This is a genomic window from Brevibacillus sp. BD137, from assembly GCF_041644655.1.
GTDB classification, from domain to species: Bacteria; Bacillota; Bacilli; order Brevibacillales; family Brevibacillaceae; genus Brevibacillus; species Brevibacillus brevis_D.
Window position 1 is genome coordinate 113,130 of the sequence record NZ_JAOTNO010000007.1, and the last position, 115,343, is coordinate 228,472.

A 115,343-nucleotide genomic window follows, 5' to 3' on the forward strand; every position below is an offset into this window, starting at 1 on the left:
TGGTTTTGAAGAAACAAAAGAAGTGGTTGCTACCTTCACACCGGAGTATGTCAGCGAAATAACAGGAGTTTCGGTGGAGAAGATTGTGCGGGCTGCCGACATTTTCGGGAGGGCACCCGATGCGATTGTGATGTTTTGCCGTGGAGTGGAACAGCAAGCGAAAGGGACAGACAACGTATCGGCCTACACGAACATGTCGCTCGTCACAGGCAAGATTGGCCGCCCAAAATCAGGGGTTGCAACCCTTACTGGTCAAGGAAACGGTCAAGGTGGGCGGGAACACGGACAAAAAGCCGATCAATTGCCTGGCTACCGCAAGCTGGACAATCCTGAACATGTGCGTGAAATAGCGTGTGCCTGGGGCATTCCCGCGGAAGAGATGCCGCAGAAAGGTGTCTCTGCCTATGAGATGTTCCAGCTCATGAAGGATAAAACGATTCGCAGCTTATACTTACTCTGCTCCAATCCGGTTGTAAGTGCGCCAAATCTAAATCATGTTCGGGAGTCCCTGAAAAGTCTGAATTTTATGGTTTGCTGCGACTTTTACTTGTCGGAATCAGCTGAATACGCCGATGTCGTTCTTCCCGTTACGACTTGGGCAGAGGACGATGGAACGACAACCAATCTCGAAGGACGCATCATTCGTCACCGTCAGGCACAGGAATGGTTTGCCGAATCCAAGCCTGACTGGTGGATTCAGATAGAAATCGCCAAAAGAATGGGGCGCGGACAATTCTTTACTCACTTGAAGTCTCCTCAGGATATTTTCAATGAAATACGTCAGGTCTCCAAAGGCGGGGTAGCTGATTACTACGGCGTCACCTACGAGAAAATTGATCAAAACAACGGTGTTTTCTGGCCGTGCCGCGAGGAAGGCGACGAGGGACAGCCCCATTTATTCCTGGATAAAAAATTTTATCACCCGGATGGCAAAGCCAAAATATGTGCGCTGCCTTACCGTCCGCCAGCGGAGGAGCCGGATGAAGAATATCCTTTGCGGTTAACGACGGGACGAGTTGTGTTCCACTATTTGTCCGGGAACCAGACAAGACGAATCCCGTTTTTGAAGGACATGTATCCTGATCCGCTGCTAGAGGTTCACCCAAAAACAGCAACACGTTACGGTATTGAACACGATGAGCTGGTCACTCTGAAAACGAGAAGAGGCGAGGCGCAGTACCGCGTGAAAGTGATCGAGGCGATTCGAGAGGATACGGTGTTTGTTCCGTACCATTGGGGAAAAGCGCAGTCTATCAATCTGCTGACCAACCCGGCATTGGACCCATATAGCAAAATGCCAGAGTTTAAAGCGTGCGCCGCGAAAATCATCAAGCACAAACATGGAGGAGTTCGCCATGGGTAAACAAGTCTTATACATCGAAATGGATAATTGCATTGGTTGTCGAAGCTGCTTGGCGGCGTGTACACAGTGTGGAGGTCACGACAGCCGAAACCGAAACTACGTACTGGAAGTCGACCCGTTTATCAGCAGACAAACGATTCCACTCATGTGCTTCCATTGCGTTAATCCTGCTTGCGCCCGCAGCTGTCCTGCTCAGGCGATTCAAATCGCGGATAATGGGGCCGTATTGTCAGCCTTGGTAGAGAAATGCATCGGTTGCCAAAATTGTACGATTGCCTGCCCCTATGGGATTCCTAAATTTGATCAAGAGCAGAATCTCATGTACAAGTGCGATCTATGCTACGACCGTACGAAAGAGGGAATCCCGCCGATGTGCGCTTCGGTTTGCCCGACAAACACCTTGCAGTGGATTGAGGAAGCAGAGCTGGAAGAAAAACGGGCACAGATTCCTTTGGCCAATGGCAAATGGACTGCCAGCCACGACCCGGATGTGCTGGAAGGCGAAACCAATGTGAAAATTAGCCTGCCTGGCATTCTGCAGGGCAAACAGAAGCTATTCTAGAGGGGAGATATACCTTATGGAGAACGAGAAAACCCGCCCCATTCCGTTGAAGGATGACAATTACACGCATAACATCAATCGTTCCAATGAGCGTAGTCTGGATCGACGGAGTTTTATGAAAACAATGGTAGGAGCGGCCGGTCTTTTCGCGGCATCTACTCTGCCATGGGGAGCATTGGCTGCCAAGGAGCTGATGAGTTCATCCAGCAAGTCGTATCCCACACAAAAAATCGCGAATCTCAGCGATATAAAACCCGGAGATGCGATTGAGTTTGCTTATCCAGGAGAGCATGACAGCGCGTTGTTCGTTTATGTGAAGGAAAAGGAATACAAGGCGTATCAAAATGCATGTACCCACCTGCGTTGTCCGGTATTTTGGGACCGGGATGAGAAAGAGCTGCTATGTCCTTGCCATCATGGGAAATTTGATATTGCCACAGGTAATCCGCTCGCTGGTCCCCCAAGAAGACCACTTCCGGAAATTTTGCTGCAAGAGAAAGATGGAGCCGTATACGCTGTAGGGGTGAAGAAATATGAAGAGCAGCTATAGAGGTGTCATCCTATTAGCATTGATCTTGTTCGCCAGCATTGTTTGCACGCAGTACACAGTCAACATGTATTTTGCACAGCGATATATGGAGGTACTCTTGCTCAGCGGTGCAACGGTAGTGTTGTTCCCACTAGCATGGATGGTATTGAGAAAAGACCAGCGAGATCGAAGAGAACAAGAGAAATAATCTGGGAAAGGGAGTGTGATCAGTTGCCATGAATCCTAGTAAGCAAACGATTGCCGAGCTTCACCAAGAGCTGCCTGCCTTGGTAGATAAAAAAATGGGGATACTCATTCAAGATTTGGCGGATAATGCTGAACCACACAGTCCGGCTCTCTTAGAAAGGCAGCTGGCAAAATGGGAGATCACGGAGGATGAAGAGCATCTGCGACTCTATTTTAATCCTTGCCAGTTTCTTGCGATTCCCATCCAGAATGGACCGGTTTCTTTTTCGCAAGAGGATGACTGTATTCGAATGGTTGCTAGGGACAATCGGGGACAGCTAGCGTATCGCATTTCTTTTGGTAACTAACTCCCACTAGTAGATGGAGGGATTGTAATGGGACCACCGCCTATAGGATGTATGGGGATGATGCAGGAGTTTGAAGGGAGAAGGAAGTTGTGTCCAGCCCTGGAAAAACTGAAAGACGAGCACCTAGCATTAGCTGAGCAGATGAATGAGCTCGTTCATCTGGCAAATAACCTGAAAGCTACTGCCGAACCTACGAAACGAAAAAAAGGCTTAACAGAACTCCATGAGCTGGCGTCCTCATTTCGAGCGGAACTGGAGAAACACTCCAGACGTGAGGAGGAAGACCTGTATCCCCTGATGGCTAACTATATCGAACGGGAGATGGGACCGATTGCTGTCATGGAGGAAGAGCATGATCTTATTCATGAAAGCCTGATGTCGTTCATGCGAATCGTAGAAAAGGAAAAGTCTGAACCAGTTGAAATAGAAGCGGTCCACACTCATTTGCTGAAGTCAATAGAAATCCTCATGGAACATTTCTTTAAAGAAGAGAGTGTGCTCTTCCCGATGGCAGAATACGTATTGAGTGACGCAGAAAAAGAGCAGTTGCGAGTACTGTTTCAAGCTTAGAAATCATGTAGCCCTCCTACTGGTAAAAGTGGGAGGGTGATTTCGTTTTCTAATTATATTCTTTTGAGGGGAAATGTGCATGTTTCTACTGTCATTTGTCGGTTTCAATCTAATGAAACCAATCATTTACTAGTAGGGATTAATTAGAGGAGGTGTTCGAAGTGCCGATTGTTAAACCGTATCTAACCTCATTGAGATTTACGTCCACCATGGGTGCTGGAACTGGTACTGGTGCAACGTTTGCCATTGCGGCAACTGCATTTACCACTGACGCGGGCGCTGCTGCCACAGCATTTCCTGGTACGTTTGCTTTTTACAATCTCTACATCAATGGGGTCATTCAGGCAGGCAATACTTCTACAATCACAACAACAGCGATCACGATTCCAGATGGAGATGCCGAAAACGGTGGTACACCTATAGTTGTAGAGTTTGTAGTTACCTAAGAGGAATAGGATGGTGGCCCCAGATGGATGGAATGTGCCTGGGGTTCGAAGCATTTCGAGAAAGGACGAGTGATTGCATGAGGCACTATGTCACACAGTCATACACAGTGAGGAGACAGAGTCTGCAAATCGTGCCGCCCTGTCCCCCATGTCCATGTACGCCTGGTATCATACGAACAGAAACCTATCAGTATACAGCAATTTCAGATGGAGTCAAAAATGTGTATACCAACAGTGATGCTGTCATGCCATTCAGTACTTCTGGGATTCTGGATCCGAATGAAGTTTCGGTTGTGAATCTATTCATCAATGGAATGCTACAACCTCCCAATTTGTATGTTGTCCAGCCGGGAGTTTTGATTCTGAGTGACATTCCTGTACAAGGTGTTCCTCTTATTCTTCAGTTCATCAAGATGATTGTCTCATAAATGGTAGCTTCCATCTCGGGAAAAGGTCATGTCATACATACATGCCACTTTCCTTCCATGTTGTGCCCTTGATGGCGTACACGGCGCACATCAAGGAGGGTAGGCGAATATCATGGCGATATCGACTGAAACCGTACAGGAGGTATTTTCCATGTATCCGAGATACCCATACTACAGTTACAAAACTACTTGCGAAGAGACTCCCCTCACGTTTCCGCCTCAGCATCAGGAGCGACAACCGGGGATGGAATACTTGATGGTCCGCGACCGATTTTCGATAATCCTGACTATATCGGAAGCGGCAAGCTTCGGGGAAAGGTAGCGATTATAACGGGTGGAGATAGCGGGATCGGCCGGGCCGTAGCGGTTGCTTTTGCGAAGGAGGGGGCAGCTGTAGCGATTCCTTATTTGGATGAGCACATCGACGCCGAGGAGACCAAGCAAGTCGTTGAGTATTACGGAGGGCAATGTTTGCTGCTGCCTGGAGACTTGCGCGACGAGGCTTGGTGTCGGGAGGTAGTACGCCAAACGGTTGCTTGTTTTGGTAAAGTGGATGTGCTTGTTTTGAATCAAGGCGTACAGTTTCCACAAGAAAGCATCCTCCAGATAAGTCGCGAGCAACTGGAAGACACGTTTCGCACCAACCTTTTCCCCTTATTTTACATCACACAAGAGTCGTTGCCGCATTTGCAGCCAGGCAGTTCCATCATTAGTACGGCTTCGGTTACTGCCTATGCCGGTCATCCGGAATTGGTTGATTATTCAGCAACCAAAGGGGCCATCGTCTCCTTTACCCGCTCCTTGTCCCTTCAATTGATCAAGCAAGGCATCAGGGTGAATGCAGTTGCTCCTGGACCAATCTGGACACCGCTGCAAGTATCCAGCTATTCGGCAGAATACATCACAACTTTGGGTGTCGACACGCCGATGCGTCGCGCAGGACAGCCGTTTGAGCTGGCTCCGACCTATGTCTACCTGGCCTCGGATGATTCGGGATATGTCACGGGCCAGGTATTGCATGTCAATGGTGGAACGATAACAGGGACGTAGCGGTGAATTAAAAGTCTCTCGTCTTCGATTTGGTAGGCAAGATCGCTTGCTCTCCCTTTTCATAGAAAGCCAGTAGAGTATGGACAAAACTCAATCTCGGCACGATTATATAGACCGCTAAGGCAGACCCAATGCTGATCAAGGCACCCACAATGACATCTGCCGGATAATGAACGCCTACCAAAATGCGAGAAAGCCCGACACAAACAGCAAGCAGCATCCAGAGTGGCCCCGTCGTCTTTCTAAAAAGCCAGTAGGTCATGCAAAAGGAAAAAAACAAGATCGTATGGTCGCTCGGAAATGAATTGTCGACCGCTTTTTGTACCAATTGATTGACATTCGCAAGCTCTGCGAATGGCTGATTATTCGCATGAAGGCTTCCAGCTACTTTCCCGAATAGCTCAGCGATGACAAACGTAAACGTCGCACAAACGATCATGATGCGATTCTCATTTTTTCTCGTAAACCAATACACCAAAGCGCTCAACGCGAGAATAAACACCGTATACTCCGCTACGTAAAAAGACACGGGATTGAGAGCCGGATACTCTTTCCCCAAGTCATTAATCAAGCGAAAATAGTGAATGTTGATTTCCATGCCATTCATTTTGGAGATCCCCCTTTACACATGTAACAGGAGAATTTTAATCCATAAGAGAGAAACGGGAAATTGATTTACCTTACGAAATATTACAGGGTTGTAAGGTTGGTTCGGTAGCATCAAAAAAGAGACGGCAGAACCGTCTCTTTTTCATTGGGCAAAAGTTTTTTGTTTTTTGTTTTTGCCCGCTGCTTTGGGATAAATGTCTTTTTTGACAGCCTTTAATTTTCCGGCACGATCCAGGGTCACGTTGATGGTATGATCCGGGGAAGTGTAAATGACAAGAACCTGTGTCTTGTTTTCCTGGACAGTAGAGGAGTTGATCTGTGAGAACTTGTATTTTTCTGCTTGCTTTCCAAACAAAAGCTTGAGGTGCTCCCTGCCTTTTTTGATCGCTTCCTCATCACCTAAAACTTCTTTCGAAGAGGGGAGTCCGTTTTGAATGTCGACGCTGATCAGCTCTCCTGTACTTGCGTTTACATGAACAACTCCGAAGTCTGGGGTAGTACCGTCTGGTTTGCTCGACAAGATCACTTCCAGACGTTCGATCGGACCAGAAGTGGCGGCAACTTTCTCTTTTACGATGGAGGCGATGTGATAGTTCTTCAGGTCAGGGATGGCTTCTTTGACGTGATTCAGAGTCGCTTTTGCTTTTTGATTCAGATCGTTTATGGAAAGCTCTTCTAACTTGGTCGCAGTTACAGTTGCTTTCTCTTTGTGGGAAGAGGCTGCTGCGGCTTCGTTGGTCAGAATAGGTGTGTTTGGCAAAAGGAGTGCCGCTATCAGGGTGAATGCGAGTACCTTACGCTTGGTCATTTTGATCATCCCCGTTATTTGTCAGTTGGGTGTACATGATTTAATACGGAAAGAGATTCGAATAAGTAACGGGAAAAATTGTGAAAAATTTATAACAGACGAACGAAGGGAGAAAGTGTCGAAAAATAGTTTTGAAATTTTATTTCAAATCTGACAATTCATCTTGATATTTTATTTCAAGCGTCTATAATACAAAATATGTAATCCATTACCACGTCTCATCATAATGTAAGCGCTTAATAATTCTGCGGACTAAAGGGGTGATATCGTGTTGAATGGCGGGTTGCTGCGCATCCGCGAATCGTTGCACAATATCAAGCGTTCTGAACAAAACGAAGGAGCTGTTCTGCGCCATTCTGATTCCCACTTCCTCCTTAGATTACACAAACTCCTGCCTTTATCCTTTTATCCTATCAGTTAGTAAAGAGTCCATTACCTTCAAAGTATCCACATGTAGCTAGAAGTACGTGAGGCGTTTGGAAATATCGTTAGCTATGCAAGTTTTCATTTATTGCAATTGGGGAGGTTTTCCATGAAAAAGAGAAGGTTTCTTTCAGTACTCGGTTTGATTGGCTTAACCGCGGCATTACTTATTTCCGGATGTAGCAGCCAGTCCTCCACACAGCAGGGGGACAAAGTCGAATTGTATATGGGCTACAACTCTGATCCGCCCACGAAGAAAAAGATGGAAGAAATTATCGCAAAATTCGAACAGTCACATCCGAACATCAAAATCAAAACAATGACAGCACCTTATGATGACTTCTATCAAAAGCTGACGACTCAGATCGCGGCTGGGAATGCACCTGATCTTTGGCAGAGCGACGGGACAAAAGTATTTGGCTACGCTCAACGTGGCGCGATTCTCGACATCACCGACTACGTCACGAAAGAAATCAGCAAAGAGGAGCTCAACGGTCTGGAATTCAACAAAGACTCTGACGGGAAGTATTGGGGCGTGCCGCAGGGCATCCAAGTCGGAGCGCTTTTCTACAACAAGGATTTGTTCGACAAAGCGGGCGTACCATACCCTACGGCTGACTGGACCTGGGATGATTTAAAGGCGGCTTCCGTCAAGCTGACCCTCGATGCCAACGGGAAAAATGCAGACGATCCTGCTTTTGACAAAAAATCAGTGAAGCAGTACGGCTTCGCGTTCTTCGGTAGCTCACGCGGGGCGTTTAACATCCTGAAAGCGTATGGTGGCGGGGTATTGGACCCGACGTTGAAAAAATCGATTATCAACAGCCCGGAGAACAAAAAAGCGGTCGAGTGGATGGTCGACGGCATGCAACGCAAGCTCTTCCCGAATCCGGCTGATTTGAAGGCGTTCCAAAGCAACTTCAAAGCGTTTTTGAGCGGGGCTGTAGCGATGCAAATCGATATTTACGCAGCAACAACCTCGATGAATGGTGCAGGGTTGAATTACGATGTCGCTCCTATGCCAAAAGGGCCGGACGGCAAACGCTTCGCGCCCGTCATCGCCAACTCATGGGTCATCAACAAAAAAGCAGAGGAAGAGAAGGTCAAGGCCGCTAAAGAATGGATCACCTACTGGACGACATCTGATGAAGCGCAAAAAGAGTGGACAGAGGTAGGCGAAGCTATTCCCGTGAAAAAATCAGTGGCGAATTCCGAAATGTTCCTAAACCCAGCCACGAAGCCGGAAAACAAAAAAGTGTTCCTCGATACCTTGGAGTTCGCAGGCACGATTGATACCAACGCTGTCTTTACCGAGTGGGTGAAGGTGTTCACGGATAATCTGGCGGAGCTGTTCATGGATAAATACGGAACGGACGACTTCATTACGAAAACAGACCAAGGCATTCAAAAAGTTCTGGATGATTTCTTCAAGAAGCAGTAGTCATCTATCAGTGAGGATGTGTGCCAACCATGCTAGAGCTGCAAACCAAGCAACAGGCGAAGCCTGCTGTGAAAAAGAGAAAATGGTTGGATAGCGAGGGGAGATGGGGACTGCTCCTGGTCTCCCCTTATCTCATCCACTTTCTCGTATTCGTCGTGGGAACATCGGTCGCGTCATTGTACTTTAGCTTTTCGGATTACGATATTTTAAATCCGCCCAAGTGGACGGGCTTGGACAACTACGCAAAGCTATTTGAAGACCCGCTGTTTTATCGCTCGTTATGGAATACGGTCTATTTTACAATCCTGTACGTTCCGGCCAAAACGTTTTTGGCTTTGCTATTAGCGGTAGCCCTGAATCAAAAGCTAAAGGGCCTGAAATTTTTCAGGATGGTTCACTTTTTGCCGGTGATCTCCTCATGGACAGTGATCGCGTATGTAGCGGATGCGGTATTTAACCAGCGGATCGGTTTTGCCAATGCTTTTCTAACCAAACTGGGCATCGCCCCGCAAAACTGGCTGATTGATGAATTCTGGGTCATCCCGGTCTTGGTTCTCATCGCCATCTGGAAATCGGTCGGTTACATGATGATTATTTTTCTCGCTGGGCTGCAAGGAATTTCTTCTGACATGTACGAGGCAGCCTCGATTGATGGAGCGAACGCTTGGCAAAAGTTTTGGCGGGTGACAGTCCCGATGATTTCCGGCACGACCTTTCTGGTCATCATCTTGAACACGATTTACTCCTTCCAAAACTTCGAACAGATTTTTGTCATGACGGGTGGCTCTACAGAGGCAGGCTCGACAGGTGGTGCGAATAACGCCAGCCTCGTCCTGATGCTATTCATGTTCCGTCAAGCATTCAGCTTTTTCAAAATGGGCTACGCCTCTGCTATCGCGTGGGTGTTGTTCCTTATCCTGCTTGCCATTACGCTCATCCAATTCAAGCTGCAAAAGAAATGGGTTCATTATGATTAAGAGGCAAGGAGGTAACCATGCAAAAGCGTTTTCCACTCAATAAAATCGTTGGATACCTGTTTGTCATAGCGAGTGCGTTGATTATGCTGGCACCGTTTTTGACGACCGTGTTTAACTCGCTGAAAACCTACAAGCAGTACATGCAATTTCCGCCAGAATGGCTGCCCAATCCAACACAGTGGAGCAACTATACAACCGTGTGGGAACAGGCGAATTTTAGCAGCTATACGATCAATAGTCTGATTGTCGCGATTCTTTCTGTTATCGGGGCTTTATTGTCCAGCTCGATGATTGCCTTTGCCTTTGCCAGGCTGCGTTTTCCTTTCCGCGATACGCTGTTCATGATCGTGCTGGGAACGATGATGATCCCGGGGATCGTCACGATAGTCCCGCAGTTTATTATCTTTAAAAATTTGGGACTGCTCGACACGTTGGCTCCGCTTTGGATTTTGGAGTGGCTCGGACAGCCGTTTGCCATTTTTTTAATGAGGCAAGCATTTTTAAATATCCCGAAGGATTACGAGGAAGCGGCAAAGCTGGATGGCTGCAATCCGTTCCAGATTTACTGGCGAGTGTTTTTGCCGATGTGCAAGCCTTCCTTGGCAACACTGGCAGTCTTTACGTTTATGGGGAAGTGGAATGAGATTTTGGCGCCAGTCATTTATCTCATTTCGGACGAGAACTTTACGCTGCCGATCGGGATTTTGTCTTTGAGCGGTCAATACAAGACAGAGGATCAACTGCTGGTAGCAGGGGCCTTGATCAGCTTGATCCCGATTTTGATCGTGTTTCTGTTTGCCGAGAAATATTTTGTGGAAGGCTCCAAAACTTCTGGATTGAAATAGGGCGTAAGGGAGGCAAGCATCCGATGCAATACGTACCTTGGGACGATCAATATGCGGACGCTCTGTGCGAGCTGTGGAATCAGGAGTTGGGTGATCGCTTTCCCATGCGGACGGAGCTCATGCGGCAAAATAGCTTCGAGGATCAGAATGTAGTCAAAGCCGGGTCGTGGATTGCGGTAGATGCTGTGACGCAGCGTCCCGTAGGTTTTGTCGTAGCCAAATGCTGGCAGGAAAGGCTCGACATTCAGTTGGGAAAAGGCATTGGCTGGATACAGGTCTTGCTCGTGTCTACAGCACATCGCGGGCAAGGGGTCGGACGTGAATTGCTGGCAAGAGCAGAAAATGCATTGCGAGAGCAAGGGGTGGAAAAGGTCTTGCTGGGGCGCGATCCGTATCATTACTTCCCGGGCATACCCGATGAATCTGCGGAGGTAAAAGCATGGTTTGAGCGACAAGGGTATCACTCGGAGGATCGGTTGGAGAACGATCTGCTAGGGCAGTATCCCGAACCAGCAGAGCTGGAGTTGCCAGAGGTACCAGATGGCCGCTTTCGACTGTTGACGAGGGAGGACGAAGATGCCTTTTTGACCTTCTTGCATCGATGCTTTCCGGGGCGCTGGGAGTATGAAGCCATACACTATTTTCAGCGGGGAGGAACCGGACGCGAATTTGTCGTGGTGGAGCTGCACGGTGAGATCGTCGGTTTTTGCCGGATCAATGATGCCAATTCCCCATTTATTGCCCAAAACGTCTACTGGGCACCTTTGTTTGCAGATGGGCTGGGCGGCGTCGGTCCGTTGGGCGTGGATGCGGAGTACAGAGGACGGGGCCTGGGACTGGCGATTGTGGAGGCAGGCATTGTGGCTTTACGAAATCGCGGTATATCAAACATTGTCATCGATTGGACGACGCTGGTCGATTTCTATGCGAGGCTCGGGTATCGCAGCTGGAAGCAGTATGCGAAGTACGGCAAAACATTCTCTTAACAAGAGTGGGTCAGTAGGGAGGAGGATTCCATGCAAGCCGAACATATGACGGTGGAACAGAAGGTCGGGCAACTGCTGATGATCGGTTACCCTACGCTGGATATTCCCGAAGAAATGGAAGTGTGGATCAAACAAAAACAGATTGGCAGCGTGATTCTTTTTAGCCGCAATATCGGGACACCGGAGGAGACTTATCGACGCGTACAGAAGCTCCAGAGCTGGGCGTATGAGTCTTGGCATCCCTATCCGCTGTTGGTCGGAACTGATCAGGAAAATGGCGTGGTTTCCCGTCTGCAAAAAGGGGCGACGCGCTTCCCAGGAGCGATGGCTTTGGGGGCCACAGGCAATCTCGATCAAGCCAAGCGCATCTACGAGGCAACAGGTGAGGAGCTACGTGCAGCAGGGATTTCAGTCAATTTCGCCCCGACAGTCGATGTGAACAACAATCCGGACAATCCTGTCATTGGGGTGCGATCTTTTGGAGAAGCGCCAGAGCAGGTAGCGCGGTTTGGTGAGGCCGCCATTCAAGGCTTGCTTGCGAGTGGTGTCATTCCCGCTATCAAGCACTTCCCTGGTCATGGTGATACGAGCATCGATTCACATGAAGCCGTTCCTGTGCTTGGGCATGATCGGACGCGATTGGATCAAGTCGAGTTGATTCCATTCCAGCGCTGCATTGCGGCAGGAGTCCCCATGGTAATGGTTGGACATATCAGTTTGCCCAGTATGGATGAGTCGGGCTCTCCTGCTACGTATTCCAAGGAGATCGTAACGGGAATATTGCGTGAGTCACTCGGCTTTGATGGGGTCGCGATTACGGATTGCATGGAGATGGCAGCCATTGCGGGTACCATCGGGGTTGCAGAAGCGGCGGTTCGTTGTGTGCAGGCTGGGATTGATCTTGTGCTGGTTTCCCACACGCATGAAGTTCAGCAAAAAACGTACGATCGACTCGTTGCAGCCATTCATTCGGGGGAGCTGTCGGAGGAGCGGGTCAACAAAGCTGTAAATCGCGTGCTTCAATTAAAGAAACGATTTCTTTCCTGGGAACATTGCTTGCATGCAAAAGGCCCTTCCTTTGACCGTGTCCAGCATGCAGACATGGCGAAAAGTGCACTCGCCCAAGCCATAACCTTAGTGAAAAATCAACATCAGCTACTTCCTTTACAGAGAAGCACGCATCTGCTCGGTGTCATTTTTCCTGGGATTGCCAACCTTACTTTGGCAGAGGATGGGCAAGCAGCTTCTGGCGATCTGGTCGAACCATTGAGAAAATACCGTGAAGTTGAATACTATATGATGTCGACGCTCAACCCGACTGAGGATGAAGTGGAGATGGCGGCGCATGCGATGTTAGCCACGGAGCAAATCGTCGTTTTTACGTACAATGCCCATATTTTTAAAGGCCAATCGCTGCTGGTGAATCGGCTCATTCAACAGGGGAAAAAGGTCGTGGCTGTCGCCCTGCGAAACCCGTATGATTTCTTGGTAATGCCAGAGGTGGATGCGTATCTTGCCGTTTACGACCATACGTACCAAGCCATAGAGCTTGTGGCAGACATTTTGTTCGGCGAACGAAAGGCCGCTGGACATCTTCCGGTCAGCCTGTTTCCATCGGAGAAAAAGCAGCATGGTATGGGGTAGAAAGAGAAGATGAGTGTAGATGGGTGGGAGGTAACTGGATGAAGTTTCACCTGCGTGATTTAACGACAGAAACAAGGAATCGGAATACGGAAGAGCTGGATAAATTCTCTACGATGGAAATTGTCCAGATTATGAATGAAGAGGATAAAACAGTTGCGTTTGCCGTTGAAAAGGAGCTGGCTTCGATTGCAGCGGCCGTTGATTTGATCGCAGAATGTCTGGAAAACGGCGGAAGACTCTTTTATTTTGGAGCGGGAACGAGTGGGAGATTGGGCTTGCTCGATGCTGCTGAATGCCCCCCGACCTTTGGGACGGACCCCTCTTTGGTGCAGGGGGTCATAGCTGGCGGAGAAAAAGCGATTGTCAGGGCAGTCGAAGGAGCCGAAGACGTGGAGCAGAACGGCAGGGAAGATGTGATTGCCTATGGCGTGAAGGCAGGGGATGCCGTGGTGGGAATTGCAGCGAGTGGTCGGACACCTTATGTCATCGGAGCATTGGCGGAAGCAAGAAGGCAGCAGGCAAAAATCATTTCGGTGTCCTGCAACCAGGTGGCGCAGATCAGCCAAGGTGTGGATGTGGCGATTAATGTGGTAGTAGGGCCAGAGGTCGTGACCGGATCGACTCGCTTAAAAGCAGCGACGGCCCAGAAGATGGTTCTCAATATGATTACGACCGGATGCATGGTACGGTTGGGGAAAGTGTACAAAAATTTGATGGTCAATGTGCAGGTAACCAATGAGAAACTGAAGGAACGGGCAAAACAAATCGTGGCAGAAGCAACCAACGTCTCCACTGATGAGGCTGACGTACTGTTGCAGAAGGCAGATGGTGACGCCAAACTGGCAATCGTCATGCAAAAAACAGGGCTGCAGGCAGAGGACGCAAGCCGCTTGCTCACCCAGTACAAGGGCAATATCCGACGAGTTTTGGAAGGGAATCATAATCAGGAGTGATCAGCCTAATCCTTTTGGATGAGGCTTTTTTTGTTTTGGTACCACATGACTGGTAATGAAAATCACTTGTATGATCCATAAAATGTTCATTTGAATAGTAGCGAAAAAGAGGATATGATTACATTTATTCTTATATTATAATTTTTATAAATTGAATGGACAGAGGTGATAGGTATGAAAAAGGGTGATTTTCACCATCTTGATCATGTGAAAGAACAGCAAACATCGAAGAAAACATTGTGGATTACGCTCCTATTGACGTTGTTTTTTACGATCGTGGAGATTGTGGGGGGCTTGATGTCCAATTCACTCGCGCTCCTGTCTGACTCCGCCCATATGATTTCTGACGTCGTTGCATTAGGGTTGAGTATGACCGCTATTTATATGGCGACACGTAAGCCGACGAAGAAGTACACGTTCGGATTTCTCCGTTTTGAAATTATTGCTTCGTTCTTGAATGGCTTGGCTCTTGCTGTGATTTCGATCGGGATCGTGATTGAAGGGATCAAGCGGATGATTAATCCGCAAGACGTTGATTTGCAGTTGATGCTGACCATTGCATCCATCGGTTTGGTTGTAAACATTGTGCTGACCATCGTACTTTCCCGCAGTATGAAGGAAGAAGACAACCTCAATGTAAAAAGCGCGTTATGGCACTTTATTGGAGATTTGCTCAGCTCCGTCGGTGTAATTACGTCGGCGATTCTCATCTACATGACCGGCTACTACTTGTTCGACCCGTTGATTAGCTTGGTGATTGGGGGCATTATTTTTACAGGTGGTGCCAAAATCATTCGCGAGTCGCTGCTCGTGTTGATGGAATCTGTTCCAGAGCAATTTGATCTCGATCAAATCCGTCAGGACCTTAGTGAAGTAGAGGGTGTGGAGGATGTTCATGAGCTGCACCTGTGGGCGGTATCCACGGAACATTACTCCCTGACAGCGCATGTGTTCGTTCGTGAAGGCATCCAGCCGTATTGTGTCATTCTGGCGATTAATCACATTTTGCAAACGAAGTATGGAATTGACCATTCGACGATTCAAATCGAGCACCCGACGATTCTGGATCACGGGGAATATGGCAAACAGTTTTTGTTGAACCAAGTATAAATGACCATGAGAAAAAGGCTGTCTCCAAGCAAGCTCTGGAGATAGCCTTTTTTATTTATCTCCCCATTAAAGAAACTGATTACAAAGGGTGAACGTCTTACTAGAAAGGGGAGGTTTTTTTATGAGAATCACAACCAAATTGCCACAGTATCATGAAAATGTACATGTTGAGTTGATGAAAAATGAATGGGTTCCACTGAATGAACCACAGAGTTTGGGCAGGGCAACTCTTTTATCGATTCCTTTCATGCTGATCAATGCACTCATCGTTTTTGGGATCATCCATATTTTTTCGCCAATAACCTTGCAGGAATTGGGGCTGACATCTGACTCGCTATCCATATCCATTGACTTCGGTGTGATATTCTCTCTACTCGCCTTGGTCTTTATTCATGAATGCTTGCATTTGATTTTTATCCCGAATTTCTTGAGATCAGAAAAAACATGGATGGGGCTAACGTTGTTTGGCGGGTTTGTAGCAACAGAAGAAAAGATTCCAAAAGCAAGATACATCCTGATTACCGTCGCTCCATTCATGCTCATTTCGGTTATGTTGCCTTTTCTTCTAGGTTTTTTGGGGCTGTTCACTACTGTATTAAAATTTATGATTTTGATAAACGCAATCGCTTCATCGGTCGATATGCTGAATCTTTTCCTGGTGATGAAGCAAGTTCCGAAACAAGCAAGCTTGATCAGTAACGGACAAAAGACGTACTGGAAAGCGCTCGGAAACGATTAAAGCCAAAGGAGAAGCAATGAACAAATAAGCAAAATTCCTGCATTTATCGCCATGACGGGTTTATGCTTTGCCCGAAAAAGATGGGCATGGATAGCACCGAGCATGAGGATGGCGAACAGGATACAAGCGAATGGTAAGACTCCGGGAATCCAAAAGGAGCTAATTACGCCGATAACTCCGACCAGCTCAAGTGAGGCAATCACGTCCATAAACCAAAGGGGGTACCTGTATTCCTTCCAGTGCTGAAGCATAGAGTTTGCGCGTAAAAATTTCATTAACACAGAGATGGAAAACATCAAAGCCAAGATCAGTGAAAGAATCATGATGAATGTGTTCAACGATTTACACTCCTTTGTTCATTCGAAATCCATTGCTTAACGAGGAGTATAATGGGAGTGATCCATAGAATATGTAGTCCAGCCTACAGTGAGCAGGAGGAAGTACAGGGTGATCGAAAAGGAGAAATTTTTATCCCGCATCAATTTGTTTCAGTCGTTAAGTGAAGCAGAGCTAGCCCAATTGGAACCGGCGACTCCTATGGAAGTGGTCAAAAAAGGAACGATAATTTCCTCCCCTTACCTGGAGCTAAGAAGGCTGTTTTTGATCAAGGCTGGGAAGGTTCGTCTATACAAGCTTTCGGCTGACGGCAAAGAGCTGACGATTGATTTGCTCGGCACAGGTCATGTGTTTGGCGAGATCGGGTCGTTTACGATTAGTTCAACCAATATGTACGCCGAAGCGTGGGAAGATTCGGTGATTTGTTCGATTGAAAAAGGACAATTTGAAGAGCTGATGCTGGAGAAACCGAGGCTTGCCTTGCATTTTATCGAGATTGTTTCCAATCGCTTGCAAGAGGTAGAAGAAATGATGGAGCTCATGGCGTATGGAAGTGTGCGACAGCGTCTCGTATATTTGCTCGGTAGGCTGTGCGAGAAATACGGAGGAGAGCGCCAGGCTGACGCACCAGAATGGATCGAGCTGGCAGTGAACCTGACGCATCAGGAGCTGGCGACGATGATGGGGTGTATTCGTGAAACCGTAACAGAGACGCTCCATGAGCTAACTGTAGAAGGCATCGTGAAGAAGGAGGGACTACGAAAGCCGTTATGGGTGCATCGGGACCGATTGAGGGAAGCATTGGGGCGGGTGTAAACCAACAAAATCCCGTTGCCCTGTCAAAAAGGGAACGGGATTTCGTTGGTAGAAGCAGCTTATTCGACGATGATTTTGACAGTGTCAGTGACAGCGTCGTATTTGTTTTTTGCTTCGATGGTAAGCATGTATTCACCAGCTTGATCCGCACTGAATAAGATTACTTTTTTGTTTCCCTTGCTGGTTCGGGTTGTTGAAAGCTCTGTAACTTTTGTGTTGTAAGTAAATTTCGGTGTGTACTTCGAAGAGTAATTGATCAGAATGGGAACCTCAGTCCCTTTTTTTACATGTACGGAACCGGGAGTGACAGTCATTGTAATTTTATTTGGATTTAGTATTTCGATAGTGGCGGTTTCTTTAATTGTTATTTCGCCATCTTTCAATTTTAGTTTTGCTTGGAACTGAACAAAGTACACGCCTTCCGAGGATAGTGTCAAGTTACCTGTTGTTGTATACGTTGCATTAGACTTTCGGTATGTAGTTTGAACACTGGTGATCGCATTGCTTATACTATCGCCTCCGACAGAGGCCACTTTAAATACTACATTCGTGAGCTCACCACCCGTTTGCGTGTTCACCGTTAATTTCACACGCTCCCCAATGCTATAGCTTTCTTTCAAACTGGTAAACTTGGTTACATATCCTTTTGGGTCCATCGATTGAGAAGCGAAGGCGTTGCCAGACAAGGTAAATAGCAGAACAATTGCCATTGCAAAACGTAAAAAAGTCTTCATCTTTCCACCCCTAAACAAAATAGTAATTTTCCAAACTTAGTACATTATCTAATTAATTACTTATTTTTACAATGGCATTTTCTATCGTTCAAGAAGAGGGGATTCCCATCTCTCATTCATTCACAAATGTATTCTTTACTCGTATGGACAAGCGGAAATAGGGAATCCAGATCATTGCGGTAATGCCAGTCTGGAGCAATCTTAGTCCCGATTGCTTGACAAACTGACTTGTATCTCCGAAAAGACTGTCAAAGCTCGCCAAAGCCAACAAATCGATCATGTTCAAGATGAGATAAAAAAGAATCAGGCCAACAAATAAATGGGGAGCACGTTTCTTTTTCTGGAAATAAAAAACGAGAAGGATCAGTGAAAATGCGAGCAAACCTATCTCTAACAAAATGCTGCCGTAGTAATACAAAGTGAACAACAGACTCTGCTCCATAAACGGTTGGAGTCCTTCCATTGCTTCAGCATGATCTTGAAAAATGCCGATAACGGATGCAAGCACGGAAAATGGGCTGAGAATGACCATAATCGTCGGCCAGATTAACCAGCCGCCTAATCCTTTTGGCTTCTTTACAGTTTCTTCAACTTGGACATTCATTCGTGTTTTCTTACCTCTCTGTTCGTAATTGTGGATACCAGATAATGGTATAGAATGAAAGGGGTAAGGTCAATTGTGAAAACTACGATTTTTGCAAAGGAAGTTGGCAGGGCTAATTCCAAGATACGAGAGAAGAAGGGAAGAAAAGCATGAACAAAATCCGTTACCATCGCAGAACATACACGCAGGGCCATACACCAATCGAAAGGCTGGAGCGATTGTCCAAAGAGTTAGGCGGACCGAGTATTTCTATCAAGCGAGACGACATGCTTGGCTTGACAGCAGGTGGAAACAAGACGCGAAAGCTGGAGTATTTGGTGGCGGAGGCAATCGAGCAAGGGGCAGATACGTTGATTACATGCGGAGCTGTCCAATCCAATCACTGCCGGTTGACACTTGCGGCGGCAGTTCGCGAAGGTCTGCACTGCCAGCTCGTGCTGTCCGCGCCTGAGACGGGGGACTACCAACCGCAAGCGAGTGGCAATCATCTGTTGTTCCACTTGCTCGGAGCAGAAAAAATCGAGGTCATTCCCGCAGAGGCAGATTTGCTTGCAGCGATGGAAGAGCTCGCTGTAAGTCTGCGAAAACAAGGCAGAAAACCATATCTGATCCCTGTAGGAGGCTCCAACGAAGTCGGGTCCTTGGGGTACATGGCGTGTGCGGAAGAAATCGAGCAGCAGGCTTGGGAAACGATGACTCCGTACGATTATGTCGTGACGGCAACGGGAAGCGGCGGTACCCAAGCAGGCTTACTTGCGGGATTTATGGCGCGTCAGTCTAACACGCAGGTGATCGGGATTAACGTAAGCCGCGATCGGGCTGCACAAGAAGCAAAGGTGATGGGTTTGCTACGTAGTACAGCAGCACTGATTGATTTGCAAGGGGACATACATGCAGAAGCTGTGCTCTGCGATGACAGGTTTGTCGGGCCAGGCTATGCGATTCCGACGGATGGCATGATCGAGGCCGTTCAGCTGGTTGCTCGGACTGAGGGGATTTTGCTTGATCCTGTCTATACCGGAAAGGCGATGGCAGGGTTGATTGGCTTGATTCGCGAAGGGCATTTTAACAAGAGTGATCAAGTATTGTTCCTGCATACGGGTGGTTCCCCTGCACTCTATACGGTTCCACAGTTGTTTTTGCCGTAAAAAGACAGGCAGGGGTAGCGATGACGTACATTTCCGTTCAGAGCTACCCTTGCCTGTTCAATTATTTGGTTAGAATACCTAAATATTCGCTCCATGGCCCTACATCAGCCGTGTACCTTTTTGCCATGACCCGTACGATTTGCGCCGTATGCGTTAAATCGTGAACGACCCACGTAGAGAGCAATTCCCGTACTTTTACGACGCCAAAAGCAGGATGGAGTCCGGTTAATTCCAGATGCTTTTCCGGTTCCACGAGCGTTCGCAGCTTGGCTATGTTTTGGGCTCGAAGCGTTTTGAAGTCCAGCAGCTTTTGCTCGAACGGTCTAACCGAGTTGTCCTGTAAGTGAGCATACCGATCAAAGGGAGGAAACTGTTTACTCTCTCCCTCTTGCAGAATGATTTCCAGACGTGGGAGCCAATTCGTTTTCTCAGCTTCAATAAGGTGTTCGATCACGTCGGTGGCATTCCAGGTGTCGTCGCCTTCGTTGTGCAGCAACCACCCATCCGATAAGCCCGATAACAAGGATTCCAATGCTTGTGGCGTACGCGCTAGAACCTCAATCGCTTCATCCAGATTAAAATTCATGGTACGACTCCTTTCGGTAGGGAATCCGGAGTTATTTGCTTTTCACCAACGCCATCCCTTCCCATTTGTTTGGAGAAGGGTGGATTTGTTTGTGAGAATCTGTACGAGGAAGGAATGAATTTAGTTCCGTATCCGTATACAGAGACAAAAGACCAGTACGTGGGATTTGACGATCTATTAAAAGGAAAAGGCTAGAGATCACAGATCATGTCTGGATCTTTAGCCATTCTTTTTGTCCATTGTACCTTGAATTTATTTATAAACAACTAAGTAATCAAGGAAATTGTCATTGTTCCTTTTATTCCATTATAAACACTATGGGTTGTGGAAAGGATAATTTTATTAAAACCGTTTGGAATCGATGTATTAGGATATTTGTAATGGTGACCTGAACCAGGTATATCAATCTGTTTTTGCAAAGTTGAATCTTGATAAAATTGGAGTACTCCTGAGTCACTATCAGGATCTGCGGTTCCTTCTATTGAAATCTGACTGTTAATTGTATTACCGCTCCAAAGTGTTTGTGAAGCAGGCAAACCAAACGGAGCATAAACACTGTATGAGTTTGAAAATAAAGTAACAGGTGCAGGAACCGGAACAAACTCAATCCGATCAATAAAAAGATTACCCTGGGTTTGACTGGTGTATTGTCCGAGACGTACATCGATTTCTCCTAAAGGCAAGGAGATAGGATCAGGAAGAGAGATTGTAAGCAACATATAGTTACCATTTTGTCCTGGCACGTACCCTTGATCTTGAACGTTTTTGGTACTTGGAAATGTAAAATTACCGCCTTGAATAGTCTGCTTTCCTGCATTAACTGATTGCCAAATATCAATGCTTGAATCTGAAGGGTTTGCATAACGTACACGAATGTGATACTGACCAGCAAGTTTATTGGTAATAGGTACAACGAGGGAAGGTCCTAGTGGAAGCTGAACCGCGTTGGTCCCGTTCAATCTTTCCTGGACAACTTTAAGTGAGCTCCCATCCTCAATATAACCTTTTTCAGCTGGAATTCCTTTAATCGTAAATACTCCAGTTGTTGGATCTGATAGGCCTATTACATTTTCGGAATATAGATTTTTGAAAACAAATGCATTCATCACTGCATCTTGGCAACCCAGCTCATCTGTCCATGGAAAGACAAAATGAACTTTATGGTTATCAGGTGCTACAACCCTCTTGTCATATCCATAACTTCCGCCATTAGTTATACTAGTCCCATCTGCAAAATCCATCATGATCCCAACATACGGGCTCATAACCCGTGGTGTTACTCCAATTATAGGATTGTCTCTTGAAATGTTGATAGGGTCATTTGCAGCTCCACCAGAATCACCGTAAGTATATGTTTGTGATTGATTGTATCCTCTATCTAATACTTGTTGAATCTGATCCACTCGATCCCATGTTCTCGTTGAAATTTGCGTCAGTTCACCAGGGAAATTTCCATACAGGTACGTGCTTGGATCACCAGCGGATGGATAGCCTCGCCAGTCAACCCTTCCTACTAAATCAGAAAATAAGAATCTCGTTTGTTCTATATCTGTTTGTGTTGGATAAACTTCCGGACTGTCATTAGTAGGCCATTTATCAAAAGTAGGCCATAATGCAGCAATATCAAACCCATATAATGTTGACGTGTAGATAAAGTCGGCAGAGCTAATTTGGCTAGATTCATCGTCTTGTATGTTTTGTAATCCTGTTACAAAAAGAGTATAAACATTCTCACTATGCTTCACGATCCACTGTTTTAGATAAGTCAGAAAGTTAGTTTTATCTGAATCACTAATTCCCCAATCGGTTTGTTTAGAAATGGCCTCCTTTAAAAGGCCTAGATGCATGGTTGCTGCTTGAACATATAAAGGAAGTGCATAAGCTGCATAGTCTTTTAGTGTAAATTGGGGTATATCATGAACAAATTGAAGGTGAATCGTATTAACTGTGCTCCCTATAGTTGAGGTCTTCGGATCGGTTAAATTTTTGACTTCTGTAGCTAAAACATCTAGTTCATTTTTCCAACCTTGTAGCAGTGCCTGTAATTTGTTCAATGTGTCTGTTGTTAACGCTTGGTTAATTAAATCTTGAATCTGCTGCCGCAAAATATCAAATAAATCGGGTTGTGAGGGGGGCCAAATCAAATCAATAATAGGAATAAAGAAGCCTATTACAGACCCTACAAAAGGAATGTAAGAAGAAGCATAGCTTAATATAGTTGTGACTAAGGCACGATAATCGATATTATTGTCTGTTGCAAGCTGAAGGTAATCTCGTGTAATTTGTCCATTGTAAACATCATGCCAAACATCTTTTAATAATTGCTCCCAATCAAATCCGTCTGCCTTGTTAGTTAGATTGTTCAACTGTTGATAAGCAGTTGTCGATAGAGTGTTATAAGGACCAGTGGATAAAGAGTTTTTTTCTTGCATTGCATTAATTCCCCCTTTTTGATAAATAAAAACTACGTTAATTGATTTCCTTATTTTAACATTTTTGTTGTATGCTCGTACATCCGCTGGCTTTCATTGGCAAAAAAAAGAACCTGTGACATACTGGAGCTATCACGGTCATCGGAGGAAATCAACATGGTAGATGTGGTTGCATGTGGGGAGCTATTGATTGATTTTACACCTGTACAGCAGAAGGAAAAGCCGGGCAGCAACGCATTTGAGCAAAACCCTGGAGGAGCACCTGCCAATGTACTTGCCGCTCTATCGCGCTTTGGGAAACGGACTTCCTTTATCGGTGCGGTGGGAAATGATGTATTTGGGCGTTTTTTGCAGCAAACCTTGATCAGACAGAATATTGGCACAAAAGGGCTCGTACTCACGGAGGAAGCGCCTACGACGTTGGCTTTTGTCCATCTCGATGAGACAGGCGATCGTTCTTTTCACTTTTACCGCAATCCGGGTGCAGACATAATGCTGCGGGAGCAAGACGTGAACGAGGCGCTGATTGCCCAGGCAGCGATTTTTCATTTCGGTACGCTGTCCTTGACGCATGAGCCAGCCCGATCAGCAACATGGAAAGCAGTCGAGTACGCCAAACAGCATCAGCTGCTCCTTTCCTTTGACCCGAATATTCGGGCGTCCTTATGGGGCGATCTGGAGGAAGCGAAGGCGTTGGCCCTCAAGGGAATGGCGCAGGCCGATATCGTCAAGCTGTCTGAGGAAGAGCTGGCTTTTCTCGTGGGGAGCGAGGATGTCGTGGAGGCGACAGCGTGGATGCTTGGGCAATATGATCTGCAAGCTGCTTTTGTCACGTTGGGGGAAAAGGGGTGTTTTTACCGCACACGAAACCATTTCGGCACAGTTGGTGGCTTTCAAGTAACCGCGATCGATACGACTGGCGCGGGAGACGCGTTTGTTGGCGCGCTGCTCTATCAGCTTCTTGAGGTGGGGGAAAGTATGCTGGATATCCCACAAGCCACGTTAGAGGACATGGTGCGCTTTGCGAATGCCGCAGGTGCACTCACGACAACGAGATCAGGTGCCATTCCCGCCATGCCTACGCTGTTCGAGGTAAAAAGCTTCATGGAAGCAGCACGGTAGGAGGGAAGAATCATGATTTTTGTGGAAGTCATCCTACCCGTCCTGCTCATTTTTCTTAGTGGCTATATTTTGCAGCGCATTTTCAAAATGGATTTGAAACCGATCCCTTCCCTGGCGATTTACATCTTGTCGACGGCACTCGTCTTTCGTACGTTTTACAAAACACAGCTCGACTTGCAATTATTTTATATCGTGGTAATTTCGCTGCTTTTGCTGGCTGCTCTCGTTGTGATCACGCAATTGACGGCACGCATGTTCAAATACGACAAGCAACAGGAAAGCGCACTGATGCTCGCGACCGCCTTCATGAACAGTGGCAATTACGGAACGCCGATTATTTTGTTTGCCTTCGGGGAGGCCGGCTTTACGTATGCGGTGCAAATCATGGTTTTCCACTCGATCATGATGGGCGTATTCGGCGTGTATTTTGCCTCTCGAGGCGGGAATGGAATGGGGACGGCCATCAAGGCGATCTTCAAGCAGCCGTCCAATTACGCAGTGGTTCTCGCGATTTTGCTACAACAGCTGCAAATCGTCATCCCGCAAAGCTACTACCAGGCGATTGATCTCGTTGCACAGGCGGCGATTCCAGTTGTGATGCTCATCTTGGGTATGCAGCTCGCCAATGTTTCTACCAAAGCCCTAGAGTGGCAGGGACTCAGTGCTGCGAGCGTCATTCGGCTAGTGGCGTCACCACTTTTGGCTTACCTCATTTGTCTGTTATTCCCGATTGATCCGCTTCTGCAAAAGGTGTTGGTCGTTCTGGCAGCCATGCCTTCTGCCGCCACTACAGCGATCTATGCGATCCAATTCAACATGCGACCGCAATTCGTCTCCAGCAGCGTGTTGGTTACGACAGTGATCAGTATAGGAACATTAACGTTTTTGCTAAACATTTTGCACTAGTCCTGATGTAGACAAGGGAGGATGAAAACATGAACAAGACAGAAGTATTGCGGCTTTTTGACAAAGAGATGAGGCTGGAAATCACCTATCCGCCCCTCCGCCGGGAGGAGACAGAACACCTCGTTCGTCACGTCTCACCCACCCCGGATGATTCCGGAGTCGTCTTGTATTCCAGGCTGTCTGAAGAAAATGCAGAGGAAGTTATCAAGCAGGAACTCGAATATTTCTCGAGTCTTCAGCAATCCTTTGAGTGGAAGCTGTTTGACTATGACCAACCGGCTAATTTGCTTGAGAGGCTGAAAGGTCATGGTTTTACAGTTGATGAGGAGGAAGCGACGCTTGTGTTGGAGGTGGCGCAGGCAGAGACGCTACGAAGCCTTGTCATTCCGCCAGAGATACGGCAAATCACCGACGCGGCGGGCATTGATGATATCATGCACTTGAAGGAGCAGGTATGGGGCAGTGCTAATGAGGAGCTTGCTGCGAGATTAAAACGGGATTTGACCGAAAATCCTGAGCATCTGCTCGTTTACGCTGCGTACAGTGGCGATCAGGCAGTGAGTGCTGCTTGGATGTACTTGCATGAGGATACGTCCTTTGGCAGTCTGTGGGGAGGCTCTACTTTGCCCGACTTCCGAAATAAAGGCTATTATACGGCCCTCGTAGCAGTCCGGGTACAAGCGGCACAGGAACGCGGTTATCCGCTGTTGATGGTGGATGCGAGTCCGATGAGTCGACCGATTTTGGAGAAAAAAGGCTTTGAATTTCTCGCCTATTCTTATCCTTGTTTTTATGAGTATAAATAAAATCGTGGTAAAGGAAGCTGCCCGTTGTTGTGAGGGGCAGCTTTTGTAGTTGCAGAGATATATATATGCAAAAAAAACCATTTTGCACTTGAAGCTTACGTAACGTAATGAATTATGATGTAAATACCGGTAAAACCTCGCGCGAAAACGTACGCTAAGCATAAAAATGAGAGGGAGTTGAAGAGAATGACGAAACAAACACGAATTGGTAAAACAGATTTAGTTGTCAATCCAATCGGACTTGGAACAAGCGCTGTGGGTGGCCACAATATTTATCCTAATTTAAATGAAGAAGTAGGAAAAGATTTGGTGCGGGCTGCGATCAACCATGGAGTGAATATTTTAGATACAGCGTTTTTTTATGGGACAGGACGTTCAGAGGAGTTAATAGGTGAAGTGATAAAAGAAGCAGGAAAGCGTCATGAACTCATCCTTGCAACAAAAGGTGGCCTTACACTTGTCGGCAATGATGTTACCATGGATAATTCGCCTGCTTATTTAAAACAAGCCGTTGAAGATAGTTTGAAAAGGCTACAAACAGATTACATAGATTTATTTTATATTCATGCGCCAGATCAGGATACACCAAAAGATGAGGCGGTTGGAGTCCTAAAACGGCTAAAGGACGAAGGTAAAATTAGAGCAATTGGCGTTTCTAACTTCTCACTGGAACAATTGAAAGAAGCGAATAAGGATGGGTATGTCGATGTATTACAGGGAAACTATAATTTGCTGCAGCGTGAAGCAGAACAAGAATTCTTTCCATATACGACAGAGAATAGCATCTCGTTTATTCCATACTTTCCACTAGCATCAGGCTTGCTTGCCGGTAAATACAAGAAGAATATGACATTCAATGATCTACGCAAAGATATGCCTCACTTCCAGGGCGACAAATTCAAAAAAAATCTAGAAAAGGTAGAGCAGCTCCGTGAAATTGCAAATAAAAAGAATGCCGAAGTTGCCCATATAGTCCTTGCTTGGTATTTCACACATGATTCAATGGATGTTGTCATTCCCGGAGCACAAAGAGCAGAGCAAATGCTGGATAATTTAAAAACAGTAGACGTCCACCTGACAGAAGAAGAAATCAACGAAATTGATCGTATTTTTAAATAGGTTCTCTGTGGCGAACTACTGCTTTTCGTATTAGGAGGTTAGCCAGTTGTTACTGGTTGACCTCCTTAGTTAAACAACTTTACCGTTACTTGTGATACGGTTCACCGTAAATGCTCTTAAACTATTGGCCCCGTTACTTCAACGATCAATTTGGAAAGGTCAACTCAGAAAGTAAGTCTGGTTCAAGCTTCCAAATATTCATTCCCTTTTTCGTCTCAACAAACGACCATTTCGAGTCCATATAATAATTATTGAACGCAAGAGTTGACGGGCATGCGGAGAATATCGGGTAACCAATTTGTGATAGTAGATATTTCATGAGATTCTTATGTCGATACTGTTCCTCTACGGCAAACTGATAAAGAGAGATTGTGCCGTTTTTCTTTAGGTAGATTCTTGCTGCTGCGATAATGATGTCTTCTCTATTCATAACAACAACAGATCGTCTTTTTACGGCTGCTCGAAGTCCTAATGGGCAAAGAAACTCCTCATTGTACACAGCCTTATTCTCGCGAGTGATATGTTTTGAAAAAAATGACTCAAGTTGTTTCATATCCTCAACCACGGCAAATCTTACGTTCAATTTTTAACCACTTCCCCGAACAGCTTACTTTCCAAACCATACGAAAACATCTCCATTAGGAATTTCCATTACAGCAACATGCTTGGATTTCCCAATCGTTTCCATATTATAGACTTCGGCGAACCTCTTTTTCTGACAGCTCATATTTGATTTGTTGTTGAAATCTAAAAAAAGAGGTGATTTATAATGCTAACGCCTTCCATCCTACTAATCTGCCCGTTAGCGAGATCGGCTGCCGATCTATACCGGCAGCCGCGCTTTAGATATTTATTAAACCATTGCCCCTGTTAGTTGAATCCCTTTCATTTGATTTTGCATTGATTTCCGTTAAAAAGTTCATCCATCCCCGAGCGTGAACGCGGTATTTAGTAATGTATATTTCAGTTAAGTCTTCTTTTAAACATCACTTATTTATTACCGAGCTCTTCCGCCAAACCGATTAGAAGTCCTTCAATTCCACGAATGTAGCAAAGCCGATACGAGTCCTGGTACTGAACCACTTCGCCGACGAGCTGAGCACCATGCTTAGTGAGTCTGGAGACCATTTCGTCAATGTCTTCAACGGCGAACATGACGCGTAGATAACCGAGGGAATTTACAGGAGCGGTTCGGTGATCGGATATAGTAGGTGGGGTGAGAAATCGCGAAAGTTCAAGTCTGCTGTGGCCATCTGGGGTAACCATCATAGCAATCTCTACACACTGTGAACCCAGCCCAGTTACGCGACCAGCCCATTCACCTTCGACAGTAGCCCGCCCTTCAAGCTTCAAGCCAATCTCCTCGAAGAAAGAGATTGCGTCATCAAGGGATTCTACAACGATGCCAACATTGTCCATTCTTAGTAATTTGTTATTTGCCATAGTTTTATCTCCTTATGTGTACAAATTTATTACCTGATCATCTTCCTATTTATTCTATCAAGGATTACCAATTACCCCCAAACGATTAACATTACAACGCCTCGTCAGTGAGATTTTTTGAAGCACAATCAGCCCAACCTAGGATTCATTGCTTACGTATAGTAGAATGATACAAAAAAGGGAACAGAAGGTGTAAGCGATGTGCCGAAACATCAAAACCTTATTCAACTTCGACCCACCTGCGACAGAAGATGAGATTCAAGCAGCAGCCTTGCAATTCGTGCGAAAGCTCTCGGGCTTCAACACGCCTTCGAAGGCCAATGAAGAGGCTTTTCATCGTGCGGTCCAAGAGGTCTCCGTTGTTCCGAAAAATCTCCTGGATTCGCTCGTGACGAATGCAGACCCACGCAATCGAGAAGTCGAAATCGAGCGAGCTCGCGCAAGAAACGCCAAACGGTTTGGCACGACAGAGTAGTGAGACGATAAAGATGAACAGTCTAGTTAACGGGCAGGCCTTCAGGGTAACTGCCTATTATTGTTTACTATATCAGAAATTTCAGTATCTTATCATCTCCTTATGAGATGATTTATCATTTCGTTACTATGTCTCTCCCCTGCAAATTATATTATCGTAGAGTGCAAAGGGGAGAGGATCATCATGGAAAAGGTGAACGTCGCACAACATTTATCACGCTTGCAAGATTCCTGGAGCTCTCTGGTTGTCGGAGAGATGAATGATAAGTCTATAAAGCTAGAGAAGCTGCAAGGTGAGTATCCTTGGCAACAAAATGACCAAAAAGATGAACTGCTGTTTGTCGTTAAAGGCAGACTGCTGCTGATGTACCACGAGCGTAATATATGGGTGGAAGCCGGAGAGTTTATCGTTGTGCCAAAGGGAGTGTCCTACAAGCTGTTTATCCCGAATGGCGATTGTCATCTACTGGCGATTGAACCGAAAAAATTTGCTGCTCTCAAGCGCTGCTCCTAAGACGATCAACATAGAAAATCGAGCGCTATTCGTTTGTGGATAGCGATGATATAGAGCTGTCAATCGACCGGTCACTTTCGTTGGCTGGACAATTGGCGGCTTTTTTGCTATTAATATATGTTCAGAAAAGTGTTGACTTATGCGTAATTTGTACTGTAATAAATACTGATGATAGCTCCAACTCTTTTCGAGGTGATGAATGTTGGACGACGGCATATATGTATTGATTAAAAAGGGAGACCCCGAACAGCTTCAAAAGCGTCAGTTTCTACATAAGGAAGAGTGTACGATTGGAAGACGGGGCAATCAATTACAACCAGACATTGCTTTTTCCAGTCCGTATATATCCAGAAGGCATGCAGTGATAAGGAAAATCAATAATCAATATTCGATTTCTGATTTGCAAAGCAAGCATGGGACAGAAGTAAACGGAATGCCGATACAGCAAGCACCCCATTTTCTTTATCATGGTGATCATATTACGCTGGCCAAAGGCGTGGTCGAAATGATATTTTTCGCAGAGGGTAGCGAGATGGATGTGACGCGGGAGTTCTCATTCCCTTTGATGAATCCAAAAGAAACCACCTCCACTTCCGGCTTGGTCATCAATCTGGAACGCAGGGAAATCCGTCTCGATGGCGCAAGAATCCATTTGACCGGAAAAGATATGGATTTGCTCATGCTTTTGTACCAACGTGCGAATCAGGCGGTCAGTTATGAGGAAATCATGGTACTCGTCTGGCCAGAGCGGTTGCTGAATACGGTAAGCAGCGTTCCCGATGTTGGACGAGCCGAGATCAACGCGCTCGTTTATCGCTTGCGTAAGCGGCTGGGCAGATATGGCGAGAATGTTACCACGATCCCGCGCTTTGGTTACATGTGGGAAGAATAGTAGGCAGTACGGCAGACACAGGATTCATTTCCTGTGTTTTTTGCATTTGATGTAACTATCTGACACTTATCATCGTACTATGAGAATAGTCTCATCCTGCCATCATCTTTTTTCCATATATTATGGTATCTGACTGTAATATCGTGTGGTAGGGAAGGTGAATGACTAGTGAAAAAGACATGGATAGTATTTTGGACGGTTTTTGTCGTTGTTCTTTCAGGGTTTTTCTATCTTTTCTGGGACTTTTGGAAGGACACCACGCAGTCGGATGGTGAGAGGGCAAAGGCCGCATTCACAGCGTATACGACAAAATGGAAAGAACAAAAGTTCTCAGACATGTACGAGCAGCTTTCTTTACATACAAAAAAGACTATCAGCAAAGAAGAATTCGTTTCGCGTTACCAAAACATTTACGGAGGAGTCGAGGCCAAAGCGATTGTGGTCGAGCCGATGTACAATGGCGACGTCATGCCAGGTGAGGATGGACAGATCAACTTTCATTATCGGCTGACGATGGAAACCTTCGTCGAACCGATTTCTTTTACAGGGAAAGCAACGCTTGTCAAAGAAACGCAGAACGACTTGGAGGACTGGTACATTCATTGGAATCCTACTTTTATTTTTCCCGAAATGAAAGAAGGGGACAAAGTAAGAGCCAATACGGTGTATCCCAGACGAGGTGAAATCACGGATCGGGCAGGGCGTCCCTTGGCAACAGAGCGTGTCGTGATAGATATCGGGATAAATCCGGGAGAATGGAACCAGACGTCACAAACTGGGAAAATGGCGGTCAGCAAGCTCTTGCAAATTCCGTTGGATGACCTCACCTCGAAGGTCCAAGCTACGACAAGCAAGTCGGCCAAGTTTATCCGGATCGCTACGCTACCGCAGGACGATGCACGCATCAAACAATTAGAAAAAACAGAAGGGCTCCAATTGCACAAAAAGAAAGTCCGCTACTATCCCTATCAGGACGCGACGGCCCATCTGGTTGGCTATGTAGGAGCGATCAATCAGGAAGAGTACGAGAAGCGAAAGGATCAGGGCTATAAAACGTCCGATGTGATTGGAAAATCAGGACTGGAACAGATTTTTGAGGAGAAGCTAAGAGGGAGTGCAGGTGGGCGTATCGTCATTACGGATGCAGATGGAACGGAAAAAAAGACCGTGGTGGAACGCTTGGCCAATCATGGACAGCCACTGGCATTAACCATAGATGCAGACGTACAGCAGACAATTTACCAGGAGCTGAAAAACGAAGCAGGGACGGCTGCGGCCATCTCACCAAAGACAGGGGAAATACTGGCCCTCGTCAATTCTCCGTCCTTTGATCCAAATGCGTTTGTGCTTGGGATGTCGGCTACAGAGTGGAAGCAACTGAATGAAAACCCACAAAAGCCGCTTCTCAATCGATTCGCGCGCGGGTTTGCGCCGGGCTCCACCTTCAAACCGATTACGGCAGCGATTGGCCTTGGGTCAGGAGCTATTACCCCTGCTGATAGTATCCACGTCCGCGGACTGCATTGGCAAAAGGATGTATCCTGGGGTGGATACGAGGTAACGCGGGTCAGCGATTACGGGGGACCTGTCAATTTGGAAAAAGCATTGGTGTACTCCGACAATATTTATTTTGCGAAAGCGGCGCTCTCCATTGGGGAGGAGCCATTCGTGAAAAAGAGCGAGTTGTTTGGATTCCATGAAGCACTTCCGATTCCATATCCACTAGAAAAGTCGAAGCTGTATAACGATGGTTTCAAAAACGAGATTCAATTGGCAGACTCCGGTTACGGTCAGGGCGAGGTAACGATGACGCCGCTTCACCTCGCGTTGGTGTACAGCGCTTTTGCAGATGACGGGAATATCGTGAATCCAACTCTGTTGCAGGGAGACAAAAAAGATGGGTATTGGAAGACGAATGTCATACCTGCCGATGTGGCGAGCACGGTGAAGCAGCATTTGATACAGGTTATGGAAGACCCGCGCGGTACCGGTCGAGGAGCACGGGTGCCTGGTATTCGCATGGCGGGTAAGACTGGAACAGCTGAGCTGAAACAAAAAAAAGGCGAGCTAGGGTTGGAAAACGGATGGTTCGCCGTTTTTAATGTAGATGATCCGCGTTTGCTGGTTACCATGATGATAGAGGATGTCCGTGGTCGGGGTGGCAGTCATGTACTCGATGCACGTATCAAACGGATTTTCACGAAGGTACTGAAAAATTAGGGAGAGCAAGTATGAAGGAAGAAAAAAACGATCGTGTGAACCGACTTCAAATCATCTATATCGTCGTATTTCTGATGTTTGTGGGTATCATTTTGAGATTGGCGCAAATTCAAATCCAGCAAGGGAGCATTTATGCAAATGAGCTGGCAGACAGATCGTACAAAAAAGATTACATTCCCGCTATGCGAGGAAACATTTATGACCGCAACGGATATGTCATTGCCGAAAGTCGGCCTTCTCATCTCGCCGTCTTTCGTGAACAAGAGATCATGGAGAAGAAAGCGTACTTTGACCTGGTGGAAAAGCTGGAGAAAATACTGAGTCTCGACAAGGCCACACTGTTAAAAAAGATGGATGTCGGCTATGCCTACGAGAATGGAAAGTACGTGGAAGCGGCACGACAATTGCCGCGCTATTTGGAGAAAGAGCTGAAGGTGGATTTGACGGCTAAAGAAATCGCGGTTCTGGGTGAGCATCGTGGCGATCTGCCGGGGATTGAGGTAGTGACAAAACCGATCCGAAAATACGATCCGAAGCAAATCGCTGTACAGGCGGTTGGATATGTCCGGCCCTTTCATATTGCTGAAAATGTGAAGCTCGCCTCCTACAAGGATGAGAGTACGCGGTATTTGCCGAACCAGTTAGTCGGGCTCGATGGGATTGAGCTGTCTTACGAAAACGAGCTTCGCGGGAGCAACGGTTACCGGATGTATGAGGTCGCAGCAAATCAGACGGTTGTGAAGCAAGTGGAGGAAGTTCCATCCGTCCCGGGCAATCATGTGTATCTCACCATTGATCAGCGGGTACAGCTAGGTATCCGGGATTCGATCCGAGAGTTTCTTCCGAAGCTGCGTGCAACCATCCCTGAGGCGAGGGGGGCAAAGGGAGCATATGTCGTGGCAGTCGAGGTTAAGACAGGCAAGGTCGTCGCGATGGTCAGCTATCCTGAATACGATCCAAACGTATGGATTGAGGGACCGGATCAAAAAATATATGACCAGATTAAGCTGGCGGTGACGAATGGAACCATTCGGGAAGCCCCATACAATACAGCGCCATTAAAGGGCGAGGCGGCCATCCAGGAGGGCTACAAGCACCCGGGTTCAATTGTGCCATCTGGGTCTGTCATCAAGCCGATTACGGTATTGCTCGGTTTGCAGGAAGGCATTATTACTCCCTCCGATCGTTGGAATGATGGAGGTGTGTATCACTATGGACGTGGTACGGATCGGATTAAGAACGACAGTTCCAAAGCGCATGGCATGATTACCCCAGCGATTTCCCTGCAAAAGTCATCGAATACATATATGGCGAGAATCGGAGAGGAGCTGTCCCGTCGAAAAGGAAAAGAGTCAGCGTCCGTCCTGCAATCGTACTATCATGCGTTCGGATTAGGCGTTCAGACTGGTGTAGATTTGCCGAATGAAAACAAGGGGAAAGAAGACTATTTAGTGATGAATGAAAACTACGGTCCACTAGCATCGATGGTGCAGGCTTCCTTCGGACAGCAAGTTCGGGCGACGACGATGCAATTGGCACAGTATGCGGCTACACTTGCGAATAAAGGTGTACGTTTGCAGCCGCAGATGGTAGATAAGATCACAGACGCAAAAGGAAACCTGGTGAAAACGTACACGTCAAAAACGATGAGCACTTTTCCTCACCCAGATAAATATTGGGATGTTTTAGAGCAAGGCATGGTGATGGTGACGAAACCAGGGGGAACAGCAGTCCGCGCGTATGCAGGAATGCCGTTTCAGGTAGCAGCAAAAACAGGTACATCTGAACAAGACATTTATGTACCAGTGACGGTGACAGATGAGAAAACAGGACAGAAAAAGACAAAGTGGAAAATGCACGCCCGCATTACGAATGGTGTCAGCATTTCGTATGCGCCTGTCGATGATCCGGTCCTGGCAGTAGCCGTAATCGTTCCTGAGGGTGGTTATGGGGGAAGATCGGCGGCGATCATTTCACGTTCCGTGTACGAAGTGTATGACAAGCATATCGGATTGAAATAACAGGCTGTTCGAAGTGGTTCCGTCGAGGATCTACTTCGGGCAGCTTCGTTTAGCCATTTGACAGATTAGGGGGATGATTATGGCAGGGGTGGAGATAAACGATTTATTAAGATTCGTTATGATTACTTTTATCATAAGTTTAGTCGTTATTTCCGTTGCTTTATTGCTTCAAAAGAAACAAGGTAATCTTGTCAATGGATTCACACTGAGCATGATTTCAGCAATTTCAGTAACCGTTTCAGGAACGAATCTTATGATGATGGGTTATATAGCTGATGAATTGAACCTAGGTGGAGACGCTATGTCTACCTATATGTTTTTCATCATTGTAGGGTTAAACATCCTTAATTTCCTTCTTTACTTAAAAAAAGAATGAGAGGTTCGGAAAAACTCGCATCGGCGGTGATACGAAGTTTTTCCGTTTTTTTATTTCGAATCTGCTTTTTGCAAAAAGCTGCGGATAACCTGCACGTATTCGTCTGTCTCTTCCAGATAGCCGACATGCGAGCTGTTTTCAAAGACATGGAGCTCGGCTTTTGGCACCAGAGACTGATAATAACCAGTCGATTCAGGCGTCGCTTCATCATAGCGGCCGCAAACGAACAGGGAAGGGATGTTGATTTGATGCAGCTGGGGTGTGTAGTCGAATGTTTTCAAATTCCCTGTTGGGCAAAACTCAGACGGTCCCCACATCGTCATGTACACTTCTTTATTCGCTTTTGGACGGCTTTCTGTCATAACGGTTGGCATTGGATCAAGGCGGCACACATGGCGCTTGTAGTATTCCTTCATGGCATCCTGATATTCTTGTGAATCAGTTGTGCCCTGCTCCTCGTGTGTGGCGATGGTTTGTTGCGTATCTACTGGCAATTGCTCGATTAAACGATCTGCGTCCTGTTTCCAACGCTCTGCGCTCAGGCATGGACTGGAGAAGATGATGCTCTGTACCCCCTCCGGCTTGGCATCCACCAAATAAGCTGCTGCCAGCATTGTGCCCCACGAATGTCCCAGGATGTGTACCTCTTTTAAGTCAAGGGCTTGTCTGATGCAAGTGAGCTCCTCCACAAAGCGTTCGGTTTTCCAAAGAGTCAGATCTGTCGGGCGATCGGAATTGCCTGATCCCAGCTGATCGTAGAAAATGACGGGTCTGTCGTTGCCTAAGACATGAAGCGTTGATTTGAGCGGATCATGCGTATTGCCAGGTCCGCCGTGAAGGACGATCAGAGGCGTTGTCTCCCCTTCACCGACACGACTGTACCATACTCTTCCACCAGGAACTTCAATATAGCCTTCTTGCCTATTCATCGATAATGCCTCCACTTCAGGTTCATACTGATCTCTCTTCCTCTCAATATAGCATATGGAATTGTTTTTACACTTTTTTTAGAATTGATTTAGAGCATGTTTAGACCTACTCTTTATCATCACTGGTATAGGAAGCGATGACAGTTGCTTTCGATGAGACTAGGAGGGATCAGCATGCGAAAAAAATGGTTGGGTATCGGCTTGTCTGTTGGGATCACAGGAGCATTGATTTGGGGATACGGGGCATCAGCGAGTGCGGATAGCACGACGATGGGCGTGTATGAATCAGCCCTGCAACAAACGAAGGAAGCGAAGAGCATGACGGCCCACGCGCAGCTAGCGCTCACAGACAACGGAACGAAGCTGCTCACACTCGAGGGAGTTGCAAAGATCGATCATAACCAGCACATTGGGAATGTGAATGCGACTATTACAGACACGCTGGGCGCGAAAAGCGTGCAAGCCTTTCTGGAAAAGGATCAAGTTGTGGTTAAAAAAGGGGATAGTAACATTTATCGGGTCATGGAAAAAATGGATAGAAGACCCGAATCCGAAAATGACGCCGATAACAAGCGCGGAGCAATGATGCATAAGCTGCTTACTACGGTATTCGGCGATCTCGGAAAAAACGCGACCGTTGAAAATCTACCGGATGGAGGCAAGCGTACGTCGCTTCAGCTCTCCGAAGAGCAAATTCCGGCATTTATCCAGGCAGCGGGACCTATTCTTTACGATAAGCTCGTCGAACATAGTCAAGAAGCGTCTTCCTCTGAGAACGGGCTATCTGTGAAGCTTCCCCGCTTGCAAGAGGATTTCCAAGTGGACCAAGTATTGCTGAACGCCAAGATCGATGGGGAAAATCAAATCCAGCAGCAATCTGCTGTGGTACAACTTTCGGGAACAGACACGTCTGGGAAAGAGCACAAGCTCCAGCTTTCTTTGGATATCCGCCTGTCCGATTTGGGTACGACCACACCTGATCGTATCGATCTTACTGGCAAGCAAGTCGAGAAGGTTTCCCGCGAGGACATGAAGAACAAATGGAGAAAAGACTGGACGAAGCATTCCGATACCGAGTAAACCATGACTGCAAGGGGGTAATGAAACATGTCGATCAAAACAAGACTTTTGCTCTCCTATATTGCCATGATTATCATCCCCCTTGTTTTGTTTGGATTGGTGGCATCGGGATTGGCGAATTACTTCTGGGGGGAACAAGAAGCAGGAAAACCGCTCCTTCGTGATACGCTCAATAAACGAGACGAATTGTTTGCTGGTGTCACATTCATGGCTAAATACGCTCCCAATCAATTGACGAACCAGAAGCTGCTAACAGAGACGGATGAGGAACTACAAGCAGTTGGCGGAGCATTGATTCTGACCAAGGACGAGCATGTGCTATTTGTTTCCCCGTCGATTGATCGCGCTGACGTACCTAATTATTTACGGGATCAGCCGGACCAAGGGCGCATGCATAGCTGGAAGCAGCTTAATCAGGACGGCTACACGTTTGATACGTACGAGTTTACTTTTGCTGATCAGAGGAAAGGAAAGCTCTATTTCCTTGCGAATTCTTTCCCATATATGCAGACCGGCATTTATTTTTTTAGCACATTGATTCTCAGTCTTCTAACGATTGTGGCGCTGACGAACGGTTTACTAACGTTTCTTGTTTCGCGCAGTATCATTCGACCTTTGTACGCCTTAAAGCAGGCCGCGAACGAAATCAAAGAAGGCAATCTGGAGCGTCCTGTTCAACTCCATCGCAAAGATGAGCTGGGAGAGCTGGGGGAAGCATTTGAAGAGATGCGCAGCAGATTGTATGATTCTATCCATTTGCAGCTTCAGTATGAAGAAAATCGTAAACAATTGATTTCGAGTATCTCCCATGATCTGAAAACACCCATCACAGGAATCAAGGCATGTGTGGAAGCGGTGCAGGAAGGGATTGCGGATACGGAAGCGAAACGAGAAAAATATATGAAGATGATTGCCATCAAATCAGAGCAGATGGACCGTCTGATTGATGAGCTGTTTTTATTCTCGAGACTGGATTTGAATAAGCTTCCCTTTCACTTTGAAGAAGTCGATATGCGAGCCTATATGGCACAGTTTGCCGAAGAGCTGCGACTAGACCCGCGAATGCACGGCGTATCTATTCGCTATGACGAGCATAATGAAAGTCGGATTCCAGTCATGGCTGATCAGGAAAAACTCCATCGCGTGCTCATGAATATCGTGGACAATAGCTTGAAGTACTTGAACAAGGACGAGAAGCTGATTCGATTGGAAGTGGAGAAAGCCAGCGGTGATGTGCTAGTGGCGATCTCCGACAATGGAACAGGGATTGAAAAAGAAGCAATGCCCCATATTTTTGACCGCTTTTATCGGGCGGACCCTGCACGTAATTCGGCCATGGGAGGCAGCGGTCTTGGACTCGCCATCGTCAAACAAATTGTGGAGGGGCACGGTGGTCGTGTATGGGTGGAGAGTGAGAGCGGGCGGGGGACCCGTATTTGTTTTACCTTGCCAGATATCAAGAGAGTCGGGGGTAACACGGAATGAAGCACATTTTAATCATTGAAGATGACACGGTGATTGCAGAGGTGCAAAAGGATTACTTGGAGGCAAACGGATACTCGGTCGATGTTGCTACTTCCGGCGATAGGGGCTTGCAAAAGGCATTGCAAGAGGAGTATGACCTCCTGATTTTAGACCTGATGCTCCCCATCGTGGATGGTTTCGAAATCTGCAAGCAAGTCCGGAAAGTCAAAAATATTCCCATCCTGCTCGTCTCTGCGAAAAAGGAAGACATCGACAAGATACGTGGCCTGGGTCTAGGCGCCGACGATCATATCAGCAAGCCTTTTAGTTTGGGAGAACTGGTAGCGAGGGTCAAAGCCCATCTGGCCCGTTACGACCGTCTCGTTTCCGATTCCAAACCGCTTACGGCAAAAGAGGAGATCAGGCTTCGTGGGATTCGCATCGACAAGCTGGCGAGGAGAGTTTATATCAATGGAAATGAAGTAGCTTTCACTTCCAAGGAATACGACCTCCTGCTCTTTTTGGTAACCCACCCCAACTGGGTGTTTAGCAAAACGGAGCTGTTTGAAAAAATTTGGGGTCTCGATTCATACGGGGATATCGCGACGGTGACCGTGCATATCAGCAAGCTGCGGGAAAAAATAGAAAGTGATCCGGCTAAGCCGCAATACATCGAGACGGTGTGGGGTGTCGGTTATCGCTTTTTACTATAGTAGTAGAAGAAATGCAGCATACATAAACACTTGGGTATTTCGTACCAAGTGTTTATTCTGTTTCCCATAAATCGACAAACTTAGGTAAAATAAATGGCAGATGTCGAATAGTGTGTAGGAATGCGAGCTAAGGGAGACACAGAATATGGAGAGAAAAATCAAAATCCTCGGAACAGGGAAATACTTGCCGACTCGGCGAGTGACAGCAGCAGAACTGGAAGAAAAGCTGGGACTTGCGGCTGGATGGGTAGAGAAAAAGTCCGGGGTAAGCGTCAGACATTTTGTGACGAATGAAACGGCAGCACAGATGGGTGCCATCGCTGCTAGGCGTGCTTTGGAAGCGGCGGGACTTTCCCTTCACGAGATCGATTGTATCGTGTGTGCAAGCGGGACGGCGCAGCAGGAAATCCCATGCACGGCTGCTTTGATTCAAGAAGAGCTTCAACTAAGTAAATCAGGCATTCCCTGCTTTGATATAAATGCGACATGCCTTAGCTTCGTCACTGCGCTGGATGTAATGTCGTGCCAGATGGCGGTTGGTATTTACGAGCGAGTCTTGATCATTTCATCAGAGATATCCTCCGCAGGTTTGAATTGGGAGCAAAAAGAGAGCTGCGTGCTGTTCGGAGATGGGGCGGCGGCTGTTGTCATCGGCAAGACACCAGAAACAGAAAGCTCCCGCATCTTGGGTTCAAGCATGAAAACATACAGTGAAGGCGCGCACTATTCCGAAATAAGGGGTGGCGGCACGCTGATCCACCCGAGACAATTTGCCCAAGGAAGAGAAGCGGACTTTGCATTTGATATGGATGGACGGAAAATTTTTCGCCTGACCTCGCAATTGATTACCGGATTCGTGGATCGTTTGCTGTCGTCAGCCTCCGTAACCAAGGAGCAAATTCGTACCGTCATTCCTCATCAGGCCAGTGGGATGGCGATGCGGATCATGGCAGGCAAGCTCGGATTTAGCGACCAGCAAATGGTGAACATTCTGGCGGATCATGGAAATGTCATCGCAGCTTCGATTCCGATGGCGCTGCATGAAGCGATTGGGCAGAAACGAGTACAGCGAGGCGATCACCTGATGCTGTTGGGCACATCTGCTGGCTTGTCTCTCGGAGGAATTGTGCTTGAATACTAAACAATCAGTCTTGCTGACAGGAGGACGAGCTCCAGCTACGTTAGAGCTGGCGCGCTTGCTGGGTTCTGCGGGACATCGAGTGATTGTAGCGGAGAGTGCGCGGCGACATCTTTGCCAGCACTCTCGTTATGTAGAGCGCTCCTACCAAGTACCTCCACCCCGACAGCAGCCCGATGCTTATATCGAAAAGCTGTGTGAAATCATGCAGCGTGAGGGTATCGATCTGTTGATCCCGACTTGCGAGGAGATCTTTTACGTATCGCAGGGGCGGGATCAATTGCTTGACTATGGTGAAGTGCTTGTGGAAGGAATCGAGGTATTGCGTCCGTTACACGACAAATGGCTTTTTGCCGAAATGGCGCGCGAGGTGGGGGCACTGGTCCCACATACGGTTCGGGTACAATCTTCGGCTCAATTGAGGGAGGCCATGCTGCAAGCAGGAGGACCTGTGGTGCTGAAGCCCGTCTATTCTCGCTTCGCAGCTCATGTACAAATCGTGGCTGACCCGTTATCTGCGGCAGGACAGTCCACACTGCCCGAACCGACAGTTGGGCAACCATGGCTAGTCCAACAGTTTATAAAAGGGAAACAGGTGTGCAGCTACGCGGTTGCTCTGGATGGACAGCTCACCTTGTACGCCGATTACGAAACAACACATACAGCAGGGCAGGGTGCCTCGATTTACTTTGCCTATTCAGACCATCCACAGGTAAGAGAGTTTGTTAGTCGCTTTGTGCAACGGCATACGTTTCGTGGACAAATCGCATTTGATTTCATTGAGAATGAGCAGGGAGAGCTGTATGTGATTGAGTGCAATCCACGCCTGACAAGCGGTGTGCATTTGTTTACAGGACAGCAAGAGGCGGCTACCGCCTATTTTTTTGATCGGGGAAAAACCGTTGTTCCTGCTGGAAATCAAACTTGCATGCTAGGGATGGCGATGCTGACATACGGCCTTGCTGGCATGACAAATGGACAGAAGGCAAAGCGTTGGGTGAGCGACCTGCTTTCTGCAAGGGATGTTCTGTTTAGGTGGGATGATCCACGACCTTTTTTTGATCAATTCACCATGCTGGCAGATTTGGCTTGGCAGAGCTTTCGAACGGGAAAAAGCATGATTGCTTGCAGTACGAGCGATATCGAATGGAACGGAGAAGAGGCGTAAGGAAGTGAGGAAGAAATGAACAAGCGAGTTCTAGTAACAGGGGCGACTGGGTTTCTCGGACAGAAGCTGGCTACACGACTGCATGAAATGGGCTATGACGTAACAGCGCAAGGACGAGACGAGCGAATCGGCCAGCTATTCCAGGAGCGAGGCATTCGATTCCTTCGGGCAGACCTAAGAGACAGAGAAGCCATGGTGAAGGCTTGCCGCGATCAGGATATCGTGCATCACGCTGCTGCTTTTTCCTCCCCGTGGGGAACGTACCGTGACATGTACGAGACGAATGTGACAGGAACCATTCATGTCATCGAGGGCTGCAAGCTGCACGGCATCCAGCGTCTGGTCCATGTATCGACGCCAAGTATTTATTTTGCTTTTGACGACAAGCTGGGAATCCGCGAAGATGAACCGATGCCCGTTCGGTTTGCCAATACATACGCACAAACGAAATACCAGGCGGAGCTGGAAGTCGACAAGGCGTTTCTTGCAGGACTACCGACGATCACGATTCGTCCGCGGGCCTTGTTTGGCCCAGGAGACAATGCAATCCTTCCCAGATTGATCCGTGCCAATGAAAAGAAATTCGTTCCGCTGATCGATGGAGGCAAGGCGATCATTGATTTGACGTATGTGGAAAATGTCGTGGACGCGCTGATCTTGTGCATGGATTCTCCAGCGCACACATGGGGACAGGCTTACAACATTACAAATGGGGAGCCTGTGACGATGATTGAGGTGTTGTCAGATGTGTTTCAGCGCTTGGGGATTCCGCTGAAAACGCGCGAGCTGCCATATTGGAAGGCGTATGCCGCAGCTTGGGTGCTGGAGACACTCTCCAAGACCGTTTTAGGCTATCGCGAGCCGGTTTTGACACGTTACTCGGTCGGTGTGCTCGCCAAATCACAAACCTTGGATATCTCAAAGGCGAAGCGCGATCTGGGCTATGAACCGCGGGTGAGCATTGCCCAAGGTATTGAGACCTTTACAGAATGGTGGAGGACGCAGGATGGATGTTAAACTGACGCTGATGGACACGGGCTATTGCCAGCAGCTCGAAATGTTTTCACGAAAGGGCGGCCGGATGAAAAACATTCCGTTTCACGCCATCGCAGGGCTTATCGAGCATCCCGTCCACGGCTTGCTGCTCTTTGATACGGGCTATTCACAGCGCTTTTTTGAAGCCACGAGCAAGCTTCCGTATTCGCTGTACGGCAAAATAACGCCCGTATTCTCAAAGGCACATGAGAGTATTGCTGAGCAGCTCGCAGCACGCGGAATCCATACGACAGACATAGCGGGTATTCTCATTTCCCATTTTCATGCAGATCATATCGGCGGTTTGCGTGATTTTCCGCATGCGCGACTATACTGCTTCGAGAGTGCCTACAATCACGTGAAGGGAAAGACGGGTTGGGCGGCGCTGCGGGAGGCGTTCTTGCCTGATTTGATGCCTGACGATTTCGAAGAGCGGGTGACTTTCATTGATCGAGGAGAGCTTGTGGCATTGCCTGAAGCTTACGCGCCATACACCGAAGGCTACGATTTGTTTGCGGATCAAAGTCTGTACATCGTCGATCTGAACGGACATGCACTCGGTCAGTTTGGTGTGTTCCTGCGTGATCGGGATCATGGGGATGTATTTTTGTGCGCGGATGCTGCTTGGTCGAGTGAGGCCTATCGTGGCAACCTGTTGCCTCACCCGCTGGCTATGTTGATCATGGCGGATCGACAGGCGTATCGCGAGCATTTGCACAGGCTGCATGTGCTATCCCGCCGACGTCCCGACATGAAAATCATGCCGACACACTGCGGGGATGTCTGGCAGGCCAGTAGAGGAGCGTTCACATGGAGATCATGACGATCTTGAAGCAGTATGTAAAAACGAAGTGGCTTGCCCGTCGGTTTTCCTCGCGTGAGCAGCTGGTGAAATGGCAAGAAGCGCAGGTCAGAGCAATGTTGACTCGCATTTTGCCAGCTTCTCCTTTTTACCGAAAGAGATTGGGAACACCAAAACAATGGAGACAGATGGAGCCGATCGATAAAAAGAGCATGATGGACCATTTTGACGAGCTGAATACGTGCGGGATCAAGAAGGAAGAAGCATTTGCGATTGCACTGAAAGCAGAAACGACACGCAATTTCACTCCCCAATTAAACGGCGTGACCGTAGGCTTGTCTTCTGGGACATCTGGCAATCGTGGGCTTTTTCTCGTGGGACCGCAGGAGCAGGCGAAATGGGCAGGGGTGATTTTGGCGAAAGCATTGCCTGGTCAGCTATGGTCGAAGCATCGGATTGCTTTTTTCTTGCGAGCGAATAGCAACCTGTATACAGCGGTCAACAGGCGTCGCATTCAATTCTCGTTCTTCGATTTGCAAATACCGCTTGATCAGCACCTTGAACATCTGAATCAGTATCAGCCGACGGTGGTGGTTGCGCCAGCCTCGATGTTGAGAATGCTCGCGACTGCCCAGCGTCAGGGGAAATTGCGGATATCTCCGATCAAGGTAATCTCGGTGGCGGAAGTGCTGGACCCGTTGGATCAAACGTACATCGCAGAAGTGTTCGGGCAAATCGTGCATCAAATTTATCAATGCACAGAAGGTCTGCTTGCGACAAGCTGCTCACACGGGACGTTGCATGTCAATGAAGACCTCGTGGTGGTGGAAAAGGAATATCTCGATGAGAAAAAGGAGCGATTCTTTCCGATCATCACAGACTTTTCCAGGACGACACAGCCGATTATCCGTTATCGATTGAACGACATTTTGACGAAAAAGCGTACGCCATGTCCATGCGGCTCGGTGTTTATGGCGCTGGAATCGATTGAGGGCAGGGCAGATGATCTGTTTGTTTTTCGCCATGAAAACGAAGCGCGGTGGATATCAGTCTTTCCAGATTTCATCCGGCGTGCCGTCATTACCTCGTCTGATGCGATTGAAGAGTATACGGTACGGCAGCTAAGCTACGAGCAAGTTGAGATAGCACTGCTCATGAAGGATGGGGAAGGACCGTCCATGCGTGATCAGGAACGAGTACGCCAAAGTCTTGAGCGAATCATTGCCGATCAGCAAGGACAATTGCCTGCGATTGTGTTCGCACCGTACGAACTGAATCTCGGTACGAAAAAACTGCGGCGAGTAGAAAGGATGTTTGTTCCAGGTGAGCAGGCCATTGATTGAATGGTATGAAGGGACTTCGGCGGGGCAAATCCCTTGGGAACAGGCGCAGGATGCCGACTACGTCAAAAGCTACTTGTTGCCCATGATGACGGAACAACCATCCCGCTATGTGCAAAATGTACAGACACGGATGGATGCACTCCGTGTAGGTGATCGGATCATGCCCATAACGGTGAACGATACCGAGTACGATAATTCGTATGTCAGTTCGGTGTTTACCCATTACGTGACGTATGCGAAGGAAGAGCTAGTTATGCTCGACTCAGCGGTGCTGAGGCAGGCGCTGTCGACTGTACTTACAGGGCTTGGACGCTGGATGAAAAAAAGCCAATGCAACAAAATGGTCATCGCCAACAATTGGCTGTTATCGACGAATCTGTATCATGATGTGCGTGCAGAGGAAGTAAAGGACATCACGGAAAGCTGCATCCAAAAGTTCCCTAGTCATATCATCGCGTTTCGATCTGTTTGTCGCAGGCTGTATCCGGATTTTCACAAGGGGCTCGTAGAAAAGGGCTATCTCATGGTCCCCAGCCGCTACGTCTACCTCTTTCATCCCGACTGGCCCGCACAGGGCAAGTGGCGGGTCCGCAATACGCTCAACCGCGATCGAAAAATGCTTGCCAAATCGGGTTATCGTATCCTGCGTCATGAGGAGCTGGGAGAACAGTATGTCGAGCGAATCGTTGCTTTATATAACGCGCTGTATCTGGATAAATACTCCCGGCATAATCCACAGTTTTCGGTGGAGTTCGTCCGACTGGCGATGCAAAAGAGGACATTGACCCTCATCGGCTTGGAAAAAGACGGACAGCTGGACGGCATTCTTGGCTATTTTGAACGAAATGGTGTGATGACGACACCGCTATTTGGCTATGATACGACACTCCCCAAAGAGACCGGGCTGTATCGGATGCTGTCGTGCCTCTTGGTACAAGAAGCACAGAGCAAGGGCATTCTGCTCCATCAAAGTGCGGGTGTAGGTGCATTCAAAGCGGACAGGGGAGCCGAGGGAGAACCGGAATTTACAGCGGTGTATGTCAAACATTTGCCGTTTTATCGTCGAGCGGTCTGGAAGGTGCTCGCTGTCTTGCTGAATCAAATCGGGATCAAGCTGGTGGAGAAGTACAGACTGTAAATCTTTTGCACACTTCGATCCTCATCGAACTAACCGTCAGGTACACTGCATGTAAGAAGAAGCAAGTAGCTTGCCTGAAACGGGGGAACAACGCCATGAATCGAATTTTGTTCGGGATACTTGTCGTCGTGACGACTTCATTGATGGGTTCGTCTTTTGCGGTAGGAAAGATTGGATTGGCCTATTTTTCACCATTGCTGCTGGTAGGACTGCGTTTTACGCTGGCAGGACTGATCATGGGAGCGTGGGTATGGAAAAAGCCGCTCCCGAAGACGGCGGGTGACTGGGGGAAGCTGTGTCTGATCGGTTTTTTGCAGACGGCAGCCGTCATGGGGTGTATCTTTTTGAGTCTGCGTACGATCACAGCGGGTGAATCCTCGATCCTGACGTTTATGAACCCACTGCTTGTGGTCATATGGGGCACGTTGTTTCTCGGAATATCCTATCGACTGACGCAATGGATGGGGGTTCTGGTTGGACTGGTAGGGGTGTTCATCACGCTTGGCTTCCACCTGCAATGGGAGACGGGAACGCTGTTTGGGATCGGGTCCGCTCTTGCGTGGTCAATGGCTACGATTCTCGTTAAAAGGTGGGGAGTCCGCTTCAATGTGTGGGTGCTGACAGCTTATCAGATGCTGTTCGGAGGAATTCTACTCCTCGTGATGGGGGTCACGCTGGAAACGCCGAAGCTGATTGTGACGCCGACCGCTGTGTTCGTCGTCGTATGGCTTGCGATCATGGCTTCCATTGTGCAGTTCGCGACGTGGTTTTACTTGCTGAATCACGGAGACCCGGGCCGGACGAGTGCTTTTTTGTTCCTCGCTCCGTTCTTCGGTGTTTTGTCAGGGTGGGTGTTGCTGGGTGAGGTAGTGCAATGGCATGTGTATGTGGGGGGATTGTTGATTTTCGCAGGGATCTTCCTGGTGAACTGGACGTTTGCCCCGCGAAGACAAGTAAGTGAAAAAGCACAGCTGGCAGAGTAGCTAGCTGTGCTTTTTGCATTCATCTACTTGCAGTCCGAACTCGGTCATAAAACCAGAGCTGCCTAACGGCGTGACACGGACGGCCCTCCCTCCTGGCACTCGCTCGATCCAGCCAAGCTCAAAAAATCGGTTGGTGAGTGAGGCTCCGAGGCTACCTGCCAAGTGATGGCGACGCTCGCTCCAATCCAAACACGGACGGGCAAAGCGACGTCTGCTCTTTGGTTTGGCCACAAGGTCTACGCCGAGTGATTGCAGCTTGATTTTTCCCGCTTCACTGAGCACGTAATCTTGATCGGATGCCTCGATCAACTGCATCTCCAGCATTTTCTGCGTCAGGGCAACGCCTACTTCACCAGCGAGATGGTCGTAGCAGGTACGCGCATAGCGGATGGCTCGCAATTGGTCAGACTCGCGCAAGGAACGAACCGGCTTAGGTGCTGCGATCGTCATTAACGATTCCAGGGCATGGGCGACATCAGGGCTGGCTAGGCGATAGTAGCGATGTCGACCGTGTGACTCGCTGACCAAAAGACCGCCTTCCACCAGCTTTGCCAAATGCGTGCTTGCCGTTTGGGGGGTGACCTTTGCGTTTCGTGCGAGTTCACTGGCGGGGAGTGCCTTGCCGTTCATCAGGCTGATCAGGATGGCGACGCGGGATGGTTCTCCTATGAGGGACGCGACCTCTATAATATTCGGGCTGGTACTCATCAGACAGCGGACCTCCTCCATCATTATTTATCTTCTATCAATGACTCTAGCAGAATCCTACAGCTAAAAAAACTAGAGATGTTCGCGAAAAGCAGAAGTAGGCTTATTATCGGGCAAAAAGGAGTAAAATCAAACGATTAGTAGGTGCGGAAGTAGCAGAACAGACTGCCAAGATAATGGAGTATGATAGTGTCCTCTAAAAAGAAGCGGCAGTCCATCTCTTTGGATACAAGACAAAGAGATGGACTGCCGCTGTCTAACAGCTATACGATTTACTTCGCGGTAATGCTTTCACCTTGACGCGGATTCAATCCGTTCTCCCACTGCACGCGAATGGATTTGCTCTGGAACAAATCTTTGCCGTCAGAGACCTGATAATGCAGATGAGGCTCGCTGGAATTGCCAGAGTTGCCGCATAGCCCAAGCAAATCCCCTTTCTCCACACGATCGCCAACCTTTACCTTTGCGGAGCCTTCCTTCAAATGGGCGAAGTAGCTGAATTCCCCATTGCCATGATCGAGGATGACGACGTTGCCAGCGGGCTCTTGTGCGTTCATCGTTCCGACAGGGACATTATCCTTGAGATCATGGACGACATGTACGACAGTTCCTGCCTGCGGTGCGTGTATTTCTTGCCCGAATGCGAAATAGCTCTCGTTTTTCGCAGGATCCCCCTTGTAGGATAATCCGTCTTTGACCTGAATCAGATCGTATGCATAGCGTTGGCTCTTCACCTCGTAGTGATAGTTTGAAAGGACATTCTGACCTCCCCAAAACACATACCACTCACCTGTAAACGGTGCGCTATACGCCAGCTTTGTCAAAGCATTGTCGGTGTCAGGGTAGCTTTGCAGCGGCTTTAATAAAACACCCGTAATGATTCCTTTTTCATCCGTCGTAAGGACAAGGCCCCGTTTGGCGTCCTGATCCACCCAGGTACCATAATAGCTGCCGTTTACGGACGTGTGGGAATGCTGATTCCACGACTTCAACCCCGAGCTAAAAGCAGTATACCCTTCTACAAACTGTGTTTTTGAAACCTGCTGTTTGAATGACGGGCTTGTTTGCTCATATACCTCCCCTATTTTTCCGTTAAGGAGAGCTTGCACAATAGACTCCGCTTGATCCATCATCGTCTTTGCACCTTCTTTTGTGAGGGATTCAGTAGTAGAGGGGATTGCGGTTGACTCTGATTGCGCAGTACATCCTGTCAAAAGAATTGCTCCTACAAGTGAAATCCAAACTTTTTTCATGTCGCCACTCCTATCTTGTTCTAAGTGCTCGTTTCATTATAGAAAGCCACTCTTATCGGACATGAAACGCTAGCTTACAGGATGCTTAAATTTGTCGCGGCAAAATTATGATTCCGTTAAGGTTGTTGCGGACGCGTACCGACACTACGCATGATAAAATGGAGGATAACGCAAAAGCGCAAAAGGAGCGAAGTGATCGTGAAAGATGCAGCTATCCTTCTTGTGGACGATGAGCAAGCGATTCTCCAATTGCTTGAGACCGTACTGCACAAAGAAGGATTCCACTCGATCGACAAGGTGAAAACATCCGAGGAGGCGCTCTGTGCATGCGAACGAAAAAGCTATGACCTGATCGTTCTGGACGTAACGCTTCCGAATATGAGCGGCATAGAAGCGTGCCCATTCATCCGCCGTCTGACGGAGGCGCCGATTCTGTTCTTGAGTGCGAGAGATACCGATTTTGACAAGCTAACCGGATTTGCCGTTGGCGGGGATGATTACGTGACGAAGCCGTTTAACCCGATGGAAATCGTTGCACGCATCAAGGCATTGCTTCGCCGTACACGCAAAACGAACGCGGCTGTACCGACAGCACCCGTTCAAGGGGTCTATGATTTTGGGCGGTTTCAAGTCCATGAAGCAGCAGGGGAGCTCTGTGTGGAGGGGAAAGTCATTCCTTGTCCGTCCCTTGTTTTTCAACTGTTGCTATTTTTGTGCAAAAATCCGAATCGGATATTTTCGAAAAGCGAGCTGTACGAACGAGTATGGGGCGTGAATAGCTTACGTGACGACAACACCATCATGGTACATATCCATCGGATTCGGGAGCGCATCGAGCCCGATCCAGCACAGCCAGAGTTTTTGGTGAACGTCAGGGGACTCGGGTACAAAATGGTGAAAAAGGGCCTTCCTTATGAATATTAAGAGCAGAATTGCGCTCCATCTGGTCATGTGGTTGGTGCTGGTTGGCCTCATTCTCTTTATGCTAGCTGGGTTTACGTTATATTGGACGCTTGAAGAAATGTCAAAAGTACAGTCCACACGTGAATTTGAGAGCGTCGGCTTGCAGAGGCTGATTCAGACCATAGAAGTAGAGGGAGAGGATATCCGCTTTGACCCGAAGCTGTTGGAGAAGGTGCGAGATAGCGGAGGCTGGCTTCAGCGGATTGATGAAAAGGGGTATGTCACGGACTCTTTCTTTACCCCGCCTGACGTACCCAGCTACTACGGTCCTGGCCAATTAACGGCTTATTGGCTCCGAAAAAGCCCGTTCCCCTATCAGCTATCGTTATGGATACAGGAAAAAGACGGCGTGGTTCACACCTTGCTGTATGGGATGACGAACCGCGATGACGACTTCTTGCAACAGGTGATCGAGGCGGCGGATCATAAAAATAACGAGATCCTGCTTCCTCCAAGCATCCAAAATCAATTGAAGAGGAAAGCGGGCTGGGTGCAGCTCCTAGATCCGAAAGGGGGAGAGCTGGCATCCTTTAATAAGCCTGCAAAAGCAATCAAGGATTTCACGGTGGAAGAACTGGCGCTGCGCTCGATATACCCGGATCGCTACGGAGCAACAATCGTATCGCATTATGATCAAAAAAGCGGCCAAACCTGGGTACTCAGTTATCCGTTGCCAGGAACGACTCCCGGGGAAGAACCGCTTTTGACACCGGAAAGTAAGGCCCTATATATCGGGATGGGCATGTTGCTCTTGTCGGCGATGCTCGTCTTCGGGATTGTGTCCTACTTGTTCGGACAGCGATTTGGCGCACCGATTGTTCACGTATTACGGTGGCTGACCTTTCTGCGTGGGGGGCAGTACGAGGAGCCTGCCAATGCGGATGGTGTTCCGCTCAGCCAAGACAAGCGAGGGAAGAGAAAGCGCAAATACCGTATCTACCAAGATGTAATCGATTCGATGGACTCCTTGTCGCAAACGCTTAACCGCAACGAAAAGCTTCGTCATGAAACGGAGCAATTGAGAAATGAGTGGATCGCGGGCGTTTCCCATGATCTGAAAACGCCGCTGTCCTCTGTCAAAGGGTACGCGCATCTATTAGGGAATGCCGAGTATACGTGGACGGCAGAAGAGGTACATACCTTCGCCAAAATTATTTTGGACAAGTCAGCGTATATGGAAGACTTGATCAACGATTTGGCGTTGACGTATCGATTGAGGAACGGACAAGGTGCTCCTACGGTCGAGCTCGTTGACTTGAATGGTTGTACAGCTGAAGCCATTACGGAAGCAGCAAAACATCCGTTGTACCTGGAAGGCTGCATCCGGTTTACTCCCTCTCCCGAACCTGTTTACATGCTCATCTACAAGCCCTGGTTTCAGCGTATCGTGGATAATCTGGTTGCCAATGCCTTGATTCACAACGAGAGCGGTACGATTTTGTCCATCAGCGTACAAGCAGTCGGGCCAGCTACAGCTTTGCTCATTTTTAGCGACAATGGTAGCGGGATGGATGAAGAAACAGCAGATCGACTATTTGAGAGGTATTATCGTGGCACAGACACCGAGTCCCGCACGGAAGGCTCTGGCCTAGGGATGGTCATTACAAAGGCATTAGTGGAAGCATTTGGTGGTTCAATCGAGGTGAAAACAGCTGTCGGGCAGGGGACGACGATTTCGATTGCGTGGGAAGCGGAGCAACCACCTCGGGTCTAAATAGGCTGATAGGGAGAGGAAAAGGCTGCGTTTGCGAGGTCAGGGGTGACCAGCAAAGGCAGCCTTTTTCGTTTCAGAGATGATTCTTACACCTTAAACTGTTGAATCGATTCATGCAGCTCGTCCGCCATTTTTGACAGGGAAGCAGCAGAGGACGAGATTTCCTCCATAGAGGCTAATTGTTGTTCAGCGGCAGCAGAAATGTTTTGTGTTCCGAAAGCCGTTGTCTCCGCAGTGGTGGCAATCGCTTCAATGGAATGGACAGCTTGCTCTGCTCCGGTTGTCATGTGATGAGTGGCTGTGGTAACTTGCTGGATTTGACGTGCTACTTCTGTCGTTCCAGACAAAATTTCCTGGAAGGCCTTGCTAGCTTCATGTACGACTTCGATTCCAGCCGAAACCTCAGATGTCGTTGTTTCCATCACGTATACGGCTTTGTTCGTATCGACTTGAATCGCGCTAATGAGGTCTTTAATCTGCTGCGTAGATTTTGCTGATTGCTCGGCCAAGATTCGTACTTCATTGGCGACGACAGCAAATCCACGTCCATGCTCTCCAGCACGAGCCGCTTCAATCGCAGCGTTTAGCGCCAACAGGTTCGTCTGTTCGGCAATGGATGTAATGACCTCAACAATGTTGCTGATTTCTGAAGAGCGGTGACCAAGCATTTTGATTGATTCTGCCAGCTCTTGGACAGTAGTGTTGATGGAATTCATTTGAGCGATGGCACCGTCAATCGCTTCATTGCCGTTTGAGACCAGCATGTTCGTTGTATCGACTGTCAGAGAGACTTGTTCGGAGCTGGATGCAATTTGTTGCAGACTCGAGGACATGTCGTTGATCGTCTTGACCGTTCCATCGATCGTTTTGGACTGATCTTCTGCTCCGACAGCGATCTCTTGCATCGTGACGGCAATTTGCTCCGTTGCCTTGCTCGTCTGTTCTGCACTCGCCGTCAGCTCCTCAGAGGTAGAAGCGACATGCAGAGAGCTGGTGCGGACACGAGAGATGAGCTCGCGCAAATTCTCTGTCATATGGGTGACGTCATGGACCAATTGTCCGATTTCATCACGGTTTTTTACGACGATGTCTTTCCCGGACAGATCACCACCGGCAATTTCTTTCACGCGCTCGGCAACCAGGGCAATAGGTCTGGAAATGAACCCGGAGGCATACCACGAGACGATGAATCCGACGATCAAGGAGATTCCCAGCACGATCAGCAAATCAGCCAGTACACTTTCAGCAGCGGCATTAAAGTCTTCCATGTAGCTGCTTGCGCTTACGATCCATCCCCAGTGCGGGTCTAGCTTGGAGTAGGCGATTTTCGGATAGAGAACATCGGGCTCCGATGGCTTCGACCACTGATAGTATGTAAAGCCACCACCTTCCTGACCGCGCTTAATCATTTCTTGGGTAAAAAAGACACCGTCAGAATCTTTTGTATCCCATTGATTTTTCCCCTCAATGGAAGGAGAGGCCAGCATGACTCCTTTCTCATCCAGAACGAACATGTATCCACTGGCACCCGAATCGACATTTTTGTTAATCGAGCGGGTTCCATCCGACTGTTTGGGGCCGAGGATGTGAAGTTTTACTTGCTCTTGTGCATCTTCTTTGCTGATTTTTCCAGCTTCGACCTGTTTCTGGAGAACATCAATCATTTCAATCGTCAAGTTCACGTTATTTTTTAAGATGCGGCTGCCCAAGTCGTCCAAGCTGTAGCTTGCAGAATAATAGCCCTGAATTCCGATGTTAAGGCAAGGAAGTGCCAATAGCAGGAGACATAACAGGACGAGCTTAGTTCGCAGAGAGCTTGAACGGGAGAACTTGGCTGTTTTCATAAAGAACACCTCGTTGATCCATAGTATTTTATCTAGAAAAGAAAACACCAAATGATTGCCCCTAGATTACGTCAATTATCGACAATATGTAAACGTTTTTATAGAGGATTTTCAAAAAATCAGCAAAAAATATTAGATTAGGAAACAATGCTTCATACATGAGCAGATTCGAAAGCAGTACAGACAGATAGGAAGTGGTATGATTAGGAAGATAGAACGCTTACGGATGGAGGCCCTCTCATGAAATTCATCGATAATCAAGGGATTACAGATCCGCGCATCAATTTGGCGATTGAAGAGTACGCCCTGAAGCATTTGCCCAACAGTGAAGACTACTTGCTGTTTTATATCAATGAACCTTCTATTATTATCGGAAAAAACCAAAACACTATTGAGGAGATTAATGCGACTTATGTAGAAGAAAACCATATCCACGTCGTTCGCAGACTGTCTGGCGGTGGTGCTGTTTATCACGATCTGGGCAATCTCAACTTCAGTTTTATTACGAATGATGACGGTGAGTCCTTCCACAATTTCCGCAAATTCACGGCTCCAGTGGTACAAGCCTTGAAAACATTAGGGGTAGAAGCAGAGCTGACAGGACGAAATGACATACAGGTCGGGGAACGGAAAATTTCTGGCAACGCACAGTATTCGACCAAAGGACGCATGTTCAGCCACGGCACGCTGCTTTTTGATTCGGAGATGGAAAACGTCGTGTCTGCTCTCAAAGTAAACGCAGAGAAGATCCAGTCCAAAGGGATCAAATCGATTCGCAGCCGTGTCGCCAACATCTCAGAGTTTTTGGAGACGAAGATGACCATTGAAGAGTTCCGTCTGGCGGTTCTCCGTTCGATTTTTGGAGAAGGAGAGATCGAAGAATACAAGCTGACTGAAAAGGACTGGGAGAACATTCACGAGCTTTCCCGTTCCCGTTACCAGACTTGGGAGTGGAACTACGGCAAGTCACCGAAAAGCAATTACCGTCAATCCAAACGTTTTGATATCGGAACCGTGGAGATCCAGCTTGATATTGAAAAAGGCAAAATGAAAGAAGCGAAGATATACGGAGATTTCTTCGGTGTACGTGATATAGCGGAGCTGGAAGCATTGCTGCGAGATACGCCGTACGATCGCTCCTCAATCAGTGAGAGACTCGCCGCCATCAATCTTCAGGAGTTTTTCGGGAATCTGGATCAAGCATCTTTTATCGATCTGTTACTGATCTAAAAAAAGAACGTCAAAAACCTAACTTTTGTTAGGTTTTTTTCACTTTCTCCTCTGATAGCATTAGTTTGCATGATTTTGTCATACAAAAGAAAAAGAGGGGGTATTTACATATGGGCAAACAGCAGCCAAAAGCCAAAACAATCCTAACAGCGGTTGTATCTACGGGTTTTTTGCTTTCTTTTGTCGGCAATGCCTATGCAGCCGTTTCCTATCCGATTAAAGAAATCCAGACAATCGGGACAGCCAGCGCTTCAGTAGCAGAAGAGCAAACGGATGGGGAAGTACGAGAGGCATCAGAGGAAGTAGTAGTAGAAAAGAACCAGTCATGGGAGTCCTTGCTAGAGTCAGAGGGGCACACAGCGACGAATGGATTTATTGCCTATCGATTGGAGAATGCTCCAGACAAGGCACCTGCTGCTAAGAATTTCCGCTTGACGGCCGCTATAGATGATCGAAATCCTACACGGATCAAAATCATAAATTTTATTTGGCTAGAGAAAGAGCAGCTTGTATTGCTCAGCTTTTCACCGATTCGTGCCACGAAAAAAGAACAGACGGTTTCCCTGCGCTTGCAGTATGACGGTGAAGAAGAAGAATTTGAACCATACGTGATTGCCGAAAAAGGGACAAAAGCAGAGCGGATCGAGCTGGTAGCGGTCGCAGAGGATGCCCAGCTATCTACCAAAGATCGTACGGATAAATCGTTGCCGCTGGTCGCCGTTGCATTCGATGAAAATAATCGTATCGTTATGAAACGGGAGTTGCTCTGGAGCTCTAGCAATAAACGAATTGCGTCCGTCAACATCGAGGGCAAGGTAACAGCCAAGAACGAAGGACTCGTTGAAATTACAGCAAAAATGGACGATGCAGAAGCCGTCTTTGAGATAGCCGTAGATGGAGCCGAGCTGCCTGATTTGCCAGCGCTTTCTGTCAGCGAGACAGTGATAGAAGAGGCGGGGGCAAATGATGGCAGCATCACAGCCAAACAAACGCTCAAGCTATCAAATGGCAAGTTCCTTGGTGAACTATCAGCCGATGATATCAAAGTACATAATCTGCCTGAGGGGCTGGATATTGAGGTCAACCAAGAGAGCGATGACGAGCTCATCATTTTGTTTACGGGACAGGCCAAAAAGCATACCGTCGCGGACACTGTAAAAGAGGTCAGCTTCACGATCGACAAGCGAAACATCAAGCGGGCACAGAAAGATGTCACAAGTGACAGTTTTTCCATCCGTTTCAGAGACCCCGTCATTGTGATTCCGTCCCCAATCGATCCTCCACCGATCCCGGCTCTGCTAAAGGCGAAGAGAGCTGTCGAAGAGTTGTTTACGGATGGAAAGAAAGAGGAGCTGCGGGAAGGAACGACCCAGAAACAGATCGATGATGCCAAGAAGCTGGTCGAAGGTCTGGATAATAGCGTGCAGGAAAAGCCTGGTCTGCTTGCCGATATCGAGAAGGCACAGGACCAGTATGACGACTTGCTGCTCGTTGATGCCAAAAAAGCCGTGCGTGACCTGTTCACCGATGCAAACCTGGCAGCGCTAAAACCGGAAGTGACACAAAGCACGATTCATGCAGCGAAAGAAAAGGTAGATAAGCTAAAGGATGGTTCGGAGGCCAAGGTATTGCTGTTGGCAGACATTCAAAAAGCACAGGAGCTATTTGATCAAGGGAATAATCTCCCGGAGGAAGTGAAGCGAGCAGTTGAGGGACTTTTTACAACGAATGATATGATCGAACTAAGGCCCAAGGTCACGCAGGAAATGATCGACGCAGCCTATTCGAAGGTCGAGCTTCTGCGAGAAGGTCCAGAAAAAACACACTGGATGTCCTATGTAGAAAAAGCACAAATGTTGTTCAACAATCCACGCGTAGATCGTTTGCCAGATGCGAAGATCGAGCTGCCGATTGCTCCGACTCAGAACCGTCAAGTTACGATTGGCGACAAATGGGAGCCAGCAATGGACAAAAGGGCATTGAGCGAATATCTTGAGGTATCTGTAAAAAATCAGCCTCTTTCGTACAACTATGACAAGCAGTTGGATCGTTTTGTCATCAATGAAAAGGAGTACATCACCGTCGAGGTCGACGAGTCTTTACTGGAAATGACCCATGGAGAATATGGAGTGACGTTTAAGGCCAAACCAGCGGTTACAGAAGATGACAACTCTTATGCAGTGTTCAAGCTGTATCGCGGCCAAGATTTGCTGGATACAGAGGAGATCGGTGTCGGGTTTGATGCTACAAACCCACAATTGTCCCCAGCCGTTACCGAAGAGGGAACAACCTATACATTGTCGGCGTCAGAGCCACTTCGTAATGACCCAAATCCCAATTTGCGGTTGTTATTCTCACCTTCCGGGAATTTTGACGACAAGAGAGAAGTGACGGGGTATGCCAGATTCCAGGTGTCAGGAAACACCATTCGCGTAACGTTTCAGGATACGTTCTACAACATGTTCGGGGCTCTCATCACAGAACAGAGCAAGGTTTCCTTTGAGCCAGGCTTCATAAGGGATAAGGCTGGGAACCTCATACAAGGTACAGCAACAGCACCTGTAAAACCCAAGCAATGAGTAAGCCAAAGTCCATCGAGGAGGTACGAACATTGCAACTAGAAGAACTGACTGCTAGCACTGCACGGGCGTATAAATCGTTGGTGCACCCCAAGCACCTGGAGTGGCTGGACCAGATCAACAGTTCATCTGTTTGGGGATTCGGGGCTTCTAACAACAATCAGCCTGCGGGCATCGTTTTGGGGCGATCTGCTGTAAGCGAAGGACAGGCCAAGATCATCGAGCTTGTGGTAGCAGAGGGGCATCAACGGCGGGGAATGGGTATGAAGCTGTTGTGGCACGCTGAGCAAAAAATGAGAGAGCAAGGCATCAGCGACGGACAGTTTGCTGGTTTCATCAAAGCACAAGATTTTCCATGGCTCTCCAAAATTGCGATCAGGGAAGACTGGCAGTTGCCAAAGGTAAAAACCTATATGTACACACTCGGCTCGATGCGGCTAGGGGAGTGCCAGTGGGTAGAGAGGCTGTCTCTCCCTGAAGGTTTTACCCTCTTTCCGTGGAAAGACCTGACCCCAGCAGAGCGTCTGGAAATTGAGCAAGGTGAAGGGCAATGGTACACGTCGCTTTTGTCGCCATTTTTTGAAGAAGGAAAATTCGATCCCGATTACAGTACAGGCTTGCGTTATCAGGGGAAAGTCATTGGCTGGGTAATCGTACAGCGAATGGCCGGGAATCTGCTTTTATACAAAACGATGTTTGTCCAGGAAAAGTATCAGAAGCAGGCAAGAGGAATTACGCTTTTGATGAAAACAATTGCACAGGCGCAGCCAACGTTTCCTTTTGGCATTTGCTTTATCGAGCATGACAACGAGCCCATGCTGCGGTTTATGGAAAGAAGATTGGGGCCGACGATTTTGCACCGCAAGCTCTGGATTGAAACGACGAAGGTGCTGGCACGACACTATGCAGATCACCTGTGCTAAATGGATGGAAAGCTTCCTGTATTTGCAGGAAGCTTTTCCTATTTTACCTCGTATTATTTTTGCGAATTCTGGTCCTTGCCCTCATTTTCTACCGAAAAGTGGAACAGACTTTCTTGAAGCTGCTCAGCGGTATTACTGAGAGACTCAGCTGCTTGCGCAATCTCTTTCATCGCTGTCAGCTGTGATGTTACTGATTGCTTTACCTCTCGCGTATGTTCGGAAGCGGAGCGACTGATCGCGACGATCTCGTTCATGGAGGCAGCCACTTCCTCCGTACCCGCTGAGATTTCTTCCGTAGATGCAGAAACCTCTTCCGTCTGCCCAGTAATCTCAACGATATTTCGGTAGATGCCCCCAACCATTTCTCCTGCCTGCTCGATCAGATGCACGCCTTGCTCCACTTCTGCTACGCCTGATAAAAGGGTTGTAGCAGCTTTATCTGTCATGGACTGAATATCATGTATCATGCTGGTGATATCCCCAAGGGAGTTCGTTGTTTGTTCCGCCAGCTTTTTCACCTCGCTCGCCACAACAGAGAAACCTCTGCCGTGTTCGCCCGCGCGAGCCGCTTCAATCGAGGCGTTTAATGAAAGCAATTGCGTTTGCATGGCTATCTCATTGATGACTGCCACAATGGTTCCGATTTGTTTGGTCATCTGTTCCAGCTTGTCCATGTCTTCTGAGGATTGACCTACTGTTTTGCGAATGCCGTGCATATGGGTGACAACCTGCTGCAACAAAAGATTCCCTTGCTCCGCGTTTGCCTGCGAGTCCTGGGTTAAGGCGGAGACCTCAGTTGCAGATGTAGCTACTCGTTGGACCCCTTCCGCCATTTCGTTCATCGCGAGCGCCGTCTGCTGCGCCCCTTCATGCTGAGAATCTGTCCCTTGCATGATACTTCTCATCGCCGCATCGATTCGGTTGCCCATCTGTGCGGCTTCTGCCGAGACTGCCGTCAATTGCTGTGAAGAGCCTGCAAGAATCGCAACCGTGTCATGCGCCTGCTGAATCGTAGTGCGGAACGAATCGATCATCGTATTCAGACTATCCGCAGCGACCCCCAGCTCATCCCGGGAAGAATCACGCCATTTTACAGTCAAATCGCCCGTGGACAATACCTGAAGGACTGTAGTCAAGCCTAACAAACGCTTGAGAAGACGGCGAGTCAAGATATAGACCACAAGCACAAGTCCGCTGCCTGATAAAACCATCCCCACCAGTAGGATCGTGTTGTATTGCTCCAGTTCTGCCAGCGCTTCTTTTACGGTAATGGTTGCCCCAACGGACCACCCGGTTATAGGGATGGGAGAGTAGGCAACATATTTTTTTACACCATCGATCTCGGCTTCCTCAATCCCGCTTTCGCCCTTAATCATTTTGGTGGCGATACGGGCTCGATCCCCTTCCTGCTCTGTAAACTTGGCTTTCATCACCAATTCAGTCTGCGGATGATACAGGACCGTACTGTCGTCGGACAGCAGGAAGTTGTATCCCGACTCTCCCAGCTTATAGACGTTCATGATTTCCGGCAGCTTGTCCAGCAGGAGGTCAATTGCAACAAATCCAAGGACTTTTCCTCCGTCTTTAACAGGCAGAATGGCACTTATAACCAGCTTACCAGTCATCGTATCCACATAAGGATCGGAAAACCATACATCGTCCTTTGCTCCAGCCTTTTCATGCCATGGGCGTGTTTGGATATCCCAATCCGGTTTGGAAAGTGTCTTCCCGTTCCCCAACAAAAAGTTCCCTCGTTCATGGGCAATCCATACCAACGACAGCAGCGGGTCTGTGCCAGCTATCGCATCAAGAGAAGCCATCACATCCTGATAACGCGTATCCGTCTGAACGGTATCCCTGTCTAGGTCGGAACCAAGCAGCTTGAGAAACTGTTGATTGGTCGCCATTTGCCGTACCAGAACCGCTTTCTCCTCTAACAGAGCATCTACATCTGCGACAATACTTTCGCTGTTCTTCTGGAGACTTTTTTCAACATTGCTCACAATTAACGCGCGTGTTTCTGAATAAATCCAGTAGCCCAACAAAGAAAAGGTAATGAGGATGACGCATGTCAGCGATAAAATCATTTTGAATGAGATAGTGTTACGCCATGCCATAAAGTTCCTCCATTGTCTGCATCTCAGCGTTAATATATTAGATAGTTAATGGATACCCTGAATTCGTTTATGTCGAAACATGGCGAATTTAACCAATTTTCCTAACAAATAAAAAATGGATAGAGATCCAGGGTTAGCTGGATTTCTATCCATAAATTTTGTGGGACGCACGACAGTAGTTAATCTTCACCTTTGTAGTTCTTTCTTACATGGACGGAACTTTTCTTCCACTCGGTTGTTGCTTGGTGACGGAACGGTATTGGAGTTGCTTTCTTTGGAAGTGGTTGTTCCCGATCAGGGCCAGGATCACGAGCAAGGTGCCGCACAATTCGTAACGGCTGATCTCATATCCTTGAAACGCCATCATGGCAAAGGTCGTGATCGGAACCAGGTTGATAAACAAAATGCCGTTGAGCGGAGAGAGCAGCTTAATGCCTGCATTCCAGCTCAAAAGAGCGACAAAGCCGGGTAAAAGAACCATGAACGCCATTTCGTATTTGATGGACATCACCGTTTCGACAGTAGGAACTGGAAGCCATTGAAAGAGTGAGGAAGTCGTGACAATCACGAAATTCACTCCTGTTCCCAAGAGACACGTCAACGTGGAGTAGCGAAGCGTGGACCACGTGTTAAAACGCCCGCCGCCGATCGAGTAGACAACCCAACCCACGACACCAATGAAAATGAAGAACAACGGGATCAAATGCTCACTTGCAGTAGTAAAGAAGGTAAGATTGCCATTGGTAATCACAAGGACAGCGCCGACCAAGGCTACGAGAATCGTCGCCAACGTATAGGACGGCGGCAGCTTTCTAGTGGTAATGGACAAAAGTACAATCGAGATCATCGGCATGAGCACTTCCATAATGGACGCGGCAATCGTGCCTGGCTCTCCCATCAAATCCTGCCCGAGAAATACCCCCATATTGTAGACGGTAAACGCCATTGTTCCAAAGAACAGCAGAGACTTCCCGCGCCCCTCAAAACGAAAAGCAGACAAGCCTTCTTTTGCCCAGAGCAAACCGCACAAAATGACCGTTACGAAAAAATAGCGAAGAAATGAGAAGTAAAATGGATCGATCTCTTGCAGTGCGATGTGTGCAACTGGAAACATCGCCCCCCATGACATACTAGCGACCATGCAGAAAATAGACCCTAAAAGTAGTTGCTTGTTCATTATGCGATTTCTCCCTTTTCCTATGTGTTCAAAAAGACGTCTTTTTGAACTTTCTCTTAGTTGCTTAGATGTTGACTTACCACATCATACTGGATGGAAATATGTTAGTATAATGATTGATAATAACTTTATGTATCATTTTCAGTGATGGATGAAAAGAGGGAGAGAAACGTGGAGATCAATGATTTGAAAATATTCCAGATGGTCGCCACATTGGGCAGCGTGAGCAAGACCGCAGCCGAGCTGAGCTACGTTCAGTCGAATGTGACGGCGCGGATCAAGCTGCTGGAAAAAGAGCTGGGGACACCTTTGTTTTATCGCAACAAGCGAGGCATGACCTTAAATACGGAAGGGAAGCGCCTGCTCGAATATTCACGAGAGATCATCGCCAAATTCGAAGAAATGCAAAAGTACTTCCATCGGGCTTCCGAGCCGTCCGGGGTGCTGGAGGTTGGGATGGTCGAGACGATCAATGCCCTTCCGAGGTTGCTATCCTCGTATTGCAGCCAGTATCCGCATGTGGATCTTTCACTGAAGGCGGGCGTGACAGAGCATTTGCTACAAAAAGTATTGGATCTCGCGCTGGATGGAGCGTTCGTGAGTGGACCAATCAACCATCCTTTGATCGAGCAGGAGCAAGTGTTTCAAGAGGAGTTGGTGCTGGTAACGAAAAACAGTTCCTTCACCGCCAGTGATATCACAGGGAAAGCTCTTTTGCTCTACAAAAAGGGCTGCGGGTATCGAGAACGGTTAGAGACCTGGATGAAGGTGGAGGGCTTGATTCCGAAAAAAGTGATGGAGTTCGGAACGTTTGAGACCATTATCGGGGGCGTAGCAGCTGGGATCGGTATTACCATTTTGCCGAAGTCGGCCGTACATCACTTGGTCGAGAGCGGAACAGTTCATATTCATCGCATCCCGGAGCCTTATCATGAGGTGACAACCGTTTTTATTCGTAGAAAAGATTCATTTGTAACGAGCACGATGCAAGCGTTTCTGGACGAAATCCGTTTGCAAAAAGCGAAAGCGTAACTGCTGCAATTTACTCCTTCCATTGTTCAGAAAAATATGGTAAATTTTATTTCAGAACAAACGTTCTGTATTTCGCTGTGCAGAAGAGGGAGGGAGTAGCTCGATTGATGGACAGGTATACCGAAATTGACGAAGTGATTGCTTATATACATCGGCATTTAGACGAGCCTTTGCCACTTTCTCGATTGGCGAATCATGTTGCGTATAGTCAGTATCATTTTGCGCGAATTTTTAAAGAAAGAATCGGTCTCCCACCTCTTTATTACGTATCGACTATGCGACTCCAAAGAGCAAAGGATTTACTGCTACGCACAAACATGAGTGTTCGGGATATTGGTCTGGAAATTGGTCAGCAGAGTCTGGGTACGTTCTCTACCCGTTTTACGGAGCGTGTCGGGGTATCGCCTAGCGAATTTCGAGAAACGGCTCAGCTAGCAGAAGACCGTCTCCGTTCCTTGCAGCAGTTGACAGAGTGGACTCGGTTACACCCGGCCCCCGAGCGACCGATGACCATTGCAGGGACAATCGAGTCCACAGAGCCTTTTCAAGGCGTCATTTTGATTGGATTGTTTGCTAAGCCGATTCCAGAAGGTCTTCCTTTATACGGAACATTGCTGCCCTCGTTAGGCGATTTTTGTTTTACCAATGTCAAGCCGGGCACGTATTACTTGATGGCAACGTCTGTTGCCTGGGGCATGCAGGCGATGGATTTTCTCTTGCCGTACGAGACCTTGCGCACACGTTCCAAGAAACCTATCATTGTCACACCAACTACGATCGTCCCTCATCAGCAGGTTACTCTTCATGTGCCTCATCCGGACGACCCTCCCATCTTGATTTCTCTTTCTTTGCTCATGAACAGATTCATTCAGCAGCTTCCTTAAATAAGAGAACAAGAATTCCTTATTTTGAAATGGCGGTCTTACGAATATTGGACTGCCTTTTCGGCATGGTCTGGTTAGAATGGAGCTTCTTGGGAAAGCCTACTATCACAATAGTCGAACTTCTTTCCGCGAGCAGGATATTGGACGAAAAAGTGAAATGATAACTAGGCGCGAATATCATGCGCAAAAGAAAGGAAAGCAGGGAAAGAGAATGTCAAAGCCTTACAAAAAAGTTTTTTGGGCAGCCGGTTTTGGCTGGATGTTCGATGCCATGGATGTTGCACTTTTATCTTTTATTATGGTGGCATTACGACAGGAATGGGGTTTGACGGGGGAAGTAGCCGGGCTATTAGGGACGGGCAATCTCGTCGGCATGGCGATTGGAGCGATTGCAGGTGGCTATTTGGCTGACCGAATTGGCCGCAAGCCAGTATTTTTGCTGACCTTGGTCTTGTTTGGCTTGGCGAGTTTTGCGAGCGCTTTCGCAACTGGCTTTGCGACCATGCTGCTGTTCCGCTTCCTGATGGGACTCGGTTTGGGTGCCGAGCTGCCAGTAGCGTCGACGCTGGTAAACGAGTTTGCGCCGCCGGAGAAGCGAGGAAGTACGGTTGTATTGCTGGAGAGCTTTTGGGCGGTCGGTTGGATCGCGGCGGCTGTCATATCGTATTTCATCATTCCGGACTATGGCTGGCGCGTGGCTGTCATGATCGGGGCGTTGCCCATTGTGTACGCCTGGTTCGCTCGGAGGAGTATTCCTGAATCTCCGCAGTTTCAAAAGCAGGCCGAAAAGATTCCGGTTGGAAAGCTGTTGACGTCTCATCGCACAGAGACGATTACGCTGTGGGTCGTCTGGTTTGCGATTGCGTTCTCGTACTACGGCATGTTTCTATGGATGCCATCTGTATTGGTCGACAAAGGCTTTACAATGATCAAAAGCTTCCAGTACGTACTGATCATGACGTTGGCCCAACTGCCAGGTTATTTCGCAGCAGCCTATCTCGTGGAAAAATGGGGACGGAAATGGACGCTGGCGACCTTCTTGTTCATGACTGGTGTGATGGCGTTCGCTTTTGGACAAAGCAGTGGCACCATGGAGATGTTGGTGACGGGAGCCTTCTTGTCTTTCTTCAATCTGGGTGCTTGGGGTGCTTTGTACGCGTACACGCCGGAAAATTATCCGACACCGCTGCGCGCTACCGGTTCCGGTATGGCATCAGGTGTCGGAAGAATCGGCAGTATTATCGCGCCGTATCTCGTCGGTTACTACTCGTCGCATCATTACAGCTACACGTTCATTTTTAGTATGTTTACTGCGGTGTTGATCGTCGGAGCAATCGTCCTGCTCATGTACGGACGAGAAACAAAAGTCCTTGCTAATTCGGGACCTCGTACAGGCCAAGTATAGCACGCACCTGCTCTAGGACCTCACGTTTCAGTTCTTGTGGCTCCAGCACTTGAATGTGCGGGCCGAAGCTGAGTACCAGCGAGCATGCCGATGCAAGTGTATGAAATTCAACCTCTGCTTCCATCCAGTCGTCTGTTGCGGCTTGGGTGGAAGCTATTTTTATATAACGCTCCTGTTTTACAGCAGGTAACGTTCCTTTTTTAACGAGTAACCGCGCAGGATAACGCGGGAGGCTGGATTTGAAGTCCATTGTGGATTGTTCCCAATAAGAAGCGAGGTCGAAATCACTGGGGCGGACGAAGCCATCATCTAGGAGTTCTGCATCCAATAGTCGTGAAATCCGGTACGTCCGCATGTCCTCGTCTACTTTTGCGACCAAATACCAAATGCTTCGCTTGGCGACGAGTCCGAGCGGGCAGACAATGCGCTCTATGGCCACATCTTCGCGCATGTAACGAATGAACAGCTTGCGGGAGAGCCATACGGCATCTTGAACGGTAGACAAAAACGGAAACGTCTCCGTCGATTCATGCCAGCCAGCCCCATCGATATGAAGGAGCTGACGTACGTGGATGGCATCCTGCTGAACCGTTTTTGGCAGCGCGGACAGCAGCTTGAGAAAAGCAGCTTCATAGTTTTCATGCAGCCCGAGATCATTCAACAGGGCAGCGGGGGACGCTACTAGCAGTGATTGCAGCTCATCTATTTTCATTCCGGTCAAATTACTGCGATACCCTTCAGCCAAAGCCCAGCCCCCATCTGCACCGCGCAGCGCATAGACGGGAACGCCCGACGTACTCAAAGCCTCCATATCACGATGAACGGTTCGCTCGGACACCTCCAGCCTTTCAGCTAATTGCTTGGAAGTCATACGACCGTGGTTTTGCAAGAGTAACAAAATCGCAAGGAGTCGATCTGCCCGCATAAAAAGCCCTCCTAGAAATAAAAACAACATTACTTTGATTGTATCGTACCGAATATGACAGCGCTTGTCATATTTACTTCGTTATGCTCCATGTATGAATCGATAAGGAGGCATTATGAATGAAACCATTACAAGGCAAAGTAGCAGTGGTAGCAGGCGGCACAAGAGGAGCAGGACGGGGGATTGCGGTCAGTCTGGGAGAGGCAGGGGCGACGGTATATGTGACGGGACGCACGGTGCGTGGTCAGCACTCTGATATGGCACGACAGGAGACAATTGAAGAGACAGCAGAGCTCGTGACGGCAAGCGGCGGAAACGGGATCGCTGTGCGAGTCGATCATACGCAGGAACAAGAGGTAAAAGCATTCTTTGAGCGAGTAAAGGCGGAGCAAAATGGACAACTCGATCTTTTGGTCAATGACATCTGGGGTGGAGATCCGTTGACTCACTGGGGGACGCCGTTCTGGGAGCAGCCATTGGCAGACGGTCTATTGATGCAAGAACGCGCCCTTCGTACGCATATGATTACCAGTCACTATGCGGTTCCACTCATGGTCGCACAGAAAAAAGGGCTGATTATCGAGATCACGGACGGAATCGACTATCGGTACCGCGGCAATCTGTACTACAGCTTGGCAAAAATCTCGACGATTCATCTAGCGGTGTCGATGGCAGAGGACCTGCGCCCGCACGGGGTTACCGCGTTGGCTTTAACACCGGGCTTCCTGCGCTCAGAAGCGATGCTCGATCAATTTGGCGTGACAGAAGAGACGTGGAGAGAGGCAGCAAAGCAAGACAAGCACTTCCTCATGTCGGAAACACCTACGTACATCGGTAGAGCGGTGGTTGCGCTGGCTTCGGACCCGGCAGTCGCAGAAAAAACAGGGAAAACACTCAGTACATGGGGCCTGTCGGACGAGTATCCTTTTACGGATCGAGATGGTAGCCGCCCGCATTGGGGAAATTACGCAGAGGAACAAGGGTTTTACTGCTAGTTTTCAGGGAACATATAAGACGGCTCCTCAGATGCATCCGAGGAGCCGTTTCTTAGATTGCATCCAGTACCTTCTCTTCCGTAATAGAGGGAATCTCGTCTGACACAAACACGTTCTTATACGCGGTGCCGCTGTCCCCACCAGTCGCCTTAAATAACTGGTTGGGGGTATTTGGAAACCATCTCACGTGACCAACTTCTTCATCATAACCACCGTGGAGAAACAAAAGATACTCGCCTTCTGGAATTTCAGTCTGCTTATGATCCGCGTTGTCCACGGCTACTTCATACACATTGGGTGATTTCTTCTGTGGATGAAAAAGTTTTCGATAGCGCAAAACCACTTGAGGAGTGTGTGGGCTCCTTCGTCGTGCAAGCAGAGCTGATCGCTAGAAGGAAAGCTGAAAGAGTAATGACACCAAACCATTTTTTCACGGGGCTCTCTCCTCACGTTCAGGCAGCTATGCCAACGGCTGCGTATTCTTCTTTTTCCCAAACCAGCTTTTCACATTGCCATTCAAAGTCAGATGGGTGATCACCCCCGCAATCAAGCCCCAGAAAGCAGCGCCGATTCCGCCAATAGAGATGCCGGAAATCGTGACGAGAAACGTAACCAAGGCGCATTCCCGTTCCTTCGCTTCGCTCATCGCCTGTGCGAGGCTGGAACTGAGCGAGGCAAACAGAGCCAAGCCAGCGATGACAGCAATCAATTCTTTGGGCAAAGCAGCGAACACCGAAGCCATTGTAGCGCCAAACATCCCGAAGAGTAAGTAAAAGCCCCCGCAGGCAATTCCGGCAATGTAGCGCTTGGTATGATCCGGATGAGCTTCTTTTCCCGTGCAGATCGCGGCTGTAATTGCTGCGAGATTGATTCCTGGTGAACCAAAAGGAGCGAGCAAGAGCGACGCGATGCCAGTTGTCGTTACGAGAGGTCCAGCAGGTGTATCGTACCCGTCTGCTTTTAAAACGCTAATTCCTGGAGCGTTCTGCGAGGCAAGCGCGACGATGCACAATGGAATTCCCAAGCCGATGATCGCATCGAGAGAAAACGTCGGCATCGTAAAGACGGGCTGGACGAGGGACATCTGGACATTGTCCATTTGCAAACGCCCCAATAGAAAGGCGACACCCAAGCCGACGAAAAGCGTAAGCACGACAGCATACCGTGGCGACCAGCGTTTGGCGAACAAATAGCAAAAGATCATCGGCAGAGCCAAGGCAGGCAGGTGCTGCATGGAAACAAAGACTTCTACGCCAAAAGACAGGAGAATCCCCGCGAGCATGGCGGTCGTAATCGACTGCGGGACGTATTTCATCAAGACGGAAAATAAACCGGAAACACCGACGAGCGTAATGACCACGGCCGAAAAAATATACGCGCCAATCGCGTCGGGAAAGGAGTATACCGTCAAGCTGGTGACTAACAGAACGGCCCCCGGCGTCGACCAAGCCGTAATGATCGGGGTGCGAAACCAGATACTGAGCACAATGCACGTCAAGCCGCTCCCAATCGAGATGGCCCAAATCCAAGAGGCGAGGATAGCATCGCTGAGTCCTGCACCCTTGGCAGCTTGAAAGACGATCAGCAATGGTCCTGCATAGGAGACCATCGTGGCGATGAGTCCTACAATAACGGCAGATAGAGAGAAGTCAGCAGGGATTTTTTTTAGGGTCGAGAAAGATTTTTCGGGAACCACGACGTGAATGCCTCCTAGATGCGCCAGTGCAGGCGTTATGCTTTTTCGTTCAAAATGTAGCGAATCGTCCGTTTCGTGATGTTTAATTTTTTGCTTAAAAGCTGTCTGTTTCCATTCGTTTCGGTCAAGCCCTTTTCGATAATCGTTCGCCCGATCTCGCCTTCGAGCTGTTTAATCCGCTTGATCAAATAATCGAAGTCGATCCCGTCTACAGAGGTGACAAGGCGACTGATCGTATCGACAAAGCGCTCGCATTCGTGATCAATAACGTGCTCGATCCGTTTGGGGACAGTGGGCGGCTGCACCTGTATCGTGCGGCTCCGCAAATTCGCTGGCAAATGCTCGGCACGCAGTCGTTCGCATTCGTGCAGCGCGACAGTTTGATTCAGTACGTTGATCAGTTGGCGAACGTTGCCTGGCCAATCGTAGCGCTGCAAGAGCTCGATGGCATCCTGCTCGATTTCACATGGCTCTCCACCGCGCTTTTGCAAGTAGTTGTGCGCGATTGTGGGGATATCCTGAAGTCGTTCGCGAAGAGGGGGAATCGACAGCTTGATCCCTTCCAGACGATACAACAGGTCACTGCGGAAACGATTCATCCCGACTTCATGCTCCAAATCGCGGTTGGTAGCAGAAATAAAGCGAATATTGCTCTGACCGATCTGCTCGCCACCGACCCTCATGAATTCTCCCGTCTCTAGCGTCCGCAAGAGCTTCACTTGGATAGAAGGGGGGGCCTCCCCGATCTCATCGAGAAACAGCGTTCCGTTATGTGCCAGCTCGAACAAGCCTTTGCGTGATTTGAGCGCTCCGGTAAAAGCGCCCTTTTCATAGCCGAACAGCTCACTTTCCAGCAAGGATTCCGGCACGGCGCCGCAGTTAAAAGCGACAAAAGGCTGCTGGGCGCGATTGCTTGCTCCGTGGAGAAAACGGGCCATCAGCTCCTTGCCGGTACCCGTTTCGCCCTCAATAAGGACGTGGATCGCCTTTTTTGCTAATTTTTTGGCAATTGCGGTCACATTAGCCATCGGACTGTCAGATGAATACACGATACCATATTGGGCGGCTTCTTGGGATAGGTGATCGCTGTGTTTGCTGGAAGGGGAGAGCACCGCGTCGATGACCTGCTCCAGACTGTCCAGATCGTCGAAAGGCTTTTCCAAGTAATCGCGAGCGCCCCATTGCATCGCTGTCACAGCCGATTTAATCGTACTGAAGCCCGTCATGATCAAGACTTCACAGGCGGGGAATACGGCCTTGATCTGTTTGAGCAGCGTCAACCCGTCGGCATCTGGCAACTTCAGGTCCACGAGTGCAGCGTGAAAGCCGGTAGAATCCGAGTGAAGCAGCCGTTCCACGTCCTTGCCAGAATTGGCGACGACGATATCGCAGTCTTTTTTCTTGAGAAAATAGGTGAAAAAGGTAGTCACTTCTGTTTCATCATCCACGATCAAAATCCGTTTTTTCTCCATCGTTGTCCTCCTCGTCAGCTAACAGTGGCAAAAGCATCGTAAACTTGCTGTATTCTCCCTCCACGCTTTCGGCAAACAGCTTCCCACCGTGTGCTTCTGCAATTCCAAGACTGACGGAAAGCCCGAGACCAGTCCCTTTTGTCCGTTCCTTCGTCGAGAAGAAGGGCTGAAAAATCTGCGAAAGCTGCTCTTCACAAATGCCTGTGCCGTTATCGTAAACGGATAAGCCTACGTAAGAGCTATTCTCCTCTTGTACGAGGAAGGAACGGATGACGATGTGTGGAGCTTCCTTGCCTGCCACAGCGTCCCGGGCATTTAACAGGAGATTGATCACAATTTGCTCAATCTGATGACGACTTCCATGAAACAGCAGAGGAGGCTCGGACATTTCCCGGGTTATGGTCAAGCCGGAAACAGATAGCTGGTAGCCAATCAGCCCCAGTACGTCCTCTACGACCTCGTCAATAGAGGTAGTGGAAAACAAGTACTCTTCCTGCCGAGAGAAAGTGAGCAGGTTTTGAATGATCTTTTTGCAGCGCACCCCGCATTGATAGATGTCTTTCATCAAGGGAGCCTCTGGGGCATCTGTCCTCTCGCGCATGAGCAATTGAGAGTTTCCGAGGATGGCTGTGAGCGGACTGTTCAACTCATGGGCAATGCCGGCAGCCATCTCGCCAATCGCCGCCATTTTTGCGGATTGAATCAGTTGGGCTTCGATTTTGATTTTTTCATTCACGTCTTGAAATAGCAGGCTGTTTTCTACGACGACACCGACATGGCTGGCGACGAGCTGGATCAATTCGGCTTCATCCCGATCGATTAGCTGCCTTGATTGGCGTAAAAGCGTTAGAAATCCAAAGGTCTGATTCAACTGGCTGCGCAGTGGAACTGAGGTGGCGTGATGCTCAGGCAGCACTTCGGCAAGGGTAAGATGAACCTGGCCGGTGAGCACAGGGGCTTCCACAGAAACGGTCTGTGTCAGCGTGTGGCATTGCCAATCCGCATCATTCCACTTGGCGAGATAAGAGGAGAGCATGCCTCCCTTCACGATGGTCAAGGCAAAATGCTCAAACACGAGAATTTGCGAGAGCTGGGCGGCGATATAACTGGTTGTTTGTTGCCAGGTGGCGTTGATCTGGATTTGTGTCAGCTGGTTAATGACGGCGAGCTGCTTGTTTTTCTTTTTCATCTCCTCAATCAGATAGACGAGCTCGCTGTAATAGCTTTTTCGCGAGGATTGAATCCCGGTCAATTTTTCCAGAATCTCTTGTTTGGTATGCATGGCGAACCTCCTACAAGGCTTGGCGAAACAGCGTCGCGACATCGTGGACGGTCATGTCGCGAGGATTGGTCGTCATGCACACGTCGAGTACGGCGAGAGAACTGAGCAGGTCGATTTGCTCCGGATGCAGCCCAATGGCCGACAAGGATTGGGGCACCTCCAGATCACTTACCAGCTCCTTGACCGCTTTGAGTGTGAGACGAGAGGCGGCATGTGTGCTCAAGCCCACTGTGTTTTCACCGAGGCACTCAGCGATTTTCCTGTATTTTTCCGGGGCCGCGATGTAGTTGTACTCAAGTACATGGGGGAGCAGGATGGCATTCACCTCGCCATGTGGAGCATCGAGGAATCCTCCGAGCTGATGGGACATGGCATGCACAGCACCGAGTATGGCGTTGGAAAAAGCGATTCCGGCTTGAAGACTCGCCATGGCCATCGCTTGCTTGGCCTCTGTATTGTATTGACTGGCGACAGATGGGCGCAAATGCTTGGCAATGAGCCGCATGGCTTGCAGGGAATGCACCTCGGTTAGCGGTGTTGCGGCGAGCGAAATATACGATTCAATGGCATGTGTCAGCACATCTATGCCTGTATTGGCAGTGAGCAGCTTATCCTTGGTCATCAAGGTTTGCGGATCGATGATAGCGATATCGGGTATGAGCGATTTGGAGATGATCGCCATTTTCACCTTGCGTGTACTATCCACAATAATGGAAAATTGCGAAACCTCTGAACCAGAGCCGGCTGTCGTCGGTACCATCACCATGGGAGGAAGGGGATGCTGGATATTATCGACGCCTTCGTATTGGACGATACTGCCCTCGTTGGTAGCCAACAGTGCAATTGCCTTGGCTGCATCGATGGCACTGCCACCGCCAACACCGAGAATGGCATTGCACTCCTTGGCCCGATATTCAGCAATACCGGCATGAATCTCGTAATCTTTCGGATTGGCTGTCACGTTGGTCCATAGATGGTAATCGAGCTTTTGCTGCTGCAAGTAAGAGATGATCCGCTCGACCCAGCCTGCGTTTGCCACACCCAGATCACTGACAAGAAAGACACGAGAAGCTCCCAATCGGCGCAAGCTTTCCCCTACCTGGCCGAGAGACTGGTTCCCGAAAATGATTTCCGGCGTCATGAACTTGGATATTTGCATGCGTTCGCCCCCTTTTTCCACTACGTAGTAATACCGCAGGCAGGGAGGAATACCCTTTTTCGGCCAAAAGGTTGGCAAGTGGGGCCGTTTTTTCGGCTCATGTGCCGCAATATCGGCTGCATGGAAGAAAGGAAACCGCATAATCATTCGATTTTAAAGCGCTTTCATTTTGGCATGCTGCTTGCAATTAATAGGAGGCAGGAAGAACATCTGCCCTTTGCGCACATGCCTGAAGGGGATAAAAGAGGAGGAAGGTCAAGATGAAAGCAGCAGTAGTCAACGAGTTCCATCAAAAGCTGGAAGTAAAGGAAGTTGCCATTCCAGAGGTCGGACACGGTGAGGTTCTGGTAAAAATCAAGACATGTGGTGTCTGCCATACGGACCTGCATGCGGCACACGGGGATTGGCCTGTGAAGCCAAAGCTGCCTTTAATTCCTGGGCATGAGGGCGTAGGTGTTGTCGAAAAGCTGGGGGAAGGCGTAACCTCGCTGAAAATTGGTGATCGGGTAGGCATTCCGTGGTTATTCTCCGCTTGCGGCGAATGCGACTACTGCCTAACAGGGTGGGAGACACTGTGCTTGCAGCAGTTAAACGGGGGCTATTCCGCAGACGGTGCTTATGCCGAATATTGTGTAGCGCCTGCTGCTTACGTGGCACGCATTCCTGACGAGCTGGGTGATGTGGAAGCCGCACCGATCCTGTGCGCAGGGGTAACAACGTATAAAGCATTGAAGGTAGCAAACGTGAAGCCGGGTGAATGGGTAGCGATCTACGGCATCGGCGGCTTGGGGCATGTGGCTCTCCAATATGCCAAGGCGATGGGCTACAACGTCGTAGCTGTCGATATTCACAAGGAGAAGCTGGACTTGGCAAAAGAACTAGGGGCAGATGTGACAGTAAACGGCAGTGAGGTAGATCCGGTACAAGCCATTCAAGAGCAGGTGGGCGGTGTCCACGGGGCGATTAGCGTGGCCGTTACGAAGAAGGCGTTTGAACAAGCCTACAAATCCGTTCGACGTGGCGGTTCTCTCGTTGTTGTTGGCTTGCCGAATGCAGAGCTGCCGATTCCGATTTTTGACACGGTGTTGAATGGAGTGACAGTGAAAGGCTCCATCGTGGGGACGCGCAAGGATATGCAAGAAGCACTTGATTTTGCAGCACGCGGCAAGGTTCGCGCGATCATCGAGACGCAGCCGCTGGATCAGATCAACGATGTATTGGAGCGTTTGGAAAAAGGTCAAATCAATGGTCGGGTTGTTTTGACGATGGAGTAGTTGAGGGATAGGTGAAGCTGTTGTCGGGCTATGCTTTTCGTAAGCATGGGCTGGGCGACAGCTTTTTATTTGTATGAACCAATGCCATTATTCATCCACCGACCCAATATAGGTGACTACTATGTGCTATTCCCACGCTGATGTTCAACACGTATTTTGTGACTGACTTAGGAATTTGGGTTCATAATATTGGTAATTGCGAATGGGATGATATTGAAAAGTACTTTGCCCCAAATGCTAGAAGGCATATCCTTGAAGGAGAAATTAACGAAAAAGGAAGAGCTGTAGGATGGCATCGTGAGCAATCCCCTCCATAAAGTGAAATGGAACGGAAATAATACAAAAATGGGAAGGTAGGCATTCCTCTGGCATTAAAATTGAAATGTGGCTAGACAAGGATGGAAGGATTACTACAGCTTACCCAATTTATGAACCGTAATCTAGGAGGAACCCTATGATACCTTACGAAATTGTTTTCGATGATAAGGCAGATAAACTACGAATTTGCTTACCAGAACATTTATCGATTGTAGAAGAATTTTTAGAAGTCGAGGTTCGATCGGAACTCTCGAAGAACTTAATTTTAGACCGGATACAAAGAGTGGTATCTGGTGAAGAGGAAGTATCAGATGGTACTGGAAATTTATACAGTTCCGAAATACGGAGGGATTATACTCGAATTTATAACTCATACGTTGAGGATCAGCTAGAAAAGGGTATAGACACTGGCGAAGAATTGGAGTCGATCATTGAAACAAAGCATTTTGCAGAGCTCGTTACGATTTGGATGGATGCTCTAAATGAGCATCGACAACAACAACGTGATTCTACGAAATGATTGAAAGCACGGATAGTATTAAAGAAGATAGGAGTAGATAGGCACAAAAAAGCCGCTTGTTTAGTTAAGCGGCTTTTTCGTAAATACCTTCATGTACGCATAATATGATTGCTGTTGATCTATATCCATACCAATACTGGGTGTTATGACAGTGAATTATTGATGAGTGTAGTTTCATATCAAGTCATTCTCAACAAGTGGAGTACCCATGTTGCAAAAGGTGTTTATGAGCGAAACATGGGTTACTTGCAGGAAGATGGTATAATCACTGATCGCTTGTTAGGTTATGCTTATGCAGATGCATCACTAGGACATGATAGGTATGGTGAAACAGTCGAAATCTTCCTTATTGGAGATGCAGTTATTGTTGCCGAAGCAGCTGGATGGGTGGTAGGTCCAATAGTTACTGGCACTATTGTCTATCTCAGAGGTGGTGTGTTTATAAAGCGTGCATTCACTTACTTAAAAAGTGAACGTGGGAGCATCATATTTGGTAATGTTGCGAAGTTAGGAACAGGACGTGTTGGAGATTTTATTGGAATAAGAGGATCTACAGTAGATGATATTATTTCAAGAATTCCCACTTATGCAAAAAGACGTGAATTAACTCCAGTTAAAGGGAAGGTAGAAAAAGGATTTGAATACCACTGGGAAGAAAATGGGGATGGGGTATCATGGCGAGTGAGAGTTCATGGCCCCGACGCATCAGCTCCAGAAGGAAGTAGTGCAAGAAATAATTGGATAGTAAGAGTTGTAAGAGGAAACAAGTACTTGGATTCAAAAGGAAATGGCACACAAGAGGAATTTTCAATAAAAACAGCCCCAATTATAGTGAAGAGTTGGGTAATGATACTCATATACCAATTCAAACACCCATAGGAGGATAATATGATCGACGTCACTTATCTGAAAAGGTTATTCCTAAATAGAGGTGATGATCTATTTAACAGATTAGAAGAAATTGGTGATTTAATAGAGTATGGAACACTCAATCGTGATGACGTTATTAATATCACAGAGTATGCCCTAGACCTTGCGATAGTAGAAGAAAACGTTGCTATAAAAGAGAGCTTGTTTCGAATAATTGCAAATGCAGTAACATTTCAAGAAGTAGCCAAAACCATAGAATGGGATAAATTAGCAAACGTTATACCAACTCTAAACGACCCTATTCTAGATTATGCATTAACCATAATTGGTGCTTCAAAAAACCAAGAATTTATCAATGTAATTGAACCTTACTTAAATTCTCCGACTGATTATATTAGGGAGACTGCGGCCGAAGCATTGGTGGAAATCAATTACGACCCCGAAAAATCGCAGTAAGCAATCTTGGGTACTTGTGTAAGGAATGGATTCCACATTCAGTAAACCAAGTGCTCTATTCGCATAAAGGCTACATCCACTCAAATTTGGATGTAGCCTTTTATGTTGTCAAGTATAGGTATGATCGATCCATTTTTTCTTCCTTCACTCTATTAAAAAGTGTAATCTATTTAAAAATGATTCAAATCGATTATATCATTCGTGGTTTAATGTGCTATCATATCCATAAAAAGGAATCATCAGGAGGGTGTATTTGCTGTGATTTCAGAGGGAAAGACCTTTGGGGGCATATTACGAGTATATCGAAATAGAGCAAACTTAACACTGACTGAGTTATCAGAAAGAACAGGTGTAGCTTCTGGAACCATTAGTAAGATAGAATCCGATGCCTTTACTTTACCAAATATGCAGCATGTAATGAAGCTGGCAAAAGTACTAGATATTCCACTTTATACAGCGATCGTACCCTATTTATATAAAATTAAGCGCGAAGCGACACTGCGGTCTTTATTAGAGGCTGTGATGCAAGAGAAGAATGTGGTTCTTACCAACAAAGTAGCTTTGCAATTGCTAAATTGTCCCAAAAGCAATACATTTCTTTCTTTAGACTATCTGTATCAAAGCGCGGGAATGGAAGGGAATGAAGAACTGCGCTTGGCTCTTTATGACGTGATTTGTGATTACTCACGTGAGCATGGAATTCCTTTGTATCTGGCAAGATCGCTTTTCCAACGCTACATGATTCGACGTGAAAATCTAAGCCAATTAGATCAAACCTATGTAGAAGGCAAGGAGCTATTACACTACACGTCCTATCTGCATATCAATGAGCGAATTTTGACCTACTATAAATTTTCCTTCCATGCATTGCGTCTTGGATTCTATTCAGATTGTATTCATCTGTGTAAACAAGGGCTTGAAATCGACCATAGTCAGAGTGAGCAAAAAGCAGCAGCGATTCTTGCGATCATCATTTCCTATTTTGAGTTGGAGGACTACACATTAGGACATTTTTATCTGGAGAGATACGAAATGTTCGATTATCCCGAGGTACATAAACATGCCAGACATATTCGGGGTAAACTATACGGAAAGACAGGGAAATTTGATAAAGCCATTCCGGTATTACAAGAGTGTCTTGCGGAACAAGCACAGGATGAAAAAATTGTGATTGCGAATGATTTGCTAGAGATTTATATCCAGGTAGGAGAAGAAGAGAAAATCCGTGAAATATTTTTGGCAGAAGCATCGATCTTGCCAGAGAATTTAACTACTCCGAATCAATACAATCAAATGGGACTGTATTTCCGAACAAAGGGCACCTTTTACATTCAAAAAAACGAAGCAGACTTAGGAATCGATAGCCTTGTGGAGAGCGTGAATTACTATCGTGCAATCAATGAGATCAAACAAGCAGATAAGAGTTTGAGCGTACTTTTTGAATTCTATGTGTCAAAGAAAAAAAATCTTCCTTTTGGTATACTCCATAAATTGGTAAACGTGTATAATGGAAGTAATCATAGATCCAAACAGGAGGTATAGGTCATGAAGAAATGGATATTGTCTTTGTGTATGTTAACCGCCTTCATTACAATGCCAGTTTTAGTAGAACAACCAGCCAAGCAACCCAATCTGATGATACAATATGGCTGGCCGGAGCCTTGGTAATCCTCTTTTTTCTCTGACAGTAGAAACATAAGCAACATACTGAACCATACAATCAATGCCCTCCAATTGGAGGGCATTTCTTATACGCAAAAAGGTGACTTCGGAAGACAACATTTTCACTTGAGTAATTCGTTATAATTAATTATAACTAGTTATATGTAGTTATAATTGGTGTGGAGGTAGCGGATGCAGATGGTGACGACGCCGATGGTCAATTCGCAAAAATTATGGATGGTGGTTAAGCGGATGGAGCCTCATTTGATCCGCAATCAAGCCAATATGGAGAAGCTTTTGAAAATGCTCATGATCCACGATGTTTCGAACGGTGATATCAATGAGCTGTGGAGCGAGTTCGAAAGCAATGAGACGTATGAAGCGAAGGTCGCTCATGCCATTATTCGTCTGAGCGACCAAATCGAAATGTAAATGACTACCATATGCTGTGTCCCATACGGACTGGCTATGGTAGTTTTTTATGCTTTCGCACACAATGGGCGCATGTGCCATAGGCTGGTGGTAGCTTTTTTGCTGAGGTGATACACATGAGACGCCCGGATAATCAGCCAGATTTTATCGGTGCCCTCCTAAGTATGTTTCTTGGAGTCGTCCTATCATTCGAGGCCTATCGTCTGGAGGCATTTTCGACGTCCTTGTACGTAGGGGATCACACGTTGCCTGCCATTCTCGGCTTACTGTTTTTCATGCTCGGAGGTGTGCTGCTGGTCCAATCATTCCGTGTGACGGAGGAAGCCTCTTCGCCAAAACCCAGACCGCTTTTTCCTGGAAAAAGGCTGCGCCTGCTGCTTTGCTTTTTATTCCTGTTGCTGTATGTCTGGCTGCTCGGCGCGATCGGCTACACAATGGCGACGCTCTTTGTCTCCTTTGCATTTTTTATATTGATCGGCAGCTATCGGTGGCGTACGTCCATCGTATACTCCGTCCTTTTGACAGGGGGGCTGTATGTGGTGTTCATCTACTCGCTGCATATCACGCTGCCTGGAGGCGATTGGTTTTAGAGCAAGCATGATAAGGAGGTGCTGATCATCGAGACGTTCCAATTACTATTGGCTGGTTTTGCTTCAGCCCTCACGCCGGAGCATCTGCTCATGGCAGCACTCGGCGCTCTTATTGGCACCTTTGTAGGCGTATTGCCCGGTCTCGGTCCCACTTCTGCCATCGCGATTCTACTTCCGGTGACAGCCGTACTGGAGCCGACACAAGGGATGATCATGCTGGCAGGGATTTATTACGGTGCCATGTACGGCGGTTCGACGACTGCCATTCTGCTCAATATCCCGGGGGAGCTATCGTCAGTCCCCACGTGTTTGGATGGCTATCCGCTCGCGAAAAAAGGGAGAGGGGGGCCGGCATTGGGGATATCCGCACTGGCTTCGTTTGGTGCAGGGGTACTGGGGGTAATCGGCCTTGTCTTTTTCGCACCGATTCTGGCAGATCAAGCCTTAAAATTCGGACCGCCTGAATACTTTGCGCTGATGATTTTAGCGCTCACGCTGATGGTCAGTCTATCAGGAGGATCATTGGTCAAATCGTTTTTGATGGGGGCATTCGGCTATACGCTCGCACTAGTTGGACTGGGACCCTCTTCGGGCATGCCGCGCTTTGATTACGGCGTCCCCGCATTGGTCGGCGGTTTTGACATGATTAGCATCATTATCGGGTTGTTTGCGATTACGGAAGTCCTCAAAGGAATTGATGAAAAACGCACAGCTACCCTGCTTGGCAAGCCAGGTAGTGTCTACCCGAAAAAGGAAGACTTGAGAGTAAGTGCTGGGCCTATGCTGAGGGGCGGGATTATCGGCTTTTTTCTTGGATTGCTGCCGGGCTGTTCGGCTGCGATCACGTCGTTTTTGGCGTACGATATGGAGAAAAAGCTATCGAAGCATCCCGAGAAGTTTGGTCAGGGAGCGATCGAAGGGGTGGCAGCACCAGAAGCGGCGAATAATGCGACGAGCAGTGCGGGTTTCATCCCGCTGTTTTCGCTCGGGATTCCTTCCTCACCGCCACTGGCGATTTTGTTAGCCGGCTTGATGATCTATGGATTGACGCCAGGCCCTGTTTTGTTTGAACAAAATGCGAGCTTTGTCTGGACGGTCATCGCTTCGATGTTCGTGGGGAATGCGATGCTTCTCGTGCTGAACCTCCCGATGGTATGGGTGTGGGTCAAATTGACGAGGGTACCGTATGGCATCATGGCTCCGATCATCCTGATGTTCTGCACGATTGGGGCATACAGTGTGCGGAACAGCATGTTTGATGTGTGGGTAGCGTTTTTGTTTGGCGGACTTGGGTATGTTTTTTCCAAATATAAATGGCCGGTTGTTCCGCTGGTGTTGTGCTTCATTTTGGGACCTCTTCTGGAAGAATCCTTCATTCAAACGATGGCGATGGGCGCAGGTGATTTCAGTATTGTTTTGTTTCGGCCTCTATCGTTGACCATCTTGCTGGCAGCTGGAGCACTTTTGATCATCTCCATGGTGCTGAACCGCCGGACACAGCAACGGCTGAAAGAAGAGCGAGACCGGGGAGTAGATGTCGTCGCGTAGGGAGGAAGAGTCATTGAAAGGGTATAAACAATGGGCAGCTGTCATCCTGTCGTTACTTTTGGCGGCAGCCGTTAGCGCATGTGGAAATCAAGGTACAGCCGAATCGGCTTATCCATCGAAGCAGGTGGAGTATATCGTGCCGTATTCTGCCGGGGGCGGAGTCGATCTCGTGGCCAGAGCGGCAGCAGATTATTTGAGCAAGGAATGGGGGCAGCCCATCGTCGTCGTCAACAAGGCGGGAGGTGGTGGGGCGGTAGGAGCGGAGTATGCTTTAAAGCAAGCCAAAAACGATGGTTACACAGCGCTTGCTGTCAATGTATCCAATACGACAATGCTCGCTGCCGGGATGAAAACACCGCCGATTACAAACGAGGATCAAGTCTATACAGCCAGGATTGGCAAAGGGACGCTTGCTTTTGCTGTGAAAGCCGACGCACCTTGGAAAGATTTCGCTGAATTTTCCGCGTGGGTGCGTGGGAATCCGGAGCAGTTAACATGGACTTCTGTAGGGCCAGCAGGTTTTTCCGCGTTTGGGGTAGCAGAGTGGTTGGATGTGATCGGGGCTGACTTCGCCAAGACGAGAATGATCGTGACGAAAGGCGCCTCCGACTCCGTCCCGAAAGTCGCTGGAGGGCACGCGATTTTGGCGGTGCATACAGTGGGGGAGATCATGCCGATGCTGAAAGCGGGCAAGGTCAAAATCCTCGCCGTATCCGGTGACACGCGAAGTCCGTTCCTGCCTGACGTTCCTACTGCGGAGGAGCAAGGGATTCAAGGCTTGTCGGTTTTCTGGTGGACGGGAGTGTCTTTTGCAAAAGGAACGCCAGCGTCGATTATCCGCAAGTGGGAAGAAGCGATTGCCAAGATGGAAAAAGACCCAGCCTTTTTGCAAAAGCTGAGTGAAATCCATGTGGAGCCAGCATATGCGGTAAGTGAAGCATTTACGAAGGAAACACAGGCAGAAACAACATACTACTTGGAATTGGCGACCAAGAAGGGCATTCGAAAATAAGGGCGACAATAGAAAAAGGGAGAATGGCCTGTAGCTGTTCTCCCGTTTCCATCTATCTATTTAGGTATCCGTTTTTCGTACCTGAATTTATAAAAACCATTTGTTGCGTTCGGCTCAGTCTCGCCGACCTTTTTGTAACCGCATTTCTCGTAAAAGTGTTGGTTGCGCACCGCTTCATAGCCAGTATCGAGCGTCCACTTTTTGATGTGTGGATACGCGGCTTCCATGAACTGCATGGTTTGGCTTCCGATACGCAGATTTTGCTTATCAGGATCGACATAAATGATCCCCAGCTCCAAATGCTCATGGTCGACTGGAATGAGGCAAAAACCGCCGACGATCTGGTCATCCAGCAAGATCGTATAGTAATGGGCCTTTTGCATGAATAAAATATGCTGGTCAGGCTGGTCATGTCCGGCAGGGCCCTCTCCGTACTTTTGGACGTCTTCTGCGAAGCAGCGAGTGGCAATTTGGGTGAGTTGCTCCGCGTTCGCGGGGACAGCCTTTTTGAAAAAAACCATAGGACTCATGAGATCATCTCCAGTTCGTCTGACTACTTCGAAATAGGTGTATGTATGATTAGTAAAATTCTCCTATATAGCAGACGGATGAACCCACAGAATGGTTACCTACTTATTTTAGGCATGAAGCTTTCTAACGGTCCTCTCTCGAACTAATGTCCGGTTTTTACCCATGTTTTAAACCACCGAGATAAAGCAATATTCCGGTTACAAATAAAAACAAGGAGCGCTTCCAAAGGACGTGACGGCTAGCCTGCAAGAGAGCCGGGCCGCACGCCCTCGCAAAATGTTGGAGATGGATAAGCACAACTGTCCTTTGCCCGGACACAGATGTCTCACACCTGTCTGGATTTGAGAAGGTCAGACTGCTTGTCGCTTCGGAAAAACCGCGTGCGACAAGGGGGAGCTCGGTTGGTATCCAACTTGCAGAGCTTTTTTCTGAATGCGGATGCAATAGCAGAGGAAGGGAGAGAATGGCTTGGATATGCGGGAAGTGGTTGCCATTGTAACGGGTGGTGCTTCCGGTTTGGGAGAAGCCGCTGTGAGGAATGTAGTTCAACACGGGGGAAAAGTAGCCATTCTTGATTTGACGGTGGAGAAGGGGCAAGCGCTGGCGAATGAGTTGGGGCGCGAGAATGCTTTGTTCGTGCATACGGATGTCATTAGTGAGGCGAGTGTAAGGGAGGCCATTGATCAGGCTGCTGGCACATTCGGTACGATTCACGCCGTGGTCAACTGTGCGGGGATTGGTTTGGCACAAAAAACGCTGTCGCGAAGCGGTCCACATTCACTGGAATCCTTCAGCAAAGTCATTTCAGTCAATCTGATCGGTACTTTCAATGTCATTCGGTTGGCGGTGGAGCAAATGGCAGGAAACGAGCCGAACCAACAAGGGGAGCGAGGTGTCATCATCAATACCGCATCGGTGGCAGCTTTTGAAGGACAGGTGGGGCAGGTTGCCTATAGCGCCTCCAAAGGCGGAATTGTAAGTATGACCCTGCCACTAGCAAGAGATCTAGCTTGGTATGGCATACGCGTGATGGCGATTGCTCCAGGGCTATTTGACACGCCGATGTTCGATCAGCTCCCGCGCTCTGAAAAAGCTGCGTTGGGTGCGACTGTTCCTTTTCCCGCTCGCATGGGTGACCCGAAAGAATACGCGATGCTCGTGAACAGCATCCTCACCAATCCGATGTTGAATGGAGAAACGATCCGGCTGGATGGGGCAATCAGGATGGCACCGAAATAGAGAGGACGTGTTGACAGGGAGGTAGTTAGGTGCCATACTATATCCATGACAAACCATTCAAACGGAAGAAAACAAGAAGATGCGATCCCATCACTAGTTCAATCGCAACGCCAGATTGATCGGTATGGACTCGACGTTGATGCACAAGCTATACTCGTCGCCGCCAGGCTGATGGAGGCAGGAGCCAAGCTAGGGCATGCGGCCGAAATACATTTTGCCAGATTCGGCTTATCAACGGGACGATATCGGTTGTTGGCAGACCTTGAAGATAACGGAGGGGAAGTACTGCCGTCACAATTGGCAGAGCATCTGGGTGTAACACGTGCAACTGTTACCGGTCTGATCGACATCCTCGAGCGCGATGGCCTAGTCTCACGACGAGCGAGTGCAAAAGATGGCAGGCAAAAATCGGTCATGTTAACGGAGCTCGGGGCAAGCAAGCTGCGTGAAATGGCGCCTGAGCACTTTGCGAGATTGGAAGCGATGGTTGGAATGCTCAATACCCAGGAGCGCAGTGTGTTTCTCGACCTGCTGGGCCGTGTGACACAAGGTATCTCGGCACTGACAGAAGAATAGTAAGCAGTAAAGCGGGCTAGGTAGCTAGCCCATTTTCACTCTTATATAGTTAGGTTCCTAATTACTTATTCAGAACAAGGGAAAGGAGGTGAAAAACATGCATGATCCTGCAAAATCGGGAGGTGTTTATCCGATCAAGAGGGCAAGTCCCGAGCGGAAATTGTTTGCTTTATGGCGAGAGGTCATCATGGCTTATTTGTCTCCTGCGATCATGGCGAGCATTGGAGGTTGGATCACCGCTGACAAAGGGCTGCAAATAGGAGCATTGACCACGATTGGCGGAACGTCTGCATTGATTGCCGCACTGCTTGGACGATGGTTACAGAGCCAAGGTATACATAGACGCTGGGTTACCCACACGCCTCATTTGGCGCTGGTAGCGGTCATGGGGATGACAATGGCGGTGATCGGTCTGTTGGCAGCATGGCTAACAACGGAGTTACTCGTTATCGTTGCTCCCGGTGAATCGTTAGCTTGGCTAAGTCGTGTCTGGATCGACTTCCCGCTTTCAGCGATAATCGCCAGCACGTTAATCACATGGCGGTGGCGTAGTGCCATCAGCCATAACCGACAAAAATGGAATCAGTTACGGAGGAGAGATAGAAAATGATCGTAGTCATGGGAGCGACAGGAACCATAGGACGTGCACTTTTGAAACGATTAATAGAGCTTGGAGTCCCAACCCGGGCATTGAGCAGAACGCCGGAAAAACTTCAGATGCTAATAGGAGAGCAGGCAGCATCTAAGGTGGAAGTCGCAGCAGTGGAAGCTTCTGACCCTGAATCATTGCGCCGAGCGTTCGCAGGTGCGAATCAGCTCTTCCTTTCCCTTTCAAACAGTCCCAACCAGGTCGAGCTAGAAACAGAGATAATTCGCATAGCAGCTGAGGCTGGAATCCAACACATTGTGAAAATATCCAGTCCAGCCTACGACGAAAAGGCGCCAGTCGCCGTAGCGAGATGGCACCAGGAAATCGAGAGTGCTTTATCAGAATCGGGTATGAAAAGTACTGTGCTGCGACCGTATGCCTTTATGCAGAATCTGCTCCGTTTCGCACCGACAATTCAGGCGCAACATGTTTTCTTCGGCGCGATGGGCGAAACAGCCTGCAACTTTATCGATTGCCGGGATATCGCCGATGTTGCCGCAGAGGCATTGACCCATCCCGAAAAAGCAGGTCGTGTCTACACTCTGACGGGTTCTGAGGTTTTTAGCTATCCGGAAATTGCGAGCAAGCTGTCCGAGCTGCTCGACCGCCCGATCACGTACATCAACAAGGATAGCGAAGCACTCCGACGCGATCTGATGGAGTACGGAAACATGCCGGAGTGGCTCGCCAGTCATGTCGTTGAAATTCAAGCGATGTCAGTAACGATCCCGGAAAAGCCGACAGATGACGTATGGCGTGTCCTCGGCAGAGAACCTCGCCAGCTGGACGCTTTTCTGCAAGTACATAGTGAAAAGTTCCGTTAATCAACAGGATTATTTTCTAACAGCGAAATTTCTTGGGCTTTCAGCAGAGCCTGTGTGCGATTGGTGACACCGAGTTTGCCATATATCCGATGCAAATACACTTTGACGGTCCCAAGCGTATTCCCTAGCTCATCGGCGATCATCTTGTTGGATGCTCCTTCGGCCAGCATGGAAAGGATAATCATTTCTTTTCCGGTTAGCGGCTCGATCAAAGGAGCTTTTCTTTTCTCCATTTTCTTAGGGAAAAGGGATAGCAGCTGATTGACGTACGCAGCCGATACGGGCGGACCTGGCTGTTGGGATCGTTTTTTCAAGCGTAGCTGGTAATCGTGCAGGAGGTGAGACATCGCCGTACCTTCGTCCAGAAAGCTTCGGACGTAGCAGTTGTTTCCGCCAATCAAGAGTGCTTCGTGGAGGAAAGCCAGTGCTTCTTTTTTGTTGCCGCACTGCTGATGGGCGAGCGCTTGCAGAATGGCGATGTCTACTTGGCTGATCAATAGCTCCTCGCGAATACTGGATGGCTTTAGGATCGTTAAAATACGCAAGGCCTCCTGCTCCTGCTGCTGGGCGAGCAGCAAACGGACATAGGTCAAAGCCTCTAATTCTCTCTGAATGCTAGGCTGATTCAAAATGGAAGGGGGAAGCTTGGACAACTCCGTTTTTGCCAAAGCAATGTCCCCTTCCTGGATCGCGATGTGTGCGAGAAATGCTTGTAATGGGTTTAACCAATAAGAACCACCCCAGCTTGTGACCGTCTCCCGTGTCTCTGAAATGATTTTTCGTGCCGCAACAAAATTCCCCTCCACTAGCTTGTGCTTGGCGGATGTCAGCGCATAGGGGACGAGCAGGCCAGGTATTTGCTTTTGCAGTGCGACTAAACGAACTCGCTGAAGATGATCGAGGCTTTCTTCCAGCCTGTTTTCCTCATACAGCCCCTCCGCCAACGCCTGAATGGTGTACAGGTTGATCAAAGAATCCTTCCAGCCATGAGCTTCGAGTATGCTGGAAAAATGCTTGCCGACAGCCTCTGTTTGATCGGACAGCATCCCTTTTAACCCGAATCGCGTACGGCGAATAAACGGCTCAGTCGTGTTGTAATTAAAATGGTAAAACAACGGACTCTCTGGCAGCTCACCACTTAACTGTGAGGAACTGGCAATCCAGCTCTCAAAATCTCCGGTTGCAAACACTAGATTCGCTCGCACAAAAAACAGCCCGCTCAAAAACTGTTGATGCTCCGTCGAGTCTTCCAGGCTCGCAGCGCTTTGCTCCAATTGGGTGAGGGCAAGCTCTGCTCGATCCGTAAAACCGCAAGCAACCAAGAGGAACACATAGATCAGGCGAAAAAGTGGTGAGAAATGGTTTTCGTGATCAGGGATGCTGTCCAGCGTTCTGAGAAAGCTGGAAAACTCGCCGCGTTGGAGCAGTACCGGAATATGTTGCGCAAGGAAGCTTGCAGCCAGCGTATAATCGGTAGCGGCAATCGCATGATCGATCGCTTCGTCCATCATTCCACGCTCCGCATAGCTCTCACTGGCTAGCCGATGCAGCTTACGTGCTTCTCCGGGAGCCGACTGCTCCAATTGACTGCGCAAAAAATCGGCAAACAAGTGATGGTATCGATACCACGTCCCATAATCATCCAGCGGGATTAAAAAAATGTTTTGGCGGTGCAAGCGGGTCAGCATTTGTTGGCACTGGGGCAGGCTGGTCAGAGCTTGGCATACGTGAGCGTCCATTCTCGCCAGCACAGAGGTTTTGAGCAAGAAGCTGCGCTCCTCTTCCGGAAGTCGCATGATTACCTCATGAAACAAATACTCCGAAATATTGCGATGAGAGCCAGTAAATCCGGCAAAAAATTGATCGTGATTCTCCGTATTCACGAGTGAAATAGCTGCGAGCTGCAAGCCGGCGATCCAGCCCTCCGTACTTTTCACCAGCTGTTCAATTTGTGTTTCGGTCAGAGGTAAATCGTGAACCTGCCGGTAAAAGCTATCCGTCTCTTGATGACTGAAAAGAAATTGCCCTGCCTCAATGTGACATACTTCATGGCGTACGTTCCATTTGACTGTAGAAAAAGGCAACGTGTTGCGACTGGCGATGTACAGATGGACATGACTCGGGAGATATTCCAAAAAATAAGCCAAGCTGTTGTGAATCGTCTCATCCGAGATGACGTGATAGTCATCGAGAATGATAGCAAGTGGCCGTGTCGTAGCAGCGAGTTCATTGAGCAGAGAATCGATAAAGGTAAAGATCGAGGTATGACTGGTTGCCTTCATGGCTGGTTCCATTCGCTCGGAGAGTTCAGCGAAGCCAGATTCGGACAGCGTAAATACGATGTATCTCCAAAAGCGAATCAGGTCATTATCCATTTCATCGAGTGAGAGCCATACGGTGGAACCGCCGTACTGATGAGCCCATTGACTGAGCAAGGTCGTTTTTCCGTAACCGGCTGGGGCGTATAGTGTGGTTAGTCGGCATTGTAGACCAGCGTCCATTTTTTGCAGCAGTCGGCTCCTGTGAACGCTATTCGACCGAACGGCGGGCATTGCTGTTTTGGTTTTCAGCATAATGGAATGATGGAGCATGTTTATACCGTCCTATGTATTAGAATTTTATGTGTCCATTATACTTGTAATCGGCAAAAATCGACATTTGGAAAAATGAGGAATATTTTGACTTGAGGAGTAGGCCCCAAACCGCCATCTTTTGCATGCCCGTCACTTTTCGGCGAGAAATTTCCACGGAAGCCAGACATGCTTCAACAGGCTTCACATCCCGCCGCTTCTAGAATGGAAGCAAAAAAGAGAAGTGGGCGAAAGAGGCATGAAGATGAGACGATGGAAACACGCTGTAATGGTGGTAGCTACATGGATGCTCTGTGTTGCGATGGGAACGGAATCTTCTGGCGCCGTCGGGGCGAGCAGCGAAGGGGAGTTACAGGAGCAGGATTCCATTCAGGTAGCGTTTGTCGGGGATATGATTTTCGATAAGAGCGTCGGGAATCAGATCGGACGGTACGGCGTAGATTATCCGTTTCAAAAAACCGCCGATTTTCTCAAGCAGGCGGACCTGACGATTGGCAATCTGGAGACACCAGTCAGTACGCGGGGACGTCCGGAGAAAAAGGAATATACCTATCGTGCGAAGCCAGAGTCGTTGAAGGGGCTCGTGAACGCTGGCATCGACGTGGTCAACCTGGCGAATAATCACTCGCTGGATTTCGGAATGGACGCACTCGCTGACACGATGGAGCATCTGAAAAAGGCAAAGATCGGTTACGTGGGGGCAGGGAGAAACGAGGAAGAAGCATTCGCTCCCTACATCCAAACGATCAAGGGAAAACGCGTGGCAATCATCGGGATCAGCCGTGTCCTTCCAAATGAGCGTTGGTATGCGCGAAAAAACAAGCCAGGCCTTGCACATGCCTACTCGTATGAACCAATGCTGTCCTATGTGAAAAAGGCAGTGGCGGAGTCAGACATTACGATTGCGGTTATGCACTGGAATCAGGAATATAAGGATTACCCAGAACCATATGCGCGTGAGATGGCGAAAAAGCTGATCGACAGCGGTGTGGATGCCATTGTCGGGTCGCATAGCCATTCGATTATGGGCGTTGAGTTTTATAAAAAGGCGCCAATCTACTACAGTGTAGGGAATTTTGTGTTTACCACCTCGCGCAATCCGAAAGGTCGCGAAGCCATGATGGTCCAACTGACCTTTTCAAAAGACGGGAGCAAGAGCCGCGTAATCCCGGTGAAGCTCACGAACGGTCAGCCTGCTCCGATGGACGAGAAAAACAAACAGAGGATCATCGACAAGCTCAACCGTATTTCCTATGGGGCAAGTATATCCGAAAAAGGGGAGGTAACCGAGTCTAAGCCTCAATAGCGAGTCGCCGCATCATTTCTCTACGTGTGAAACTAGTGGTTATGCATATGGGAGAAATGGGCAGAATGGAGACGTATATTATCACGAAAAGGAGTGATTGTCAGTGCAAGCTATCACTACGTTTTTCATGTTCCACGGACAAGCGGAAGAAGCGATGAAGTTTTACACTTCTATTTTTGATCGCTCCGAAATCAAGCAGGTCATGCATCACGAGAATGGACAAGTCCTGCACGCTACTTTCACCTTAAAAGACCAGACCTTCATGTGTATCGACAATACGAACGGTGACTATCATGCTTTTACTCCGGGGATTTCGTTGTTTGTGGACTGCGATACGGAGGAAGAGGTTGACCGGGTTTTTGGACAGCTTTCCGCAGATGGACAAATACTCATGCCGCTTGGGCAATATCCGTTCAGTGAAAAATTCGGATGGGTTCAAGATCGTTTCGGATTATCCTGGCAGGTTCATTTACCGAAAAGATGATATTGAAAAGCCGGCACACCTCTTGGTACCGGCACTTTTTATGTTTATAAACGTTGCTGTAGTGGGGGGAAGAAGCGAATTTCCAGTCTACGCTTCGGCCTACGCCCAGCAAGGGGTATACACTGTCCGCTTCGGAAAAAATGGCGGGAGCGCTTCAAACCAGAAACCCATTTGTGGTTACTAAAGTTGCTGAAATGTTTAGTAATGTTGCTCAAATAACACTAATACCCCTGCAATCGTCTGTACAGGGGCAGGGCACTCAAATAACCGCGGAAATCATAGTGGCCACAAATCATGCGCCTTTGCTGTCTTCCAACCACGCCGCCGTACGAACTCCAACAACTTTTTGGGGTATGTACCTCGGATCATTGCACGCTTGGTGATGATTGGGTTGCTTACCTTGGTTTCCTGTTCCACGTCTTTCTGGAGGATCCGTTCGCTGTCTATGAACTCCCCAAAGTGCGTCCTCCTCTTGCCGATCCCAAACATATCGATCACCTCAACAACCAGTCTCGCCAAGTTGGCTATTGAGCGCGATCATTTTCGTAGGCACGCGAGGACAAAAAGAAATAGCCCCTGGCGCTTACGAGGTGCGCGGGGTATGAAAGGTGCAATCCAAGTCATAGAACGCGCTACAGGAGCGCAGACGGAGCTGAGAGCTCCTGAATTAGTGAAGCAGGCACTTTCTGGCAAAATTAAACGTGGAGATATCATTTAATCGACGACCGCCTGCAGAGGCGGTTTTTTGTTTGTACTACATACAAAGAAGCGCATAGACAATATTAAATGACTAAATGATTTAATCATTTAATGATTTAGTGAGATATCCGCGAAAAGGGGCTAAATTTGATAGCAGAAAGCAGAGTGGAGGAGCCTACTCGGAAGGTAAGGTCAGACAAGAAGACCGGCGTCTTGTCCAAACTTGATTCGTACTACCATGACAAACTGGTCAAGTAGGCTCTCCGCTGCGACATGACCAAAACAAAATTGGCTGAAAAACTGCTTATGCTTTGTTTGGACAGCAAGGATGTTATCAATTTTCTGCAAGAATCCTCGTCATAAAATCTCTCCAGTGATGGTGGACAATAAAAAGATGGAATACATGTATTTTGACTAGCAGTTCTTTTCCAACCACTTTCCAGCCTTCTTCATGGCGGCGGTGCATTTGGCACACAGGCCGCCTTTTTTATGTTTCCGATCACATCCAGGACAAACAACCACTTTGAATCCTTCCAGAACATTAGATATGTTAAGAGGTTTTCCTTTTTCGGCATACTTTATTCATTTTGACAAATATTACAATGTTGTGTATTGTTGATCTGGATATAGGAATATTTACCTATGATAAAATATTTGGAGGTGTACCTTTTGAGTGCGTTATTTGGCTTATTAGGATTTCTAGCTATGTTTGTTGGGATTATTTTATTAATTGTAAATGCCGTAAGAAAAAAACAACAATTGAAAGTCCCTTTGATCGTATTGATATCTGGTTTTGTATCATTCATTATTGGGGTCGCAATAGCTAGTCCAACAACATCCACATCCAGCAATGATTCCACTCAATCTTCCTCTTCCGTAGCCACCACATCCACTCCAGACCCAGTAAAACCGACAGAAGATGATGCAAAGAAGAAGACAGAGGAAGAAGCTAAAGCCAAAGCAGCAGAGGAAGAGCAAGCCAAGGCGGATGCTGAAGCTAAGAAGATGGCTGATGAAGAGGCTAAAAAACTCGCGGAAGAAGAAGTGAAAAGTAAAAATATTAACTACGCATCAGTCGCCATACCCGCCATTGCGGGAGGCGTAGTGATCAAAGACGAAACCAAACAGTTTGTTATTGCGAACTATAAACTGTTCCCAGCAGGGCCAGAAGCAGATGTTAAAGCCGCGCTTGCAAAAGTAGATAACAAGATCAAATACGGACACATGGCAAAAAATATAACTCCATACATAAACAAAATGGTGGCTGCTACTGGAACAGTCCTCAATGTTGAAGAGGTACCATCAGAAGGTGTAGGCACTGGAACAGTTTCTTTAGTTCACATGATAGATGACTCATTTAATTCGTACCGAATGTTTATCATGAAATCGACCGGAGACATTATAAAGGGAGATAACGTAAGAATTGTAGGGGTACCAGTTAGTACAGAAAGCTTTGACAATGTATCTGGAGGAACAACAAAATCTATTTTCCTCTTGGGTTCACACATAAACAAAATCCAATAAAGTAGGGAGCCATTACGGCTCCTTTTCTTTTTAGTTAAGTTGTATAGAATTGTCTGGAAACATTTGCTATGTTACAATTTCCTCGCACAATTGAATCGGCTCCTCAAGGGTGGTCGGCTCATCTCCCATGACAGAAACGGGGGAGTGAGGCCCGTGACAGTGTTCCAAGCATTGACGTTGATGATTTCTTTCGCGACGCTCGTTGTGTTGATCCTGTCGTTCCACAAAAAGAAATAGACCTCCCTTGAGTCCCAAACCAGGAGAGGTCTATTTCCACATAACCCTTGAGCCGACCCCATTGAGGGGGCGGCTATTATGCGCGACCGTAGGTGTTACAGCACCTATGGCTCTTTTTACTATATGCATCTATTCCCATTCTAGCACAGGTTGTCTTTCTGAATACATCATGAATCTGCAATTTAAGAATCAACAATTCCCCACATGTGGATAAATCTAAACGTAATTATGTGCTTTAAAAGCAAGATTTCACGCTTATGAGCGGGGCGGGCTCCAGAGGCGCGTCGATACATCATTGATCAAAGCGCAGTTCGGTCCACAGAAGGCGCTGCATTTTTTGCTGTCGGCTGTAGAGGCATTGACGCAAAAGTACGTCCGCGAAAACTACGAAGCCAACGACAAAGGCTTTGCACATGTCCAATCCTTTTTTGCGGAATTAGAATCGTACATGGATATAATGAAGGTAGGGCTGTATAAACAATCAGACAGTGGAGCATAAAGGGGAAAAAATAATGAATGAGAAATGGACACGCCTGGTACATAACATGAACCCGTCAGCCAAGCTCCTCCGTGCATGGGAGCTAAAAGGAGGGATTTCTGCACAGGTCACCGCGCTTGAAATGGAGACTCCTGACGGCAAGAAGAAAATAGTAGTCGTCCGCGAGCATGGTCAGGCTGACCTCAATCGAAATCCGCAGATCGCATCAGATGAATTCAAACTTTTGCAAATACTGAAGTCCGCTGACTTGCCGACTCCAACGCCCTATCATCTCGAAGCATCCAGCGAGATATTTCCCACACCGTGCCTTGTCATCGAATTCATAGAAGGCCAGACAGTCACCAAACCAGCCGACTTATCCAGCTATCTAAAGCAAGCAGCTGAGGTGCTGACTCGCATCCATTCGGTAGACGCTTCTAGGCTGGCGGGCATTTATTTGCCGAAACAAGAAGAAGCGATAACGGAAAAGCTATACAAAAGACCTGCGATCCTAGACAAATCATTGGATGAGGGACTCATTCGCGAAGTGCTGGAGTCCGTTTGGCCGCTACGTCAAGCGAATGCAGCATCGCTTTTGCATGGCGATTTCTGGCCGGGAAATACGATGTGGAGGGAAGAGAAGCTGGCTGCTGTCGTCGATTGGGAGGACGCTGCGACAGGCGACCCCTTGTCTGATCTCGGCAATGCCAGACTGGAGATTTTGTGGGCATTTGGAGTGGAGGCCATGAATGATTTTACCCTTTGCTATCAATCTGGCAGCAAGACACTTGATTACACCCAGCTTCCGTATTGGGATTTGGTTGCTGCACTGCGGCCAGCCTCGAATCTATCTGATTGGGGATTGGAAAAGAGTGTGGAGAAAACCATGCGCGAGCGACATTCTCTATTCGTGATGCAGGCATTTGAAAAACTAGGCATTCCGTATAAAAGACATGCCACTTATGAGAGCCTCGAATAATCGGGGCTTTTTTTGTTTGGAAAAAAATGTTGACCGTTCAGGTGTAGATACCTATAATCTAATTCATAGTAAACACGTAGGAATTATAAGTTATTATCTTTTGATCCGACCGGACCACCGGAGGAACGGTTTCACTGAGTGAGTGCATATGAAGGAGGATCACCATGAAAAAAAGGCTTTCGCAAATCATTTCAACTTTACTGCTAGGGACGCTCCTGGTTACAGGGTGCAACTCAGAAGGCAGCGCGCCAGCTACCTCGGCACAAACGGCAGCTCCGTCGGCAGATGCAACAGCACCTGCTGTCAGCAAGGTGCAAGACATAAAAGATGGCATCAATTTGGCTACGGATTTATCCAAGCTACCGGAAGCAGCAGCCAAAAGGACCGATACATTCATTGCGGGACTGACAGAGCCGGGCGGCGTGTTTAACCCGTTTTTTTACCACAACGGCTACGATGGCAACGTCACCTCAGCCATTTTCGAATCACTGGTGGATGTCGATGCGACAGGAAAGCCAGTACCCAAGCTCGCGGAAAAATGGGATGTATCACCTGACCAGCTTACGTATACGTTCCACCTGAGACCGAATCTGAAATTCAGCGATGGTTCACCGCTGACGGCAGAGGATGTAGCCTTTACACTGACGATTCTGCACGACAAAACGTACGACGGCGAAACGGATATTTTCGTAGCAAGTATCAAGGGTGGTCGTGAATACAAGGAAGGAAAAGCGAACACGATCGAAGGGATCAAGGTGATTGATCCACAGACGATTCAGATCACGACGGAAAAAGTGAACGCCAAATCTCTTGTCCTGTTAGGCGGGCAGGTGCTCTCCAAAGAGTACTACGGCAAGGAGTACAAACCAGGCAATTTGGAGTATCTCCGCACCTTACACGGCAAGCCATTAGGAGCTGGACCTTACAAATTCGAGGCGTACATTCCTGGTCAAGAAGTCCGCTATCTCGCAAACGAGCACTATTACAAGGGCAAGCCGCAGGTTGAGCACTTTATCTACAAGACGACAGAGGGCGACGCTCTACAGTTTATCCAGACAGGGGAAATGGATTACAACTCCTTTACCGTCAACTCGGATAACATCGAGCAGCTGCAAGAGCTGGGATATGTGAATATCAATCTGTACACATCCAGCGCTTATTCGTACATCAAGTTCAATCATTCCAAGCCATTTTTCAAAGACAAGCGCGTCCGCCAAGCCTTCATCTACGGACTGGATCGCCAAAAGATTCTGGATCTGACCTACCAAGGATACGCGCAAGTCGCCAATGTACCGATCAGCCCTGTTTCCTGGGCCTATACGGAGGATGTCAATCCGTACGCCTACAATCCGGAAAAGGCGAAGCAACTCCTGGATGAAGCGGGCTGGAAGCCTGGCGCGGATGGAATCCGTGAAAAAGACGGACAAAAGCTGATCGTGCATTACTACACGACAAAAGGAAAGCTGGGAGAAGTTCTGATCCCGATTGCCAAAGAAAACTACAAAGAGCTAGGCATCCAGTTTGAAGCAGAAATGATGGACTACAACGCCGTATTGGCACGGACGGAAAAAGGCGATCACGACCTCGCTTCGTTCTCAACCACGATGCTGATCGATCCAGATGACGGTGTTGACGCCTTCTCGACGAAAAAGGGCAAGAGCGGATTTACCGGAACGAATGGCTACTCCAATGCCAAAGTAGACGAATTGCTGGAAGCAGGTCTATCTACGCTGGACATCGAGAAGCGCAAAGCGATCTACAAAGACCTGTACAAAGAGCTGAGCGATGACCCACCGTACATCCTCCTCGGCTACCGCAAAATATTGTCTGCGCACAACGGCAAGCTCAAGGGCTTGGAGCCGAATCCGTTCACGGGCATTTCGACCAGCCTGCCTGGCATCAAAATCGAGTAACAAGTTCGAGTAACTGACTCACGAATGTTGTGCCCGGCCCTGGGGCTGGGCTTTCTTTTTTCCCCAAGCATGAAAGGAGGCCAACGATGACGTCCTACTTCCTGAAAAGGGTCTTTTACATGGCATTGACGCTCTTCGGCGCATCCATTTTGATTTTTTTCCTGTATGCCCTAACGCCCGGTGATTTCGTTGATACGAGTCCCAAGCTGACAGCCGAACGAAAGCTGGAGCTAAAAGCGATGTACGGGCTGGATAAGCCTGTCGTCGAACGGTATTTCATCTGGATGAAAAACGCGCTCCAAGGCGATTTTGGTTATTCCCTGCAATACCAACAGCCGGTGATGTCGCTGCTAAATGATTACATCTGGAATTCGTTTTTGCTGGCAATTACCTCCACCTTTTTTACATGGCTGATCGCGATCTCAATTGGAGTTCTGTCTGCTGCAAGGCAGCATTCCTGGTTCGATGCGCTCGTGACGATTGGTGTTTTTGCTGCGATGTCGCTGCCTGTCTTTTTCGTTGGGCTGCTGTTTATCAAGTTGTTTGCCGTCGATGCCAAGCTGTTTCCCGCAGGGGGCATGATGATGATCGGCAGCAAGGAAACAGGGCTCACCTATGCGTGGGACGTGGTTCAGCATATGTTTTTGCCTGTGACAGTGTTGACTTTGCTGAGCGTGGGGACGCTGACCCGCTATTTCCGCACGAACATGCTGGAGGTCATTCAACAAGACTTCGTGCGCACGGCCCGGGCAAAAGGGCTGAAGGAAAAAGTCGTCCTGCACAAGCACGCGCTGCGCAATGCGCTCCTTCCTGCCATTACACTGCTAGGCTTTGAGCTGCCAGCTCTGTTTGGTGGGGCGATCATCACGGAAAAAATCTTTAACTGGCCCGGTGTCGGACAGTTGTACATGCAGGCGTTTTCTGTACGGGACTACCCGCTCTTGATGGGCTTTACGATGTTCCTGGCGATTCTTACCGTCATCGGAAACTTATCTGCTGATTTGCTGTACAGAGTGGCCGACCCACGGGTTCGGTTGAAATAGGAGGGAATACGATGGCATCAACGGTAAGTGAAGTAGCGGAGGTGACGAGACCGGAGCAGGTAACGTTGCGTTCTTCCTTGTGGCACGAGGCGTTTTTGCGACTGAAAAAGAAGCGTCTGGCCATGGTTGGACTTGTGTTTTTACTCGTTATGGCAGTGGTATGCTTCATCGGTCCGTTTTTTTCTCCGTACGCATCCGGCAAGATTAATACGGCTATGATCAACAAGCCCCCAAGCTTTTCCCATTGGCTCGGGACGGACAGCTTGGGCAGAGACATTTTGACGCGATTGATGCAGGCTGGCCGAATCTCATTGACAGTCGGCATCGCTTCCATGGTGCTCTCCGTTTCCATTGGCGCCCTTCTCGGGGCACTGGCTGGCTTTTACCGCGGGTGGGTCGATCAAGTGATCATGCGCGTAGCAGATGTGCTCATGACCATTCCCGGTCTGCCGCTCTTGTTTATTATGGGCGCAGTCCTCTCCGAGTGGAAAATCCCGACCGACTACCGCATTTACATTGTCATGGTCATGCTGAGCCTGATCGGCTGGCCCGGCTTGGCACGAATGGTCCGCAGCCAGATGCTCACCCTGCGTGAAAGTGAATTCATGCAAGCAGCAGAAGTACTCGGTCTGCGCGACAGACGCAAGTTGTTCTTCCATTTGCTGCCCAATCTGACACCGCTCTTGATTGTCGTTGCCACCTTGAACGTCGGTGGTGCGATCCTGAGCGAATCCGTATTATCGTACTTCGGCCTCGGAGTCGTCCCGCCAACGCCGACATGGGGCAATATGATGGATGCGGCAAACACGTTGATCGATTTTCAGAAAAGACCGTGGCTGTGGGTTCCTCCGGGTATTGCTATTTTCGCTACTGTCATCTCGATTAATTTGTTAGGGGATGGATTGCGAGATGCTTTAGACCCGAAGCAGAAGCGTTAAGGGGTGTTTTTGTATGATTTATAACTTCTTGAACCTACTTTCAAGATAAAACTGAAGCAGCGCAGGGAGAAGTGATTTCCAGTCCAAGCGCCTCTGGAGCCCATCCCAGCTTCGGAAAAAATGGAGGGGAATTTCAGCTTCACTTATGGATTACTTCCTCGAAACTTCTACGTTTGAAGCGCTCCCGCCATTTTTTTCGAAGCGGACAGTGATACCCCCTTGCGGGCGTAGGCCGAAGCGTAGACTGGAAATCACTTCTCCCCTTCCACTCCAGCTACTTTTATAAAAAAAAGCAGGTGAGCCAAGCATGAATGCTTTAGTCGACATCAAAAATGTAAGCACCTACTTCAATTCCGAACAAGGCGTGGTCAAAGCAGTCGATGCCCTCGATCTGCGTATCCATGAAGGAGAGACCGTATGCATCGTAGGCGAATCAGGCTGCGGCAAAAGCGCGGCAGCCATGTCATTGATGGGACTAATCCCAGAGGCGGTAGGCAGTATCGTTTCGGGTGAGATATGGTTTGCAGGCCATGATCTGCGAAAAGTTAGCAAAGAAGAAATGCGCAAGCTCCGCGGCAATGAGCTGGCCATGATTTTTCAAGAGCCGATGTCGTCCCTCAATCCCGTACTGACCATCGGTGTGCAAATCATGGAACCGATCATGGAGCATCAGGGCTTAAGCAAAAAAGCAGCTCAAGCGCGAGCCATTGAGCTGATCGAGCTAGTCGGAATCCCACGGGCAAAAGAAATCGCAAAATCATACCCCCATGAATTGAGCGGAGGCATGCTGCAACGCATAATGATTGCGATTGCAATATCCTGCAATCCGCGCCTATTGATCGCCGATGAGCCGACGACTGCTTTGGATGTGACCATTCAGGCACAAATTCTCGATCTACTTCGCAAAATCAAGGAGGAAGCCAAAACTGCGATTCTATTTATCACGCATGATCTGGGTGTTGTTGCGGAAATGGCCGATCAAGTGGTCGTGATGTACGCAGGGAAAGTGGTAGAGGTGTCTTCTGTCGTCGAGTTGTTTGAGGAGCCGAAGCATCCGTATACACAAGGATTGCTTCGCTCCAAGCCTGTGTTGAATCAACGCAGAGCCAAGCTATATTCCATCCCTGGTCAAGTACCGAATCCGACGACACTTGGTGAAGCCTGCTATTTTCTTGACCGATGCGATCAGTGCTTGGCCATTTGCCGGGTGAAGCAGCCGCCTTTGCGTGATGGGGGAGACGGTAGAAAGGTCGCGTGCTGGCTGTATGAGGAGGAGATCGCCCGTGGAAAATAATTTGCTGGAAGTGCGCCGATTGAAAAAATATTACCCGATTACCGGAGGGTTTTTAGGCAGGACGATCGGCCATGTGAAAGCGGTGGATGACGTCAGCTTTTCTATTCAAAAAGGGGAGACGTTCGGGCTGGTCGGTGAATCCGGCAGCGGGAAAAGTACGACAGGTCGCACCATCCTTCGCCTCTTGGAAAAGACAGAGGGAGAAGTCCGCTTCCAGGGTATCGACGTGCACGCTTTAAATCGCCAAGAGCTCCGAGCATTGCGTCCACGGATGCAATATATTTTTCAAGACCCGTACAGCTCGCTGAATCCGCGCGTCCGAATCGGAGAAGCACTGGGTGAAGCGCTGCTTGACCACGGGCTGCTTCCACAAGCGGAGGTCAGGGAAAGGGTCTTAGAGGTCATGGATTTATGTGGATTGGCGCCCTATCATGTTGATCGGTATCCGCATGAGTTCTCGGGAGGTCAGCGTCAACGGATCGGTATCGCACGGGCCATTATGATGAATCCTGATTTTATCGTCGCGGATGAGCCAGTATCTGCTCTGGATGTGTCGATCCAAGCTCAAATCATCAATTTGTTTGCAGAGTTGCAGGAGCAAAGGAAGCTGACGTACTTATTTATTTCCCATGATTTGAGCGTCGTGGAGCATCTGTGCACGAGGATCGGGGTCATGTATTTGGGATCATTGCTGGAGCTGGCATCTCGTGATGAGTTGTTTTTGGAGCCGCTCCATCCGTATACCAAAGCATTGCTCTCCTCTGTGCCGCTCCCGATCCCAAAGTACAAGCGCGAACGTATCGTCCTGCAGGGAGACATGCCAAGTCCGGCGAATCCTCCGGCAGGATGCAAATTCCACACGCGCTGCCCGTATTCGAAAGACATTTGCCGACAGGAAATTCCTGCTTTTCGTGAGGTTAGCACGGACCGATTTGTCGCCTGCCATTTGGTGTAACGGGAATGGACTGGGGAACGAGGAACAGCAATGGGCATTGACCGACAGCAAAATTGTATGGTAATATTTTCATATCATAGTAAATGCATCGGTTTTTAAATAATTAGCTGATCGGTCGACCGAAAGCTCCCGCGAGGACAAAGACAACCAAGCTGTCTAGTTGCGCAGGGAGCTTTTCGTCAATCGAAGGAAAATGAGGTGAGAAAAGCCTCTTGATGCCTAAACTGTTTGACATTGACAGCAGTCGGGATCAAGGGGTATTATCAGACTATAAAACATACTAAGTAGGTAGGAATAATGTGTATTGATTTTGACAAAAGAGGAAGGTGATCCCCGTGGCAAAGAATGAGATTTCCCTAGATGATCTCTTGTTTGAGAAAATCGCACGCGCACTGGACGGTCTGGAATACGGCTCCATACATATTGTGGTTCACGATTCACAGGTCGTTCAGATTGAGCGAACGGAAAAATACAGACTCCCGGTGGAAAAGCCTGAGGCAAAGATTTCGCAAGCGCGGAACGGGAAATAGAAGAAAAAGCATGGGAAAAAGAGAGGAGGAAGGACTATGGCAGGCGTTCTTGTGGTTGGAGGAGATCGGGTAGCAGAAATCGAGAGCTTGTTGCAGAACAAAGGGTTCCAGAATGTCTATCACGTATCAGGTCGCAAAAAATCCGATGTGAAGGCGACGATTCCTTCTGATACGGAGCTTGTTCTTGTCTTTATTAACTTCGTGAGTCACAGCTTGAGTAAAAATATAAAGAAGCTGGCGAAGCAAAAGCATGTCCCGATCGTTTTTTGCCGGCGGTCATGTGATGCGGTAGCCATTTATGAACCAGCGATAAGCTAGAGAGGACAGCCCCCATATGCGCGAATGAATAGAAGTATTCAACGATGAATACTTCTTTTTTGCGTGACAGAGACTATTGGTAGAAACTTGTCGGACCGACTCCGGTAAAAGTATTCAGCAGGGAATAAAAACAACAAAAGAACAACCGAAAACACGAATGGCATAGAATTTGCAGAATATTTATTCAATAATCAGATATCCGACTCAAACAAGGGGGTACAGCATGAAAAGACCAGTTGTCATGACGAGTCTCTTCGTTTTGCTTACAGGACTATTTGCAGGCTGTAGCAGCGGCAATACGCCGACTCAAACCACACCAGACAAGCAGCAGCAAACAACGCCAGCACAGCAGGCAAATGTGCAGGCTGCGGCAGAGCAGACGTTGCACATGAATGCTGCCGAGCCTGAAACGCTTGATTCAGGCATGTCGAACGATGTGATTTCTGGTGCCTTCATCCGTTCGCTATACGACGGGCTCGTTCGATTGGACAAGGATGGCAAGCCAGTCCATTCCGTTGCATCCGACATTCAAGTATCGGCGGACAAAAAGGTGTACACCTTTACTTTACGCGACAGCAAATGGAGCAATGGTGATCCGGTTACGGCTCAAGATTTCGCCTTCGGCTGGATGCGCGTGCTCAATCCGAAGACAGCTAGCGGCTCCGCCTACAAGTATTATCCGATCAAAAATGCCCGCGCCTTTTACGAAGGAAAGGCGAAAGCTGAGGATGTCGGCATCAAGGTCGTCAATGACAAGACACTGCAAGTCACCTTGGAAAACCCTACCCCTTACTTCCTGACACTTGCGACCTTCTACTATCCGGTTAATCAAAAGGTGGTTGAAGCCAATCCCGATTGGGCGAAAAAGCCCGAATCCATCGTGACCAATGGGCCGTTCAAACTGGTGAACTGGCAGCATAAAAACAAAATTGAGCTGGCGAAAAACGAGCACTATTGGGACAAAGACGTCGTGAAGTTTAACGAAATCGAGTTTTCCATGATCGAAGATACGAATACCGAGCTGGAGCTGTTCAATAGCGGCGAGCTGGATTGGGCAGGCGGCCCGATTAGTGGACTACCTGCGGATGCCATTGGACCGTTGCGCGACGAAGGCAAGCTGCAAACCATGAGACGTGCGACCAACTACTATCTCTTGTTCCAGACACAGAAGCCGCCATTTACGAATAGCAAAATCCGCAAAGCGTTTGCCTACGCGATCAACCGTAGTGACATTGCTGAAAACATTGGTCAGGCTGGACAGACTCCCTTGATGGGCTTCGTCCCACTTTCCGCTTCTCTAAAGCCGGAAGGATATTTCAAGGATAACGATGTGGAGACGGCGAAACAGTTATTGGCAGAGGGAATGAAGGAGATGGGTATCACTAAGCTGCCCGAAATCACCTACCTTTACAATACCTCCGACCTCAACAAGAAGATTGCCGAAGCGTTGCAGGCGCAATGGAAGCAAGCTCTCGGTGTGGACGTCAAGCTGATTAACAAAGAATTGAAGGTCATGTTTGACGACCAGGAGCAAGGGAAGTACATGATTTCCCGAACAGGCTGGACGGGAGATTACAACGACTCCGTCAACTTCCTGGAGCTGATGATGGAGAAGTACAGCTCCAATAATTCTACCTTCTGGTTTAGTGAGAAGTACGTGGAACTGGTGAAAAAGGCGTACGCCGAACCAGATGAGGCCAAACGCAATCAGTATCTGATCGAAGCGGAGAGCATCCTGATGGAAGAAATGCCGGTCACAGGTGTGTACTCGAGTGTCAATTCCTGGGTACAAAATGAAAAAGTAAAAGGCATCACAGTCGACCCATTGGGCTACATCGACTTCAAGTGGGGATACAAAGAACAATAGCGCTAAAAAGAAATGGCCGATACGAAAAATCCATGTGTGGGCCGTTTCGCGAGCGATGGGGGAGGAATTTTCATGACATGGCAGCAAGCAGTAGAAAACGTGTTAAAGGAAGCACCCGGTATTTTTGGAATCGCAGCTATGCATTTGGAAACAGGAGAGACGGCAGGGCATCTGGATGAAGAGCTGTTTCAGCTGGCGAGTGCATTCAAAATTCCGATCATGGTCACCATGATGCGCGAGGTGGAAGCAGGACGAATCCGTCTCGACCAGCGTGTGACACTGAAATGGGAGGATCGCGTGCCGGGGTCAGGCATTTTGCAAGAGCTGGATGCCGGAGCAGCCTTAACGGTCAAAGACTTGGCGACACTAATGACGATTGTCAGCGATAACTATGCGACGGACCAAATCCTCGAGCTGATCGGCGGCATCGACAAGGTGAATGAGCACATGCATGAGCTGGGTCTTTCGCAGATTCATTTGCGGCATAATTGCTGGGAGCTCCTCAACCACTGTGTAGGTATGAATGAGCCTGCACCTTCGCAGGCGGGGTTCGATGAGTTCATGCGACGGGAGGAGTCAGGCAATTATGAATTGCTCCACGATGTATCGATGCCTACCCGTGACAATAACGTTGCGACACCAGCCGAGCTGAACCGCCTGCTTATTATGATTGCGCGAAAAGAAATTCTCACGGAATCCTCCTGCGAGCTGATGCTAGACATCATGCGACGTCAGCATTACAACAGCCGTCTACCGTACTTGTTGCCAGAAGGAACAAAGGTCGCACATAAGACAGGGACCGTCAATGCAGTCGTCAATGATGCTGGCATCATTTATTTGCCCGAAGAAAAAGGGATGATTGCGATCACTGCCTTATCACGCGATGTGACTGACACAGAAGCCGCAGAGCTTACCATCGCCCGTGTTGCAAAAGCCATTTATGAGCAAGCGATAAGTGTACGCACAGCAGATTGAGTTACCATCAAGCGAAACAGATAAACAAGGGTAGGAATCCGATGGGTTCCTATCCTTTTTCATTTCAATCGGGCAGCCGCTTTGTCTTTGTTTTGCTTTCTATACCCGATACAAGCCATAATAGAGACAATACATACAGGATGTGATTACGCTTGCAGATCATTGTTTTTGACCTTGAAACGACACTGACTTATCAGAGAGACAAGATTCCGGAAATTATTGAGATCGGAGCGGCAAAAGTCGTACCCGGAAAAAATGGCGTGGAGGTCGATACATTTCAGCGCTATACCTTTCCAGCCATTGAGCGCCGAATCTCAGAGAGAACGCGTAAGTTCATCGGTCTCGATAAAGAGAACATGCCAACCTTTATCCCGTTTCGCCAGGCATTCGCAGAATTTCTGAAGTGGATTGGCAACGATTCTGAATACTACCTGTGCACATGGGGGCAAGACGACAAGCGGCTGATGATCGAGCATTGTGCGCGGTTCGGTTTGGACTTCAACTGGATGCGCAATTACAATGACATCCAGCCGCCAATTAGCCTGCTTTTGGCTGATCGCAAACAGATGAGTCTGAAAGAAGCGATCGACACGGCAGGAATCATCCAGGAGGGCAGGCTGCACTCGGCCTTGGTCGATGCTATCCACACAGCTCATTTGCTGATCAAATATAACAAGACCGTACACTTGAAAGAAAACACGCCAGAAGAGAACTACAATTTGTCGAGCTCGTTGTACATTACGTGCCGGTCTTGCAAAAAAAGCAAATACTACACGGCTTTCGGGCGAAAAAGCAGAAGGTGCGAGGCTTGCCTGCAACATCGCAAGAAGTTGGAAAAAGCCGCAGAAGCAGCAACCGTCCAACAGAGCTAGCGGGAGAGAGAGAGGAGGAGTGCGTAGATGATACGACAAGCACAATCCAATGACAAAGAGACAATCGTGACGATGATTGGCGAGGGTATGTTTTGGAGGACCGAAGAGATTGTTGATATCGTGGAAAAAGCTACGGTTTACATCTGGGAGGAAAACGATCAAATCATCGGCTGTGGCACATATGATTTGAACTCCTCTGGAGAAGACGGGACAGCAGAAATATATGTCTATACACGACCAGACCATCGAAAGCGAGGAATCGGCTCCCGGCTGTTCGATCAGCTGTGGCTGGAACTGCAACAGCACGCAGAGAAGCCGAGGGCAGTCATGGCTACCTATCGGGTAGATCACGGGCAGGGTGCTGATTTTTTTGCCAAGAGAGGCTTTGCTTCTATCTGGGGACATCATCTCATGAAATACACGGGAGAGATCGGACCTGCACCGACACTCGACGTACGAAAATTCACCGAGTCCGATATGGATATGTACATCCAATCGCAGAGTGACGCTTACTATGAGGTGCGCAAAGGCATCGATCTTCAGCCATACCGTTTGGCCGATTATCCTGAGAAAACGATGAACGCATGGAAAAGCTGGCTGCTGGGTGAGATGAGGGAGGACATTTATTTGTTCGAGCATGAGGGAGTATTCGTAGGCTCCTTGATCATCACAGGACATGGCGAAGTCTACGATGTATTCGTAGATCCCGTGCATCAAGGCAAAGGCTACGGCAAAGAGCTTGTCCGCTTTTTTGTGAACCAGACGCTGGAAAAGGGCTTGCAGCCGTATCTCGTCACAGGTACTCACAACGAACCCGCGATAGCGTTGTACGAACGGACAGGCTTCCAGACGTTTCAGACGACCACGACAGCGAAGAGAGACTTCGCATGATCACTCATAAAAAAATGCCGCAGGGATTAGACCCAAGCGGCATTTTTCGTTCTGACCGATAATAACTATACTCCGAGCAGGAGCAGGATAATAGACGTCAGACTAAAGCAAACACTGATCAAGCACAGGAAGGTGACGACTTGTTTTGGATTGAGTCCAGAACGCAGCAGGCGATAATGAACCTGACTGGCATCTGCTTGGTAGATTGGCTTTCCTTGCAGGAAGCGCTTGGTCACCACAAACAGATTATCAAAAATCGGCACACCAAGTGCTAAAATCGGAATGAACAAGGAGAGAACAGTTGCCTGCTTAAAAGCACCATCCAACGCGATAACCGCCAAGATAAAGCCGAGGAAGGTCGCGCCTGCATCTCCCATGAAAATTTTGGCCGGCGGCTTGTTGTACCGCAGATAAGCCAGGGCAACACCGATCAGACTGATGGCCATAATCGCAGATGTGCTTTGTCCTTTTACCAAAGCGACTACGAAGAGAGTGCCTGCGGAGATCGCAGAAAGCCCTCCAGCCAAGCCGTCCATGCCATCCGAAAAATTGATGACCGTCGTTACTCCGAAAATCCACAGGATGGTCAGGATGAACTGCAACCATTGCGGGAGCAGTATGTATTCGCCACTCAATGGATTGTAAAAGCCGGAAAAAGTAATACCCGACAAGTAGACAATCACGGCGGCTGATATTTGGACGATCAGCTTGGGCAGGGCGGAAAAATCTTTGCCTTGCGTTTTGTACCAGTCATCAATGGTACCGATAATCAGCAGCAGTAGTGAGCCTGACAGAACAGCAATCGTTTGCCCAGTCGATTCTTTCGAGAAGAGCAAGAACGATGCAGCAAAGCCGACAAAAATAGCGTAGCTGGCGGTCAATGGGATAGGCTCCCGGTGAATTTTTCTTTCCACGTCTTTACGTGGCTTGTCCACAAAATCAAGGCGAAATGCCAATTTAGCCAGAGGCGGAATCAGCACCATAACGATACAAAACGACAGTAAAAACGAAAGAGCGTACGTTATCGTGACCATCTCCTACAGGTAGTGAGCTTTCTATATGCAAAGATACCCGCATACCGTGTTGTTTGACAAGTCTATTATAGGAAGGATTCCAAATTTTGTCGACTCTTGTAATCCCGTGAGGTTGAGGTACCAAAAAAAGTTGGTACTTATCTCCAGCAGAACGGGTCCCTATAATCCTTCATAGGAGGGATCCAGATGGAATACATGGCATTATGGTTTATTTTGGGAATCGTTTTTTCCATAACACTCGCCGCGAAACAGATCAAGCCTTGGCTGAAATTCGTTATATTCGGTTATTATCTCGTGCTATCTTACCTATTTATCTCTCGTAAAGAAGAGATATATAGTGAATATCATCGGGTGCCCGTGCCAGAGAAGTTCTGGGAAACCAACTCGGATTGGGTGGGACTCATGCTCGGCTTTTATTTTGTCCCATTTCTTCTCATCCTGCTGTTCATCTACTTTTGGCTGTTTCGAAATGCCAACGGTGTGAAGAAACGGTTTCTCATTTCTCTTACCATTGTACCCGCAGCGATTATCTATCTATGCTTGCTGTTTGTTTTCAGTATGTACGGATATCGACCTTAATAAAGGGATGTCAGATTATTCGTAGCCTGCATGATACCGTATTCTACTTTAAAACATTGGAATAGTTGAACAAGCTACAAGCGGGCGGTTAACAGGCGTCCGTTTTTCTGTTTTAATAGTAGGAAAAACTGAGGAACAGACCGTCAGGATTTTGACCTGACGGATTTTTTTGATAAAAAAATACTGATTATTCAAACAAGTAAAAAGGAGCCATCATGAAAAGGAAAATCTCGATGCTTTTTTTGCACGGAACGCTACGAGCGAAGATACTCACGCTTTTTCTCTGTTTGATCGCAATCCCGTTAAGTTTGCAGGGAATCATCACGTACAATAAGTTTTCGGCTTCAACGGAAATAAGGACGGCTGAATACACGAGGCAGATTGTGGGTCAGATCAATCGCAACCTGGAGCGCAACATACGGGAGATGAAGCGTTTATCACTCATGCCGCTCTACGATCCAGAAGTCCTGTCCATTTTAAAAGAAATTCAGACAAATACGTCGGCTACTTCTTTTCTCTCCATGGAAAAAAGGGAGAAGATGACGCTGTATATCTCCAGTCTTTCCTATAGCCGACCGGAAGTGAAAGGCATCCAAATCATTGCGGGGAATGGCATGATTTTTTCCAATCTGGATCCTTCCGTCATGAAGAGCAAGGGAGATATGGCAGAAGAGGGATGGTATTCGCGCGTGATCAAGGAACAGGGGGGAGCTGTCATTATTCCACAGCATCGGCCCAGCTATTATTTGGATGCTTCAGGTGAGCACTATGTGTCAGTGGCTCGGTTATTGCGTGAGCCGTATACGAAAGTACCGCTAGGAATCATGAAAATCGATATGAAAATGGACATGTTTGACCAGATACTATCCGATATGCCTTTTACCAAGGATGGGAGCTTGATCATCGTCAACGAGGGAAACGAGCTATTTTATGAAAAGAGGGAGAGTGAGGGTTCGCCGGGCTATCGTACATTGCTGCAAGAAACGGACGGGATCAATCGTGGGGATGCGAATCAAATGATGATTCAGGGACAGCGATATCTCTTCGTGGATCATCAATCGAGAGAGACGGGGCTTGTAGTGATTAGTCTCATACCACTCGATATCCTGCTCGCAGAATCCAATAGCTTGCGCAGTTTTACGATGCTGATTGCGGCGATGTTTTTACTCGTCGCTGGCGGACTCGCGATTTATTTTTCCTATTCGCTCAGCAAGCCACTCGTCCAATTGAAAGAAAAGATGCTGCAAGTAAAGCGAGGAAACTTCCATGAACGTGTTCCTGTCGATTCCCAAGACGAGATCGGGAAGCTGAGCGAGCAATTTAATCAGATGGTCGAAGAAATCAACCGCCTTGTCAATGAGGTGTATCTCAGCAGCTTGCGTGAGCGGGAGGCGGAGCTGGCAGCCTTGCAGAGCCAGATCAATCCGCATTTTATTTACAACACACTCGAATCGATCAATATGATGGCGATCCGCTCGGGTAATTACGATGTGTCCGACATGGTTTCCTCGCTCGGAAAACTCATGCGCTATACGGTCGCTCAAGAGGATGGCCACGTTCCGCTGACGCAAGAGTTGATGTCGTTAGAATCCTACGTTCGTATTCAAAGGATTCGCCTCGGAGAGCGCCTTCAGGTGTATATGGACGTGGAAGAGAGCTTGTCGGATCAGCGTATTCCGAAGCTGCTGCTACAGCCATTACTTGAAAACGCAATTGCACACGGGATTGAGCATCAGGAACAGGGAGGGACGATATGGCTCACGGGGCTTTGTCAGGAGGGTGTCATGCAAATCAGCGTAAGGGATAATGGCAAGGGAATGTCTGAGCAAACTTTGAGTCGTCTGCTCGCAAGTCTGCGTACGCCGGTGCAGCAGTATGAGATGACAGAAAACGCACATAATGGGACAGCATTGCGAAACATTTCCCATCGGCTGACCTTATTGTTCGGGGATGAGTACGGGCTGGCGATTGTGAGCAGACCGGATCAAGGTACGGAAATTACGATGAAGATTCCACTTGATTTTCAGAAGGGAGAATCCCGCCATGTACAAAGTACTGCTGGTAGAAGATGAACGAATGATTCGGGAAGGCTTGAGGGCGTTAATTGAAAAAGGAACATCTGGTTTTGCCGTCATGGCAGAAGCGGAAAATGGAAAAGAAGCCCTGCATTATCTGCGTACGGAAATGCCGGATTTGATTGTGACAGATATCCGCATGCGGGAGGTCGACGGCTTGGCGCTGATCGGGAAAATTCGGGAGATGTACGAGGAACTGCCTATCGTGATTATTAGTGGCTATGGTGATTTTCATTACGCACAGAAAGCATTGAAATACAAAGTCTTCGACTATCTTTTGAAGCCCATTGATCGATTAGAGCTGGTGAGCACGCTCGCAAAAATAAGGCAGGTGCTGGATCGCAAAAAGAAAATCCGGGAAGAAGAAATCAGTGTCGAGGGCAACTATAGAAAAGAAAGACAAATTATTCGCAAGGTAAAAGTATTCATTCACGATCATTTGGACGGTGATCTGAGGCTCCAGACGCTGGCGGAGTCTGTTCATTTGAATCCGATCTATTTGAGTCAATTGTTTAAGACTGAGACGGGGGAAAATGTCTCTGACTACATCACGCAGGTGAGGATGAACCGCGCCAAGCAGCTTTTACATGAGACGAGCCTGAAGGTGTATGATATCGCCCGCTTAGTCGGGTATCAGAGCGCGAAGCATTTCATGCTGGTATTTAAAAAGGAAGTCGGGATGACACCCGGGAGCTACCGCGATCTCATAGGCAGTAAAGATCTTTAAATCTCATACCAAATCTAAATCCTGCATGATTTATCTTACTATTCACTCAATTTTATACTGATGACAGGGAAAACAGATAAGGAGGTACGCCATGAAAAAGGCAATCCTGTTGGCATTATCTACTGCTTTGACAGCGTTTACATTTGGTTGCAGCAACACCGCGACGACTCCCGGTGATTCCGCAGCGGGCAAGAAAGAAGCAGTCGAGCTTACGCTTTTGACATGGGGCAACCAAGCCCACCTGGACTTGTATACAAAGCTCTCTGAAAAATTTACGCAACAAAACCCGACGATCAAGGTGAAGCTGGAATCAGTGCCGTTCCCAGATTATCAGCAAAAGGTGACCGTGCTGGCTGCTGGTCAGGAGCTGCCTGACATCGGTTGGGTGTCTGAGCGAATGGTGCCGCAGTTTATGGAGAATGGGATATTGGAAGATGTCTCGGATATAAAGAACGATGCTGCATTTAAGCTGGACGACTTTATTCCGTCGACGCTTGAGCTGTTCCAAAAGGACGACAAATTGTACGGACTGCCGTTTTCTACCCCGCCTACTGTGATGTTCTACAACAAAGACTTGTTTGACAAGGCAGGCTTGAAATCGCCGAACGACCTAGCGAAGGAAGGAAAATGGACGTGGGAGGAATTCGAAAAGTCGGCGCAAGCGATCTCGAGTGGAAGCGGGGCGAGCAAGATTTACGGGGTCAACTTTTTCCGTGATTGGAAAACGTGGATCATCTTGTCTTCCTATTCATGGTCAAATGGCAGCGGCCCGTTCAACAAAGAAATGAATCAGTTTACGTGGAATGACCAATACGGGGTGGAGACACTCAGCATGCTCCAACGGATGATGTTTACAGATGGGTCGCATCCGAAGGCGGGAGAGCAGGTCAGCTTTGAATCAGGCAAAATTGGCATGTTCTTTGATGTATACAGCTACGTTTCGAAAGCACGGACGATCAAGGACTTCAAGTGGGACATTGCTCCGATGCCAGCGGGTTCACAAGGCTCGGCACCGATGCTCGGTCAGGCAGGGTATTCGATTTTCAAAGGAACGAAGCACTTGGAGGAGACGAAGCTGTTCCTCAAGTTCCTCGCAAGTGAGCAGGGTGTCCAGGAAACCTCGACTTACTTTGTACCGCCACGCTTGTCTGTGCTGAATTCTGATCCGTTTTTGAATGTACCAGGCAATCCTGACCCTGCACACATCAAGCAGGCCGTTATCGATGAAATGCCTAAGGCACACCTACAACCTGGCCATGTGGACTGGCAAAAAATCGACACGACGATACTGGCTGGTTTTGATCAATTATTCGGTCAAACGGCAGAGCCTGCACAGATCGTGAAGTCGCTGGAAGAGAAAGTCAATCCGATCATGAAAAAGTAAGCTCGACACAACGGTCTGGGATACAGGCCGTTGTGACTTGAGAAGGAGGTTACGATGAATCGATTTCGACAGGCACTGGAAGAGAAGCCGTTTCTGCTCATGGTCAGTCTCCCGCAAAACGATGAGACCTTGGCCAGAGCAGCGATGGAGGAAGGCGCAGATGGCTTGAAGATGCACATCAATGTGTACCATCGTGCCAGTGGCAACCGGTTCGGTCCTCTGGCTGAATATACGGACTTTCTCCAAACGATACGCAGCCAGTTCGCAGGGCCGATTGGCATTGTTCCGGGCGGGTCAATGGAGGAGCTCAATCCCGAGGAAATCAAGCAGTTCGATTTGCTGGGAATCGATTTCATATCCATCTATGGTCATCATTTGCCTGCGTCCCTTTTGAAAATCGAAGGGGTGGCGAGTACGTTTGCCATCGATGATCAGTTTGATTTGTCCCGATTGGAAGCCGTAAAGCATTATTCCATGACCGCGTTGGAGGCGTCGATTATTCCGGGGAGTGAGTATGGCACGAGGCTTACGTTTGCCGACCTACTCACCTATCGCAACATTGTAGAAAAGGCAGGCATACCCATCATCGTCCCGACACAGCGAAAAATTGTGGCGGAAGATATAGAGGCTCTGCGGGATACGGGAGTCCGTGTCTTGTTAGCTGGAGCGATGGCGATCGGGAGGACCGAGGATGAAATGCGCCGTTCTATCCATGCATTGCGGAACGCGATAGACAACTAAGGAGGGATCGTATGGAGAGCAAGTTGAATGTCCCGCTCTCTCCTGACAAGAGAACAAGTGGCATAAGGAAAAAATCCTTCAACCAGGAAGCGAATCTGACAGGATGGCTGTTTGTTAGCCCGATGGTCATCGGGTTTGTGGTGCTGTTGCTTGGCCCGCTTTTGCTCGCGCTGTACATGAGCTTTACGGATTGGCCATTACTGGGGGAAGCCGAATTTATTGGGCTGGAAAATTACAGAGCGATCTTTCAGGATGCCGAATTTTGGACGGTCGTGGGCAATACATTTGCGTTCTCGGCTGGACTGGTCCCCTTAAACATCGTGTTGGCGTTGGGGTTGGCTTTACTGCTCGTGCGCAAGCTGCCGGGGATCGGGATTTTCCGCACGGCCATTTTTGTGCCAGTCATGACATCGCTGATCGTATGGGCGATTGTGTGGAAGTATTTGTTTGCGACAGACACAGGGTTTATCAATCAGATCTTGCAGATGTTTGGGATTACAGGCCCCTCATGGCTGTACAACCCAAAGCTGGCGATGCCAGTGGTGATCGTGACGAGTGTCCTGAAAAATGTAGGCTTGAACATGGTACTGTTCATCGCTGCCTTACAGCAGGTTCCTGTTCACTTATACGAGGCGGCACGCATTGATGGAGCCAGTCGGACGCGTCAATTGTTTCAGATTACAATCCCGATGATTAGTCCTACAGTTTTTTTAACCACGTTATTGACGATTATCGGCTCGCTCAAGGTGTTTGGGCAGATTTACGTCATGACCCAGGGTGGTCCGGATAACAGTACAAAGGTGCTCGTCTATTACATATGGGAGCGTGCTTTCAAAAACTTTGAATTTGGCTATGCGTCTGCACTTGCTTTTGTGCTGTTCTTTATCATTTTAGTGTTTACGCTCTTGCAGTGGCAGTTTAGAAAAAGGTGGGTGTTCCATGAAGAGTAATCGACACGGATTACAAGCGGGCAAGTTATTGGGGATCGGCGGTCACTATGTCGCGTTAGGGGCGATCTCCCTACTGATGCTGGTGCCTTTTTTGTGGATGCTTTCTACATCGTTAAAAGAGCCGGCCCAAATATTCGTCTTTCCGCCAGAATTTATCCCTTCATCGATCCGCTTGGAGAATTATACGGAGGTTTTGGCGAATACGCCGTTTCATTTGTTCTATTGGAACAGCCTGTACATTGCGATTCTGGTCACCGTTGGAACGGTTTTATTTGCCTCGATTGCGGGCTATGCGTTTGCCCGAATCCCGTTTCGCGGACGCAATATCGTCTTTCTGGTGCTACTGTCGACGATGATGATCCCGCATGAAGTGACGTCGATTCCGATGTTTTTGTTTATGCGCATGCTAGGGTTTATCAATACACATGTGCCGCTGATTGTGCTTCCCATTTTCGGGGCAGGTGGAATTTTTGGCGTGTTCGTCATGCGCCAGTTTTTCCTCGGGATTCCAAAGGAACTGGAGGAAGCGGCGATGATTGATGGCTGCTCGCGTTGGCGGATTTATTGGAGCATCATGCTGCCACTGGCGAAACCAGCCATCGCGACGCTGACGATTTTTACGTTTTTGACGAGCTGGAACGAGTTTTACGATCCGCTCATTTTCATCAACGACAGAGAGCTGATGACGCTGCCTCTCGCTTTGTCCTTGTTTACCGATGAGGTAGGGACAGCTTGGCATCATCTGATGAGTGCGTCCGTCATGGCAACCTTGCCGCTTTTGATCGTGTTCTTTTTCGCCCAAAAGCAGTTTATCGAGGGCGTATCGATGACGGGCCTAAAAGACTAGAGGAAGCATGGATAGAAAGGAAGTCCAACAAGGAGTGAGTGCAAATGAATCGAGTAGTAGAAGCAGATGTGGTCGTGGTAGGGGGGGGACCCGCAGGAATCAGTGCCGCTCTCGCAAGCGGCCGGTTGGGAGCCAAAACGATCCTGATCGAGCGGTACGGCTTTCTCGGAGGGATGTCGACGATTGCGCTCGTTTATCCGTGGATGACGTTTCATACGGAGAAAGGCGAGCAAGTCATCAAAGGAATTGCACAGGAAATCGTCGACCGCTTGCAAGAAAAGGGGGGATCCCCTGGACATTTGCAGGATACGGTGGGATTCGTGAGCACTGTCACGCCGTATCATCCGGAAATTTACAAGCTGGTCGCTGTGGAAATGCTCAAGGAAGCGGGCGTCAAGCTGTTTGTCCACAGCTTTGTCGATCAGGTGAAGGTAGAAGGGACAGAGATTACTTCGGTTACGCTTACCAGCAAATCGGGCAAATACGAGATCAAGGCCAAGGTATTCGTCGATGCGACAGGAGATGCAGATATTGCTTATTTATCAGGAGCGCCAACGAGTAAAGGGCGAGAGACTGATGGGCTGACACAGCCGATGACCATGAAGTTTCGCATGCGTGGAGTCGATCTGGAGCAGGTGAAGCAGTATATGCTTGACCATCCAGATGAGTTTTATCACAAGACGCCGTTTGCACAGTTGCCGTCCATTCCACTGACGGGTGTCCAAGGCTTTTATACGCATTGGAAGAAGTCAGGTGTTCCGATTAATCGGGATCAAGTCCTGTTTTTTACAGGGCCCGAGAGCGATGAAGTTCTGATCAATTGCACGCGGGTGCAGGGGTTGGATGGAACGAATGTCGAGGATTTGACAGAAGCGGAGGAAGAAGGGAGACGTCAGGTGTTGTTGATGTCTGAATTTTTAAAAAATAAAGTTCCCGGTTTCGCGAAGGCATCCGTCTCCGCAGTCGGAACGCAAATTGGAATCCGTGAGACACGCAGAATCGTCGGAGAGTACAGCTTGACGATCGAAGATGTAGTCGCGGGCAGACGTTTTCCGGATGTCATCGCACGAAGCGGCTATCCGATTGACATTCACGATCCTTCTGGCAAAGGCGTAGTGGCAGCAGATATTGAAGGGGAGGGCGCTTATGACATTCCGTATCGATGCCTGATCCCTGAGTCCATCGACAACTTGCTTGCGGCGGGGCGCTGTATCTCTACGACACATGAAGCGCTGGCTACGACCAGGCTTACTCCAAGCTGTATGGCTACGGGGCAAGCAGCAGGTACAGCAGCGGCCATCGCGTTTCACGACAAGACCACTCCACGTTTGATTCACGTGGCAAAATTACAGGAACAATTGCGTCTAGCGAATGCCGTCCTCGATTAAACCTTTTCATTTTGAAAGGAGATTGGGTCTATGAAAAAGTTGCGCGTTGTCATTTCGACACTGGCTATGGCAGCACTAGTAACAGGCATGATTCCATTTACGCAGACGAGTACAGTTACGGCGAAAAAAGCGCCACCAAAGCCAATTGCCAAAGTCGCTCTTGTCCCCCTCGATGATCGCCCGGTCAATACGTATTTTCCGCAAATGTCAGCACGAGCAGGCGGGGTGGAGGCAATTATGCCGGATGAAGATATGCTCGGTCACTTTATGACTCCGGGCGATGGAGAAGAAATTGGCGATTGGCTGATCAAACAAGCAAGCAAAGTGGACGGCTCGGTCATCTCTGTCAGTATGCTGGCATATGGCGGGCTGGTTGCGTCCCGTACTGATCAACAGTCCTATGAAGATGCCCTGTCGAATATCGAAGCCATTAAGAGACTGAGAGACAAACATTCCAAAAAGCCAATTTACGTCTTTGATACGATTCAACGCTTGGCGGTGACGGCGACTGATCCTGAAACATTGAAATACTATGAACAAATCAGAGAATGGGCGATTTTATACGATGAGGTGCACAACCTCGGTATGACGGAAAAAGAGGATCGACTCGATCAGTTGGAGAGGGAGATTCCCGAGGCTGTGCTGGAAGATTATCTGAACGCCCGCGAGCGGAATCATAAGATTAACTCCTTGTTGATCGACTGGGTAGAGGATGGGACTATCGATTATTTAGTGCTGGCTCAGGACGATGCTGCTCCCCATGGTCTTCACCGGGCAGAGCGGGAGACCTTGGTCAAAAAAGCAAAGGAGTTGGATGTAGAGGATCGTGTAGCGATTTTCCCTGGGGCGGACGAAGTAGGGACCGTGTTGGTGAGTAGATTCGCCTTGAACGAACTGCGCATCCATCCCAAAGTCGCAGTCGAGTATTCGGGCATAGAAGGCAGTGAGTGGACGGCGCCGTTTGAAGACACGACCTTTGATGTAAATGTCGAGAAGCATATCATCGCAGCAGGCGGCAAACCAGTTGGGGATGAAGACGATGCAGATATCGTATTAATGATCCATTCACCGAAGAAAAAAGGACAGAGCAACGCAGAGAGACGCGAAGACCTGGATGAGTTCGTCGAAGAAATTAATGAACTTCTGGAGGAAGGAAAGCAGGTCGTGGTTACAGACGTTACAATTACAAACAAAGCTGACCCTGAGCTAATCGAGCGACTACAAGAAGAAGTAAAGCTACCGGAACTGTTCGCGTACACGGCATGGGGAACAGCGGGAAATAATATGGGAAGCGCGTTGGGACAGGCGTTGCAACGATCAGCCTTTTTGGAAAAAGGAAATCAGTTCGGTGTGCCCTTAACAGTAGATGCGGCAGAGACCCATATCAATCTGCTCTTGTCTTCGTTTGTAAATGACCATCATTACCGAAATGAAGTCATGGCAGAAGCACGCAACCTCGTAAAAGAGTTAAACGGAAATGAATGGA

111 protein-coding genes and 2 pseudogenes (2 of these 113 cut by a window edge) are annotated in these 115,343 nt (G+C 48.2%); 88 read left to right on the forward strand and 25 right to left on the reverse strand.

The features are described from left to right. The 9 genes and pseudogenes from ODZ53_RS17040 to ODZ53_RS17080 form a co-directional block, all read left to right on the forward strand. Positions 1-1,363 carry the 3' portion of a molybdopterin oxidoreductase family protein gene (locus tag ODZ53_RS17040; protein ID WP_372678556.1) on the forward strand. The gene continues 812 nt to the left of window position 1, outside the view, so only the last 1,363 of its 2,175 coding nucleotides appear in the window; its start codon lies off the left edge, out of view; its stop codon occupies positions 1,361-1,363. Further along, positions 1,356-1,925 (forward strand): 4Fe-4S dicluster domain-containing protein, encoded by a 570-nt coding sequence (locus ODZ53_RS17045; RefSeq protein ID WP_087343213.1) that lies wholly within the window; start codon positions 1,356-1,358, stop codon positions 1,923-1,925. The genes ODZ53_RS17040 and ODZ53_RS17045 overlap by 8 nt, the downstream gene beginning before the upstream one ends. 16 nt (positions 1,926-1,941) lie before the next feature. Further along, positions 1,942-2,475, forward strand: coding sequence for a Rieske 2Fe-2S domain-containing protein (locus tag ODZ53_RS17050; protein WP_188069696.1), 534 nt, complete (start codon positions 1,942-1,944; stop codon positions 2,473-2,475). Next, positions 2,459-2,662 carry a hypothetical protein gene (locus tag ODZ53_RS17055; protein WP_372678559.1) on the forward strand — a complete coding sequence of 68 codons (204 nt, stop codon included), beginning with the start codon at positions 2,459-2,461 and terminating at the stop codon, positions 2,660-2,662. The genes ODZ53_RS17050 and ODZ53_RS17055 overlap by 17 nt, the downstream gene beginning before the upstream one ends. 28 nt (positions 2,663-2,690) lie before the next feature. Next, entirely contained in the window at positions 2,691-3,008 is a 318-nt protein-coding gene (locus tag ODZ53_RS17060) for a hypothetical protein (protein ID WP_372678560.1), read from the forward strand. A 57-nt stretch (positions 3,009-3,065) separates the two neighbouring features. Continuing rightward, positions 3,066-3,578 (forward strand): hemerythrin domain-containing protein, encoded by a 513-nt coding sequence (locus ODZ53_RS17065; RefSeq protein WP_041749606.1) that lies wholly within the window; start codon positions 3,066-3,068, stop codon positions 3,576-3,578. 161 nt (positions 3,579-3,739) lie between these two features. Then, positions 3,740-4,024 carry a DUF4183 domain-containing protein gene (locus ODZ53_RS17070; RefSeq protein ID WP_372678563.1) on the forward strand — a complete coding sequence of 95 codons (285 nt, stop codon included), beginning with the start codon at positions 3,740-3,742 and terminating at the stop codon, positions 4,022-4,024. Positions 4,025-4,101: 77 nt separating this feature from the next. Continuing rightward, complete coding sequence (locus ODZ53_RS17075; RefSeq protein WP_372678565.1) at positions 4,102-4,452, forward strand: DUF4183 domain-containing protein; 351 nt, start codon at positions 4,102-4,104, stop codon at positions 4,450-4,452. A 151-nt stretch (positions 4,453-4,603) separates the two neighbouring features. Beyond that, positions 4,604-5,502, forward strand: a pseudogene (locus ODZ53_RS17080) (SDR family oxidoreductase). A gap of 7 nt (positions 5,503-5,509) precedes the next feature. Here the strand turns inward: ODZ53_RS17080 and ODZ53_RS17085 are convergent. Next, positions 5,510-6,109, reverse strand: coding sequence for an undecaprenyl-diphosphatase (locus tag ODZ53_RS17085; RefSeq protein ID WP_372678567.1), 600 nt, complete (start codon positions 6,107-6,109; stop codon positions 5,510-5,512). Positions 6,110-6,253: 144 nt separating this feature from the next. Then, positions 6,254-6,919 (reverse strand): hypothetical protein, encoded by a 666-nt coding sequence (locus ODZ53_RS17090; RefSeq protein WP_372678568.1) that lies wholly within the window; start codon positions 6,917-6,919, stop codon positions 6,254-6,256. Between the two features lie 532 nt (positions 6,920-7,451). Between ODZ53_RS17090 and ODZ53_RS17095 the strand changes: the two genes are divergently transcribed. The 8 genes from ODZ53_RS17095 to ODZ53_RS17130 all read left to right on the forward strand — a co-directional run bounded on the left by ODZ53_RS17095 (position 7,452) and on the right by ODZ53_RS17130 (position 16,037). Further along, positions 7,452-8,783: an ABC transporter substrate-binding protein gene (locus ODZ53_RS17095; protein ID WP_015892947.1), complete on the forward strand. Its 1,332-nt coding sequence runs from the start codon at positions 7,452-7,454 to the stop codon at positions 8,781-8,783. 29 nt (positions 8,784-8,812) lie between these two features. Further along, positions 8,813-9,760 carry a carbohydrate ABC transporter permease gene (locus ODZ53_RS17100; RefSeq protein ID WP_199929724.1) on the forward strand — a complete coding sequence of 316 codons (948 nt, stop codon included), beginning with the start codon at positions 8,813-8,815 and terminating at the stop codon, positions 9,758-9,760. Between the two features lie 17 nt (positions 9,761-9,777). Beyond that, the gene (locus ODZ53_RS17105; RefSeq protein WP_199929725.1) at positions 9,778-10,605 is read left to right on the forward strand and encodes a carbohydrate ABC transporter permease; all 828 of its coding nucleotides are present in this window, start codon (positions 9,778-9,780) and stop codon (positions 10,603-10,605) included. A gap of 23 nt (positions 10,606-10,628) precedes the next feature. After that, the gene (locus tag ODZ53_RS17110; RefSeq protein ID WP_372678571.1) at positions 10,629-11,591 is read left to right on the forward strand and encodes a GNAT family N-acetyltransferase; all 963 of its coding nucleotides are present in this window, start codon (positions 10,629-10,631) and stop codon (positions 11,589-11,591) included. Between the two features lie 30 nt (positions 11,592-11,621). After that, a complete protein-coding gene (locus tag ODZ53_RS17115; RefSeq protein WP_372678573.1) occupies positions 11,622-13,235 on the forward strand; it encodes a glycoside hydrolase family 3 protein in 1,614 nt (537 codons plus the stop codon). Between the two features lie 38 nt (positions 13,236-13,273). Then, positions 13,274-14,188, forward strand: coding sequence for an N-acetylmuramic acid 6-phosphate etherase (gene murQ / locus ODZ53_RS17120; RefSeq protein WP_372678575.1), 915 nt, complete (start codon positions 13,274-13,276; stop codon positions 14,186-14,188). A 174-nt stretch (positions 14,189-14,362) separates the two neighbouring features. Next, the gene (locus ODZ53_RS17125; RefSeq protein ID WP_199929729.1) at positions 14,363-15,298 is read left to right on the forward strand and encodes a cation diffusion facilitator family transporter; all 936 of its coding nucleotides are present in this window, start codon (positions 14,363-14,365) and stop codon (positions 15,296-15,298) included. A gap of 121 nt (positions 15,299-15,419) precedes the next feature. After that, positions 15,420-16,037 carry a DUF3267 domain-containing protein gene (locus tag ODZ53_RS17130; RefSeq protein WP_372678577.1) on the forward strand — a complete coding sequence of 206 codons (618 nt, stop codon included), beginning with the start codon at positions 15,420-15,422 and terminating at the stop codon, positions 16,035-16,037. Here the strand turns inward: ODZ53_RS17130 and ODZ53_RS17135 are convergent. Next, the gene (locus ODZ53_RS17135) at positions 16,034-16,375 is read right to left on the reverse strand and encodes a DoxX family protein (protein ID WP_372678579.1); all 342 of its coding nucleotides are present in this window, start codon (positions 16,373-16,375) and stop codon (positions 16,034-16,036) included. The two genes, ODZ53_RS17130 and ODZ53_RS17135, sit on opposite strands and share 4 nt — an antisense overlap. Before the next feature lie 109 nt (positions 16,376-16,484). On the opposite strand from ODZ53_RS17135, the gene ODZ53_RS17140 reads away from it, so the two are divergent. Next, positions 16,485-17,189, forward strand: a complete 705-nt coding sequence (locus ODZ53_RS17140; protein WP_372678581.1) for a Crp/Fnr family transcriptional regulator — start codon at positions 16,485-16,487, stop codon at positions 17,187-17,189. 59 nt (positions 17,190-17,248) lie between these two features. Here ODZ53_RS17140 and ODZ53_RS17145 read toward each other — a convergent pair whose 3' ends face one another. Next, positions 17,249-17,923, reverse strand: coding sequence for a hypothetical protein (locus ODZ53_RS17145; RefSeq protein WP_372678583.1), 675 nt, complete (start codon positions 17,921-17,923; stop codon positions 17,249-17,251). A gap of 112 nt (positions 17,924-18,035) precedes the next feature. Next, the gene (locus ODZ53_RS17150) at positions 18,036-18,527 is read right to left on the reverse strand and encodes a DUF2569 domain-containing protein (protein WP_372678585.1); all 492 of its coding nucleotides are present in this window, start codon (positions 18,525-18,527) and stop codon (positions 18,036-18,038) included. A gap of 149 nt (positions 18,528-18,676) precedes the next feature. Here ODZ53_RS17150 and cuyA point away from each other — a divergent pair, with 149 nt between their 5' ends. Further along, on the forward strand, positions 18,677-19,675 hold the full coding sequence (gene cuyA / locus ODZ53_RS17155; RefSeq protein ID WP_372678587.1) for a D-cysteate sulfo-lyase: 999 nt from the start codon (positions 18,677-18,679) through the stop codon (positions 19,673-19,675). 61 nt (positions 19,676-19,736) lie between these two features. On the opposite strand, the gene ODZ53_RS17160 is transcribed toward cuyA, so the two are convergent. Both ODZ53_RS17160 and ODZ53_RS17165 read right to left on the reverse strand, forming a co-directional pair. Continuing rightward, a complete protein-coding gene (locus ODZ53_RS17160; RefSeq protein WP_372678589.1) occupies positions 19,737-20,261 on the reverse strand; it encodes a DinB family protein in 525 nt (174 codons plus the stop codon). 266 nt (positions 20,262-20,527) lie between these two features. Further along, a complete protein-coding gene (locus tag ODZ53_RS17165; RefSeq protein ID WP_372678591.1) occupies positions 20,528-22,693 on the reverse strand; it encodes an insecticidal delta-endotoxin Cry8Ea1 family protein in 2,166 nt (721 codons plus the stop codon). 156 nt (positions 22,694-22,849) lie between these two features. On the opposite strand from ODZ53_RS17165, the gene ODZ53_RS17170 reads away from it, so the two are divergent. The 4 genes from ODZ53_RS17170 (at position 22,850) to ODZ53_RS17185 (ending at position 26,646) form a co-directional block, all read left to right on the forward strand. Continuing rightward, complete coding sequence (locus tag ODZ53_RS17170; RefSeq protein ID WP_372678593.1) at positions 22,850-23,815, forward strand: carbohydrate kinase family protein; 966 nt, start codon at positions 22,850-22,852, stop codon at positions 23,813-23,815. Positions 23,816-23,827: 12 nt separating this feature from the next. Further along, positions 23,828-24,721 carry an AEC family transporter gene (locus ODZ53_RS17175; RefSeq protein WP_372678595.1) on the forward strand — a complete coding sequence of 298 codons (894 nt, stop codon included), beginning with the start codon at positions 23,828-23,830 and terminating at the stop codon, positions 24,719-24,721. Between the two features lie 29 nt (positions 24,722-24,750). Then, on the forward strand, positions 24,751-25,527 hold the full coding sequence (locus ODZ53_RS17180; protein ID WP_372678597.1) for a GNAT family N-acetyltransferase: 777 nt from the start codon (positions 24,751-24,753) through the stop codon (positions 25,525-25,527). Positions 25,528-25,713: 186 nt separating this feature from the next. Then, a complete protein-coding gene (locus ODZ53_RS17185; protein ID WP_372678599.1) occupies positions 25,714-26,646 on the forward strand; it encodes an aldo/keto reductase in 933 nt (310 codons plus the stop codon). 145 nt (positions 26,647-26,791) lie between these two features. Here ODZ53_RS17185 and ODZ53_RS17190 read toward each other — a convergent pair whose 3' ends face one another. Together ODZ53_RS17190 and ODZ53_RS17195 are read right to left on the reverse strand one after the other, a co-directional pair. After that, positions 26,792-27,229 carry an N-acetyltransferase gene (locus tag ODZ53_RS17190; RefSeq protein ID WP_372678601.1) on the reverse strand — a complete coding sequence of 146 codons (438 nt, stop codon included), beginning with the start codon at positions 27,227-27,229 and terminating at the stop codon, positions 26,792-26,794. A 407-nt stretch (positions 27,230-27,636) separates the two neighbouring features. Further along, positions 27,637-28,089, reverse strand: coding sequence for a VOC family protein (locus ODZ53_RS17195; RefSeq protein ID WP_372678603.1), 453 nt, complete (start codon positions 28,087-28,089; stop codon positions 27,637-27,639). A gap of 199 nt (positions 28,090-28,288) precedes the next feature. Between ODZ53_RS17195 and ODZ53_RS17200 the strand changes: the two genes are divergently transcribed. The 6 genes from ODZ53_RS17200 to ODZ53_RS17225 all read left to right on the forward strand — a co-directional run bounded on the left by ODZ53_RS17200 (position 28,289) and on the right by ODZ53_RS17225 (position 34,586). Continuing rightward, positions 28,289-28,564 (forward strand): DUF2277 domain-containing protein, encoded by a 276-nt coding sequence (locus ODZ53_RS17200; protein WP_372678605.1) that lies wholly within the window; start codon positions 28,289-28,291, stop codon positions 28,562-28,564. A gap of 183 nt (positions 28,565-28,747) precedes the next feature. Continuing rightward, complete coding sequence (locus tag ODZ53_RS17205; protein ID WP_372678607.1) at positions 28,748-29,077, forward strand: cupin domain-containing protein; 330 nt, start codon at positions 28,748-28,750, stop codon at positions 29,075-29,077. Positions 29,078-29,276: 199 nt separating this feature from the next. Continuing rightward, complete coding sequence (locus tag ODZ53_RS17210) at positions 29,277-29,969, forward strand: FHA domain-containing protein (protein WP_087343143.1); 693 nt, start codon at positions 29,277-29,279, stop codon at positions 29,967-29,969. Positions 29,970-30,137: 168 nt separating this feature from the next. Then, complete coding sequence (locus tag ODZ53_RS17215) at positions 30,138-32,189, forward strand: penicillin-binding transpeptidase domain-containing protein (protein ID WP_372678609.1); 2,052 nt, start codon at positions 30,138-30,140, stop codon at positions 32,187-32,189. An 11-nt stretch (positions 32,190-32,200) separates the two neighbouring features. Further along, complete coding sequence (locus ODZ53_RS17220; protein WP_372678611.1) at positions 32,201-34,210, forward strand: peptidoglycan D,D-transpeptidase FtsI family protein; 2,010 nt, start codon at positions 32,201-32,203, stop codon at positions 34,208-34,210. Positions 34,211-34,289: 79 nt separating this feature from the next. Then, entirely contained in the window at positions 34,290-34,586 is a 297-nt protein-coding gene (locus tag ODZ53_RS17225; RefSeq protein WP_142497164.1) for a hypothetical protein, read from the forward strand. Between the two features lie 50 nt (positions 34,587-34,636). Here the strand turns inward: ODZ53_RS17225 and ODZ53_RS17230 are convergent, their stop codons facing one another. Beyond that, positions 34,637-35,515 (reverse strand): proline iminopeptidase-family hydrolase, encoded by an 879-nt coding sequence (locus ODZ53_RS17230; protein ID WP_372678614.1) that lies wholly within the window; start codon positions 35,513-35,515, stop codon positions 34,637-34,639. Positions 35,516-35,689: 174 nt separating this feature from the next. Here ODZ53_RS17230 and ODZ53_RS17235 point away from each other — a divergent pair, with 174 nt between their 5' ends. The 10 genes from ODZ53_RS17235 (at position 35,690) to ODZ53_RS17280 (ending at position 46,379) form a co-directional block, all read left to right on the forward strand. Further along, positions 35,690-36,595 carry a hypothetical protein gene (locus ODZ53_RS17235; RefSeq protein ID WP_372678616.1) on the forward strand — a complete coding sequence of 302 codons (906 nt, stop codon included), beginning with the start codon at positions 35,690-35,692 and terminating at the stop codon, positions 36,593-36,595. A 27-nt stretch (positions 36,596-36,622) separates the two neighbouring features. Then, entirely contained in the window at positions 36,623-38,080 is a 1,458-nt protein-coding gene (locus tag ODZ53_RS17240; protein WP_372678618.1) for a sensor histidine kinase, read from the forward strand. Next, the gene (locus tag ODZ53_RS17245) at positions 38,077-38,772 is read left to right on the forward strand and encodes a response regulator transcription factor (protein WP_015892916.1); all 696 of its coding nucleotides are present in this window, start codon (positions 38,077-38,079) and stop codon (positions 38,770-38,772) included. Before ODZ53_RS17240 ends, ODZ53_RS17245 begins: the two co-directional genes overlap by 4 nt. Before the next feature lie 145 nt (positions 38,773-38,917). Further along, positions 38,918-39,913, forward strand: coding sequence for a beta-ketoacyl-ACP synthase III (locus ODZ53_RS17250; protein ID WP_372678620.1), 996 nt, complete (start codon positions 38,918-38,920; stop codon positions 39,911-39,913). Then, the gene (locus ODZ53_RS17255) at positions 39,903-41,078 is read left to right on the forward strand and encodes an ATP-grasp domain-containing protein (RefSeq protein WP_372678622.1); all 1,176 of its coding nucleotides are present in this window, start codon (positions 39,903-39,905) and stop codon (positions 41,076-41,078) included. Before ODZ53_RS17250 ends, ODZ53_RS17255 begins: the two co-directional genes overlap by 11 nt. Positions 41,079-41,093: 15 nt before the next feature. Further along, positions 41,094-42,095 (forward strand): NAD-dependent epimerase/dehydratase family protein, encoded by a 1,002-nt coding sequence (locus ODZ53_RS17260; RefSeq protein WP_372678624.1) that lies wholly within the window; start codon positions 41,094-41,096, stop codon positions 42,093-42,095. Continuing rightward, positions 42,085-42,936, forward strand: coding sequence for an MBL fold metallo-hydrolase (locus ODZ53_RS17265; RefSeq protein WP_372678626.1), 852 nt, complete (start codon positions 42,085-42,087; stop codon positions 42,934-42,936). The genes ODZ53_RS17260 and ODZ53_RS17265 overlap by 11 nt, the downstream gene beginning before the upstream one ends. Further along, on the forward strand, positions 42,924-44,258 hold the full coding sequence (locus tag ODZ53_RS17270) for a F390 synthetase-related protein (protein WP_372678628.1): 1,335 nt from the start codon (positions 42,924-42,926) through the stop codon (positions 44,256-44,258). The genes ODZ53_RS17265 and ODZ53_RS17270 overlap by 13 nt, the downstream gene beginning before the upstream one ends. Continuing rightward, positions 44,251-45,396 (forward strand): GNAT family N-acetyltransferase, encoded by a 1,146-nt coding sequence (locus tag ODZ53_RS17275; protein ID WP_372678787.1) that lies wholly within the window; start codon positions 44,251-44,253, stop codon positions 45,394-45,396. Before ODZ53_RS17270 ends, ODZ53_RS17275 begins: the two co-directional genes overlap by 8 nt. A gap of 95 nt (positions 45,397-45,491) precedes the next feature. Then, the gene (locus ODZ53_RS17280; RefSeq protein WP_372678630.1) at positions 45,492-46,379 is read left to right on the forward strand and encodes a DMT family transporter; all 888 of its coding nucleotides are present in this window, start codon (positions 45,492-45,494) and stop codon (positions 46,377-46,379) included. On the opposite strand, the gene ODZ53_RS17285 is transcribed toward ODZ53_RS17280, so the two are convergent. Continuing rightward, positions 46,380-47,087 carry an ArsR/SmtB family transcription factor gene (locus tag ODZ53_RS17285; RefSeq protein ID WP_372678632.1) on the reverse strand — a complete coding sequence of 236 codons (708 nt, stop codon included), beginning with the start codon at positions 47,085-47,087 and terminating at the stop codon, positions 46,380-46,382. 272 nt (positions 47,088-47,359) lie between these two features. Then, positions 47,360-48,340 (reverse strand): M23 family metallopeptidase, encoded by a 981-nt coding sequence (locus tag ODZ53_RS17290; protein ID WP_372678634.1) that lies wholly within the window; start codon positions 48,338-48,340, stop codon positions 47,360-47,362. 198 nt (positions 48,341-48,538) lie between these two features. Here ODZ53_RS17290 and ODZ53_RS17295 point away from each other — a divergent pair, with 198 nt between their 5' ends. Both ODZ53_RS17295 and ODZ53_RS17300 read left to right on the forward strand, forming a co-directional pair. Further along, complete coding sequence (locus ODZ53_RS17295; RefSeq protein ID WP_372678636.1) at positions 48,539-49,264, forward strand: response regulator transcription factor; 726 nt, start codon at positions 48,539-48,541, stop codon at positions 49,262-49,264. After that, positions 49,254-51,017, forward strand: coding sequence for a sensor histidine kinase (locus tag ODZ53_RS17300; protein ID WP_372678638.1), 1,764 nt, complete (start codon positions 49,254-49,256; stop codon positions 51,015-51,017). The genes ODZ53_RS17295 and ODZ53_RS17300 overlap by 11 nt, the downstream gene beginning before the upstream one ends. Positions 51,018-51,103: 86 nt before the next feature. Here the strand turns inward: ODZ53_RS17300 and ODZ53_RS17305 are convergent, their stop codons facing one another. Beyond that, on the reverse strand, positions 51,104-52,861 hold the full coding sequence (locus ODZ53_RS17305) for a methyl-accepting chemotaxis protein (protein WP_372678640.1): 1,758 nt from the start codon (positions 52,859-52,861) through the stop codon (positions 51,104-51,106). A gap of 240 nt (positions 52,862-53,101) precedes the next feature. Here ODZ53_RS17305 and lplA point away from each other — a divergent pair, with 240 nt between their 5' ends. The 3 genes from lplA (at position 53,102) to ODZ53_RS17320 (ending at position 57,593) form a co-directional block, all read left to right on the forward strand. Then, entirely contained in the window at positions 53,102-54,091 is a 990-nt protein-coding gene (lplA, locus tag ODZ53_RS17310; RefSeq protein WP_372678642.1) for a lipoate--protein ligase, read from the forward strand. A 110-nt stretch (positions 54,092-54,201) separates the two neighbouring features. Next, positions 54,202-56,670, forward strand: coding sequence for a toxin Cry1Ac domain D-VI-related protein (locus ODZ53_RS17315; RefSeq protein ID WP_372678644.1), 2,469 nt, complete (start codon positions 54,202-54,204; stop codon positions 56,668-56,670). Positions 56,671-56,702: 32 nt separating this feature from the next. Then, positions 56,703-57,593: a GNAT family N-acetyltransferase gene (locus tag ODZ53_RS17320; protein WP_372678646.1), complete on the forward strand. Its 891-nt coding sequence runs from the start codon at positions 56,703-56,705 to the stop codon at positions 57,591-57,593. A 53-nt stretch (positions 57,594-57,646) separates the two neighbouring features. Here ODZ53_RS17320 and ODZ53_RS17325 read toward each other — a convergent pair whose 3' ends face one another. Beyond that, entirely contained in the window at positions 57,647-59,710 is a 2,064-nt protein-coding gene (locus tag ODZ53_RS17325; protein ID WP_372678648.1) for a methyl-accepting chemotaxis protein, read from the reverse strand. A gap of 205 nt (positions 59,711-59,915) precedes the next feature. Beyond that, the gene (locus ODZ53_RS17330) at positions 59,916-60,887 is read right to left on the reverse strand and encodes a DMT family transporter (RefSeq protein ID WP_372678650.1); all 972 of its coding nucleotides are present in this window, start codon (positions 60,885-60,887) and stop codon (positions 59,916-59,918) included. A gap of 171 nt (positions 60,888-61,058) precedes the next feature. Here ODZ53_RS17330 and ODZ53_RS17335 point away from each other — a divergent pair, with 171 nt between their 5' ends. From ODZ53_RS17335 to ODZ53_RS17345, 3 genes are all read left to right on the forward strand, one after another. Further along, positions 61,059-61,919, forward strand: coding sequence for a LysR family transcriptional regulator (locus ODZ53_RS17335; protein WP_064201472.1), 861 nt, complete (start codon positions 61,059-61,061; stop codon positions 61,917-61,919). A 107-nt stretch (positions 61,920-62,026) separates the two neighbouring features. Next, positions 62,027-62,803 (forward strand): helix-turn-helix domain-containing protein, encoded by a 777-nt coding sequence (locus ODZ53_RS17340; RefSeq protein WP_372678653.1) that lies wholly within the window; start codon positions 62,027-62,029, stop codon positions 62,801-62,803. Positions 62,804-63,014: 211 nt separating this feature from the next. Next, positions 63,015-64,208 carry an MFS transporter gene (locus tag ODZ53_RS17345; protein ID WP_372678655.1) on the forward strand — a complete coding sequence of 398 codons (1,194 nt, stop codon included), beginning with the start codon at positions 63,015-63,017 and terminating at the stop codon, positions 64,206-64,208. Here the strand turns inward: ODZ53_RS17345 and ODZ53_RS17350 are convergent. Then, the gene (locus ODZ53_RS17350) at positions 64,177-65,133 is read right to left on the reverse strand and encodes a helix-turn-helix transcriptional regulator (protein ID WP_372678657.1); all 957 of its coding nucleotides are present in this window, start codon (positions 65,131-65,133) and stop codon (positions 64,177-64,179) included. The two genes, ODZ53_RS17345 and ODZ53_RS17350, sit on opposite strands and share 32 nt — an antisense overlap. Positions 65,134-65,252: 119 nt before the next feature. Here ODZ53_RS17350 and ODZ53_RS17355 point away from each other — a divergent pair, with 119 nt between their 5' ends. Further along, on the forward strand, positions 65,253-66,128 hold the full coding sequence (locus ODZ53_RS17355) for an SDR family oxidoreductase (protein ID WP_372678659.1): 876 nt from the start codon (positions 65,253-65,255) through the stop codon (positions 66,126-66,128). 52 nt (positions 66,129-66,180) lie between these two features. On the opposite strand, the gene ODZ53_RS17360 is transcribed toward ODZ53_RS17355, so the two are convergent. The 5 genes from ODZ53_RS17360 to ODZ53_RS17380 all read right to left on the reverse strand — a co-directional run bounded on the left by ODZ53_RS17360 (position 66,181) and on the right by ODZ53_RS17380 (position 71,737). Then, positions 66,181-66,465: a hypothetical protein gene (locus ODZ53_RS17360; RefSeq protein ID WP_372678661.1), complete on the reverse strand. Its 285-nt coding sequence runs from the start codon at positions 66,463-66,465 to the stop codon at positions 66,181-66,183. Between the two features lie 123 nt (positions 66,466-66,588). Next, positions 66,589-67,824, reverse strand: coding sequence for a benzoate/H(+) symporter BenE family transporter (locus tag ODZ53_RS17365; RefSeq protein ID WP_372678663.1), 1,236 nt, complete (start codon positions 67,822-67,824; stop codon positions 66,589-66,591). 35 nt (positions 67,825-67,859) lie between these two features. Continuing rightward, positions 67,860-69,296 carry a sigma-54-dependent transcriptional regulator gene (locus tag ODZ53_RS17370; RefSeq protein ID WP_372678665.1) on the reverse strand — a complete coding sequence of 479 codons (1,437 nt, stop codon included), beginning with the start codon at positions 69,294-69,296 and terminating at the stop codon, positions 67,860-67,862. Beyond that, positions 69,265-70,578, reverse strand: a complete 1,314-nt coding sequence (locus ODZ53_RS17375; protein WP_372678667.1) for a sensor histidine kinase — start codon at positions 70,576-70,578, stop codon at positions 69,265-69,267. The genes ODZ53_RS17370 and ODZ53_RS17375 overlap by 32 nt, the downstream gene beginning before the upstream one ends. 10 nt (positions 70,579-70,588) lie before the next feature. Next, positions 70,589-71,737, reverse strand: coding sequence for an iron-containing alcohol dehydrogenase (locus ODZ53_RS17380; protein ID WP_372678669.1), 1,149 nt, complete (start codon positions 71,735-71,737; stop codon positions 70,589-70,591). Positions 71,738-71,997: 260 nt separating this feature from the next. Here ODZ53_RS17380 and adhP point away from each other — a divergent pair, with 260 nt between their 5' ends. From adhP to ODZ53_RS17430, 10 genes and pseudogenes are all read left to right on the forward strand, one after another. Next, complete coding sequence (gene adhP, locus ODZ53_RS17385; RefSeq protein ID WP_047074185.1) at positions 71,998-73,011, forward strand: alcohol dehydrogenase AdhP; 1,014 nt, start codon at positions 71,998-72,000, stop codon at positions 73,009-73,011. Positions 73,012-73,465: 454 nt separating this feature from the next. Beyond that, a complete protein-coding gene (locus tag ODZ53_RS17390) occupies positions 73,466-73,849 on the forward strand; it encodes a hypothetical protein (RefSeq protein WP_372678672.1) in 384 nt (127 codons plus the stop codon). A gap of 237 nt (positions 73,850-74,086) precedes the next feature. Continuing rightward, positions 74,087-74,736 (forward strand): annotated as a pseudogene (locus tag ODZ53_RS17395) (polymorphic toxin type 30 domain-containing protein). Between the two features lies 1 nt (position 74,737). After that, positions 74,738-75,175, forward strand: coding sequence for a hypothetical protein (locus ODZ53_RS17400; protein ID WP_372678674.1), 438 nt, complete (start codon positions 74,738-74,740; stop codon positions 75,173-75,175). 258 nt (positions 75,176-75,433) lie between these two features. After that, positions 75,434-76,717, forward strand: a complete 1,284-nt coding sequence (locus ODZ53_RS17405; protein WP_372678676.1) for a helix-turn-helix domain-containing protein — start codon at positions 75,434-75,436, stop codon at positions 76,715-76,717. Positions 76,718-76,720: 3 nt separating this feature from the next. After that, positions 76,721-76,843 (forward strand): hypothetical protein, encoded by a 123-nt coding sequence (locus tag ODZ53_RS17410; RefSeq protein ID WP_372678678.1) that lies wholly within the window; start codon positions 76,721-76,723, stop codon positions 76,841-76,843. Positions 76,844-77,029: 186 nt separating this feature from the next. Next, positions 77,030-77,269 carry an HD domain-containing protein gene (locus ODZ53_RS17415; protein ID WP_372678680.1) on the forward strand — a complete coding sequence of 80 codons (240 nt, stop codon included), beginning with the start codon at positions 77,030-77,032 and terminating at the stop codon, positions 77,267-77,269. Between the two features lie 116 nt (positions 77,270-77,385). After that, positions 77,386-77,859, forward strand: a complete 474-nt coding sequence (locus ODZ53_RS17420) for a tripartite tricarboxylate transporter TctB family protein (RefSeq protein ID WP_372678682.1) — start codon at positions 77,386-77,388, stop codon at positions 77,857-77,859. A gap of 18 nt (positions 77,860-77,877) precedes the next feature. Then, positions 77,878-79,407 carry a tripartite tricarboxylate transporter permease gene (locus tag ODZ53_RS17425; RefSeq protein WP_372678684.1) on the forward strand — a complete coding sequence of 510 codons (1,530 nt, stop codon included), beginning with the start codon at positions 77,878-77,880 and terminating at the stop codon, positions 79,405-79,407. Then, positions 79,394-80,419, forward strand: a complete 1,026-nt coding sequence (locus ODZ53_RS17430; RefSeq protein WP_372678686.1) for a tripartite tricarboxylate transporter substrate binding protein — start codon at positions 79,394-79,396, stop codon at positions 80,417-80,419. The genes ODZ53_RS17425 and ODZ53_RS17430 overlap by 14 nt, the downstream gene beginning before the upstream one ends. A gap of 56 nt (positions 80,420-80,475) precedes the next feature. Here the strand turns inward: ODZ53_RS17430 and ODZ53_RS17435 are convergent, their stop codons facing one another. Beyond that, positions 80,476-80,949, reverse strand: a complete 474-nt coding sequence (locus ODZ53_RS17435) for a GNAT family N-acetyltransferase (protein ID WP_015892881.1) — start codon at positions 80,947-80,949, stop codon at positions 80,476-80,478. A 469-nt stretch (positions 80,950-81,418) separates the two neighbouring features. On the opposite strand from ODZ53_RS17435, the gene ODZ53_RS17440 reads away from it, so the two are divergent. From ODZ53_RS17440 to ODZ53_RS17455, 4 genes are all read left to right on the forward strand, one after another. After that, the gene (locus ODZ53_RS17440) at positions 81,419-82,189 is read left to right on the forward strand and encodes a 3-hydroxyacyl-CoA dehydrogenase (protein ID WP_199929776.1); all 771 of its coding nucleotides are present in this window, start codon (positions 81,419-81,421) and stop codon (positions 82,187-82,189) included. A gap of 45 nt (positions 82,190-82,234) precedes the next feature. After that, a complete protein-coding gene (locus ODZ53_RS17445) occupies positions 82,235-82,765 on the forward strand; it encodes a MarR family winged helix-turn-helix transcriptional regulator (RefSeq protein WP_372678688.1) in 531 nt (176 codons plus the stop codon). A 97-nt stretch (positions 82,766-82,862) separates the two neighbouring features. After that, on the forward strand, positions 82,863-83,375 hold the full coding sequence (locus tag ODZ53_RS17450; protein WP_372678690.1) for a hypothetical protein: 513 nt from the start codon (positions 82,863-82,865) through the stop codon (positions 83,373-83,375). Then, positions 83,372-84,238: an SDR family oxidoreductase gene (locus tag ODZ53_RS17455; RefSeq protein ID WP_372678692.1), complete on the forward strand. Its 867-nt coding sequence runs from the start codon at positions 83,372-83,374 to the stop codon at positions 84,236-84,238. The genes ODZ53_RS17450 and ODZ53_RS17455 overlap by 4 nt, the downstream gene beginning before the upstream one ends. Here ODZ53_RS17455 and ODZ53_RS17460 read toward each other — a convergent pair. Continuing rightward, positions 84,235-86,829 carry a winged helix-turn-helix domain-containing protein gene (locus tag ODZ53_RS17460; RefSeq protein WP_372678694.1) on the reverse strand — a complete coding sequence of 865 codons (2,595 nt, stop codon included), beginning with the start codon at positions 86,827-86,829 and terminating at the stop codon, positions 84,235-84,237. The two genes, ODZ53_RS17455 and ODZ53_RS17460, sit on opposite strands and share 4 nt — an antisense overlap. 238 nt (positions 86,830-87,067) lie before the next feature. On the opposite strand from ODZ53_RS17460, the gene ODZ53_RS17465 reads away from it, so the two are divergent. Beyond that, positions 87,068-88,135 (forward strand): CapA family protein, encoded by a 1,068-nt coding sequence (locus tag ODZ53_RS17465; RefSeq protein WP_199929781.1) that lies wholly within the window; start codon positions 87,068-87,070, stop codon positions 88,133-88,135. A gap of 97 nt (positions 88,136-88,232) precedes the next feature. After that, positions 88,233-88,619 carry a VOC family protein gene (locus ODZ53_RS17470; protein ID WP_372678696.1) on the forward strand — a complete coding sequence of 129 codons (387 nt, stop codon included), beginning with the start codon at positions 88,233-88,235 and terminating at the stop codon, positions 88,617-88,619. 891 nt (positions 88,620-89,510) lie between these two features. Here ODZ53_RS17470 and ODZ53_RS17475 read toward each other — a convergent pair. Then, positions 89,511-89,666, reverse strand: a complete 156-nt coding sequence (locus tag ODZ53_RS17475; protein WP_372678698.1) for a hypothetical protein — start codon at positions 89,664-89,666, stop codon at positions 89,511-89,513. Positions 89,667-89,987: 321 nt separating this feature from the next. On the opposite strand from ODZ53_RS17475, the gene ODZ53_RS17480 reads away from it, so the two are divergent. The 15 genes from ODZ53_RS17480 to ODZ53_RS17550 all read left to right on the forward strand — a co-directional run bounded on the left by ODZ53_RS17480 (position 89,988) and on the right by ODZ53_RS17550 (position 104,132). Further along, complete coding sequence (locus ODZ53_RS17480) at positions 89,988-90,842, forward strand: hypothetical protein (protein WP_372678700.1); 855 nt, start codon at positions 89,988-89,990, stop codon at positions 90,840-90,842. 159 nt (positions 90,843-91,001) lie between these two features. Continuing rightward, positions 91,002-91,079, forward strand: coding sequence for a putative holin-like toxin (locus ODZ53_RS17485; protein WP_372678789.1), 78 nt, complete (start codon positions 91,002-91,004; stop codon positions 91,077-91,079). 295 nt (positions 91,080-91,374) lie between these two features. Then, on the forward strand, positions 91,375-91,578 hold the full coding sequence (locus ODZ53_RS17490; RefSeq protein WP_372678702.1) for a hypothetical protein: 204 nt from the start codon (positions 91,375-91,377) through the stop codon (positions 91,576-91,578). Between the two features lie 13 nt (positions 91,579-91,591). Continuing rightward, complete coding sequence (locus ODZ53_RS17495; RefSeq protein ID WP_372678704.1) at positions 91,592-92,536, forward strand: phosphotransferase family protein; 945 nt, start codon at positions 91,592-91,594, stop codon at positions 92,534-92,536. 164 nt (positions 92,537-92,700) lie between these two features. Continuing rightward, entirely contained in the window at positions 92,701-94,449 is a 1,749-nt protein-coding gene (locus ODZ53_RS17500) for an ABC transporter substrate-binding protein (RefSeq protein ID WP_372678706.1), read from the forward strand. An 86-nt stretch (positions 94,450-94,535) separates the two neighbouring features. Further along, on the forward strand, positions 94,536-95,492 hold the full coding sequence (locus ODZ53_RS17505; RefSeq protein ID WP_372678708.1) for an ABC transporter permease: 957 nt from the start codon (positions 94,536-94,538) through the stop codon (positions 95,490-95,492). A gap of 11 nt (positions 95,493-95,503) precedes the next feature. Then, positions 95,504-96,430 (forward strand): oligopeptide ABC transporter permease, encoded by a 927-nt coding sequence (gene opp4C, locus ODZ53_RS17510; RefSeq protein ID WP_087343007.1) that lies wholly within the window; start codon positions 95,504-95,506, stop codon positions 96,428-96,430. Between the two features lie 307 nt (positions 96,431-96,737). Next, a complete protein-coding gene (locus tag ODZ53_RS17515) occupies positions 96,738-97,724 on the forward strand; it encodes an ABC transporter ATP-binding protein (RefSeq protein WP_372678710.1) in 987 nt (328 codons plus the stop codon). Further along, positions 97,714-98,679 (forward strand): ABC transporter ATP-binding protein, encoded by a 966-nt coding sequence (locus tag ODZ53_RS17520; RefSeq protein ID WP_372678712.1) that lies wholly within the window; start codon positions 97,714-97,716, stop codon positions 98,677-98,679. Before ODZ53_RS17515 ends, ODZ53_RS17520 begins: the two co-directional genes overlap by 11 nt. Before the next feature lie 335 nt (positions 98,680-99,014). After that, complete coding sequence (locus ODZ53_RS17525) at positions 99,015-99,209, forward strand: YezD family protein (RefSeq protein ID WP_372678714.1); 195 nt, start codon at positions 99,015-99,017, stop codon at positions 99,207-99,209. A gap of 36 nt (positions 99,210-99,245) precedes the next feature. Continuing rightward, positions 99,246-99,527 carry a DUF2325 domain-containing protein gene (locus ODZ53_RS17530; protein ID WP_016740346.1) on the forward strand — a complete coding sequence of 94 codons (282 nt, stop codon included), beginning with the start codon at positions 99,246-99,248 and terminating at the stop codon, positions 99,525-99,527. Between the two features lie 223 nt (positions 99,528-99,750). Continuing rightward, positions 99,751-101,394, forward strand: a complete 1,644-nt coding sequence (locus ODZ53_RS17535) for a peptide ABC transporter substrate-binding protein (protein WP_372678717.1) — start codon at positions 99,751-99,753, stop codon at positions 101,392-101,394. Between the two features lie 72 nt (positions 101,395-101,466). Further along, positions 101,467-102,369: a serine hydrolase gene (locus ODZ53_RS17540; protein ID WP_372678719.1), complete on the forward strand. Its 903-nt coding sequence runs from the start codon at positions 101,467-101,469 to the stop codon at positions 102,367-102,369. Between the two features lie 152 nt (positions 102,370-102,521). Then, positions 102,522-103,241: a 3'-5' exonuclease gene (locus ODZ53_RS17545; protein WP_372678721.1), complete on the forward strand. Its 720-nt coding sequence runs from the start codon at positions 102,522-102,524 to the stop codon at positions 103,239-103,241. Between the two features lie 27 nt (positions 103,242-103,268). Further along, positions 103,269-104,132 carry a GNAT family N-acetyltransferase gene (locus tag ODZ53_RS17550; protein ID WP_372678723.1) on the forward strand — a complete coding sequence of 288 codons (864 nt, stop codon included), beginning with the start codon at positions 103,269-103,271 and terminating at the stop codon, positions 104,130-104,132. 65 nt (positions 104,133-104,197) lie between these two features. Here ODZ53_RS17550 and ODZ53_RS17555 read toward each other — a convergent pair whose 3' ends face one another. Further along, positions 104,198-105,166, reverse strand: a complete 969-nt coding sequence (locus tag ODZ53_RS17555; RefSeq protein ID WP_015892855.1) for an MraY family glycosyltransferase — start codon at positions 105,164-105,166, stop codon at positions 104,198-104,200. Positions 105,167-105,352: 186 nt separating this feature from the next. Here ODZ53_RS17555 and ODZ53_RS17560 point away from each other — a divergent pair, with 186 nt between their 5' ends. The 9 genes from ODZ53_RS17560 to ODZ53_RS17600 all read left to right on the forward strand — a co-directional run. Continuing rightward, on the forward strand, positions 105,353-105,745 hold the full coding sequence (locus tag ODZ53_RS17560) for a hypothetical protein (protein ID WP_199929794.1): 393 nt from the start codon (positions 105,353-105,355) through the stop codon (positions 105,743-105,745). A gap of 215 nt (positions 105,746-105,960) precedes the next feature. Further along, positions 105,961-107,817 (forward strand): cache domain-containing sensor histidine kinase, encoded by a 1,857-nt coding sequence (locus tag ODZ53_RS17565; RefSeq protein WP_372678726.1) that lies wholly within the window; start codon positions 105,961-105,963, stop codon positions 107,815-107,817. Then, positions 107,789-108,547, forward strand: coding sequence for a response regulator transcription factor (locus tag ODZ53_RS17570; protein WP_372678728.1), 759 nt, complete (start codon positions 107,789-107,791; stop codon positions 108,545-108,547). Before ODZ53_RS17565 ends, ODZ53_RS17570 begins: the two co-directional genes overlap by 29 nt. Positions 108,548-108,638: 91 nt before the next feature. Next, positions 108,639-109,931: an ABC transporter substrate-binding protein gene (locus ODZ53_RS17575; RefSeq protein ID WP_372678730.1), complete on the forward strand. Its 1,293-nt coding sequence runs from the start codon at positions 108,639-108,641 to the stop codon at positions 109,929-109,931. A gap of 54 nt (positions 109,932-109,985) precedes the next feature. Continuing rightward, positions 109,986-110,672 (forward strand): hypothetical protein, encoded by a 687-nt coding sequence (locus tag ODZ53_RS17580; protein ID WP_372678732.1) that lies wholly within the window; start codon positions 109,986-109,988, stop codon positions 110,670-110,672. 11 nt (positions 110,673-110,683) lie between these two features. After that, positions 110,684-111,622: a carbohydrate ABC transporter permease gene (locus ODZ53_RS17585; RefSeq protein ID WP_199929799.1), complete on the forward strand. Its 939-nt coding sequence runs from the start codon at positions 110,684-110,686 to the stop codon at positions 111,620-111,622. Beyond that, positions 111,612-112,469, forward strand: a complete 858-nt coding sequence (locus ODZ53_RS17590) for a carbohydrate ABC transporter permease (protein ID WP_106839882.1) — start codon at positions 111,612-111,614, stop codon at positions 112,467-112,469. Before ODZ53_RS17585 ends, ODZ53_RS17590 begins: the two co-directional genes overlap by 11 nt. 44 nt (positions 112,470-112,513) lie before the next feature. After that, positions 112,514-113,857, forward strand: a complete 1,344-nt coding sequence (locus ODZ53_RS17595; protein ID WP_372678735.1) for an FAD-dependent oxidoreductase — start codon at positions 112,514-112,516, stop codon at positions 113,855-113,857. A 30-nt stretch (positions 113,858-113,887) separates the two neighbouring features. After that, on the forward strand, positions 113,888-115,343 hold the 5' portion of the coding sequence (locus ODZ53_RS17600; RefSeq protein WP_372678737.1) for a DUF4127 family protein. 233 nt of this gene lie beyond the right edge of the window; 1,456 of the gene's 1,689 nt are visible here — the first part of the coding sequence; its start codon is at positions 113,888-113,890; its stop codon lies off the right edge, out of view.

What these genes read in the sequence shown, in the direction of transcription:
- ODZ53_RS17045 (WP_087343213.1), top strand. Translation starts at nt 1,356, where the DNA reads ATGGGTAAACAAGTCTTATACATCGAAATGGATAATTGCATTGGTTGT.
- ODZ53_RS17050 (WP_188069696.1), top strand. Translation starts at nt 1,942, where the DNA reads ATGGAGAACGAGAAAACCCGCCCCATTCCGTTGAAGGATGACAATTAC.
- ODZ53_RS17055 (WP_372678559.1), top strand. Translation starts at nt 2,459, where the DNA reads ATGAAGAGCAGCTATAGAGGTGTCATCCTATTAGCATTGATCTTGTTC.
- ODZ53_RS17060 (WP_372678560.1), top strand. Translation starts at nt 2,691, where the DNA reads ATGAATCCTAGTAAGCAAACGATTGCCGAGCTTCACCAAGAGCTGCCT.
- ODZ53_RS17065 (WP_041749606.1), top strand. Translation starts at nt 3,066, where the DNA reads ATGATGCAGGAGTTTGAAGGGAGAAGGAAGTTGTGTCCAGCCCTGGAA.
- ODZ53_RS17075 (WP_372678565.1), top strand. Translation starts at nt 4,102, where the DNA reads ATGAGGCACTATGTCACACAGTCATACACAGTGAGGAGACAGAGTCTG.
- ODZ53_RS17085 (WP_372678567.1), bottom strand. Translation starts at nt 6,109, where the DNA reads ATGAATGGCATGGAAATCAACATTCACTATTTTCGCTTGATTAATGAC.
- ODZ53_RS17090 (WP_372678568.1), bottom strand. Translation starts at nt 6,919, where the DNA reads ATGACCAAGCGTAAGGTACTCGCATTCACCCTGATAGCGGCACTCCTT.
- ODZ53_RS17095 (WP_015892947.1), top strand. Translation starts at nt 7,452, where the DNA reads ATGAAAAAGAGAAGGTTTCTTTCAGTACTCGGTTTGATTGGCTTAACC.
- ODZ53_RS17100 (WP_199929724.1), top strand. Translation starts at nt 8,813, where the DNA reads ATGCTAGAGCTGCAAACCAAGCAACAGGCGAAGCCTGCTGTGAAAAAG.
- ODZ53_RS17105 (WP_199929725.1), top strand. Translation starts at nt 9,778, where the DNA reads ATGCAAAAGCGTTTTCCACTCAATAAAATCGTTGGATACCTGTTTGTC.
- ODZ53_RS17110 (WP_372678571.1), top strand. Translation starts at nt 10,629, where the DNA reads ATGCAATACGTACCTTGGGACGATCAATATGCGGACGCTCTGTGCGAG.
- ODZ53_RS17115 (WP_372678573.1), top strand. Translation starts at nt 11,622, where the DNA reads ATGCAAGCCGAACATATGACGGTGGAACAGAAGGTCGGGCAACTGCTG.
- murQ (WP_372678575.1), top strand. Translation starts at nt 13,274, where the DNA reads ATGAAGTTTCACCTGCGTGATTTAACGACAGAAACAAGGAATCGGAAT.
- ODZ53_RS17125 (WP_199929729.1), top strand. Translation starts at nt 14,363, where the DNA reads ATGAAAAAGGGTGATTTTCACCATCTTGATCATGTGAAAGAACAGCAA.
- ODZ53_RS17130 (WP_372678577.1), top strand. Translation starts at nt 15,420, where the DNA reads ATGAGAATCACAACCAAATTGCCACAGTATCATGAAAATGTACATGTT.
- ODZ53_RS17145 (WP_372678583.1), bottom strand. Translation starts at nt 17,923, where the DNA reads ATGAAGACTTTTTTACGTTTTGCAATGGCAATTGTTCTGCTATTTACC.
- ODZ53_RS17150 (WP_372678585.1), bottom strand. Translation starts at nt 18,527, where the DNA reads ATGAATGTCCAAGTTGAAGAAACTGTAAAGAAGCCAAAAGGATTAGGC.
- cuyA (WP_372678587.1), top strand. Translation starts at nt 18,677, where the DNA reads ATGAACAAAATCCGTTACCATCGCAGAACATACACGCAGGGCCATACA.
- ODZ53_RS17160 (WP_372678589.1), bottom strand. Translation starts at nt 20,261, where the DNA reads ATGAATTTTAATCTGGATGAAGCGATTGAGGTTCTAGCGCGTACGCCA.
- ODZ53_RS17165 (WP_372678591.1), bottom strand. Translation starts at nt 22,693, where the DNA reads ATGCAAGAAAAAAACTCTTTATCCACTGGTCCTTATAACACTCTATCG.
- ODZ53_RS17170 (WP_372678593.1), top strand. Translation starts at nt 22,850, where the DNA reads ATGGTAGATGTGGTTGCATGTGGGGAGCTATTGATTGATTTTACACCT.
- ODZ53_RS17175 (WP_372678595.1), top strand. Translation starts at nt 23,828, where the DNA reads ATGATTTTTGTGGAAGTCATCCTACCCGTCCTGCTCATTTTTCTTAGT.
- ODZ53_RS17180 (WP_372678597.1), top strand. Translation starts at nt 24,751, where the DNA reads ATGAACAAGACAGAAGTATTGCGGCTTTTTGACAAAGAGATGAGGCTG.
- ODZ53_RS17185 (WP_372678599.1), top strand. Translation starts at nt 25,714, where the DNA reads ATGACGAAACAAACACGAATTGGTAAAACAGATTTAGTTGTCAATCCA.
- ODZ53_RS17195 (WP_372678603.1), bottom strand. Translation starts at nt 28,089, where the DNA reads ATGGCAAATAACAAATTACTAAGAATGGACAATGTTGGCATCGTTGTA.
- ODZ53_RS17200 (WP_372678605.1), top strand. Translation starts at nt 28,289, where the DNA reads ATGTGCCGAAACATCAAAACCTTATTCAACTTCGACCCACCTGCGACA.
- ODZ53_RS17205 (WP_372678607.1), top strand. Translation starts at nt 28,748, where the DNA reads ATGGAAAAGGTGAACGTCGCACAACATTTATCACGCTTGCAAGATTCC.
- ODZ53_RS17210 (WP_087343143.1), top strand. Translation starts at nt 29,277, where the DNA reads ATGTTGGACGACGGCATATATGTATTGATTAAAAAGGGAGACCCCGAA.
- ODZ53_RS17220 (WP_372678611.1), top strand. Translation starts at nt 32,201, where the DNA reads ATGAAGGAAGAAAAAAACGATCGTGTGAACCGACTTCAAATCATCTAT.
- ODZ53_RS17225 (WP_142497164.1), top strand. Translation starts at nt 34,290, where the DNA reads ATGGCAGGGGTGGAGATAAACGATTTATTAAGATTCGTTATGATTACT.
- ODZ53_RS17230 (WP_372678614.1), bottom strand. Translation starts at nt 35,515, where the DNA reads ATGAATAGGCAAGAAGGCTATATTGAAGTTCCTGGTGGAAGAGTATGG.
- ODZ53_RS17235 (WP_372678616.1), top strand. Translation starts at nt 35,690, where the DNA reads ATGCGAAAAAAATGGTTGGGTATCGGCTTGTCTGTTGGGATCACAGGA.
- ODZ53_RS17240 (WP_372678618.1), top strand. Translation starts at nt 36,623, where the DNA reads ATGTCGATCAAAACAAGACTTTTGCTCTCCTATATTGCCATGATTATC.
- ODZ53_RS17245 (WP_015892916.1), top strand. Translation starts at nt 38,077, where the DNA reads ATGAAGCACATTTTAATCATTGAAGATGACACGGTGATTGCAGAGGTG.
- ODZ53_RS17250 (WP_372678620.1), top strand. Translation starts at nt 38,918, where the DNA reads ATGGAGAGAAAAATCAAAATCCTCGGAACAGGGAAATACTTGCCGACT.
- ODZ53_RS17260 (WP_372678624.1), top strand. Translation starts at nt 41,094, where the DNA reads ATGAACAAGCGAGTTCTAGTAACAGGGGCGACTGGGTTTCTCGGACAG.
- ODZ53_RS17265 (WP_372678626.1), top strand. Translation starts at nt 42,085, where the DNA reads ATGGATGTTAAACTGACGCTGATGGACACGGGCTATTGCCAGCAGCTC.
- ODZ53_RS17270 (WP_372678628.1), top strand. Translation starts at nt 42,924, where the DNA reads ATGGAGATCATGACGATCTTGAAGCAGTATGTAAAAACGAAGTGGCTT.
- ODZ53_RS17280 (WP_372678630.1), top strand. Translation starts at nt 45,492, where the DNA reads ATGAATCGAATTTTGTTCGGGATACTTGTCGTCGTGACGACTTCATTG.
- ODZ53_RS17285 (WP_372678632.1), bottom strand. Translation starts at nt 47,087, where the DNA reads ATGAGTACCAGCCCGAATATTATAGAGGTCGCGTCCCTCATAGGAGAA.
- ODZ53_RS17290 (WP_372678634.1), bottom strand. Translation starts at nt 48,340, where the DNA reads ATGAAAAAAGTTTGGATTTCACTTGTAGGAGCAATTCTTTTGACAGGA.
- ODZ53_RS17300 (WP_372678638.1), top strand. Translation starts at nt 49,254, where the DNA reads ATGAATATTAAGAGCAGAATTGCGCTCCATCTGGTCATGTGGTTGGTG.
- ODZ53_RS17305 (WP_372678640.1), bottom strand. Translation starts at nt 52,861, where the DNA reads ATGAAAACAGCCAAGTTCTCCCGTTCAAGCTCTCTGCGAACTAAGCTC.
- lplA (WP_372678642.1), top strand. Translation starts at nt 53,102, where the DNA reads ATGAAATTCATCGATAATCAAGGGATTACAGATCCGCGCATCAATTTG.
- ODZ53_RS17315 (WP_372678644.1), top strand. Translation starts at nt 54,202, where the DNA reads ATGGGCAAACAGCAGCCAAAAGCCAAAACAATCCTAACAGCGGTTGTA.
- ODZ53_RS17325 (WP_372678648.1), bottom strand. Translation starts at nt 59,710, where the DNA reads ATGGCATGGCGTAACACTATCTCATTCAAAATGATTTTATCGCTGACA.
- ODZ53_RS17330 (WP_372678650.1), bottom strand. Translation starts at nt 60,887, where the DNA reads ATGAACAAGCAACTACTTTTAGGGTCTATTTTCTGCATGGTCGCTAGT.
- ODZ53_RS17340 (WP_372678653.1), top strand. Translation starts at nt 62,027, where the DNA reads ATGGACAGGTATACCGAAATTGACGAAGTGATTGCTTATATACATCGG.
- ODZ53_RS17345 (WP_372678655.1), top strand. Translation starts at nt 63,015, where the DNA reads ATGTCAAAGCCTTACAAAAAAGTTTTTTGGGCAGCCGGTTTTGGCTGG.
- ODZ53_RS17350 (WP_372678657.1), bottom strand. Translation starts at nt 65,133, where the DNA reads ATGCGGGCAGATCGACTCCTTGCGATTTTGTTACTCTTGCAAAACCAC.
- ODZ53_RS17355 (WP_372678659.1), top strand. Translation starts at nt 65,253, where the DNA reads ATGAAACCATTACAAGGCAAAGTAGCAGTGGTAGCAGGCGGCACAAGA.
- ODZ53_RS17370 (WP_372678665.1), bottom strand. Translation starts at nt 69,296, where the DNA reads ATGGAGAAAAAACGGATTTTGATCGTGGATGATGAAACAGAAGTGACT.
- ODZ53_RS17375 (WP_372678667.1), bottom strand. Translation starts at nt 70,578, where the DNA reads ATGCATACCAAACAAGAGATTCTGGAAAAATTGACCGGGATTCAATCC.
- ODZ53_RS17380 (WP_372678669.1), bottom strand. Translation starts at nt 71,737, where the DNA reads ATGCAAATATCCAAGTTCATGACGCCGGAAATCATTTTCGGGAACCAG.
- adhP (WP_047074185.1), top strand. Translation starts at nt 71,998, where the DNA reads ATGAAAGCAGCAGTAGTCAACGAGTTCCATCAAAAGCTGGAAGTAAAG.
- ODZ53_RS17390 (WP_372678672.1), top strand. Translation starts at nt 73,466, where the DNA reads ATGATACCTTACGAAATTGTTTTCGATGATAAGGCAGATAAACTACGA.
- ODZ53_RS17400 (WP_372678674.1), top strand. Translation starts at nt 74,738, where the DNA reads ATGATCGACGTCACTTATCTGAAAAGGTTATTCCTAAATAGAGGTGAT.
- ODZ53_RS17410 (WP_372678678.1), top strand. Translation starts at nt 76,721, where the DNA reads ATGAAGAAATGGATATTGTCTTTGTGTATGTTAACCGCCTTCATTACA.
- ODZ53_RS17415 (WP_372678680.1), top strand. Translation starts at nt 77,030, where the DNA reads ATGCAGATGGTGACGACGCCGATGGTCAATTCGCAAAAATTATGGATG.
- ODZ53_RS17420 (WP_372678682.1), top strand. Translation starts at nt 77,386, where the DNA reads ATGAGACGCCCGGATAATCAGCCAGATTTTATCGGTGCCCTCCTAAGT.
- ODZ53_RS17430 (WP_372678686.1), top strand. Translation starts at nt 79,394, where the DNA reads ATGTCGTCGCGTAGGGAGGAAGAGTCATTGAAAGGGTATAAACAATGG.
- ODZ53_RS17435 (WP_015892881.1), bottom strand. Translation starts at nt 80,949, where the DNA reads ATGAGTCCTATGGTTTTTTTCAAAAAGGCTGTCCCCGCGAACGCGGAG.
- ODZ53_RS17445 (WP_372678688.1), top strand. Translation starts at nt 82,235, where the DNA reads ATGACAAACCATTCAAACGGAAGAAAACAAGAAGATGCGATCCCATCA.
- ODZ53_RS17450 (WP_372678690.1), top strand. Translation starts at nt 82,863, where the DNA reads ATGCATGATCCTGCAAAATCGGGAGGTGTTTATCCGATCAAGAGGGCA.
- ODZ53_RS17455 (WP_372678692.1), top strand. Translation starts at nt 83,372, where the DNA reads ATGATCGTAGTCATGGGAGCGACAGGAACCATAGGACGTGCACTTTTG.
- ODZ53_RS17460 (WP_372678694.1), bottom strand. Translation starts at nt 86,829, where the DNA reads ATGCTCCATCATTCCATTATGCTGAAAACCAAAACAGCAATGCCCGCC.
- ODZ53_RS17465 (WP_199929781.1), top strand. Translation starts at nt 87,068, where the DNA reads ATGAAGATGAGACGATGGAAACACGCTGTAATGGTGGTAGCTACATGG.
- ODZ53_RS17495 (WP_372678704.1), top strand. Translation starts at nt 91,592, where the DNA reads ATGAATGAGAAATGGACACGCCTGGTACATAACATGAACCCGTCAGCC.
- ODZ53_RS17500 (WP_372678706.1), top strand. Translation starts at nt 92,701, where the DNA reads ATGAAAAAAAGGCTTTCGCAAATCATTTCAACTTTACTGCTAGGGACG.
- ODZ53_RS17505 (WP_372678708.1), top strand. Translation starts at nt 94,536, where the DNA reads ATGACGTCCTACTTCCTGAAAAGGGTCTTTTACATGGCATTGACGCTC.
- opp4C (WP_087343007.1), top strand. Translation starts at nt 95,504, where the DNA reads ATGGCATCAACGGTAAGTGAAGTAGCGGAGGTGACGAGACCGGAGCAG.
- ODZ53_RS17515 (WP_372678710.1), top strand. Translation starts at nt 96,738, where the DNA reads ATGAATGCTTTAGTCGACATCAAAAATGTAAGCACCTACTTCAATTCC.
- ODZ53_RS17530 (WP_016740346.1), top strand. Translation starts at nt 99,246, where the DNA reads ATGGCAGGCGTTCTTGTGGTTGGAGGAGATCGGGTAGCAGAAATCGAG.
- ODZ53_RS17535 (WP_372678717.1), top strand. Translation starts at nt 99,751, where the DNA reads ATGAAAAGACCAGTTGTCATGACGAGTCTCTTCGTTTTGCTTACAGGA.
- ODZ53_RS17540 (WP_372678719.1), top strand. Translation starts at nt 101,467, where the DNA reads ATGACATGGCAGCAAGCAGTAGAAAACGTGTTAAAGGAAGCACCCGGT.
- ODZ53_RS17550 (WP_372678723.1), top strand. Translation starts at nt 103,269, where the DNA reads ATGATACGACAAGCACAATCCAATGACAAAGAGACAATCGTGACGATG.
- ODZ53_RS17555 (WP_015892855.1), bottom strand. Translation starts at nt 105,166, where the DNA reads ATGGTCACGATAACGTACGCTCTTTCGTTTTTACTGTCGTTTTGTATC.
- ODZ53_RS17560 (WP_199929794.1), top strand. Translation starts at nt 105,353, where the DNA reads ATGGAATACATGGCATTATGGTTTATTTTGGGAATCGTTTTTTCCATA.
- ODZ53_RS17565 (WP_372678726.1), top strand. Translation starts at nt 105,961, where the DNA reads ATGAAAAGGAAAATCTCGATGCTTTTTTTGCACGGAACGCTACGAGCG.
- ODZ53_RS17570 (WP_372678728.1), top strand. Translation starts at nt 107,789, where the DNA reads ATGTACAAAGTACTGCTGGTAGAAGATGAACGAATGATTCGGGAAGGC.
- ODZ53_RS17575 (WP_372678730.1), top strand. Translation starts at nt 108,639, where the DNA reads ATGAAAAAGGCAATCCTGTTGGCATTATCTACTGCTTTGACAGCGTTT.
- ODZ53_RS17580 (WP_372678732.1), top strand. Translation starts at nt 109,986, where the DNA reads ATGAATCGATTTCGACAGGCACTGGAAGAGAAGCCGTTTCTGCTCATG.
- ODZ53_RS17585 (WP_199929799.1), top strand. Translation starts at nt 110,684, where the DNA reads ATGGAGAGCAAGTTGAATGTCCCGCTCTCTCCTGACAAGAGAACAAGT.
- ODZ53_RS17590 (WP_106839882.1), top strand. Translation starts at nt 111,612, where the DNA reads ATGAAGAGTAATCGACACGGATTACAAGCGGGCAAGTTATTGGGGATC.
- ODZ53_RS17595 (WP_372678735.1), top strand. Translation starts at nt 112,514, where the DNA reads ATGAATCGAGTAGTAGAAGCAGATGTGGTCGTGGTAGGGGGGGGACCC.